The organism is Leucobacter fengyongliangi (assembly GCF_050971685.1).
Taxonomy (GTDB): domain Bacteria; phylum Actinomycetota; class Actinomycetes; order Actinomycetales; family Microbacteriaceae; genus Leucobacter.
This window is the reverse complement of sequence record NZ_JBPCEU010000010.1, coordinates 1-115,343: the sequence shown is the minus strand read 5'-3', so window position 1 is coordinate 115,343 and position 115,343 is coordinate 1. Positions and strand designations below refer to the sequence as shown.

Annotated in this window: 100 protein-coding genes, 1 tRNA gene and 3 rRNA genes (1 of these 104 running past the window's edge); 81 read left to right on the top strand and 23 right to left on the bottom strand. The window is 62.5% G+C overall.

Features of this window, described 5'->3' with window-relative positions:
• From ilvD to ACR0R4_RS09070, 15 genes are all read left to right on the top strand, one after another.
• Positions 1-1,581, top strand: the 3' portion of a protein-coding gene (gene ilvD, locus ACR0R4_RS09140; protein WP_433647051.1) for a dihydroxy-acid dehydratase. It extends 114 nt beyond the left edge of the window; only the last 1,581 of its 1,695 coding nucleotides appear in the window; its start codon lies beyond the left edge, outside the window; the stop codon is at positions 1,579-1,581.
• A gap of 100 nt (positions 1,582-1,681) precedes the next feature.
• Complete coding sequence (locus tag ACR0R4_RS09135) at positions 1,682-3,490, top strand: acetolactate synthase large subunit (protein WP_433647050.1); 1,809 nt, start codon at positions 1,682-1,684, stop codon at positions 3,488-3,490.
• A 2-nt stretch (positions 3,491-3,492) separates the two neighbouring features.
• A complete protein-coding gene (ilvN, locus tag ACR0R4_RS09130; protein WP_433647049.1) occupies positions 3,493-4,002 on the top strand; it encodes an acetolactate synthase small subunit in 510 nt (169 codons plus the stop codon).
• Between the two features lie 80 nt (positions 4,003-4,082).
• On the top strand, positions 4,083-5,099 hold the full coding sequence (gene ilvC, locus ACR0R4_RS09125; RefSeq protein ID WP_433647066.1) for a ketol-acid reductoisomerase: 1,017 nt from the start codon (positions 4,083-4,085) through the stop codon (positions 5,097-5,099).
• A gap of 41 nt (positions 5,100-5,140) precedes the next feature.
• Complete coding sequence (locus ACR0R4_RS09120) at positions 5,141-5,263, top strand: hypothetical protein (RefSeq protein ID WP_433647048.1); 123 nt, start codon at positions 5,141-5,143, stop codon at positions 5,261-5,263.
• A 246-nt stretch (positions 5,264-5,509) separates the two neighbouring features.
• Positions 5,510-6,019 (top strand): hypothetical protein, encoded by a 510-nt coding sequence (locus ACR0R4_RS09115; protein WP_433647047.1) that lies wholly within the window; start codon positions 5,510-5,512, stop codon positions 6,017-6,019.
• Positions 6,019-6,339 (top strand): hypothetical protein, encoded by a 321-nt coding sequence (locus tag ACR0R4_RS09110; RefSeq protein ID WP_433647046.1) that lies wholly within the window; start codon positions 6,019-6,021, stop codon positions 6,337-6,339. Before ACR0R4_RS09115 ends, ACR0R4_RS09110 begins: the two co-directional genes overlap by 1 nt.
• A gap of 100 nt (positions 6,340-6,439) precedes the next feature.
• Positions 6,440-8,032, top strand: a complete 1,593-nt coding sequence (gene serA / locus ACR0R4_RS09105) for a phosphoglycerate dehydrogenase (protein ID WP_433647045.1) — start codon at positions 6,440-6,442, stop codon at positions 8,030-8,032.
• Positions 8,033-8,215: 183 nt separating this feature from the next.
• A complete protein-coding gene (locus tag ACR0R4_RS09100; protein ID WP_433647044.1) occupies positions 8,216-9,076 on the top strand; it encodes a mycofactocin-coupled SDR family oxidoreductase in 861 nt (286 codons plus the stop codon).
• Positions 9,077-9,150: 74 nt separating this feature from the next.
• The gene (locus tag ACR0R4_RS09095) at positions 9,151-9,984 is read left to right on the top strand and encodes a mycofactocin-coupled SDR family oxidoreductase (RefSeq protein WP_433647043.1); all 834 of its coding nucleotides are present in this window, start codon (positions 9,151-9,153) and stop codon (positions 9,982-9,984) included.
• A gap of 309 nt (positions 9,985-10,293) precedes the next feature.
• Positions 10,294-12,570: a polyribonucleotide nucleotidyltransferase gene (locus ACR0R4_RS09090; RefSeq protein WP_433647065.1), complete on the top strand. Its 2,277-nt coding sequence runs from the start codon at positions 10,294-10,296 to the stop codon at positions 12,568-12,570.
• A gap of 299 nt (positions 12,571-12,869) precedes the next feature.
• Positions 12,870-14,243: a M16 family metallopeptidase gene (locus tag ACR0R4_RS09085; protein WP_433647042.1), complete on the top strand. Its 1,374-nt coding sequence runs from the start codon at positions 12,870-12,872 to the stop codon at positions 14,241-14,243.
• Between the two features lie 9 nt (positions 14,244-14,252).
• Positions 14,253-14,996, top strand: a complete 744-nt coding sequence (dapB, locus tag ACR0R4_RS09080; RefSeq protein ID WP_433647041.1) for a 4-hydroxy-tetrahydrodipicolinate reductase — start codon at positions 14,253-14,255, stop codon at positions 14,994-14,996.
• Positions 14,993-15,466: a tetratricopeptide repeat protein gene (locus ACR0R4_RS09075; protein WP_433647040.1), complete on the top strand. Its 474-nt coding sequence runs from the start codon at positions 14,993-14,995 to the stop codon at positions 15,464-15,466. The genes dapB and ACR0R4_RS09075 overlap by 4 nt, the downstream gene beginning before the upstream one ends.
• A gap of 150 nt (positions 15,467-15,616) precedes the next feature.
• Positions 15,617-17,227, top strand: a complete 1,611-nt coding sequence (locus ACR0R4_RS09070) for an APC family permease (RefSeq protein WP_433647039.1) — start codon at positions 15,617-15,619, stop codon at positions 17,225-17,227.
• Between the two features lie 497 nt (positions 17,228-17,724).
• Here the strand turns inward: ACR0R4_RS09070 and ACR0R4_RS09065 are convergent, their stop codons facing one another.
• Positions 17,725-18,666, bottom strand: a complete 942-nt coding sequence (locus ACR0R4_RS09065; protein ID WP_062244175.1) for a GlxA family transcriptional regulator — start codon at positions 18,664-18,666, stop codon at positions 17,725-17,727.
• A gap of 107 nt (positions 18,667-18,773) precedes the next feature.
• On the opposite strand from ACR0R4_RS09065, the gene ACR0R4_RS09060 reads away from it, so the two are divergent.
• The 9 genes from ACR0R4_RS09060 (at position 18,774) to murJ (ending at position 28,156) form a co-directional block, all read left to right on the top strand.
• Entirely contained in the window at positions 18,774-19,085 is a 312-nt protein-coding gene (locus ACR0R4_RS09060; RefSeq protein ID WP_003941073.1) for a putative quinol monooxygenase, read from the top strand.
• Positions 19,086-19,192: 107 nt separating this feature from the next.
• A complete protein-coding gene (locus ACR0R4_RS09055; RefSeq protein ID WP_193106984.1) occupies positions 19,193-20,518 on the top strand; it encodes an ISL3-like element ISPfr2 family transposase in 1,326 nt (441 codons plus the stop codon).
• Between the two features lie 85 nt (positions 20,519-20,603).
• A complete protein-coding gene (locus tag ACR0R4_RS09050) occupies positions 20,604-21,572 on the top strand; it encodes a GGDEF domain-containing protein (protein WP_433647038.1) in 969 nt (322 codons plus the stop codon).
• 28 nt (positions 21,573-21,600) lie between these two features.
• Entirely contained in the window at positions 21,601-22,410 is an 810-nt protein-coding gene (locus ACR0R4_RS09045; protein WP_433647037.1) for a thymidylate synthase, read from the top strand.
• A gap of 3 nt (positions 22,411-22,413) precedes the next feature.
• Positions 22,414-22,923: a dihydrofolate reductase gene (locus tag ACR0R4_RS09040; RefSeq protein WP_433647036.1), complete on the top strand. Its 510-nt coding sequence runs from the start codon at positions 22,414-22,416 to the stop codon at positions 22,921-22,923.
• A 4-nt stretch (positions 22,924-22,927) separates the two neighbouring features.
• On the top strand, positions 22,928-23,905 hold the full coding sequence (gene dapA, locus ACR0R4_RS09035; protein WP_433647035.1) for a 4-hydroxy-tetrahydrodipicolinate synthase: 978 nt from the start codon (positions 22,928-22,930) through the stop codon (positions 23,903-23,905).
• Between the two features lie 22 nt (positions 23,906-23,927).
• Positions 23,928-25,604: a ribonuclease J gene (locus ACR0R4_RS09030; RefSeq protein ID WP_433647034.1), complete on the top strand. Its 1,677-nt coding sequence runs from the start codon at positions 23,928-23,930 to the stop codon at positions 25,602-25,604.
• Between the two features lie 2 nt (positions 25,605-25,606).
• Positions 25,607-26,539, top strand: coding sequence for a lipid II:glycine glycyltransferase FemX (locus tag ACR0R4_RS09025; RefSeq protein WP_433647033.1), 933 nt, complete (start codon positions 25,607-25,609; stop codon positions 26,537-26,539).
• A 3-nt stretch (positions 26,540-26,542) separates the two neighbouring features.
• Positions 26,543-28,156: a murein biosynthesis integral membrane protein MurJ gene (murJ, locus tag ACR0R4_RS09020; RefSeq protein ID WP_433647032.1), complete on the top strand. Its 1,614-nt coding sequence runs from the start codon at positions 26,543-26,545 to the stop codon at positions 28,154-28,156.
• 19 nt (positions 28,157-28,175) lie between these two features.
• Here the strand turns inward: murJ and ACR0R4_RS09015 are convergent, their stop codons facing one another.
• Together ACR0R4_RS09015 and ACR0R4_RS09010 are read right to left on the bottom strand one after the other, a co-directional pair.
• The gene (locus ACR0R4_RS09015; RefSeq protein WP_433647031.1) at positions 28,176-29,120 is read right to left on the bottom strand and encodes a lipid II:glycine glycyltransferase FemX; all 945 of its coding nucleotides are present in this window, start codon (positions 29,118-29,120) and stop codon (positions 28,176-28,178) included.
• Between the two features lie 22 nt (positions 29,121-29,142).
• Positions 29,143-30,246: a lipid II:glycine glycyltransferase FemX gene (locus tag ACR0R4_RS09010; RefSeq protein ID WP_433647030.1), complete on the bottom strand. Its 1,104-nt coding sequence runs from the start codon at positions 30,244-30,246 to the stop codon at positions 29,143-29,145.
• 99 nt (positions 30,247-30,345) lie between these two features.
• Between ACR0R4_RS09010 and ACR0R4_RS09005 the strand changes: the two genes are divergently transcribed.
• The 11 genes from ACR0R4_RS09005 to ACR0R4_RS08955 all read left to right on the top strand — a co-directional run bounded on the left by ACR0R4_RS09005 (position 30,346) and on the right by ACR0R4_RS08955 (position 45,150).
• Positions 30,346-33,207 carry an FtsK/SpoIIIE family DNA translocase gene (locus ACR0R4_RS09005; protein ID WP_433647029.1) on the top strand — a complete coding sequence of 954 codons (2,862 nt, stop codon included), beginning with the start codon at positions 30,346-30,348 and terminating at the stop codon, positions 33,205-33,207.
• Between the two features lie 9 nt (positions 33,208-33,216).
• A complete protein-coding gene (pgsA, locus tag ACR0R4_RS09000; protein ID WP_433647028.1) occupies positions 33,217-33,816 on the top strand; it encodes a CDP-diacylglycerol--glycerol-3-phosphate 3-phosphatidyltransferase in 600 nt (199 codons plus the stop codon).
• Positions 33,817-33,821: 5 nt separating this feature from the next.
• On the top strand, positions 33,822-34,352 hold the full coding sequence (locus ACR0R4_RS08995; protein ID WP_433647027.1) for a CinA family protein: 531 nt from the start codon (positions 33,822-33,824) through the stop codon (positions 34,350-34,352).
• Positions 34,353-34,528: 176 nt separating this feature from the next.
• Positions 34,529-34,855, top strand: coding sequence for a helix-turn-helix domain-containing protein (locus tag ACR0R4_RS08990; protein ID WP_433647026.1), 327 nt, complete (start codon positions 34,529-34,531; stop codon positions 34,853-34,855).
• The gene (locus ACR0R4_RS08985; RefSeq protein WP_433647025.1) at positions 34,855-35,076 is read left to right on the top strand and encodes a DUF3046 domain-containing protein; all 222 of its coding nucleotides are present in this window, start codon (positions 34,855-34,857) and stop codon (positions 35,074-35,076) included. The genes ACR0R4_RS08990 and ACR0R4_RS08985 overlap by 1 nt, the downstream gene beginning before the upstream one ends.
• A 275-nt stretch (positions 35,077-35,351) precedes the next feature.
• The gene (recA, locus tag ACR0R4_RS08980; RefSeq protein ID WP_433647024.1) at positions 35,352-36,425 is read left to right on the top strand and encodes a recombinase RecA; all 1,074 of its coding nucleotides are present in this window, start codon (positions 35,352-35,354) and stop codon (positions 36,423-36,425) included.
• 9 nt (positions 36,426-36,434) lie between these two features.
• Positions 36,435-37,172, top strand: a complete 738-nt coding sequence (locus ACR0R4_RS08975) for a regulatory protein RecX (RefSeq protein WP_433647023.1) — start codon at positions 36,435-36,437, stop codon at positions 37,170-37,172.
• Between the two features lie 74 nt (positions 37,173-37,246).
• A complete protein-coding gene (gene miaB, locus ACR0R4_RS08970) occupies positions 37,247-38,788 on the top strand; it encodes a tRNA (N6-isopentenyl adenosine(37)-C2)-methylthiotransferase MiaB (protein ID WP_433647022.1) in 1,542 nt (513 codons plus the stop codon).
• Entirely contained in the window at positions 38,785-39,702 is a 918-nt protein-coding gene (gene miaA, locus ACR0R4_RS08965) for a tRNA (adenosine(37)-N6)-dimethylallyltransferase MiaA (protein ID WP_433647021.1), read from the top strand. The genes miaB and miaA overlap by 4 nt, the downstream gene beginning before the upstream one ends.
• A 94-nt stretch (positions 39,703-39,796) precedes the next feature.
• Entirely contained in the window at positions 39,797-43,762 is a 3,966-nt protein-coding gene (locus tag ACR0R4_RS08960; protein WP_433647020.1) for a Pls/PosA family non-ribosomal peptide synthetase, read from the top strand.
• Positions 43,762-45,150, top strand: coding sequence for a M1 family metallopeptidase (locus ACR0R4_RS08955; RefSeq protein WP_433647019.1), 1,389 nt, complete (start codon positions 43,762-43,764; stop codon positions 45,148-45,150). Before ACR0R4_RS08960 ends, ACR0R4_RS08955 begins: the two co-directional genes overlap by 1 nt.
• On the opposite strand, the gene ACR0R4_RS08950 is transcribed toward ACR0R4_RS08955, so the two are convergent.
• Positions 45,116-45,739, bottom strand: a complete 624-nt coding sequence (locus ACR0R4_RS08950; RefSeq protein ID WP_433647018.1) for a 4'-phosphopantetheinyl transferase family protein — start codon at positions 45,737-45,739, stop codon at positions 45,116-45,118. The two genes, ACR0R4_RS08955 and ACR0R4_RS08950, sit on opposite strands and share 35 nt — an antisense overlap.
• Positions 45,740-45,811: 72 nt before the next feature.
• Between ACR0R4_RS08950 and dapF the strand changes: the two genes are divergently transcribed.
• Positions 45,812-46,690 (top strand): diaminopimelate epimerase, encoded by an 879-nt coding sequence (dapF, locus tag ACR0R4_RS08945; protein ID WP_433647017.1) that lies wholly within the window; start codon positions 45,812-45,814, stop codon positions 46,688-46,690.
• A 4-nt stretch (positions 46,691-46,694) separates the two neighbouring features.
• On the opposite strand, the gene ACR0R4_RS08940 is transcribed toward dapF, so the two are convergent.
• On the bottom strand, positions 46,695-47,312 hold the full coding sequence (locus ACR0R4_RS08940) for a class I SAM-dependent methyltransferase (protein WP_433647016.1): 618 nt from the start codon (positions 47,310-47,312) through the stop codon (positions 46,695-46,697).
• Between the two features lie 104 nt (positions 47,313-47,416).
• Between ACR0R4_RS08940 and hflX the strand changes: the two genes are divergently transcribed.
• Positions 47,417-49,000, top strand: coding sequence for a GTPase HflX (gene hflX / locus ACR0R4_RS08935; RefSeq protein ID WP_433647015.1), 1,584 nt, complete (start codon positions 47,417-47,419; stop codon positions 48,998-49,000).
• Positions 49,001-49,152: 152 nt separating this feature from the next.
• Positions 49,153-50,103 carry a methylenetetrahydrofolate reductase gene (locus tag ACR0R4_RS08930; RefSeq protein ID WP_433647014.1) on the top strand — a complete coding sequence of 317 codons (951 nt, stop codon included), beginning with the start codon at positions 49,153-49,155 and terminating at the stop codon, positions 50,101-50,103.
• A 39-nt stretch (positions 50,104-50,142) separates the two neighbouring features.
• Here ACR0R4_RS08930 and lexA read toward each other — a convergent pair whose 3' ends face one another.
• Entirely contained in the window at positions 50,143-50,754 is a 612-nt protein-coding gene (gene lexA / locus ACR0R4_RS08925; protein ID WP_433647064.1) for a transcriptional repressor LexA, read from the bottom strand.
• Positions 50,755-51,090: 336 nt separating this feature from the next.
• Here lexA and ACR0R4_RS08920 point away from each other — a divergent pair, with 336 nt between their 5' ends.
• From ACR0R4_RS08920 to ACR0R4_RS08895, 6 genes are read left to right on the top strand one after another with little or no spacing between them, the layout of a single operon-like run.
• Positions 51,091-51,534, top strand: coding sequence for a hypothetical protein (locus ACR0R4_RS08920; RefSeq protein WP_433647013.1), 444 nt, complete (start codon positions 51,091-51,093; stop codon positions 51,532-51,534).
• A gap of 55 nt (positions 51,535-51,589) precedes the next feature.
• Positions 51,590-52,672 (top strand): histidinol-phosphate transaminase, encoded by a 1,083-nt coding sequence (locus ACR0R4_RS08915; protein WP_433647012.1) that lies wholly within the window; start codon positions 51,590-51,592, stop codon positions 52,670-52,672.
• Positions 52,673-52,682: 10 nt separating this feature from the next.
• The gene (gene hisB / locus ACR0R4_RS08910) at positions 52,683-53,291 is read left to right on the top strand and encodes an imidazoleglycerol-phosphate dehydratase HisB (RefSeq protein WP_433647011.1); all 609 of its coding nucleotides are present in this window, start codon (positions 52,683-52,685) and stop codon (positions 53,289-53,291) included.
• The gene (gene hisH / locus ACR0R4_RS08905) at positions 53,288-53,920 is read left to right on the top strand and encodes an imidazole glycerol phosphate synthase subunit HisH (protein WP_433647010.1); all 633 of its coding nucleotides are present in this window, start codon (positions 53,288-53,290) and stop codon (positions 53,918-53,920) included. Before hisB ends, hisH begins: the two co-directional genes overlap by 4 nt.
• Before the next feature lie 18 nt (positions 53,921-53,938).
• Complete coding sequence (priA, locus tag ACR0R4_RS08900; protein ID WP_433647009.1) at positions 53,939-54,685, top strand: bifunctional 1-(5-phosphoribosyl)-5-((5-phosphoribosylamino)methylideneamino)imidazole-4-carboxamide isomerase/phosphoribosylanthranilate isomerase PriA; 747 nt, start codon at positions 53,939-53,941, stop codon at positions 54,683-54,685.
• A gap of 9 nt (positions 54,686-54,694) precedes the next feature.
• Positions 54,695-55,558 carry an SseB family protein gene (locus ACR0R4_RS08895; RefSeq protein ID WP_433647008.1) on the top strand — a complete coding sequence of 288 codons (864 nt, stop codon included), beginning with the start codon at positions 54,695-54,697 and terminating at the stop codon, positions 55,556-55,558.
• On the opposite strand, the gene ACR0R4_RS08890 is transcribed toward ACR0R4_RS08895, so the two are convergent.
• The 3 genes from ACR0R4_RS08890 to ACR0R4_RS08880 are packed head-to-tail and all read right to left on the bottom strand — an operon-like array spanning position 55,555 to position 57,018.
• Complete coding sequence (locus tag ACR0R4_RS08890; protein WP_433647006.1) at positions 55,555-55,881, bottom strand: branched-chain amino acid transporter permease; 327 nt, start codon at positions 55,879-55,881, stop codon at positions 55,555-55,557. The two genes, ACR0R4_RS08895 and ACR0R4_RS08890, sit on opposite strands and share 4 nt — an antisense overlap.
• Positions 55,874-56,617 carry an AzlC family ABC transporter permease gene (locus ACR0R4_RS08885; RefSeq protein ID WP_433647005.1) on the bottom strand — a complete coding sequence of 248 codons (744 nt, stop codon included), beginning with the start codon at positions 56,615-56,617 and terminating at the stop codon, positions 55,874-55,876. The genes ACR0R4_RS08890 and ACR0R4_RS08885 overlap by 8 nt, the downstream gene beginning before the upstream one ends.
• 32 nt (positions 56,618-56,649) lie before the next feature.
• Entirely contained in the window at positions 56,650-57,018 is a 369-nt protein-coding gene (locus ACR0R4_RS08880; protein ID WP_433647004.1) for a DUF1844 domain-containing protein, read from the bottom strand.
• Between the two features lie 320 nt (positions 57,019-57,338).
• Between ACR0R4_RS08880 and infC the strand changes: the two genes are divergently transcribed.
• From infC to ACR0R4_RS08860, 4 genes are all read left to right on the top strand, one after another.
• Positions 57,339-57,902, top strand: coding sequence for a translation initiation factor IF-3 (gene infC / locus ACR0R4_RS08875; RefSeq protein ID WP_433647063.1), 564 nt, complete (start codon positions 57,339-57,341; stop codon positions 57,900-57,902).
• 66 nt (positions 57,903-57,968) lie between these two features.
• The gene (gene rpmI / locus ACR0R4_RS08870; RefSeq protein WP_433647003.1) at positions 57,969-58,163 is read left to right on the top strand and encodes a 50S ribosomal protein L35; all 195 of its coding nucleotides are present in this window, start codon (positions 57,969-57,971) and stop codon (positions 58,161-58,163) included.
• Between the two features lie 39 nt (positions 58,164-58,202).
• Positions 58,203-58,589 (top strand): 50S ribosomal protein L20, encoded by a 387-nt coding sequence (gene rplT / locus ACR0R4_RS08865; RefSeq protein ID WP_433647002.1) that lies wholly within the window; start codon positions 58,203-58,205, stop codon positions 58,587-58,589.
• 80 nt (positions 58,590-58,669) lie between these two features.
• Complete coding sequence (locus ACR0R4_RS08860) at positions 58,670-59,458, top strand: TrmH family RNA methyltransferase (protein ID WP_433647001.1); 789 nt, start codon at positions 58,670-58,672, stop codon at positions 59,456-59,458.
• Here ACR0R4_RS08860 and ACR0R4_RS08855 read toward each other — a convergent pair.
• Genes ACR0R4_RS08855 through ACR0R4_RS08840 form a run of 4 tightly spaced genes read right to left on the bottom strand, consistent with a single transcriptional unit; the run spans position 59,455 to position 62,771 of the window.
• Positions 59,455-60,753, bottom strand: coding sequence for a Dyp-type peroxidase (locus ACR0R4_RS08855; protein ID WP_433647000.1), 1,299 nt, complete (start codon positions 60,751-60,753; stop codon positions 59,455-59,457). The two genes, ACR0R4_RS08860 and ACR0R4_RS08855, sit on opposite strands and share 4 nt — an antisense overlap.
• On the bottom strand, positions 60,740-61,315 hold the full coding sequence (locus tag ACR0R4_RS08850) for a copper chaperone PCu(A)C (RefSeq protein ID WP_433646999.1): 576 nt from the start codon (positions 61,313-61,315) through the stop codon (positions 60,740-60,742). The genes ACR0R4_RS08855 and ACR0R4_RS08850 overlap by 14 nt, the downstream gene beginning before the upstream one ends.
• A gap of 20 nt (positions 61,316-61,335) precedes the next feature.
• The gene (locus tag ACR0R4_RS08845; RefSeq protein WP_433646998.1) at positions 61,336-62,070 is read right to left on the bottom strand and encodes a copper resistance CopC family protein; all 735 of its coding nucleotides are present in this window, start codon (positions 62,068-62,070) and stop codon (positions 61,336-61,338) included.
• 59 nt (positions 62,071-62,129) lie between these two features.
• On the bottom strand, positions 62,130-62,771 hold the full coding sequence (locus ACR0R4_RS08840; RefSeq protein WP_433646997.1) for a hypothetical protein: 642 nt from the start codon (positions 62,769-62,771) through the stop codon (positions 62,130-62,132).
• A 33-nt stretch (positions 62,772-62,804) separates the two neighbouring features.
• Here ACR0R4_RS08840 and pheS point away from each other — a divergent pair, with 33 nt between their 5' ends.
• The 7 genes from pheS (at position 62,805) to ACR0R4_RS08805 (ending at position 74,702) form a co-directional block, all read left to right on the top strand.
• Complete coding sequence (pheS, locus tag ACR0R4_RS08835; RefSeq protein ID WP_433646996.1) at positions 62,805-63,845, top strand: phenylalanine--tRNA ligase subunit alpha; 1,041 nt, start codon at positions 62,805-62,807, stop codon at positions 63,843-63,845.
• Entirely contained in the window at positions 63,845-66,400 is a 2,556-nt protein-coding gene (gene pheT, locus ACR0R4_RS08830) for a phenylalanine--tRNA ligase subunit beta (protein ID WP_433646995.1), read from the top strand. The genes pheS and pheT overlap by 1 nt, the downstream gene beginning before the upstream one ends.
• 120 nt (positions 66,401-66,520) lie before the next feature.
• Positions 66,521-67,948 carry a threonine synthase gene (thrC, locus tag ACR0R4_RS08825; RefSeq protein ID WP_433646994.1) on the top strand — a complete coding sequence of 476 codons (1,428 nt, stop codon included), beginning with the start codon at positions 66,521-66,523 and terminating at the stop codon, positions 67,946-67,948.
• 126 nt (positions 67,949-68,074) lie between these two features.
• The gene (locus ACR0R4_RS08820; protein ID WP_433646993.1) at positions 68,075-69,169 is read left to right on the top strand and encodes an AI-2E family transporter; all 1,095 of its coding nucleotides are present in this window, start codon (positions 68,075-68,077) and stop codon (positions 69,167-69,169) included.
• The gene (locus ACR0R4_RS08815) at positions 69,166-69,582 is read left to right on the top strand and encodes a phage holin family protein (RefSeq protein ID WP_433646992.1); all 417 of its coding nucleotides are present in this window, start codon (positions 69,166-69,168) and stop codon (positions 69,580-69,582) included. The genes ACR0R4_RS08820 and ACR0R4_RS08815 overlap by 4 nt, the downstream gene beginning before the upstream one ends.
• A gap of 140 nt (positions 69,583-69,722) precedes the next feature.
• Entirely contained in the window at positions 69,723-73,286 is a 3,564-nt protein-coding gene (gene smc / locus ACR0R4_RS08810) for a chromosome segregation protein SMC (RefSeq protein WP_433646991.1), read from the top strand.
• Positions 73,287-73,421: 135 nt separating this feature from the next.
• Positions 73,422-74,702, top strand: a complete 1,281-nt coding sequence (locus tag ACR0R4_RS08805; protein WP_433646990.1) for an ABC transporter substrate-binding protein — start codon at positions 73,422-73,424, stop codon at positions 74,700-74,702.
• Positions 74,703-74,760: 58 nt separating this feature from the next.
• On the opposite strand, the gene ACR0R4_RS08800 is transcribed toward ACR0R4_RS08805, so the two are convergent.
• The 4 genes from ACR0R4_RS08800 to ACR0R4_RS08785 are packed head-to-tail and all read right to left on the bottom strand — an operon-like array spanning position 74,761 to position 78,837.
• Positions 74,761-75,537 (bottom strand): ABC transporter ATP-binding protein, encoded by a 777-nt coding sequence (locus ACR0R4_RS08800; protein ID WP_433646989.1) that lies wholly within the window; start codon positions 75,535-75,537, stop codon positions 74,761-74,763.
• Positions 75,534-76,490, bottom strand: a complete 957-nt coding sequence (locus ACR0R4_RS08795; protein WP_433646988.1) for an ABC transporter ATP-binding protein — start codon at positions 76,488-76,490, stop codon at positions 75,534-75,536. Before ACR0R4_RS08795 ends, ACR0R4_RS08800 begins: the two co-directional genes overlap by 4 nt.
• Entirely contained in the window at positions 76,483-77,469 is a 987-nt protein-coding gene (locus tag ACR0R4_RS08790; RefSeq protein WP_433646987.1) for a branched-chain amino acid ABC transporter permease, read from the bottom strand. The genes ACR0R4_RS08795 and ACR0R4_RS08790 overlap by 8 nt, the downstream gene beginning before the upstream one ends.
• A 9-nt stretch (positions 77,470-77,478) precedes the next feature.
• Entirely contained in the window at positions 77,479-78,837 is a 1,359-nt protein-coding gene (locus ACR0R4_RS08785) for a branched-chain amino acid ABC transporter permease (protein ID WP_433646986.1), read from the bottom strand.
• 189 nt (positions 78,838-79,026) lie between these two features.
• Between ACR0R4_RS08785 and ftsY the strand changes: the two genes are divergently transcribed.
• Together ftsY and ffh are read left to right on the top strand one after the other, a co-directional pair.
• Positions 79,027-79,902, top strand: a complete 876-nt coding sequence (ftsY, locus tag ACR0R4_RS08780; RefSeq protein ID WP_433646985.1) for a signal recognition particle-docking protein FtsY — start codon at positions 79,027-79,029, stop codon at positions 79,900-79,902.
• A gap of 32 nt (positions 79,903-79,934) precedes the next feature.
• Positions 79,935-81,494, top strand: coding sequence for a signal recognition particle protein (gene ffh, locus ACR0R4_RS08775; protein ID WP_433646984.1), 1,560 nt, complete (start codon positions 79,935-79,937; stop codon positions 81,492-81,494).
• Here ffh and ACR0R4_RS08770 read toward each other — a convergent pair whose 3' ends face one another.
• Positions 81,495-82,643 (bottom strand): glutamate--cysteine ligase, encoded by a 1,149-nt coding sequence (locus ACR0R4_RS08770; protein ID WP_433646983.1) that lies wholly within the window; start codon positions 82,641-82,643, stop codon positions 81,495-81,497.
• A 190-nt stretch (positions 82,644-82,833) separates the two neighbouring features.
• Here ACR0R4_RS08770 and rpsP point away from each other — a divergent pair, with 190 nt between their 5' ends.
• From rpsP to ACR0R4_RS08715, 11 genes are all read left to right on the top strand, one after another.
• Positions 82,834-83,265 carry a 30S ribosomal protein S16 gene (gene rpsP / locus ACR0R4_RS08765; protein ID WP_433646982.1) on the top strand — a complete coding sequence of 144 codons (432 nt, stop codon included), beginning with the start codon at positions 82,834-82,836 and terminating at the stop codon, positions 83,263-83,265.
• Positions 83,266-83,269: 4 nt separating this feature from the next.
• Positions 83,270-83,527, top strand: a complete 258-nt coding sequence (locus ACR0R4_RS08760) for an RNA-binding protein (RefSeq protein ID WP_433646981.1) — start codon at positions 83,270-83,272, stop codon at positions 83,525-83,527.
• A complete protein-coding gene (rimM, locus tag ACR0R4_RS08755; protein WP_433646980.1) occupies positions 83,527-84,171 on the top strand; it encodes a ribosome maturation factor RimM in 645 nt (214 codons plus the stop codon). The genes ACR0R4_RS08760 and rimM overlap by 1 nt, the downstream gene beginning before the upstream one ends.
• Positions 84,168-84,914, top strand: coding sequence for a tRNA (guanosine(37)-N1)-methyltransferase TrmD (trmD, locus tag ACR0R4_RS08750; RefSeq protein ID WP_433646979.1), 747 nt, complete (start codon positions 84,168-84,170; stop codon positions 84,912-84,914). The genes rimM and trmD overlap by 4 nt, the downstream gene beginning before the upstream one ends.
• A 152-nt stretch (positions 84,915-85,066) precedes the next feature.
• Entirely contained in the window at positions 85,067-85,414 is a 348-nt protein-coding gene (gene rplS / locus ACR0R4_RS08745) for a 50S ribosomal protein L19 (protein WP_433646978.1), read from the top strand.
• A 155-nt stretch (positions 85,415-85,569) separates the two neighbouring features.
• Positions 85,570-86,343, top strand: a complete 774-nt coding sequence (gene lepB, locus ACR0R4_RS08740) for a signal peptidase I (RefSeq protein ID WP_433646977.1) — start codon at positions 85,570-85,572, stop codon at positions 86,341-86,343.
• Positions 86,330-86,974, top strand: a complete 645-nt coding sequence (gene rnhB / locus ACR0R4_RS08735; protein WP_433646976.1) for a ribonuclease HII — start codon at positions 86,330-86,332, stop codon at positions 86,972-86,974. The genes lepB and rnhB overlap by 14 nt, the downstream gene beginning before the upstream one ends.
• Before the next feature lie 39 nt (positions 86,975-87,013).
• Positions 87,014-87,853 carry a glutamate racemase gene (gene murI / locus ACR0R4_RS08730; protein WP_433646975.1) on the top strand — a complete coding sequence of 280 codons (840 nt, stop codon included), beginning with the start codon at positions 87,014-87,016 and terminating at the stop codon, positions 87,851-87,853.
• Between the two features lie 97 nt (positions 87,854-87,950).
• Positions 87,951-88,691, top strand: coding sequence for a ribonuclease PH (rph, locus tag ACR0R4_RS08725; protein ID WP_433646973.1), 741 nt, complete (start codon positions 87,951-87,953; stop codon positions 88,689-88,691).
• A complete protein-coding gene (gene rdgB, locus ACR0R4_RS08720) occupies positions 88,688-89,281 on the top strand; it encodes an RdgB/HAM1 family non-canonical purine NTP pyrophosphatase (protein WP_433646972.1) in 594 nt (197 codons plus the stop codon). Before rph ends, rdgB begins: the two co-directional genes overlap by 4 nt.
• A gap of 38 nt (positions 89,282-89,319) precedes the next feature.
• Complete coding sequence (locus ACR0R4_RS08715) at positions 89,320-92,301, top strand: aminotransferase (RefSeq protein WP_433646971.1); 2,982 nt, start codon at positions 89,320-89,322, stop codon at positions 92,299-92,301.
• A gap of 69 nt (positions 92,302-92,370) precedes the next feature.
• Here ACR0R4_RS08715 and ACR0R4_RS08710 read toward each other — a convergent pair whose 3' ends face one another.
• The 4 genes from ACR0R4_RS08710 to ACR0R4_RS08695 form a co-directional block, all read right to left on the bottom strand.
• Positions 92,371-94,011, bottom strand: coding sequence for a sugar ABC transporter ATP-binding protein (locus ACR0R4_RS08710; RefSeq protein WP_433646970.1), 1,641 nt, complete (start codon positions 94,009-94,011; stop codon positions 92,371-92,373).
• Positions 94,008-95,177 (bottom strand): sugar ABC transporter substrate-binding protein, encoded by a 1,170-nt coding sequence (locus ACR0R4_RS08705; protein WP_433646969.1) that lies wholly within the window; start codon positions 95,175-95,177, stop codon positions 94,008-94,010. The genes ACR0R4_RS08710 and ACR0R4_RS08705 overlap by 4 nt, the downstream gene beginning before the upstream one ends.
• Positions 95,178-95,230: 53 nt before the next feature.
• Positions 95,231-96,256, bottom strand: a complete 1,026-nt coding sequence (locus ACR0R4_RS08700; protein WP_433646967.1) for an ABC transporter permease — start codon at positions 96,254-96,256, stop codon at positions 95,231-95,233.
• 464 nt (positions 96,257-96,720) lie between these two features.
• Positions 96,721-96,805 (bottom strand) — tRNA-Leu (locus ACR0R4_RS08695).
• A 99-nt stretch (positions 96,806-96,904) separates the two neighbouring features.
• Between ACR0R4_RS08695 and ACR0R4_RS08690 the strand changes: the two genes are divergently transcribed.
• Genes ACR0R4_RS08690 through ACR0R4_RS08645 form a run of 10 tightly spaced genes read left to right on the top strand, consistent with a single transcriptional unit; the run spans position 96,905 to position 108,140 of the window.
• On the top strand, positions 96,905-97,963 hold the full coding sequence (locus tag ACR0R4_RS08690; protein WP_433646966.1) for a 3-isopropylmalate dehydrogenase: 1,059 nt from the start codon (positions 96,905-96,907) through the stop codon (positions 97,961-97,963).
• A 58-nt stretch (positions 97,964-98,021) separates the two neighbouring features.
• Complete coding sequence (locus ACR0R4_RS08685) at positions 98,022-99,128, top strand: branched-chain amino acid aminotransferase (protein WP_433646965.1); 1,107 nt, start codon at positions 98,022-98,024, stop codon at positions 99,126-99,128.
• Positions 99,125-99,913 carry a fumarylacetoacetate hydrolase family protein gene (locus ACR0R4_RS08680; protein ID WP_433646964.1) on the top strand — a complete coding sequence of 263 codons (789 nt, stop codon included), beginning with the start codon at positions 99,125-99,127 and terminating at the stop codon, positions 99,911-99,913. Before ACR0R4_RS08685 ends, ACR0R4_RS08680 begins: the two co-directional genes overlap by 4 nt.
• A 48-nt stretch (positions 99,914-99,961) precedes the next feature.
• Positions 99,962-101,323: a hypothetical protein gene (locus tag ACR0R4_RS08675; protein ID WP_433646962.1), complete on the top strand. Its 1,362-nt coding sequence runs from the start codon at positions 99,962-99,964 to the stop codon at positions 101,321-101,323.
• Positions 101,298-102,602, top strand: coding sequence for a dual-specificity RNA methyltransferase RlmN (gene rlmN, locus ACR0R4_RS08670; RefSeq protein WP_433646961.1), 1,305 nt, complete (start codon positions 101,298-101,300; stop codon positions 102,600-102,602). Before ACR0R4_RS08675 ends, rlmN begins: the two co-directional genes overlap by 26 nt.
• Before the next feature lie 51 nt (positions 102,603-102,653).
• Positions 102,654-103,604: a LysR family transcriptional regulator gene (locus ACR0R4_RS08665; protein ID WP_433646960.1), complete on the top strand. Its 951-nt coding sequence runs from the start codon at positions 102,654-102,656 to the stop codon at positions 103,602-103,604.
• On the top strand, positions 103,601-104,929 hold the full coding sequence (locus ACR0R4_RS08660) for an MFS transporter (RefSeq protein WP_433646959.1): 1,329 nt from the start codon (positions 103,601-103,603) through the stop codon (positions 104,927-104,929). Before ACR0R4_RS08665 ends, ACR0R4_RS08660 begins: the two co-directional genes overlap by 4 nt.
• 10 nt (positions 104,930-104,939) lie before the next feature.
• Entirely contained in the window at positions 104,940-106,469 is a 1,530-nt protein-coding gene (gene gltX, locus ACR0R4_RS08655; protein ID WP_433646958.1) for a glutamate--tRNA ligase, read from the top strand.
• Positions 106,466-107,467: an NAD(P)/FAD-dependent oxidoreductase gene (locus ACR0R4_RS08650; RefSeq protein WP_433646957.1), complete on the top strand. Its 1,002-nt coding sequence runs from the start codon at positions 106,466-106,468 to the stop codon at positions 107,465-107,467. The genes gltX and ACR0R4_RS08650 overlap by 4 nt, the downstream gene beginning before the upstream one ends.
• Positions 107,457-108,140: a queuosine precursor transporter gene (locus ACR0R4_RS08645; protein WP_433646955.1), complete on the top strand. Its 684-nt coding sequence runs from the start codon at positions 107,457-107,459 to the stop codon at positions 108,138-108,140. The genes ACR0R4_RS08650 and ACR0R4_RS08645 overlap by 11 nt, the downstream gene beginning before the upstream one ends.
• On the opposite strand, the gene tgt is transcribed toward ACR0R4_RS08645, so the two are convergent.
• Positions 108,130-109,428, bottom strand: coding sequence for a tRNA guanosine(34) transglycosylase Tgt (gene tgt / locus ACR0R4_RS08640; protein WP_433646953.1), 1,299 nt, complete (start codon positions 109,426-109,428; stop codon positions 108,130-108,132). The two genes, ACR0R4_RS08645 and tgt, sit on opposite strands and share 11 nt — an antisense overlap.
• 599 nt (positions 109,429-110,027) lie before the next feature.
• Between tgt and ACR0R4_RS08635 the strand changes: the two genes are divergently transcribed.
• From ACR0R4_RS08635 to rrf, 3 genes are all read left to right on the top strand, one after another.
• Positions 110,028-111,550 (top strand): 16S ribosomal RNA (locus ACR0R4_RS08635).
• Between the two features lie 418 nt (positions 111,551-111,968).
• A 23S ribosomal RNA gene (locus ACR0R4_RS08630) occupies positions 111,969-115,080 on the top strand.
• Between the two features lie 141 nt (positions 115,081-115,221).
• Positions 115,222-115,338: ribosomal RNA gene (gene rrf, locus ACR0R4_RS08625) — 5S ribosomal RNA — on the top strand.
• Together the 16S, 23S and 5S rRNA genes form the textbook arrangement of a ribosomal RNA operon.
• The last annotated feature ends 5 nt before the right edge of the window (positions 115,339-115,343 follow it).

Below are 115,343 nucleotides of genomic sequence, written 5' to 3'. Positions count from 1 at the left end.
CCGCAGATCGGCATCGCCAGTTCCTGGAACGAGATCACTCCTTGCAACCTGAGCCTCGATCGTCTCGCGCAGGGTGCCAAAGAGGGTGTGCATTCGGGGGGCGGATACCCGCTCGAATTTGGCACCATCTCCGTTTCCGACGGTATCTCCATGGGCCATGAGGGGATGCACTTCTCGCTCGTCTCGCGTGAGGTCATCGCCGATTCGGTCGAGACCGTCATGATGGCCGAGCGCCTCGACGGTACCGTGCTCCTCGCGGGGTGTGATAAGTCACTTCCCGGCATGCTGATGGCTGCCGCGCGACTCGACCTCGCAGCTGTCTTCCTCTACGCCGGCTCGATCGCTCCGGGCTGGGTCAAGCTCACTGACGGTACGGAGAAGGAAGTCACGATCATTGACGCCTTCGAGGCGGTTGGTGCGTGCAAGGCCGGCACGATGAGCGAGGAAGATCTTAAGCGCATCGAGTGTGCGATCGCCCCGGGCGAGGGTGCGTGTGGTGGAATGTACACCGCCAACACCATGGCCTCGATTGCTGAGGCGCTCGGAATGAGTCTTCCGGGCTCTGCGGCACCCCCCAGTGCCGATCGTCGACGTGATTACTATGCACACCGGTCTGGCGAGGCGGTCGTGAACATGCTGCGTCTGGGTATCACTGCCCGCGACGTGCTCACCATGAAGGCCTTCGAAAATGCCATCACACTGCTCATGGCACTGGGTGGCTCAACGAACGCGGTGCTGCACCTGCTCGCAATTGCTCGTGAGGCTGAGGTCGACCTCACCCTCGCAGACTTCAACCGCATCGGCGCGAAGGTTCCGCACCTCGCTGATATGAAGCCGTTCGGCAAGTACGTCATGGCAGATGTGGATCGGCACGGCGGCATCCCCGTCGTCCTGAAGGCGCTGCTTGATGCTGGGCTGCTCCACGGCGATGTGATGACCGTCACCGGCAAGACGATGGCAGAGAACCTTGCGGCGCTGAACCCCGATCCGCTTGACGGCGACGTGATCCACCACCTTGACAACCCGATTCACGCGACCGGCGGGCTCACCATTCTGCACGGCACCCTCGCGCCTGAGGGCGCTGTGGTGAAGACCGCTGGCTTCGATGCGGAAGTATTTGAGGGCCCGGCGCGCGTGTACGAGCGCGAGCGCGGTGCGATGGATGCGCTGACCGAGGGCAAGATCGGTAAGGGCGACATCTTGGTCATTCGCTACGAGGGTCCGAAGGGTGGCCCGGGCATGCGTGAGATGCTCGCGATCACCGGTGCCATCAAGGGGGCAGGCCTGGGTAAAGATGTATTACTATTGACCGATGGACGATTCTCAGGCGGCACAACCGGCCTGTGTATTGGACATATAGCGCCTGAGGCATCGGACGGTGGTCCGGTAGCACTGGTGCGCGACGGTGACCTGATACGGGTTGATATCGCCGCACAGACGCTCGATCTCTTGGTAGACCCCGCCGAGCTCGAGGCCCGCAGAGCAGCCTGGGCCCCACTTCCCCCGCGTTACACGCGAGGTGTACTGGCGAAGTACGCGAAGCTCGTCCATTCCGCCTCAGAGGGCGCGATCACCGGGTAGCTTCAGTCGCGGTGTCACCCGTGTAGGGGCATTTCCGCGCGGATCATGCGTACTGCCGTGCGCATGACACATCCCAGCCACTGTCAACAGAAAGTGTGAAATGAACTCGGATACGAGTGCCATACCCACCCAGACGCGTGCCGATTCCGGCGTGAAGGGCGAACGCATGAGCGGTGCAGCCGCCGTCGTTCGTAGCCTTGAGCTGCTCGGTATTCGCGATGTCTTTGGTCTTCCGGGCGGCGCGATCTTGCCGGTCTACGATCCGTTGATGGACGCAAAAGACCTTCGTCACATCCTCGTCCGTCACGAGCAGGGTGCTGGCCACGCTGCTGAAGGCTATGCCTCGGCATCGGGTAAGGTCGGCGTGTGTATTGCCACCTCCGGCCCGGGGGCAACCAACCTCGTGACCGCGATCGCTGATGCGTACATGGACTCGGTTCCTCTGCTTGCGATCACCGGTCAGGTCTTTTCGACTCTGATGGGTACTGATGCCTTCCAGGAGGCTGACATCGTCGGCATCACGATGCCGATCACCAAGCATTCCTTCCTGGTGCGCAAGGCCGAAGATATTCCAGCTGCCCTGGCGGCCGCGTATCAGGTTGCCACGACCGGTCGGCCCGGCCCGGTGCTCGTTGATATCACCAAAGACGCGCAACAGGCCGAGCTTGACTTCGTCTGGGACCCGCGGGTTGACCTGCCGGGGTATCGCCCGATCACCAAGGCCAACAGCAAGCAGATTCAGGCCGCTGCCGAACTCATCGCGACAGCCGAACGCCCAGTGTTCTATGTGGGTGGGGGCGTGATCCGCGCGAAAGCATCGGACGAGCTCTTGCAGCTCGCCGAGTTGGTCGGTGCACCGGTCGTGACGACGCTCATGGCGCGCGGTGCCTTCCCTGATTCGCACCCGCAACATCTCGGCATGCCAGGAATGCACGGCACGGTTCCCGCGGTGCTGGCATTACAGGAGTCCGACCTGCTGATCACGCTCGGCGCGCGGTTTGACGATCGCGTTACGGGCAAGGCTGAACTCTTCGCGCCCGATGCCAAGGTCATTCACGCTGACATCGACCCGGCTGAGATCGGGAAGATCCGCGCCGCGGATGTGCCCATCGTGGGCGATGCCGCGGAGGTCATTTCTGATCTCATCGCCGCCGTGTCCTCGATCAAGCGGGATCGTGACTTTGCTGACCTCAGTGCCTGGTGGGAGAGGCTCAATGTGCTCCTCGCCGAGTACCCGCTGGGCTTTCAAGCACCTTCAGACGGTTTGCTGTCACCGCAGCACGTGATTCAGCGAATCGGTGAACTCACCGGGCCCGAGGGTGTCTACGCCGCTGGTGTGGGTCAGCACCAAATGTGGGCTGCCCAGTTCATCAAGTACGAGCGTCCCAACTCTTGGCTCAACTCGGGTGGCGCCGGCACCATGGGGTATTCGGTACCAGCGGCCATGGGCGCCAAGGTTGCAGAGCCCGATCGTGTGGTGTGGGCGATCGATGGGGACGGCTGCTTCCAGATGACCAACCAGGAACTCGCAACCTGCGTGATCAATGACATCCCCATCAAGGTCGCCGTGATCAACAACTCATCGTTGGGTATGGTGCGACAGTGGCAGACGCTGTTCTACGACAAGCGCTACTCGAACACCGAGCTGAACACCGGCCACGGCAGCAGCCGCGTGCCCGACTTCGTGAAGCTCGGCGAGGCCTACGGGTGCCTCGCGATTCGCGTCGAACGCGAAGACCAGGTCGACGACGCGATCAAGCTCGCGCTCGAGACCAACGATCGACCGGTGGTCATCGATTTCGTCGTCAGTTCTGACTCCATGGTCTGGCCCATGGTGCCGCAGGGGCTGTCGAACAGTGAAGTGCAGTACGCGCTGGAACACCGGCCGTCGTTTGATGGAGATGATTGATCATGAGCCGCCACGTTCTGAGCCTCCTCGTGGAGGACAAGCCCGGCCTGTTGACCCGTGTCGCAGGTCTCTTCGCCCGCCGTGGGTTCAACATCTCGTCTCTCGCTGTTGGGCCGACCGAGCTCCAGGGGCTCTCGCGCATCACCGTCGTCATTGACGAGGAAGACTTGCCGATCGAGCAGGTGACGAAGCAGCTCAATAAGCTCGTCAACGTCATCAAGATCGTCGAGCTCGAAGAGTCGCAGTCGGTGCAGCGCGAGCACATGCTGATCAAGGTGCGGGTGGATCACCAGACTCGTTCCCACGTGCTCGAAGCAGTGAACCTGTTCCGCGCCCGCGTGGTCGATGTCGTCACCGACGCCCTCGTCATCGAGGTGACCGGCGACACCGGCAAGATCCAGGCCTTCCTGCGTGTGCTCGAGCCCTACGGCATCAAGGAGATCGCACAGTCCGGACTCATTGCGGTAGGGCGTGGATCGAAGTCCATTACCGAGCGCGTCTTCAAGAGCTAACACCCACCTGGACTCGGCCCGAAGGGCCGCGATCCACCAACGAACCAACAACAATCAAAAGGAGGCCACTCGTGGCTGAGATGTACTACGACGGCGATGCCGATCTGTCGATCATTCAGGGCAAGAAGGTGGCCATCGTGGGCTACGGCTCGCAGGGCCACGCCCACGCGATGAACCTGCGCGACTCGGGCGTGCAGGTTGTTATTGCGCTGAAGGACGGCTCGAAGTCGATCCAGAAGGCCACCGAGGCTGGCTTCGACGTGAAGAGTGTTTCAGATGCCGCCGAGTGGGCTGACCTCATCATGATCCTCGCGCCGGATCAGTACCAGCGCACGATCTACTCCGAGTCGATCAAGCAGCACCTCACCCCGGGCAAGACCCTCGCGTTTGCGCACGGCTTCAACATCCGCTTTGGGTACATCGAGGCACCCGAGGGTGTCGACGTGATCCTCATCGCGCCGAAGGCTCCCGGGCACACCGTGCGCCGCGAGTTTGTCGCGGGCCGCGGTATCCCCGACATTATTGCCGTCGAGCAGGACGCTTCGGGCAGCGCGTGGGAGACCGCAAAGTCGTACGCGAAGGCGATCGGCGGCACCCGCGCCGGCGTTATCAAGACCACGTTCACCGAAGAGACCGAGACCGACCTGTTCGGTGAGCAGGCAGTGCTCTGTGGCGGCGTTTCGCAGCTCGTGCAGTACGGTTTCGAGACCCTGGCCGAGGCCGGCTACCAGCCGGAAATTGCGTACTTCGAGGTGCTGCACGAGCTGAAGCTCATCGTTGACCTCATGTGGGAGGGCGGCATCGCCAAGCAGCGCTGGTCGGTCTCCGACACCGCCGAGTACGGCGACTACGTGTCGGGCCCCCGCGTGGTGGATCCCCGCGTCAAGGAGAACATGCAGGGCGTGCTCGCCGACATCCAGTCGGGTGCGTTCGCGAAGCGCTTCATTGACGATCAGGACAACGGCGGCAAGGAGTTCCTCGAACTCCGCGCCAAGGCAGAAAAGCACCCGATCGAGGTCACCGGCCGCGAACTGCGTGGTCTCTTCGCCTGGAAGCAGGAAGACGAGGATTACGTCGACGGCAGCGCTGCGCGCTGACGACGACGTAATCCAAAGGGCTGCACCGTTTTCTGCGGATCGTGCGCGATCCGCAGGCGTCGACGGCAGCGCTGCGCGCTGACGACGACGTAATCCAAAGGGCTGCACCGTTTGCTGCGGATCGTGCGCGATCCGCAGGCGTCGACGGCAGCGCTGCGCGCTGACGAGCTCACAGAGAAATGCCCCGGGGACTCACCCGGGGCATTTCTCTGTTCCAGCGCGGCCTCGTCGGCGCTGCACCCTTCACTCGGACATTCGCCCTGATTCGGACTGGTGCAGACAGGTGAGGTCCTGGATTGTGCGGATCTCTGAGGCTGCAGCGAGTGTGCCCACTCAGGAGCCACCAGCAGCCACCAGGAGTTCCGAGAAGCGCTCAGGTGTGCTCAGGTGTGCCTGGGTAGGCTTGCAATATGCGAAAGAAGGCAGACCGCGAGCCCCGCGAGAGTAGCTTGGTGAGTGGCTGGACGGTTGAGGCGGAACCCTCGGTGGTGCCCCTGAGGGACTCGTACGCCGCCCAGGTTGTGCCTGGTGGTGGTGCGGGAGATCCGCTGCGTGACGAAACTGGAGGAACAGGCGAGTCGCCCGGTGAGGGATCGGCACCTCCCGTCCAGTTGTCGAACGGTGCGCTCGTGCTCCTTGGTGTGGTCGGCGGGCTGTACCTGCTCTACACCTGGGTGTGGTTCAGTTGGGCCAATTATTACTCCCAGATGAATTCGGCGGTGGCTGAGGGTAGCGGTGCGATCGGTGCGGTGTTGCAGCAGGCCGTGTTCTGGGCCGCCCCATTCGCGCCTGCTCTATGGTTCATCGCTGCATACCTTCTATGTCGCGCTTCCCGCACGTGGAACCTAGCCCTGTGGCTCCTGATCGGCGCGGTCGTCTTGCTCCCGCTTCCGGCGCTCGTGACCGTAGGAGGTTCTTGATGGCTGGCAGACTGGCAACATGGGGCATCGGCGGTCTGGTGACGCTGCTGTACGTCTACCTCGTCGTCGCTGGTATCGGTAATCTGCTCGGCTTGACCGAGATGTCTTCGCTACTCGGACTCTCACTCACTGGCGCCGGATGGTTCTGGGTGTGCTTTGGCATCGCGTTACCGGCAGTGGGATTCGCGGGGGCATTGTTGATCTCGCGCGGCAGATCCGGTGCGCTGCGCGTGCTGGTGCTAGCAACGGGGTTGGCCGTTGTGGCGGCCGTGCAACTTGAAGTGCTGCACCTGGTACCGCAGTCGAGCTTCTTCGCCTAGATTGCGCGGGGAGTGCTCAGCTGACGGTAACGGTCGGTAGAATGGGGTCGTGGCTCGATCCGCGAGTTCACGTTGCCGTCGACCTCGAAGGAACCGCCCGTTGCCTGCGCCAGTCGTACTGATCGCCGAAGAACTCTCACCCGCCACCATCGCCGCGCTCGGCCCCGACTTTGAAGTCGTGAATGTTGACGGCACCGATCGCGATGCCCTGCGTTCGGCGCTGGCCAACGCCGATGCCGTACTCGTGCGCTCCGCGACTCAGATTGACGCGGAGGCGCTCAGTTGGGCGCCGAAGCTCAAAGTCGTCGCCCGCGCTGGTGTGGGCCTCGACAACGTCGACATCAAATCGGCCACCCAGGCTGGTGTCATGGTGGTCAACGCGCCCACCTCGAACATCATTAGTGCGGCCGAACTGACGGTCGCCCATATTCTTGGTCTTGCCCGCCACCTGCAGCGTGCACATGCGTCGCTCTCGGCCGGTCAGTGGAAGCGTTCATCATTCACCGGAATTGAACTCTTTGAAAAGACCATCGGAATCATTGGGCTCGGGCGGATCGGGGCCCTCGTGGCTGAGCGTCTCCGCGGCTTCGGCGTGGAACTGATTGCGTTTGATCCCTACGTCACCGCGGCTCGCGCGCAGCAGCTCGGCGTGCAACTGGTTGAGCTGGACGAGCTCGTCGAGCGTGCCGACTTCTTGACGATCCACATGCCGCGCACGCCCGAAACACTCGGCATGATCGGCGAGGCGCAGCTCAAAGCCATGAAGCCAACCGCCTTTGTCGTCAACGTGGCACGCGGCGGCCTTATTGACGAGGCCGCTCTCGCTCAGGCACTCGAGGCCGGCGAGATCGCGGGTGCCGCGCTCGACGTGTTCGTGCAGGAGCCCCCGGCAGATGCCTCGCTGACCGGTCTTGACCGCGTCAGCGTTACGCCGCACCTGGGTGCATCGACCGAGGAAGCTCAGGAGAAGGCTGGCGTCTCGGTCGCGAAGTCGGTGCGTCTTGCTCTCGCGGGTGAATTGGTGCCTGACGCCGTAAACGTTGCTGGCGGTTCGATCAACGAGTACGTCAAGCCCGGGCTTCCGCTGACCGAGAAGCTCGGCCAGATCTTCGCCGCACTTGCCGCCGGTCCGATCACCTCGCTTGACGTGGAGGTGCACGGCGAACTCGCCGAGCACAACGTCGAGGTGTTGCGCTTGGCCGCGCTGAAGGGGCTGTTCACGCAGGTTGTGAGTGACCCGGTGTCGTACGTGAACGCGCCACTGTTGGCCGAGCAGCGCGACCTTGAAGTGCGCTTCAGCGTTGACGCGAACAGCGAGAGCTACCGAAATGTCATCACTCTGCGCGGAAGCCAGGCCGACGGCACTCAGATCTCGGTCTCGGGCACGCTGACCGGCCCGAAGCAGATCGAAAAGATTGTCGAGATCAACGGATACGAGCTCGAACTCCCGATTTCCGAGCACCTCATCGTGTTTAGCTACACCGACCGACCGGGCATCGTTGCCACCTACGGCAGTCTGCTCGGCGAAGCTGGCGTGAATATCGCCGGCCTGCAGATCGCGCGCGATGATAAGAAGGGCACTGCTCTGTCGGTGCTTTCTGTGGACGCGCCAGTGCCCGCCGAGCTTGTCTCCGAGCTCGGTGACGCTATCGGCGCGGATGTGCTGCGCGCCATCGACCTGATCGTCGACTAACGTCGGGCGATCGGCCCGCACTTCCGAGAGCCCTGCACGCGAGTGTGGGGCTCTCGGTATTTCTCCACGCCTCTTCCCTTCGGCACTGAGTGCCATTATGGTGGGCCGTGGAGGGGCATCTACGGCGATGCCGCAACTCCGGAGGAGCCTCCGACGAATCTCAACGAAGAGAGGAACGGGCACATGGGTCTGCTTGACGGAAAAGTTGTCATGGTCACCGGTGGATCGCGAGGGCAGGGGAGAGCTCACGCAGTCACGAGTGCGAGAGAAGGTGCGGATGTCATCATCATTGACACACTCGATCAAATCTCGACGGTCGCCTACCCGATGGCGAAACAAGAAGATTTTGACGAAACGGTGCGGCAGGTCGAGGCTCTCGACCGCCGCATCGTTGCTGTTGTGGGGGACGTGCGGAAGCAGGCAGATCTCGACCACGCGGTGTCTGAGGGCCTCGCGCAGTTCGGCAAGATCGACGCACTGATTGCAAACGCCGGCATCTTCTCTCTCGGACCAGCACACGAACTCTCCGAGGAAGCGTGGGACGACATGATCGCGGTCAACCTCACTGGGGTGTGGAAATCGGCCAAGGCCGTGCTGCCGCACATGATGGAGCGAGGCAGCGGATCCATTGTCATGACCTCCTCGATCAATGGTTTGGAACCCGGTGCGCAGTACGTGCACTATTGCGCGTCGAAGTTTGGTGTCGTCGGAGTGATGAAGACGCTCGCGCTCGAATATGCCCGCCACGGCATCCGAGTGAATTCGGTGCATCCCGGCGCGATCCTCACCCCTATGACCAGCTGGCAAGGGGCCTGGGACATGATGTCGGGCAAGCCTGCCGGTACGGGTACCGAGGCCGACATGCTCGAGGCCGGGTACTCGTTCCACGCGCTGAAGGGTGCCGGGTTCCTGGCACCCGAGCGGATCGCCGATGCGGCCCTGTGGTTGAACTCGGAGTTGGCCTCGGCAGTCACCGGGATCTCGGTGCCGGTTGACGCGGGGCACCTGTTGCAGCCCGGCTATAACCCTGACCCAGTGAAGTAGCGCTGATCCACCATCTGAGAACGCTCATCTCGAGACTGATCTCAATCGAACGAAGCAGGTAAGGAGCAGGAATCATGGGAAGACTTGATGGAAAGGTCGCCTTTATTACTGGCGGAGCCCGAGGCCAGGGTCGCTCGCACGCCGTGCGACTCGCGCAAGAGGGTGCCGACATCATCGTGATCGATGCCTGTGAACCGCAGCCAAATGTGCCATCGCCGCCAGCAACGGAAGCGGATCTCGCCGAGACGGTGCGCCAGGTCGAGGAACTGGATCGTCGGATTGTGGCGCGAGTCGCCGACGTGCGCGTGCAAGAGCAGCTTGACGCGGCGGTGGCAGACGGAATTGCACAGTTCGGCCGACTCGATGTTGTGTCGGCGAACGCGGGCATTGCGATGACCCCCGCGCTCGCACACATGATGACCGACGAAGAGTTCATGGACATGCAAGATGTGAACCTCGCGGGTGTGTGGCGCACCGCGAAGGCGGCGATCCCGCACATGATCGAAGCGGGGAATGGCGGGTCGATCGTGCTCACGAGCTCAGAAGCTGGGCTGAAGGGGTACGCGCACGCGGCATCGTACGTTTCCGCAAAGCACGGCGTTGTCGGTCTCATGCGCACACTCGCAATGGAGCTCGCGCCTCACATGATTCGGGTGAATAGCATCCACCCGACGCAGGTCGACACCCCCATGATCATGAACGAGACGATCATGAAACTGTTTCGGCCCGACATTGAAAACCCGACCAAGGAAGATTTTGCGGAGGCATCACAGCACACGAACCTGCTGCCGATTCCCTGGGTCGAGGCGGTTGACATTTCGAATGCGCTGCTGTTTCTCGCCTCAGATGAAGCGCGGTACATCACCGGGGTCACGCTCCCCGTCGACGCGGGGTGTTTTTTGAAGTAACGCCGATTGTCTGTGGTGGCCCAGGTTTGCGCAGGCGCAATCAGGGGCCACTGTATTTCCCGTGTTTCCACGGAATACCAGGGGCCCGGTGGTAGTCTGTGAATGTGGGTCAATACCCACGTCATCGATGAATCGAGCACGCCGGCTGGCGGGCTGGTCTTCGGTGGTGGATCCCTCTCGATCTCGGCGTTCGCGCCGCGCGAGCCAGTTGGCCGTATGCGGGGGTGGTTTTCTACTGTTGATCAGCGCCCGTGGTCGCACGCAGCGCTTCGGGCTGTCCGCCGCGTGCTCAGACACAAAGGAGTTCCCGTGGAGGGTCCTGAAATTAAGTTCGCCGAGGCCGTGCTCGATAACGGCAAGTTCGGCACCCGCACCATTCGCTTCGAGACCGGCCGCCTCGCGCAGCAGGCGCAGGGCGCAGTAGCCGCGTACCTCGACGAAGAGACCATGCTCTTGAGCGCCACGAGCGCGTCAAAGCACCCGAAGGAGCACTTCGACTTCTTCCCCCTCACCGTTGACGTAGAAGAGCGCTCCTACGCCGCCGGCAAGATCCCCGGTTCGTTCTTCCGTCGCGAGGGGCGGCCCTCGACCGAGGCGATCCTCGTATGCCGCCTCATCGACCGCCCGCTGCGCCCGTCGTTCGTCGACGGCCTCCGCAACGAGGTGCAGATCGTGATCACCGTGTTGTCGATTGCCCCGGGCGAGTTCTATGACGCACTGGCTATCAACGCGGCCTCGGCATCGACCCAGATTTCGGGTCTCCCCTTCTCGGGCCCGATCGCTGGCGTGCGCCTCGCGCTCATCGGCGACCAGTGGGTTGCCTTCCCGAACGTTGAGCAGCTGCAGAACGCCGTCTTCGACCTCACCGTCGCAGGCCGCCTCGTGACTGACGCGAACGGCAACGAAGATGTCGCGATCATGATGGTCGAGGCTGAGGCCACCGAGGGAAGCTGGAACCTGATCAAGGCCGGCGCCGCGAAGCCCGACGAGGCCGTGGTTGCCCAGGGCCTTGAGGCAGCAAAGCCCTTCCTGGCCAAGCTTGCCAAGGCTCAGTCCGAGCTCGCGGCTCAGTCGGCCAAGGAGGTGCAGAACTACCCAGTATTCCTGCCCTACTCTGATGAGGTTTACGCGGCTGTGGCCGCTGAGGCTGAGGCTGAGCTCGCTAGTATCTACCAGATCGCAGACAAGGTCGCCCGTCAGGAAGCAGATGACGCGCTGAAGTCCCGCGTGAAGGAGACCATTTCGGCGAAGGTTGCTGCGGGCGAACTGCCCGCAGATGCTGAGAACCAGGTTTCCGGCGCGTACAAGTCGGTCACGAAGAAGATTGTTCGCGGTCGCATCCTCACCGAGGGCGCTCGTATCGACGGCCGTGGGCTGCGCGACATCCGCGCGCTCGACGCAGAGGTGCAGGTCATCCCGCGCGTGCACGGTTCGGCGATCTTCCAGCGCGGTGAGACCCAGATCATGGGCGTCACCACGCTGAACATGCTGAAGATGGAGCAGCAGATTGACTCGCTGGCGCCGGTCACTAGCAAGCGTTACATGCACCACTACAACTTCCCGCCGTACTCGACCGGTGAGACCGGCCGCGTGGGAAGCCCGAAGCGTCGCGAGATCGGGCACGGCTTCCTCGCCGAGCGCGCACTCGTGCCGGTGCTGCCCGCCCGAGATGAGTTCCCCTACGCTATCCGTCAGGTTAGCGAGGCGCTCAGCTCGAACGGCTCGACCTCGATGGGTTCCGTGTGCGCGTCGACACTGTCGCTCCTGAACGCCGGTGTGCCGCTGCGCGCCGCAGTAGCTGGCATCGCGATGGGCCTCGTCAGCGACGTGGTCAATGGTGAGACTCGCTACGCGACGCTCACCGACATCCTTGGTGCCGAAGATGCGCTCGGCGACATGGACTTCAAGGTCGCTGGTACCTCCGAGTTCGTCACCGCGCTGCAGCTCGACACCAAGCTTGATGGCATCCCCAGCGACGTGCTCGCTGGCGCGTTGTCGCAGGCGAAGGAGGCTCGCACCACGATCCTCGGTGTCATGGGTCAGGCCATCGACGCACCCGACGAGATGGCTCCGACCGCTCCGCGCGTGATCACGGTCAACATCCCGGTCGACAAGATCGGCGAGCTGATCGGCCCGAAGGGCAAGACGATCAACGGCATTCAGGATCAGACTGGTGCCGACATCTCGATCGACGACGACGGTACCGTGTACATTGGTGCGGTCGACGGTCCGTCGGCTGAGGCTGCGCGCGCGCAGGTCAACGCCATCGCGAACCCGCAGAACCCCGAGGTGGGCGAGCAGTACCTGGGTACCGTCGTGAAGACGGCTGCGTTCGGTGCGTTCGTGTCGTTGCTTCCGGGCAAGGACGGCCTGCTGCACATCAGCGAGGTGCGCAAGCTCGCCGGTGGCAAGCGCATCGATTCGGTTGACGACGTGCTCTCGATCGGTCAGAAGATCCTCGTGAAGATCACGAAGGTTGACGATCGTGGCAAGCTCTCCCTCGAGCCAGTTGTCGAGGAGGCCGCCGCTGAGACGGCTGACGTCATCGAGTCGGTCGAGGCTACTGAGGCTCCCTCCGCCGAGTAATTATTGGTGGATCGACGAAACCCCGGGCGCCTCGGCGCCCGGGGTTTCGTTGTGCTCGGGAACCTTGTTCGGGAATCTCGCCACCTCAACCTCCACCTCCACCACCCTCGCGCGGGCGCTAGTGGCTGCCTCCCCCCGCGGCAAGCAACCACTAGCGCCCGACCTGGCGGATGAGGTGGGTTGAGGTGGGATGAGGTGGGATGAGGTGAGTGGATTTGGGAAGGGGACGAGATGAGAGCCGGCGAGAGAGTGACCGGGGGTACAAAGAAGGCGAACCTCGCACGGGTAGGGTTGAGGGCGTGTCTGAACCCGTGATCTTCCCCCTTGACCTGCCCGAACTCACTGCCGATCTCGAGGGGGGGCTTCTCCGCCGCACGGTGCACCCGAGTGGCCTGCGCATCCTCACCGAACGCATGCCGAGCGCTCGCAGTGCCACGGTTGGTTTCTGGGTCGGCGTAGGTTCGCGAGACGAGCAGGCCGATCGGGGCGATGCCCCGGGCAGCCTGGGATCCACCCATTTTCTTGAGCACCTGCTGTTCAAGGGCACGCCCACGCGCGACGCATACGAAATCGCGACAAGTTTTGACCGCATCGGAGCGGAGAACAACGCGCTCACCGCGAAGGAATACACCTGCTACTACGCCAAGGTGCGCGACGCCGATCTGGAGGGCGCAGTCGGCGTGCTCGCCGACATGGTGGTGAGTTCGGTGATTGACGAGGCCGAGTTCGAAAACGAGCGCGAGGTGATCCTCGAGGAACTTGCGATGGCCTCGGACGATCTGGCAGACGTGGCGAACGAGCGTTTCTTTGAGGCGGTACTTGGCGCACATCCGTTGGGCCGGCCGATCGGCGGACACCCCGAGACCATCCGCGCGGCCCGACGCGACGACGTGATGGCGCACTACCTCACCCAGTACGACCCGTCGACGCTCGTGGTGACTGCAGCAGGCGGCGTCGATCACGACCGCCTGGTCGAGTGGGTGATACGTGCGCTCGAAGCCGCAGATTCGTCTCGCTGGAGCCTCGATGTGGATCGCGCGCCGGCGCGGCGCGCCCAGGCCACTGGCGACACCGCCGAAGCGGCGAAGACATCAGGTACCCAGGTGCTCCTCACCGAGCGGCCCTCGGAACAGATCAACCTCATGATTGGCACAGAGGGTCTGCGCTCGAACGATCCGCGCCGCTTCGCCTTTGGCATTATGAATTCGGTGCTGGGTGGCGGTATGTCGAGCAGGCTCTTCCAGGAGATTCGGGAGAAGCGTGGACTCGCCTACACGGCCTATTCGTTCGGGGCCAGCTACTCTGACGCGGGCGTGTTCGGCATGTACGTCGGGTCGGCTCCGCAGAAGGCCTCCGAGGTCATCGAACTCGCGACCGCGGAACTGCGCAAGGTTGCCGCATCGGGCATCACCCCTGAGGAACACGAGCGGGCGCTCGGGCAGATCGCTGGTTCCTCCGCGCTGGCGCTCGAAGATTCCGACACCCGCATGGGTAGGCTGGCGCGTGCCGAGCTGGGCACGGGGGAGTTCTTCAATCTCGACACCTCCCTCGAACGGTTTTTCGCGGTGACCGCCGACGACATCAGGGAGGTCGCGGCACTGCTTGCTGCGCGGCCTCAGACCGTTGTCGCAGTGGGCGATGCTTCCCGCTCGACACTCGTCGCGAGCGAGTAGCCTGGAGCCATGTCAGTACACGTAGCCGTCAGCGGCGCCAGAGGGCGACTGGGGTCGCTCGTGTGTGAGGTTATCGAGTCGCACCCCGCTTTTGCGCTTGGAGCGCAGCTGAGTAGCGCCTCAGGGCCCGACTCGGGCGCGGAGGATGCGGTTCTCTTTGATGTCAGTCACCCAGACGCTTCTCCCGAGATCGTTGAGCGCGGCCTGCGCCGCGGCCAGCGAGTCATCGTTGGCACCAGCGGCTGGTCTGCGGAGCGGCTGGATCGCCTCCAGTCCGTTGTCAAAGAGGTCCCGGGAAGCGCAGTTCTCGTCGTGCCGAATTTCTCACTCGGCTCGGTGATTGGCACGGTGCTGGCTCAAGTTGCAGCCCCCTATTTCCACTCTGTCGAGATCGTTGAGGCCCACCACCCGGCAAAGGTCGATTCGCCCTCGGGTACCGCGGTGCGCACCGCCGAACTCATTGCCGAGGCGCGCGGAGGCGAACCCATCGATGCCCCGAACGCAGAGCAAGCAGCCCGCGGGCAGGTGATCGCGGGGGTTCCCGTGCACAGCCTACGACTGGCGGGTGTGATTGCCCGCCAAGAGGTGCGTTTCGGGGGTGCGGGCGAGGTGCTCACACTCACTCACGACACCCACTCGAACGATGCCTATCGTGCGGGCATCCGTGCTGCGCTTGAGTCGATTGTCGACCTCCATGGACTCGTGGTCGGGCTCGAGAAGGTGCTGGGCATCGCAGCGGATCCGCGCGCATGAGCGCGCGCGCCCGGGCCCTAACTGGGGTCATCGTGATGGCGGCCCTGCTCGTCCTCTACTTCGTGTTTGCGGGCATGCGTGCGGTCGCGCTGCTCAGTTCCGGCACTCCGGTCGCCGTCATCATGGGGGTGGCGCTTCTCGTTTTACCACTGATTGGTGCCTGGGCGCTCGTGCGCGAGGTGCTCTTTGGGTGGCGATCCACACAGCTGGTCGATCGGCTCGATGCCGACGGTCGCCTCCCCGATGACCTTGGTGAGACAGGTCCGACTGGCAAGCCTAACCGGGACAACGCCGACAGCGTATTCCCGAGATACCGGGAAGAAGCGGAAGCCTCCCCGGGTGATTGGCGTGCCTGGATGCGGCTGGGGCTTGTCTACGATGCCTGCGGCGACCGAAAGCGTGCCAGAGGGGCGATACGACAAGCAATACGGCTGGAACGCGACGGTATCGGTGGAGAAATCGCGCACTGATTAGGGAAATGCACCGATTTGTGCTTAGACTCAGCGGTGCGCCGAGGGCTGGGGTGGTATCGCCCTTGAACTCCGTAGACGGCGTCCACACAGAGGTGATCGGGGCGACAGCCCTCCCGACCGGGGTCTCGACCCCAAAGAAAGCCTGGTATGTCTGAGAACGCAACAGCGAGCCCTCCAACGCGGGCCCTCGATTCCGTCAGCGGCATCAGCCGCAAAGGACTGCCGCAGGGCACCGTTGGTGTCTTCGGCGCGGTCATCATCGGCTTATCGGTGTGCGCACCTGCCTACACCCTGACCGCCTCAGTCGGGCCCGCTGCGCAGGAGGTCGGCTGGCAAATGCCCGCCATCTTCCTCGCCGGCTTCATTCCGATGCTCCTCGTTGCGCTGGGGTATCGTGCGCTAAATGACCGCATGCCCGATTCGGGCACGTCCTTCACCTGGGGCACGCGCGCCTTCGGCCCGTGGATCGGTTGGATGGCTGGCTGGGGCCTCATTGCGGCGACGGTACTCGTGCTTTCGAACCTCGCGGGCGTTGCGGTTGATTTCCTCTTTGAATCACTCGACATTCTCATGAATGGCGGCGGCGAGGTCGCAAATCTCGCGAGCGTCGTGTGGATCAATATCATCGTGTGCCTCGCGTTCATGGCGATGGCGACGTTCATCTCTTACCGGGGCATGACCTCGACAAAGATCTTCCAGTACATCACCGTGTTCTTTCAGCTGGGTGTCATGGCGTGGTTCATCCTTGCGATGTTCTTCTTCGCAGAGCCGAACCCTGACAGCGGTGTGCGCAACATGCCCGAGTTGTCGTGGTTCAATCCCTTTGCGGTTGATAGCTTCGGCGCATTCTCGGCGGGCCTGGCAGTCTCGATCTTCGTCTACTGGGGCTGGGACACCGTGCTGACTCTCGGCGAGGAGACCAAGGCCTCGAAGGGTCGCATGTCGACCGAGGGTAAGGCCTCGATGATCCTGGTCGCGATTCTGCTCGTGATGTATGTAGGCACGGCGACTGCCACACTAGTGTGGGCTGGCACGGGCGATGGCGAGTTTGGCCTCGGAAACACCGACATCGCTGAGAACGTGTTTGCGGCGATCGCGCACCCAGTCATGGGTCCGCTCGCGATTTTCCTGACACTCGGAATCTTGTTGAGTGCGGTTTCCTCCATCAACACGACCGCCATCTCCCCGGCACGCACATTGCTCGCGATGTCGCACTACGGTGCGTTGCCCGCATCAATGAAGAAGATCCACTCGAAGTACAAGTCGCCGTACGTGGCTCTGCTGTGGTCGTCGGCCGTCGCCTCGGTGTTCTACGCGGTGATGCGTTTCCTCAGCGAAGACGTGCTCTGGGATACCATCACGGCACTTGGCATGATGGTCTGCTTCTACTACGGCATTACGGCGCTCTCGAGCACCTGGTACTTCCGTAAGACCGCAGCGAAGCTCGGCTGGCGATTCTTCACCACCGCCTTCCTCCTGCCTGGTTTGGGTGGAATCTTCCTGCTCATCACCTTCGTGACCACGACGATCGACAGCTTCGATCCGGCCTTCGGGTCCGGGAGCAACATCGCCGGGCTCGGTCTGGTAGGTATCCTCGGCGTGGTTGTGCTGCTGATCGGCGTGGTGATCATGCTGGCGTGGTCGCGCAAGTCGCCAGCGTTCTTCCGCGGTGAGGTGCTGCGAGTGGGCGACGACAGCACCGATCCCCGGAGTCTCGAGCTGTTCGACGATCACATTGAGTCTCACGAGCGACGCTAGTCGCGATTAGCGGTGGATCAACACCCCTGAGGCCCAGCCTCAGGGGTGTTGTCTTGCCCTGGACATCACCAGATCTCGCGGACTTCTTTCAGGTGGTTAATGGGGCTCTTCCCAGATGAAGGTGCAGATCGGCCGGGCGCGTCGGTCCGCAGATAGACGTCGAGGTCTCCCGGCGATGGAGGTTCCTACGCCATCCATCCGAAAGACCTCGACGTGCCCGACGCTACCCCGCCGACCGGCTTCGGCCGCCCTGACCTAACCGCCTTCGCGGCTCATCCCAATCGGCTCTGATCGGGTCTGCTGACCCTCTCGACGAGAACGCAGCGACATCACAGCCACCCAACCCCGACCGTCCGGGAAGCCGGGGCACGTCACATGAGCTGTGCTACGGGCGTGTCGAGTGGGTAGTCCAGGGGCGACGCAGGAGCGTCGACGCGACGTGCTGAGAGGTGGTTCCAACCGAGCGCTAGGACACAAGCTACAGGCATGGCGATAGGTCAGGAACGGCGTCGCTCCCTGCGCAGGAGGGAGCGCAGAGTCTCGGCGTTCGCGTAGCCGACCCGGAGCGCGATCTCGGCGGAGGTGAGGTCCGTGGTTGCTGAGAGGTGCCGAGCTCGTTCGATGCGAAGCCGTTGGACGAAGCCGAGCGGAGTGAGGTTGAGCGCCGCACGGACTCGTCGTTCGAGGGTGCGCCGGCTGGTGCCGAGCGACTGCGCGACGAAGGCGACGTTGAACGGTTCGTCCAGGCGGGCGCGCACGAAGCGTTCGAACTCGACGACGATCGGGTCCTCGTGCCGGAGATGTTCGTAGGCGACGAAGGCCGCCTGCGACGGACGCTCGTCGATGATGAGGAGCTTGGCGACATGTTGGGCCAGGTCGGGGCTGATCGATCGCACGAGTGAGAGCGCGAGGTCGATGTGGGCGAACGCTGCGCCGGCGGTGACGAGGTTCCCGTCGACCACGACCATGGTGTCGAGATCGAGGGCGACGGTCGGATAGCGCTTCAGGAACTCCGGTCCCAGGAACCAGCTGGTCGTCGCCCGCCGATGATGCATCCGTCCGGTCTCGGCGACAGCGAACACGCCGGTGCACGCCGCGGCGATCCGGGTGGTCGCCTCGTCGAGGCGCCCGAGCGAGGCGATGACCGAACGAGCATCTCGGCTCTGGAGGGCGTCGTTGGTAGCGGCGGCCGTAAGGGTTCCAAGTGCAGGGACGACGACCACGTCGAACTCTGCGGACTCCGACAGCGGGTGGTCCACCGACAGGGTCATCGATGCCGTCGTGGTCACTCTCCGTTTCGGTCCGAGGATGGCGAGTTCGATCGGGTCGATCCGCGGGTCGACATCGCCGCGGGCTCCGTCGGCCACCCGCACGATGTCGATGATCGACGCGATAGCCGAACCGAAGCAGCCGTCGATCGCGATCAGTCCAATACGCATGACGTAAACAATAGCAATACTGCCGTATACGCCACTCCCCACCGGCCCTCGCTCGTTATACGCTGAACTCGTCCCACGAAGAACCACGACCTCAAGGAGAGTCCCTCATGTCAACACCCGCATCACTTCCGTATGCTTTCGTCGCCAAGATCGTCGCGGCCGATGGACAGCACGACGCGCTCGCCGATCTGCTCGCCGGCGCTGTCGCACTCGCCAACGAAGAAGTAGGAACGATTGTCTGGTTCGCGGTCAGGACCCACGCCGACACCTTCTGGATCTTCGATGCATTCCCCGACGAGGCCGCTCGAGACGCCCACGCCAACGGCGCCATCGTCGCAGCCCTGATGGCCAACCAGCACCTCCTCGGCGCAGCACCCGAGATCCTGGCGGCCGACGTCCTCGCGTCCAAGCTCCCGTAGGCCGCCAACGCACGAGACGATCGCGCCCCGCCGAGTCGGTCCGCAGATAGACGTCGAGGTCTCCCGACGATGGAGGTTCCTACGCCATCCATCGGAAAGACCTCGACGTGCCCGACGCTACCCCGCCGCCCGGCTTCGGCCGCCCTGACCTGACCGCCTTCGCTCGACTCGACGGCCTCGGTCTGAGCGTGATCGGGCAACGACTTGAACCGGATCGTGCGGTCCTCGCGTGCCGCGTGGTGGAACCAGATCAGTGGTGCCGACGGTGCGGCAGCGAAGGCGCCGCTCGTGACACCGTGATCCGGCGGTTGGCCCACGAGCCGCTGGGCTGGCGACCGACCGTGCTGGAAGTTGTAGTGCGCCGCTACCGCTGTGCAGACTGCGGACACGTGTGGCGCCAAGACACCAGCGCCGCGGCGGAGCCACGCGCGAAGCTCTCGCGCACCGGGCTGCGGTGGGCGCTGGAAGGGATCGTGGTCGCACACCTCACCGTCGCCCGTGTCGCCGAGGGACTCGGGGTCGCGTGGGACACCGCCAACAACGCGGTCCTGGCCGAAGGCAAGCGGCTGCTGATCAACGACCCCACGCGGTTCGAGGGCGTGAAGGTGATTGGCGTCGATGAGCACGTCTGGCGCCACACCAGGCGTGGCGACAAGTACGTCACCGTGATCATCGACCTCACCCCGGTCCGCGATGGCGCCGGCCCAGCAAGGCTGCTGGACATGGTCGAGGGCCGGTCGAAGGCGGCGTTCAAGACCTGGCTCGCCGACCGCGACGACGCCTTCCGTGACGCGGTCGAGGTGGTCGCGATGGACGGCTTCACCGGGTTCAAGACCGCCGCTGCGGAGGAGATCCCGGACGCGGTCACGGTGATGGATCCCTTCCACGTCGTGCGCCTGGCCGGTGACGCCCTCGACAGGTGCCGGCGCCGGGTCCAACTCGCGATCCACGGGCACCGTGGGTTCAGGGACGATCCGCTCTACAAGTCGCGGCGCACGCTGCACACCGGCTCGGACCTGCTCACCGACAAGCAGAGCGACAGGCTACGCGCGCTGTTCGTTGATGACGCTCACGTCGAGGTCGAGGCGACCTGGGGTGTCTACCAGCGGATGATCGCCGCCTATCGCCACGAGGACCGGCAACGTGGCCGCGAGCTCATGGAGAAGCTGATCACCGACCTCAGCGCCGGCGTCCCCAAGGTGCTCACCGAGCTCACCACCCTGGGCCGGACCCTGAAGAAGCGAGCCGCCGACGTGCTCGCCTACTTCGAACGACCCGGCACCAGCAACGGGCCGACCGAGGCACTCAACGGACGGCTCGAACACCTGCGCGGCTCCGCACTCGGGTTCCGCAACCTGACCAACTACATCGCCCGAAGCCTGCTCGAGACCGGCGGCTTCGGACCCCAACTCCTACACCCCCGATTGGGATGAGCCGTTAATGGTTTACACAGTGGATGCGTTGATTGTCTGAGTCCGCCGGTACGTTAGATGCAGATGCACGGCACGTGGGGGAGCCATGAAGAAGGTGATTGCCAGGCAGTCGGACCTGTCGCTCGCGACCGGGGTGTTTTTCTTGGCTGGAGCGGCGTTTTCCTATCTCACGTTCACGGTGTTTTGGGTCGAGAACCCACCTCGGAATCCGATTCTGCTCGTCGGCGGAGGCATCGCTTTGGTGATCGCCATCGCGGTGTTCGTGAGGGGTTCGCGGTTCACCCTGGTGACAGCAGCTGTGCTGATTTCGCTGACCGCAGGCGTTCTGCTGCTCCTCGTAGTCACCTCACTCACCGAGATTCGCGCCTTGAACTCCGGCGTACTGTTCCTCACACTCTTCATCTACGTCATTTGGTTCATGCCTCGTTGGCTAGCGAGAGTGCTCGGATATACCTGGTTGAGTCTCTACACGATCATCGTCGGGATCCATTACGAGGGAGAGATTGACCTCGCGCTTGCCACGCTGGTTGTGACAACCACCGTAATCGGCGAACTGATCGGCCGCTTTAAGGATGGAATTGAAGCCGCCACGCTCACCGATCCGTTGTGTGGTGTGTGGAATCGTCGCGGCTTTCAGCTGGTGCTGGATCGCGCAGTTGCTGGCGCGGCGCGCACGGGCGAACCCGTCTCGATGCTGTTCATTGATCTAGACGGCTTCAAGGCGATCAATGACACGCGGGGCCATGCAGAGGGCGACCGGGTGCTCGTGAGCTTCGCACGGTCTCTTGAAGAACACACCAGGCCTCAGGACACTCTGGCGCGCATTGGCGGCGACGAGTTTGCGCTGCTGCTCCCAGGAACTGACCGTGACGAGGCACACCGCATGGGCCTGCGTTTGCGCGATCAGGTGACAGCGATCGGCTGGTCACTGGGCGCGGCGGAACTTGACGCTGGCGAGACGCCGCAGGCCCTTATCGCGCGAGCCGATGAGTTGATGCTGCAGGACAAGCGGCTGCGCAAGTCGGCTCGTGCCAATGTGAGTGACCCAGCATGAGCGGGGCCGAGGCCGGTAGTCTGGTGTGATGTCTGAGCCACGCATCGAGACCCCCTATGAGGACCTGCTGCGCGAGGTGTTCGAGTATGGCACCCCGAAGGGGGACCGCACCGGCACCGGTACGCGGAGCCTGTTCGGTCGGCAGATCCGCTTTGATCTCGCCGAATCGTTTCCCTTGATCACGACGAAACGGGTGCACTTCAAATCGGTTGCTGTCGAACTCTTGTGGTTCCTCCGAGGCGAGGGCAACGTGAGCTTTTTGCGCGAGCACGGAGTGACCATTTGGGATGAATGGGCAAACGACCAGGGTGAACTTGGCCCGGTGTATGGGGTGCAGTGGCGATCGTGGCCGACCCCAAATGGTGAGCACATCGATCAGATCGCCCAGGTGATTGAGCAGATTCGCCAGAACCCCAATTCGCGGCGGCTCATGGTCTCGGCCTGGAATGTCGCCGAACTCGACCAAATGGCGCTTGCCCCGTGCCACGCCTTCTTCCAGTTCTATGTCGCCGATGGAAAGCTGTCGTGCCAGCTGTACCAACGTTCCGCCGACATGTTTCTCGGTGTGCCCTTTAATATCGCGAGCTACGCACTGCTCACCCTGATGGTGGCGCAGCAGACCGGGCTCGAGCCGGGCGAATTTATCTGGACCGGTGGAGACTGCCACATCTACGACAATCACGTTGAGCAGGTACGCACGCAGCTGAGCCGGGATGCATTCCCCTATCCCACGCTCGAGCTCCGCAAGCGTGACAGTATCTTCGACTACGAGTTCGAAGACTTCACTCTGATCGACTACCAGCATCACCCGGGCATCAAAGCTCCGGTCGCGGTATAGTCCGTGGATCCGCAGGCTGGCCCCCGTATCGCACTCATTTGGGCCCAAGCGAACGGCGGTGCAATTGGACGTGATGGGCAGATGCCCTGGCACCTCCCGGAAGATCTCGCACACTTTCGGCGGGTCACGTTCGGCGCACCCGTAGTCATGGGCCGCCGCACCTGGGAGTCGCTGCCTGACCGGTTTCGCCCGCTGCCGGGTCGAGAGAACGTCGTGGTCACACGCGACCCCGCGTTTGTGGCCAAGGGTGCGCGCGTCGCGCGATCCACTTTGGAAGCCCTGACATCGGTGGAACCGAACCTGTGGGTGATCGGTGGTGGCGAGATGTACCGGGCCGCGATGCCGCACGCCGCAGAACTCGTGGTGACTCGCATCTCGCTCGACGTGCCTGATGCCGACACATTCGCCCCCGAGATCGGGCCGGAATGGCACCTTGACGAGGCGGGCGAGCCACTCGTTTCGCAGACTGGGCTGAACTACCGCTTCGAGCGCTACCTGCGTCAGATACCCTAGAGTAGTGACGACTGTAGAGAACCCATTCGGCCAGGTATTGGTCGCCCTGATCACCCCATTTCACGCCGATGGTGAGGTCGATTGGGCCGCGACCGAACGGCACATTGAGCATTGCATCACCAGCGGTGCTGACGGCATTGTCGTGACTGGCACGACAGGTGAGACTTCGACGCTCACCGACCCCGAAAAACTTGAGCTCGTGCGCGTGGCAAAGTCGGTGAGTGCGGGCCGTGCCAAGATCATCACCGGGGGCGGCTCGAACGAGACCGCGCACGCCATTCAGCTCTACAAAGACAGCGAGAAGGCCGGTGCCGACGGTGTGATGATCGTCACGCCCTACTACAACAAGCCGACCCAGGCTGGCCTGCTCACTCACTTTCGCATGGTCGCCGATGCAACCGACCTGCCCGTAATCTTGTACGACATTCCCGGACGCACCGGAGTGCCGATCATGTACGAGACAATCCTGCGGCTCGCGAAGCACCCCAACATTCTTGCGGTGAAGGATGCCAAGGGCGATTTCAGTGAGGTCAGTCGGGTACTGAATCAGACCGATCTCCTGTATTTCTCCGGCGATGACGCAAACATATTGCCCCACCTCTCGATCGGCGCGAGCGGGCTCATCGGCGTGACCGCGAACATCACGGCGGCACCGTATCGCACCATCATCGACGCGGTGAATCGCGGCGACCTCTTCACTGCACGTGCCGAGCACATGCGGCTCGAGCCGCTGGTGCGCGCCATCATGACGCACGTTCCCGGCACCGTCGCCGCGAAGTATGTGCTGCATGGGCTCGGTCGCATCGGCAGCCCGCGCGTGCGCTTGCCCCTCGTGGGCCCCGAAGAGTGGGAGGCTGCACTCATTGAAGATGAGCTCGCCCTGGTTTCCAACCTGACTGGTGCCGACTTCTCGAACTTCCGCCCCGACCGCAACGCGGCCGCGGGCGGCGCGCTGCCGCAGATCGCTGGCACCACACGCTAGAGCCCCTAGGAGGCTGAAACACTTGACCACCCCCCACTACGCTCCGCCCGCGCTCGAACCCGGCACGCTGCGAATCACCCCTCTCGGTGGCCTCGGCGAGGTCGGCCGCAACATGACCGTGTTCGAAATTGACGGCAAGCTGCTCGTGGTTGACTGCGGCGTACTCTTCCCGGAGGAGACACACCCGGGAGTTGACCTGATCTTGCCCGATATCTCCAAGATCGAGCATCGCCTGAATGACATTATTGCCGTGGTGCTTACGCACGGCCACGAGGATCACATTGGCGGCGTGCCGTACCTGTTGAAGCGCCGCGCTGACATCCCGCTCATCGGGTCGAAGCTCACGCTCGCGTTCATCGACGCGAAGCTCAAGGAGCACCGGATCCGCCCGGTACTGCACGAGGTTGCAGAGGGTGTACGCGAGACCTTCGGTCCGTACGATCTCGAATTCATCGCGGTCAACCACTCCATTCCTGACGCGCTCGCGGTGGCCATCCGTACCTCTGCCGGTACCGTGATCGGTACGGGTGACTTCAAGATGGATCAGTTGCCGATGGATGGTCGAATCACCGACCTGCGCGCATTTGCCCGGTTGGGTGAAGAGGGCGTGGATCTTTTCATGACCGATTCCACGAACGCCGACGTACCCGGCTTCACCCCGCTCGAGAAAGACATCGGGCCAGTGCTTGAGCGAGTGATTTCGCAGTCACGGGGCAAGGTGGTGGTGGCAAGTTTCTCGAGCCACGTACACCGAGTTCAGCAGGTATTCGATGCCGCACACGCGAGTGGTCGACGCGTGGTCTTGCTGGGCCGCTCCATGGTTCGCAACATGAAAATCGCCTCCGATTTGGGATACCTGAACGTGCCCGAGGGGCTGCTCGTTGACCTGAAAAAGAGCGGTCAGATCCCGAACCATCGTCTGGTGTACATGTCGACGGGATCGCAGGGCGAGCCGATGGCAGTACTCAGTCGGATGGCAAATCGCGAGCACCAGGTCGAGGTGGGCGAGGGCGACACCGTGATCCTTGCCTCGAGCCTGATCCCCGGCAACGAGAACTCGGTCTACCGTGTGATCAACGGACTCATGAAACTCGGCGCGCACGTCGTCCACAAGGGCAACGCGAAGGTGCACGTTTCCGGGCACGCAGCCGCTGGCGAACTGCTCTACGCCTACAACATCGTGCAGCCCAAGAACGTCATGCCGATCCACGGTGAATACCGCCACCTCGTGGCCAATGCCGCGCTCGCGATCGAAACCGGCGTTCCGCAGAACCGCACGATCATCGGCGAGAACGGCACCGTGGTCGACCTGGTTGACGGGGTTGCACGCGCGGTGGGGCAGCTCGATATTGACTTCATCTACGTCGACGGCTCGAGCGTCGGTCGCGTGACCGATGACGATCTGCGTGACCGCCGGGTGCTTGCGGAGGAAGGCTTCATCTCGGTTATCACCGTAGTTGAGACGAGCCTCGGCCAGATCGTGTCTGGCCCCGAGGTGCACGCCAAGGGTGTCGCCGAAGAAGACCACGTTTTTGACAGCATCAAGCCGAAGATTGCCGACGCACTCGAAGCTGCGATGAAGGACGGTGTCGTTGACCACCACGAGCTGCAGCAGATCGTGCGCCGCACACTCGGCCGCTGGGTCGGTACAAAGCTGCGCCGCAAGGCAATGATCGTTCCCGTCGTTGTGGTGGTGTAACGGTGGCTGATTTCTTCCAGACCCAGGCGTGGTGGGATTTCCAGCGCGAGCTCGGGGAAGAGGTAGTGCACGCAAGCGGAGACGGTTGGCACTATTTCGGTCGCATGGTGAAAGACGCGGTCGGTACGTATTTGTACCTGCCATACGGTCCGGTGGTGGCCAGTGAGCAGGCACTCGACGACGCGGTAGAACACGCCAAAGTCCAGGCACGTGAACTGGGAGCGTATCGGCTGCTACTGGAACCGTCACTGCCGATCACCTCTGCGCAAGCGGAGGCGCGATTTGCTACGCAGCGATTGGGTTTCCAGCCCAGTAGATCGCAGATTGTCCACCTTGCACAAAGCGAGGAGGACATCATCAAGGGAATGTCGACGACACGTCGGAAGCAGCATCGCGGGGCTGAGCGAAAGGGTATGACGTTCTCGGAAAGCCGCGACCGCGGAGACTACGAGACTGGCGTGCGACTCCTTCGCGAGTCCGGTGAGGCAAAATCATTCTTCGTTCGCGATGAGGAATACTTTGACAAGTTCCGAGTCGCACTGTTTGAACCGGGGATCGCGAAGATATTTGTCGGCCGGTTCGAGGGTGAGATTCACATCGTCGCCTTTGTGATCGACGATGCAGACACTCGCTACTACCTCTATGTTGGGCGCGATCTCTCGAACAACAGTCTGCAGATCTCGGCTCCGCTGATCTCCCACATGATCCTTGACGCGAAGGCCCAGGGTCTCAAGGAGTTTGATCTCTTTGGTATTTCGGCAAGTGATGATGTCGAAGACGACATGACCGGCTTCACAGTATTCAAGCGAACCTTTGGTGGCGAGACCGTGCAATACGCGGGAACGTGGGAAATTCCGCTGAAGGTCGGTCGATACGCGGCTCGTCGCGTCATCGACACGGTTGAGAAACTGCGACACCCGCGCAACTCGGAGTAATCGGTGGCGTCAGGGCTCCTGCGGGCGAGTGCGGTGATGGCCGCCGGCACCGTGCTCTCTAGACTTCTCGGCTTCGCCAAGGCCGTGTTGTTGGTCGCAGCAATTGGTCAGACATCGATTTCTGCGGACGCATTTGCCAACGGCAACATGCTGCCCAACACCGTGTATGTGATCCTCATGGGTGGCATGCTGAACGCGGTCTTGGTTCCGCAGATCGTGAAGGCAGCGACAGCCTCGGACGGGGGCTTGGGGTACATCAACAAAGTGATGACCTTTGTCATCATCACCCTCACCGCGATCACGACGCTCGCAATGGTGAGCGCGCCAGTGCTCGTGTGGCTCTTTCAGCTCTCGTGGTCGACCGAGCAACTCAGCCTGTCGCTCGCCTTCGCTTACTGGTGCATCCCACAGATCATCTTCTACGGCATATACACGGTGATGGGGGAGGTGCTCAACGCACGGAGCGTGTTCGGTCCGTACACGTGGGCGCCGGTGCTGAACAACCTCATCAGCATTGCAGGCATCCTCGCCTTCATGGCGATGTTCGGCGCAGACCCTGATGGGCTTCGCGGAGTCGCCGATTGGAACGCACTCAGCATCGCGGTACTCGGTGGGAGCGCAACGCTCGGTGTGGTGGCACAGGCACTCATCCTGTTTGTCTCGTGGCGCAAAGCGGGCATCACGTATCGTCCCGACTTCGTCTGGAGGGGGATCGGGCTCGGGCAGACCGCGAAGATTGCGGGTTGGAGCCTCGCCACCATCGTCATCACGACGCTCGCGGGAATCGTGACGGGCAATGTCGTCGGAACAGCGACCGGAGAGGGCCCCTCGACGATTGCACTACAAAACGCCTGGTTGATCCTCATGCTGCCGCACTCGGTCTTGGCGGTGACACTCGCTACCGCCTACTTCACCCGGCTCTCTGAATCCTGGCGAGACGGGCGCGTCGCGGATTTTCGATCAGATTTTTCGAGTTCTCTGCGCCAGATCTCCTTGGTGATGGTTCTCGCGTCGGTTCTCATTTTCACGGGCGCCCCATTCCTCAGCCGCTTGATGCAGTTGAGTGCGAGCGCAGAGTTGATCGATCCCTTCGCGTTGGTGCTGCAGGTATATGTGTTTGCGCTGGCACCCTTCAGTTTTCTCTTTGTGGTGCAGCGTTCGTTCTATGCGCTCTCCGACACCAGAACGCCGTTCTTCTTCACGATCGTTCAGGTGCTCGTGTTGGTAGCTCTGTCAGTTGCCGGTCTTGCCGTGGTGGGGCCGGAGCACATCGGAGCGTGGGTCGCGGGCGCGTATGCGGTCTCGACGGTATTTCAGGTGTTGCTGGCCATTTGGCTTCTGCGACGCCGAATCGGGAGCGTCGATGGCCGCCGTATCCTTCGGAGCCTGGCATCATATGCACTGGCGGCGATCCCCGCGCTCGCGGTGGGGCTCTGGGTGGCGCATGTGTCGCGTCAGATGGCTCCCGCGCTCGGCGTAGGGGAGGCGCTCGTGGCATCGCTTGTGCTCGTGGCCGCGTGCAGCGCGCTGTATCTCCTGTCGCTTGCAGGCTTGCGCTCCCCAGAACTCCGCGAGGTAGTGGGAGTCCTCCGCCGCAGGTTCGGGCGCAGCAACTGACGAGATCAGTGAAGGATCATCATGCCCGCTCGGAAATGAGTGTTCTTGCCCACGTGTAGACGGCGTAACTGAGCCGCTTGACGGGGAGTTCCCACGTGCCGGAAAAGTCAATCTGGGTGCCGCCGAATGATCGTTTGAAGTCAGAAAACCCAGACCACGCGTGATCCTTGATCTCTGGGGGGACAACCCCGTAGAGGTCAAACTCGCCGAGTCCCTTCTGGTGCGCCTGTTCGATCATCGTGCTGACCAGGATGCCGCCGGCCGACAACCTCCGGTGCGCCGTATCTGCGGCAGCGTGGCCGTAGTAGCGTCGCTCGGCATCATCGTAGATCAGCGCCGCGGCGACCGGAGCGGCCTCGCCCTCAAGATCGACGAGATACATCTTGGCGTCGCCCGACGGCATCAATGTTCGGGCCTGTAGCCGAAGATAGTCGCTGCTGTGCGCGTGCATGCCGGTACGGTCGGTGACTTCGCCCAGCAGACGGATGAGCTGCTCGATGTCATCGGGATCCTCGCTCATCCGCACGGAGAGGCCCTTCGAGGTGTAATTACGGTGCAGGTTGCGGGCCGACTTTGACATGCCACGCAGCACCTCGTCGAACGGGCGACTGAGGTTGATCCGCTGCGTGTGTTCGGGTTGCACCCGAGAGACTCTGCGGAGGCCAAGTTCCGATAACGCAGCATCGGGAATTCCAAGATTCGGGCCCTCGATGGTAAGTGTCGGTTCGACCCGAACGAAAGCTGCGCCGAGTCGCCGAGCCTCGGCTCGCAACGCAGCGAGGGCCGGGCGGAGCGCAGACTCGCTCTCAAGTTCTGGTCCGTACGGCACATACAGTCGCGAGTTCAGCTTGCCGCGCTCGACAAAGGCCTGAGCTTTCCAGCCGTCGCCGGAAAGATTGACGACGGTGCGACCGCGTGCCTCTTGAAGTCGGCCCCAGGCCGCACTCTGCAGAAAATGACCCATGGGTGCAGGTGTGTCCTTTGGTCTAGTAGAGTCCGAGATCTTGAAAGCGTGTGCGATGCAGCTTGCTCACGATGCGTTCCCCCCAGCGTTTCCAAAGTTGGAACCGTCGCGGTCGCAGCACCAAGTCAAATGCCCCGACGTAAGTGGTGCGCTCGCGGGAAAAGGAGAGTTTAAAAAGCCCCAACCCGTACGCGGGGTGATCGGCCGTGCTCTGTGCCCATGCGGGAGCGACTCCAAACAGGTCGATCTCCGTGGCCCCGGCATCTCGAGCATCGCGTATCATCTGCCACAGCAAGAGGTTGGACATTCCGGGGGTGACACGGTCTCGCTCAGATCCGCCGTCTTTGTAGAATGCGCGGTCACCGACGCGAATCAGGAACCCCATGACCGCAGGGGTGCCATCAGCGTCAATCGCATAGAACTGTCCCTGTCCTGCGCGGGTGAAGCCCTGCCACAGTGTTTCTGAGTATTCGGGTGCACGAAGGGCGAGATCCGCAGTGCCGCCACCCACCAGGCGCATGAGGCGATGCATGTGGGCGAATGTCTCGGGTGACGGCGGAACCTTGCGAACGATGGCACCGTCTCGCTCTGCACGCCGCACCATGTTGCGGCACTTCTTGTCGAAGCTGGCAAGCAGCTCCTCGTCGCTGCGATCAATGCGCACGATGGCGGTTGTTGCATTGCCCTGCAAGGCGGGGCGGTTGCGCACATCGAGGCCCCGTGCGATGACCTCGGGAAGCGGAGTCTGGCCAGCGTTCTCATCAGCAACGATCGGCGGCTCTACGGTGACCGCGAAGACCCGTGGGGCGGCTTCGCGCGCGAAACGGTGAAGTGCCCGAAGGTGCTCTGCAAAGGCATCGAAGTCTGGTGCTGCAGGGCCACGCGGTATGTACCACAGGTGCCCCAGCAGGGGGATCTGGCGTTCACAGACGAGCGCCACGCTGTGGATCGCCGATCCGCGTGTGAACACCAGGTATCGAGGCACCCATCCCACCTGACTCTTGGTGTCAGCGAAAGCCCGAGCGGCGAGAAATTCGCCGCCGCCCGGGTTTGCGGCCACGAGCGAATCCCAACGGTCGATTTCCGTGGAAGTGGCGGTTCGCGCAGTGAGCGTGGTGTCATTCATGTCTTACTCAGGGTACCCGGTTCGTAAGCTGAGAGTTTGAGTCTGCGGCTCGCCGCTGCCCATCCGGGCCTGCTGGCGAGTGGGTTGTAGCGTGAACGCATGGCTACCAAGTCTTCGGCGCGCGGCAAAGCCTCCGCCCCCGCGCGTGGCGCGAGAGCGGGGTCGACCGCAAAAACCAGAGTGCTCGTCGAGGCCGCTGAACCAGAGAACGTGATGGTCAGGGCGTGGCTCGGTCTGTCACACGCGATCGGGGGAGGGGCGCGGGCGTTTCGTCCAGAACCCATGGCTCCCGAGGAGCGTCGTGACGGCATCCCGATGCTGCTTGTGACGCTCGCAATCGTGGGAGCAGTGATCGAATGGTTCTTGCTCGGCAATGCGGTGGCCACGCAGGTCAGCTCATGGAGTTTTGGTGGGCTGTTTGGTCGCGTGGCCTTCGGGATGCCGATCATCATGGTCGGTTTCGCCTTCTGGCTCTTCAATCATCCCTCTGGGGTGCACGACAATCGTCGCATCGCCATCGGCCTCGCGATCGCGATTCTGAGTGTGTCGGGGCTCGCGCATGTTTTGGGCGCACAGCCGCAGCCGTCGGAGGGGATGGTCGCTCTCGCGCAAGCTGGGGGGCTCCTCGGATGGATGGTGGGTGCACCGCTTGCGCTGCTCACCGTGTGGGTCGCCGTGCCCGTGCTTTCCGTGCTCGCGGCGCTCTCGGTGCTGATCATCACGAAGACCCCACCCAGTCGAGTATTCGCACGCATGCGTGAGGCGTACGGGTATCTTTTTGGCGCGCAAATCGACGAAGCCGAATCAGACGCACATGCCGCTGGGGGATCCACTGGGGAACGCTCGCGGCGCACATCGCGAGGCGACTCCGAGGTGTTCTTTGACCTCAACGAGACCGGGAACACCGGAGGGCTGCCCTGGTGGCGGCGCACCGAGTCGGGTCGTGAGGAAGAACCAGAGTACGCCTCCACCGAATCCGGTCTGACTGAAGTGTTGGGCGTCGACCCCGAGGCTGCGGCGAAGGGGGCCTTTGATACGGCGCTCGAAGCAGAGCAGCCGACCGACGTGTTTGCTGACGATCTGTTTGGTGGCAACGCCGCCGCGCCGACCTCGAGTGTTGCCGAAGATGTCGAGATCGCGCAGCTGCGGGGCGAGGCTGCCGCGACGACGACGTTCCAGGTGGCACAGCCGCACGAGAATGCGCAGCACCCCTACGTGCTTCCCGACCAGGGCACGCTCTCGCAGGGTGACCCGCCGAAGTCGCGTACGCAGGCGAATGACACGATCATGGCCTCCATCACCGATGTGCTGACGCAGTTCAACGTCGACGCGCAGGTCACCGGGTTTTCTCGCGGCCCGACGGTCACGCAGTACGAGGTGGCGCTCGGGCCCGGGGTGAAGGTTGAAAAGGTGACTGCGCTCACCAAGAACCTGGCGTACGCGGTTGCCTCGAATGAAATCCGTATCCTCTCGCCGATTCCGGGAAAGAGCGCGATCGGTATTGAGATCCCGAATCAGGATCGTGAGAACGTGGCACTCGGGGACGTGCTCCGCTCGGCGCGAGCCCAGCGCTCGCCTCACCCGATGACCATCGCCATTGGCAAGGATGTGAAGGGTGATTTCGTCGTCGCGAACCTCGCGAAGATGCCTCACTTGTTGGTCGCCGGCGCCACGGGGTCTGGCAAGTCAAGCTTCATCAACTCGATGATCACCAGCATTCTCATGCGCGCGACCCCTGCCGAAGTGAGAATGGTATTGGTCGACCCCAAACGGGTTGAGTTGACCGTGTATCAGGGTGTGCCGCACCTGATCACTCCCATCATCACGAATCCCAAGAAGGCCGCCGAGGCGCTGCAGTGGGTCGTGAAGGAAATGGACATGCGTTACGACGACCTGGCAAGCTTCGGGTTCCGTCATATCGACGATTTCAACGAGGCGGTGCGGTCAGGCTCGCTCGTGCTTCCCGAAGGCAGTCAGCGTGTGTTGAAGCCCTATCCCTACCTCTTGGTAGTGGTAGACGAGCTCGCCGATCTCATGCTTGTGGCTCCTCGCGACGTTGAAGATTCGATTCAGCGGATCACCCAGCTCGCGCGAGCGGCGGGGATCCACCTGGTGCTTGCGACCCAGCGCCCATCGGTCAACGTCGTCACCGGGGTGATCAAGTCAAACGTTCCGAGCCGCTACGCGTTCGCGGTGGCTTCCGGCACCGACTCTCGGGTGATTCTTGACGAGGTCGGGGCCGAACGACTTATTGGGCAGGGTGACGGGCTGCTCCTCCTGAATGGTGAATCGACGGCGATCCGCGTGCAGGGTGCGTGGGTCAACGAGGCCGAAATCGCCCGCGTTGTCGAACATGTCAAGACCCAGGCCCGACCGGAATACCGAGCCGACGTGGCTCAGGTCGTGGAAAAAAAGGAAGTCGACGCCGATATCGGCGACGACCTCGATGTCCTCCTGGCGGCCATTGAGCTCGTGGTCAGTTCGCAGTTCGGATCCACGTCGATGCTGCAGCGCAAGCTCCGCGTGGGGTTTGCCAAGGCGGGACGCCTGATGGATCTGATGGAGTCTCGCGACATCGTTGGTCCGTCTGAGGGTTCGAAGGCGCGCGATGTACTCGTCGCACCCGAGCAGCTCGCGGAGGTACTCGCGGGTGTCACTGGCAACGGGCCCACTCAGTCTTCGGCATCCGCATCAGGCGCTTCGGCATCCGCTCAGGTTTCGGTGCCCGCACCGGCTGCGGCGCAGGCACCCCAGAACTTGAGGGATGCCTCGTCTTCCCAAGCCTCGCAAGACTTTGACGTTGTGTCCGAAGCGGCGACCGATGTCATCGAGCCGCTCCGGGCTGACAGTTCCGGGTTCGGTGACGATCGTTATGACGACCCAATCACGCAGAAGTACACTGGCCTGGAAGAGGTCGACGGTGACGATGAAGACGCCTGGCAGCTCACCGGTCGCGACTAGGGTGAGAGTGTGACTCAACCACCGGCCAAGCCAAGCAACTGGAATGCACCGAATGTCATCACCGGCGCGAGGATCGTTGCCACGCCGTTCTTCGTCTGGATGCTTCTGGCGGATGACGGCCAGATGGGCCCACTTCGCTGGGCCGCCGCCGCCTTCTTCGTCGTAGCTATCGCGACGGATGCGTGGGACGGATACATCGCCCGTTCTCGCGGCCTGGTGACCGACCTCGGCAAACTCCTCGACCCCATTGCCGACAAGTTCTTGACCGGAGCCGCCCTCGTGGGCCTGTCTATCCTCGGTGAGCTTCCCTGGTGGATCACGGTTCTGGTGCTCGTCCGTGAGATCGGAATCACCGTGCACCGGCTGTTCGAAGCGCGTACCATCGTGGTCGCCGCAGCGTGGATGGGAAAGCTGAAGACCGTTGCACAATCGGTGGCCATTGCGCTGGCGCTCTTTCCGCTCGCCTCGCTGCTCGGTGACTGGGTCAACTGGGTGAACCTCGTGACCATGACGATCGCTGTGGCGCTGACAGTTGCGAGCGGCATCGATTACGTTGTGAATTTCGCCCGTCTGGGCCGCGCTGGGCAGGCTTCGGCCCGGCCGAGGTAGCTCACATGCCACACCGAATTGCCAAAGCAGGTGAGCTCGCGCGGGCGGTAGTACACAGAGCCGATGAGCTAGGCGTGAGATTCGCTGTTGCGGAGTCACTCACTGGGGGGCTGTTGTCGGCCACGATCGTGTCGGTACCCGGTGCTTCTCGGGTCTTTTCGGGTGGCATCGTGGCATATGACACCGCACTCAAGTCGTCACTTCTCGGCGTCGATGCCGCATTGCTGGCGGCTCGAGGACCGGTGGATCCCGAGGTCGCGACTCAGATGGCTCGTGGGGTGCGTCGCGCCTGTGCGGTGCCGCAGGGGCGCGCGAGCGTGCCGACGGAGGTTCAATTCGGAATCTCCACGACTGGAGTGGCCGGGCCTGACCCTGACCCGCAGACGGGCCAAGGTGTAGGCACGGTGTGGCTGGGCATCAGTTCCGGCCAGGGGGAGCGTGCCATGCTCTTCGAAATTAGCGGGAACCGGCAGGCGATTCGAGAAGCGACTGTTCGAGAGGCGCTACAACTCCTCCATGACGCGATCGGCGAGTGAATATGAGTCGACTTGGCTCAGATTCAGGAAATGCTCAGGAATACACCGCCTGTTCTCGCGGTTATTCCCAGTGACACCCGCCAGACTAGAGGTGTCACCCCGAGGCGCATTCCAGCGCATCAGCGGGTAGTCTGATAGGCATAGCCTCACGGTCGTGCAGAGCAAAGGAGGACGCGATGGTACTTGTTCGTCAGGAGATTGGCGATGTGCTGCGTGACTTCCGCCTGCAGAAGGGGCGCACCCTCCGTCAGGTAGCGGGCGAAGCGAGCGTTGCGCTTGGCTACCTCAGCGAGGTTGAGCGCGGCCAGAAGGAAGCCTCAAGTGAGATTCTCGCCGCGGTCGCAGATGCGCTAGATACGCCTCTCTCGGTCATCATGGGTGAAGTGAGTGAGCGGCTCGCGATGGTTGAAGGTCTGAGCGTTCAGCTTTCGTCTCGCGTGCCCGACACCGTTCCGGCGGATCTTGTCTCCGGATATCGACCTTCTCTGCTCGCAGGAAAGTAGTGCGGCTGAGCGAATTTCAGCGAGCAATGGCTGAGGAGTTCGGGGAGGTCTACTCCGGAGTTCTCTTGCGTGACTATTGGCTCGCGGAGTTTGAGGGAACCGCGCGGGACGCGCTCGATCGGGGCGTGCCGGCTCGACGTGTGTGGGATGCCTTGTGCGTCGAAATGCAGGTTCCCGAGCATCGTCGGTATGGCCGCGGCCTCAGGGACCCGCGAGAATGATCGCGCTGGCGTGCGATGGCTCACCCGGACTGTTCCGACACGCCGAGTGATACTTTCGAAAGTTTGTTCGAACATGGGTATTCTCGCTCCCAGGTGATCTTGTTGCCGTTCCTCTCCACACATTGCCACTTTCGACGCTGAGTGTCGGTGGTGCAATCTAGGGTCGGAAGCACGAGCCACCTACGCCTTGTCAGTTCTGAGTATTTCGCTCCGGACACGACAGCAGGTAGGCAGCAACCCGGCGACCCACGCCCCGACGGCAGGAGAACAAGCTCATGGCAGCACCCAAAGATCGCGAGAAAGCCCTTGAAATGGCGCTCGCGAATATTGACAAACAGTTCGGTAAGGGTGCGATCATGCGCCTCGGGAGCACAGATCGCCCGAAGGTTGAGGTCATCCCGACCGGCTCGATCGCTCTTGACGTCGCTCTCGGTATCGGTGGACTCCCGCGCGGCCGCATCGTGGAGATATATGGCCCCGAATCTTCGGGGAAGACGACACTCACGCTGCATGCCATCGCAAACGCGCAGCGCGCCGGCGGAATCGCCGCCTTCATTGATGCCGAGCACGCGCTCGACCCCGTATACGCAGAGAAACTGGGTGTTGACATCGACGCGCTCCTTGTGTCGCAGCCCGACACTGGTGAGCAGGCGTTGGAGATCACGGACATGCTGATTCGTTCGGGATCCGTGGATCTGGTGGTGGTCGACTCGGTGGCTGCACTGGTGCCGAAGGCCGAGATCGAGGGCGATATGGGTGATAGCCACGTCGGCTTGCAGGCACGCCTGATGTCACAGGCGCTCCGTAAGATCACCGGTGGCCTGAGCCAGACCAACACGACAGCAATCTTCATCAACCAGTTGCGGGAGAAGATTGGGGTGTTTTTCGGGAGTCCAGAAACTACGTCTGGTGGCAAAGCGCTGAAATTTTACGCATCAGTGCGCCTCGACATTCGTCGCATTCAAACGCTGAAAGACGGCACCGACGCAGTAGGCAACCGCACGCGTGTCAAGGTGGTAAAAAACAAGATGGCGCCGCCCTTTAAGCAGGCTGAATTCGACATTCTGTACGGCGTGGGCATCTCACGCGAAGGCTCACTGATCGATTTTGGCGTGGAGCATGGTCTCGTGAAGAAGAGCGGTGCCTGGTACACCTATGAAGGTGATCAGCTGGGACAGGGAATGGAGAATTCGCGTCGCTTCCTCATTCAGCACCCTGATATTGCCGCTGAGATAGAAGAGAAGATTCTCGTGAAGCTGGGCGTGAAAGACGACCCGAACGCTCCCGTGGTCGCGGCGGTCGAAGAAAGCCACGCAGAACCTCTTCGCGACGAGCGACTGGGCGCATAGCGCATCCTCATGGTGGTGCGTTTCCTGCCCGTTCCTCCGGCTTCGGAGCCTGAGAACAGAGATGACCGACGGGGCGACCGACCCGATCTCGCGGAGGTCATTGAGCTTCGATCCCGACTCCCGGAGGCGATTCGAGCCGGGGTCGAGACCCAGTACGCTCCTCGGCTGAATCCTCCCTTTGTGTCCGAGTCAGAGATTGGGTCCGAACCAGGAATTGAGTCGGAGTACGCGGGAGAGCCCGGATTCGAGACAGAGTCCGCACCTGAGCGAAGCACCCAGGAGGATGGTGTGCGGCTGCTCGCGCGCCGCGCGCTGTCCTCTGGGGAGCTTCGAAGAGATCTCCTGAACATCGGCCACCCGGCATGGGACATTGATGCGGCGATTGACGAGTTCGTCGCGAGTCTCTACCTCGACGATCTTGGCCTCGCTCGGAGAGTCACTGAGTCGCTCCGGGAGCGCAAAGGATCGAGCCGCAGCCAGATTCGGATGAAGCTCCGCGACCGCCTGATTCCTCAGGGTGTTATCGAGGAAGTGCTCGGTGAGCTCGATGATGACGAGGAGTTCGCGCTTCTCCGGACCGCGGCTGCGGAACGTGCACGGAAGATGAGTGGTCTCGATCGCCAGACCGCCGAGCGGCGGCTTCTCGGTTTTCTCGCACGCCGCGGCTGGTCAGGTGAATCGGCCTCGCGTGCCGCCCGTGAGGCACTGGATGGGCTTCGTTCCGGATCTGGAGTGCGGTTTCAATAGCGCCCCGAGCGCGGCTTGAGTCGTGACCCGAGCGCTCGGCCGCAGCACATTTCACGGTCGGTAGAATTGGGCACATGCCCTCTGCAGTTGTCACCCCCATAGCTCCGTCGTCCGCTGCACTTGGCCCTGATGGAACTCCGCGCAGTTACACGGTTCGCACCTTGGGTTGTCAGATGAACGTGCACGACTCAGAGCGATTGGCAGGTTCTCTTGAGGCCGCCGGCTATGTTGCAGCGAGCGTGCCCGATGAGGCCGACGTGGTGGTCATCAACACCTGCGCGGTGCGCGAAAATGCGGCGAATAAGCTCTACGGCAATCTCGGCATTCTCGCGAGCGTGAAGCGCGAGCGCGTAGGCATGCAAATCGCGGTCGGGGGTTGTCTCGCTCAGAAGGACCAGGGCACCATCGTGAAGAAGGCACCCTGGGTGGACGTGGTATTCGGCACCCACAACATGGGATCGCTGCCGGTCCTCCTCGAGCGAGCGCGGCACAACCAAGAAGCGCAGGTCGAGATTCTCGAGTCGCTCGAGGTGTTCCCCTCGACGCTCCCGACCAAGCGCGACTCAGCATCGAGCGGGTGGGTGTCCATTTCGGTCGGCTGCAACAATACCTGTACCTTCTGCATCGTTCCCGCCCTTCGAGGAAAGGAAAAGGATCGCAGGCCTGGCGAGATCTTGGCTGAGGTGCAGGCGCTCGTCGACGATGGTGCGATCGAAGTGACACTCCTGGGACAGAACGTCAACACCTACGGGGTGGAGTTCGGAGACCGTGAGGCCTTCGGCAAGCTCCTGCGCGCCATGGGAGACATCGAAGGGCTCGAACGGGTTCGCTTCACCAGCCCGCACCCCGCAGCGTTCACCGACGACGTGATTGCGGCAATGGCCGAGACTCCAAACGTCATGCCGCAACTGCACATGCCTCTGCAATCCGGCTCAGACGCGATCCTCAAGGCGATGCGACGTTCCTATCGGAGCACGAAGTTTCTCGGGATCCTTGACCGGGTACGTGCGCAAATTCCCAACGCCTCGATCACCACCGACATCATCGTGGGATTCCCGGGTGAGACCGACGAAGACTTCGAGGATACGATGCGCGTGGTGGAGGCCTCTCGGTTCTCGAGCGCGTACACGTTCCAATACTCGATCCGTCCGGGCACCCCAGCAGCCGAGATGGAACAGCAGATTCCGAAGGCGATCGTGCAGGAGCGCTACACGCGGCTGCACGCGTTGCAGGAGCGGATCTCCTTTGAGGAAAACCACGCACAGATCGGGCGCACCGTCGACGTTCTCGTCGCCGCGAGCGAGGGTCGTAAAGACGATGCCACCCGGCGCTTAACGGGCAGGGCCGAAGATAACCGGCTCGTGCACTTCGCCATCCCGGCGAATGCAGATGTCCCGCGTCCTGGCGATGTCGTCACGGTACAGGTCACGGGCGCGGCTCCGCACTTCATCATCGCCGACCCCGCAGCCGGTGGTCCCTATGCGGTGCGGCGCACACGAGCGGGCGACGCATGGGATCGACGAGAGGCCGACAGCTGTGCAGCTCCGGCACCCACCGACCTGAGCGGCGCTCCTCGGGCGGTCAGCCTCGGGCTCCCGACGCTTCGGGTGCTGTGACCGGTTCGCTCTGGGCCATCGTCGGTGCCACTGGTACCGGTAAGACCGCGCTGTCACTGGCACTCGCGGAGCAACTGGCAGCGTCGGGTCGCACGGCCGAGATCGTGAACGCGGATGCGATGCAGCTCTACCGCGGCATGAATATCGGCACGGCAAAGCTCGCCCCCGCGCACCGACGCGGAATCGTGCATCACTTGTTTGACGCGCTGGAACCCAGTCAGGAAGCCACCGTGGCCTGGTATCAGCCCACCGCGCGCGCACTCATCACTGAGATCCACGAGCGCGGTCATGATGCGATTGTGGTGGGCGGATCGGGCCTGTACGTCTCCAGCCTCATCTTCGACTTCCAATTTCCCCCTCGCGATGAGGCGCTTCGCGCCACGCTCGAGCGCGAGCTCACTGAGCTCGGGGTGGCGGCTCTCGCGCAGCGTTTGCGCGCGCTTGATCCGGTGGCGGCGGCTGCAGTCGACTCGCGGAACGGACGACGCGTGGTTCGCGCGCTTGAGGTGGCTGCGCTGGGCGAGAGGGCCCACGGAACCCTACCTCAGGTGCCCGAGTACTGGCGTACGCACACCCGCACGATCGCCGTGCACGCCGAGCGCGCTGACCTGGTGAGGAGGCTCGACCGACGCGTCGAGCAGATGTGGTCGGACGGGCTCCTGGAAGAGGTGCGCGCCCTTATTCCCCACGGCATAGAGCACGGAAAGACCGCCTCCCGCGCCATTGGGTATGCGCAGGCACTCGCGCAGCTCGCTGGTGAGAAAACCGAGGCCGTGGCGATCGCCGAGACACAGGCGCTCACGCGCCGTTACGCGCGACGGCAGGTGAGCTGGTTTAAGCGCTACCCCGACATTGAGTGGATCGCCTCGCCCGACCCTGAGCTGATCTCCCCGCAGCCCACCACCGCCGGCTGATCAGTTCACGACGCAGCGTCCACAGGTCCGGTTCGTCGGGCAAGCTTCCAGCCATGTGAACTCCCGTTTACGTCGCTGGAATAGACTTCGCCGCATGAGCCACGCTGATTCGCAGGAAGCCCTGAACCGGGCAGCATTCGCCGCGCCCGAACGCACGCTGATCGACATCCTGCGTCAGTCGACCCTTGCCCATCCCGACGCGTCCGCGCTTGACGCGGGGGCGGGGGCGCTCAGTTATCGTGAGTTGCTCGCCGCGGTCGAACTCCTCGCAGGCGAGTTGAGAACTGAGGGGGTCCGGCCAGGAGACCGGGTGGGCGTTCGGATTGATTCCGGCTCGGCAGACCTCTACATCGCCATTCTCGCGATCATGTTCGCCGGGGCAGCCTACGTGCCGGTCGATGCCGACGATACCGACGAGCGGGCTCGGCTGGTCTTCGGTGAAGCAGACGTCGCCGGGATCGTGGGAAACGGCCCGCAGTACGTGCGGAGCACCCGCCCGGGGATTCGCGAGGAAGCCTCCGTGGCTGACTCGGGGCCAGTGGATCCAGCAGGCGAGGACGGCGCAGCAGTTCGTCAGGGAGCTCAGGCCGGACCGGATCCAAAGCCGGATGACGACGCCTGGGTCATCTTCACGTCGGGTTCGACCGGGGTACCCAAGGGTGTCGCGGTCACGCACCGATCGGCGGCCGCGTTCGTCGACGCCGAGGCGCGCATGTTCGTGCAGTCTCGCCCGCTCGGTCCCGGCGACCGGGTGCTCGCTGGCCTCTCGGTCGCGTTTGATGCTTCGTGCGAAGAGATGTGGTTGGCCTGGCGTCACGCCGCGTGCCTGGTGCCCGCTCCGCGTGCGCTCGTGCGGGCGGGAGAGGACCTGGCCCAGTGGCTCGTGCGCCAGGGCATCACGGTGGTCTCCACGGTGCCAACACTCGCTGCCATGTGGCCGCGCGAGGCGATTGAAAACGTCCGACTCCTGATCTTTGGGGGAGAGGCGTGCCCGCCCGAACTCGCGGCCAGGCTCGTCGATGAAGATCGAGAGGTGTGGAACACCTACGGCCCCACCGAGGCGACGGTCGTCGCGTGCGGCTGTCGCCTTGACGGCGCCTCCCCGGTGCGCATCGGACTGCCGCTCGACGGGTGGGATCTTGCGGTGGTCGATCCAGGCGGTTTCCGCGTTGCTCCGGGGGAATCGGGTGAACTCATCATCGGAGGAGTGGGTCTTGCCCGGTACCTCGATCCTGCCAAGGATGCCGAGAAGTACGCGCCAATGCCGACGCTGGGCTGGGAGCGTGCGTATCGTTCCGGCGACCTGGTGAAGTATGAGCCTGAGGGGCTGCTCTTTCTGGGGCGCGCGGACGACCAGGTGAAGGTTGGGGGTCGACGCATCGAGCTCGGCGAGGTCGAATCGGCGTTGCAGGATCTTCCCGGCGTGACGGCCGCGGCCGTGGCCGTGCGCACCAGTGAGTCCGGGGTGCCGCTGCTCGTCGGCTACCTGGTGGTCGAGAGCGAGACGCCATTTGATCGGACGCACGCCCGAAGCTCTCTCGCTGGCAGGCTGGCCGCCGGCGTGATGCCACTGCTCGCGGTGGTCGAAGACTTGCCCATGCGTACCTCCGGCAAGGTAGATCGGGATGCCCTCCCATGGCCGCTGCCTGGAGTCGAGGAACCGATGCCTGAGGAATTCACCGAGACTGAACGCTGGCTGGGCGAACAGTGGCAGGCGGTCTTAGGTATCGCCCCGAACTCGGCACAGGCGGATTTCTTCGACCTCGGCGGCGGATCCCTCACCGCAGCGCAGCTCGTCTCTCGCATCCGCACGCGAGTACCTGAGTACTCCGTCGCCGATGTCTACGATGTGCCCAGGCTGTCGGCCATGGCAAAGGCCATCGCCGCGGTGGAGGAGGTGAGCGACCCCGCGAGTTTTCACTCGCCCGAACCCACGTCAAAAGGTACCCAGTGGGTGCAGAGCATCGCCGGCGTGCCATTGTTCCTGGTTAGCGGGCTGCGGTGGCTCATCTACATCCTCACCGCGGGAACGATCCTGAACTTGACCACGGGCTTTGAGGCGCTGCCGAGCGCGCCGATCTGGGTGCTGCTCTTCGGTATTGTGCTGATCCTGACACCGTTCGGTCGCATGGCCATCGCCGCGCTCGCCGCACGAGTGTTGCTCGCAGGGGTCTCCCCCGGGGACTACCCTCGGGGCGGGTTCGTGCACATGCGGCTGTGGCTGGCCGAACACTTCGCCGATCAGATCGATGCCGTCGGAAGCGCGGGAGCCCCCTGGGTGATGCTCTACGCGCGCGCGCTGGGAGCCAAGATTTCGCGAGACGTCAACCTGCACACGCTGCCGCCCATCACCGGGATGCTCGAGATTGGGCGGGGATCCGCAATCGAGCCTGAAGTCGATCTCAGCGGTTACTGGATTGACGGCGATGTGCTCCGGGTCGGCAGGGTGCAGATCGGCGAGCATGTCACGATCGGGGCACGATCGGTGCTGGCTCCGGGAACCCGCATTGATGACGGTGCGGAGATCGCTCCGGGCTCGGCGGTCTTCGGTCGGGTGAAGGCGAATCAGACCTGGGCCGGTTCACCCGCGGTGCGGGTCGGAGGAACCTCGGTTCGGTGGCCCGAGGCGCCCCCGCGTCAGTCGCCCCTCTGGCGCGCGGCCTATGCGTTCTCCTCTCTGGGACTCGCACTGCTCCCATTCGTGTCGTTCGCGGCCGGGGGCGGGCTCGTGGCACTCGCGGTACGCGGCCAGGGCACGCTCCCCGAGATCTACGGCCTGGCACTCCTGGCGCTCGTGCCCGCGGTTCTCGTTGCCGGCTTCATCTACGCCGGTGCCGTCGTCGTGCTGGTGCGCCTCCTCGCGCTCGGGCTCCGCGAGGGAACCTTCCCTGTGCACAGTCGTGTCGGCTGGCAGGTGTGGACCACCGAGCGACTGCTAGACGCGGCCCGCACCTTCCTCTTTCCGCTCTACTCCAGCCTGTTCACCCCGGTGTGGCTGCGCCTGCTGGGAGCGACCGTCGGCAAGAACGTCGAGGCATCCACCGTGTTGTTGCTTCCGTGCATGACACGCATTGACGACGGTGCGTTTCTCGCGGACGACACGATGGTGGCCTCGTACGAACTCCACCGCGGGTGGATGCGGATCGGCCCGGTACGCATCGGCAAGCGCGCATTCCTAGGCAACTCCGGGATGGCCGGCCCGGGGCACCGAGTCGCCAAGGATTCACTCGTCGCGGTGCTCTCCGTCGCCCCGGAGAAGTCGAAATCGGGCTCATCCTGGCTCGGTTCCCCCGCGGTGAGGCTGCGCCGAGTGGCGCAAACGGGTGACGATACCCGCACCTTCAACCCCGGCGCGAAGTTGCGGATCGCGCGTGCGCTGTGGGAACTCGGCAGACTTGTGCCGGTCTTTGTGACCGCGGCACTCGGCTTGAGTGTCTTGCTCGTCATGGCATGGCTGTGGCAGTCGCTGGGGCCCGTGTGGATCCTGCTGCTGTCAGGAGTCGTGATGCTCGTTGCGGGTGCGGTCGCTGCCGCGATCACCACGCTCGCAAAGTGGATCATCGTCGGCGTGATTCGCGCCGGTGAGGCACCGCTGTGGTCTAGCTTCGTCTGGCGCACCGAGGTCTCCGACACCTTCACGGAGATGGTGGCGGCACCGTGGTTTGCCCGTGCGGCATCTGGCACACCGGCGCTGGCGCTCTGGCTGCGTTCGCTGGGTGCACGCATCGGTACCGGGGTCTGGTGCGAATCCTATTGGCTCCCAGAGCCGGATCTCGTCACGCTGGGTGCCGGATCCACTGTCAACCGCGGGTGCGTTGTACAGACCCACCTCTTTCATGATCGAATTATGAGCATGGACACCGTCGAACTCGAACCCGGGGCAACGCTCGGGCCCCACAGCGTGATTCTGCCCGCTGCCACCATTGGCGCGAACGCGACGGTGGGGCCGGCCTCGCTCGTCATGCGTGGGGAGACCGTGCCGGTGGGATCTCGCTGGAGCGGCAACCCAATCGGGCCGTGGAAAGCGGTCAAGGTGCGCGCCTACCAGACCACGAAATAATGGGTGACCAATACACGCCCAATAGCGGAGACTCCCGGTACGAGGTCGCGCGATACGCACTCGACCTCACGTACACGCCGCGAACGAACCGGCTGTCCGGCACGGCGAGACTGACGATCACAATCGTGGAACGCACGAGCGCGATCCGCCTCGACCTGGTCGGGCTTCGGGCCAAGAAGGTGCGGGTGAATGGGGCACCCCACCGCGACGTGAAACAGACCGACCACGCACTCGTCGTGAAGTTTGCAGAGGCCCGCGAAGCGGGAGCCACGCTGGTCGTCGAGATTCAGTACGCGGGGAGCCCAGCTCCGCGCCGCTCGCATTGGGGGCAGCTGGGGTGGGAAGAACTCGAAAACGGGGCGCTTGTCGCCGCCCAGCCCACCGGGGCACCGACCTGGTTTCCGTGCAACGATCGCATTGCCAACCGCGCGACCTACGAGATCCGTTTCACCACAGATGCCGAATTCTTCGTCGCGATCAGCGGGGTGCCCGGAGAGGTCACCCAGCGCGGGGGCACGCGAACCTGGTCGTTCACGAGCGAGGTACCGACGGCGACCTATCTCGTCGCCGCGCACGTGGGGCAGTATGCGGAGTTTCCCCTCAACATCCCGCTGCGTTCGGGGGCGACGGTCGGTCGACTCGTGACACCGCGCCGTCAGGCACCCGAGATGCTGCGCGCGTTCGCTCCGATGGTCGACATGGTGCGCGAGTTCGAAACGTGGTTCGGGCCCTACCCACAGGAGGACCTGACGGTGGTGGTGGTGGAGGAGGAGCTTGAGATCCCCCTCGAATCGCAGGGCCTCGTGACCTTCGGGTCGAACCATGCTGCAGCCGCCGAACAGCGACTCCTGGCGCATGAGCTTGCGCACCAGTGGTTCGGGAACAGCGTGGCGATTTCACGTTGGAAGGACATCTGGCTGAACGAGGGGTTTTGCTGCTTCTCCGAGTGGATCTGGGCCGAAGCCTCGGGCCGCCAGACGATCGCCCAGTGCGCACAGGAGCACCATGAGCTGCTCTCGGCACTGCCGCAGGATCTACTACTTTCGAATCCCGGCGCGGCCGACATGTTCGACGACCGCGTCTACAAGCGGGGGGCGCTGCTCCTGGAGGCTCTCCGGCGAACCCTGGGAGACGCGAAGTTTCGTGCGCTTCTGCTGGCCTGGTCCACGGAAAACTCCCACCGCCAAGTGCGCAGCGAAGATTTCCTGAGGTTGGCGCAATCATTCACCGCAGAACCGCTCGAAGGCCTGTGGCACAGCTGGCTCCTCGACGAGAAGCTTCCGAAGCTGCCGAAGCCTTCCAAGCTTCCGAAGGGTGACAGAGTGCCCAAGGCCCAGAAAGCACTCACGCCCCTCAACCAGCTGAAGCCGACGAAGGCGGGAAAGTAGCGGGCGCATCCGGTGACGGGGTGGCGGCGGCGAGCGCCACGCTGATGAGCGCGGTTCCGTGCTTGCCGGGCAGGGTCAGCGTGAGGTCGACTCCGCGCAGTTCTGGGAGACCGGGCATCGGCGGGGCGATCCACCCGTGTGCATCACCGGTGCAGTCGAGCGCGCGCACCTCGTCTCGCAGACCGGTGCGCCTGGCCTTGGCGACCGCCTCAAGCCGTGTCCAGTCGCACAGCTCCGCGCTGCCGATCGCCTCGGAAATGGCTCGTCTTCGATCTCCCGAATCGATCTCTGCGTCAATGCCAAAGGCCACAGTCAGGGCCGGTGCCGCTCCCACGACGACGAGCGTGCCCGCGTAGGTCATGCTGACGAGGGGGGCAGGGCCGCGGGGGAGCCGTGCCTGTACTGGGCCGTGTGCGCCTCCACACTCCGGGCACACTGAGGAAAAGCGCGACTCTTCGCCCAGCAACTCGCGCAGCAGTGATCGTGCCAGCGCGTGACGGTCTTGCGTGGGCGTGGCGAGCTGCCAGGCGAGGGTCGCTCCGAGTGCTGACAGCCGGTTCCCGTGGAGTTGATCACCTCGTTCGCCCATGCCGCGATGCTAGCAAGCCAGGGCCGAGGGTGGCCCAGCGGATGCGCGGGGGCCACCCTTTAGACTTGAGGCATGCCCTCTCTGACGTTCACCAAAGGCCATGGCACAGGGAACGACTTCGTGCTCTTTACCGATCCAGACGGCGAGTTGACGCTCACCCCCGAACAGATCAGGTTTCTGTGCGATCGACATTTTGGCATCGGGGCAGACGGCATCATTCGCGCGGTTCGCTCACGCGCACTCCCCGAGGGTGCAGCTGTGCTTGCCGAAGAGCCGGCAGCCGAATGGTTCATGGATTACTGGAATGCCGACGGCACGCCCGCTGAAATGTGCGGAAATGGCATTCGCGTCTACGCCCACTACCTCATCACCGAAGGGCTGGTGACACCTGAGCGGCGCGACACCCTTCCCATCGGCACGCGTGCCGGGGTGAAAGACGTGCTCGCTGGCGTGTCTGGCTACACGGTGGATCTCGGGAGGTGGCGTCTCACCGAGGAGTACCTGGTCGCCGCGCGCGGGTTGCACGTGCCGAGGCCCGGCCAGGGCATAGACCTCGGGAATCCGCACGTGGTGACGGCGCTCGCCGCCGATGCCAAGCTCGACGGTCTGGAGCTCAGCGACGCGCCGACGCTGGATCCAGCGCCCGAGTCGGGCGCGAACGTCGAGTTCGTCGTGCCGGAGGAACCGCTCATCAAAGACGGTGTCGCCCGAATTCGCATGCGGGTGCATGAGCGCGGCTCTGGCGAGACCCTCTCGTGCGGCACGGGAACTGCGGCCGCGGCGCTTGCCTTCCGCTATTGGGGAGGCGAGGGGATGCCCAATCACTGGAGCGTAGAGGTTCCCGGCGGTCGGCTCGCGGTGCGCATGTTTCCGACCGAGGAGGGGGAGCACGTGTCGCTGTCGGGGCCAGCTGAACTCGTCTATCGCGGCACGATCGAGTTGCCTGAATAGGTCTCTAGTCTTTGACGGCTCTGATGACCGAAAACCCCTTGTCGCGCGCGATGCGGGTGACAGAGAGCTCAGGAAACTCGGCCGCGATCCACGCTTGAAGCGAATCGGCCCCCAGATGCTTCGCGACAACGAGGGTGGCGGATCCACCGGGCGCAAGTCGCGGGAGCCACTGCGCGAGGAGCGCGTGCAGCGCCTGCTTGCCGATGCGAATCGGAGGGTTCGAGTGGATCTCAGCAAATTCAACGGCTGTCGGTACGTCAGCCGGTGCGGCAACCCGCAGATTTTCCAGGCCCAGGCGCGCGGCGTTTGCTGATGCGAGTGACCGCGCCCGTTCGTTGATGTCGACCGCCCAGATCTCCGCATCTGGGTGGGATAGCGCCGCGGAAAGGGCGATGGGACCCCATCCGCACCCGAGGTCGAGGAGCGGTCCCGTGAGGGGTGTCGCGCCGTGCGATGCCTTCTCCAGGGTGCGAAGCAGCACAGCGGTTCCCTGGTCGAGGTGCTCGGGGCTGAAGACGCCGCCCGCGGTCACGAGCAGCCTGGGCGCTCCGGCGAGCTCAACCTCGATCTCGCGCTGCCTGGCATCGCCGACTGGGGATTCTGAGAAGTAGTGCTGTGTCACCGACCCAGTATCTCAGTCTCACCGGGCGCGTGCCCCACGGGTGTGGTGCGCTGTGGGTGAACAGCAGGGCCGAAGACCACGTCCCGACTTAGACTGGAATTCAGATGACCAAATCAGAATCGCCCTCCACAGCAGCGGATCAGCCGAACACCCCAGCGTCGCACGACCCTGGAGATCCGCTTGACCGGGTGTTGGCGCGCGCCCAGGGTGCAGGCCACGCCACGGTGATTCGCGACCTCACCGGCGGCGCGCAGGCGCTCGGCGATGAAGTTCACGACCAATTGGGGAAGGACCTCGACTCGATTCGGCTCGAACGCGAAGAACGCGCGTCGCTCAAGCGTGTGCCCGGGCTCTCGACCGAACTCGAAGACGTCACGGAGGTCGAGTACCGGCAGCTGCGACTGGAAAATGTCATTCTGATTGGTGTCTACAGCTCCAATGGGAAGCATGGGCAGGAGGACGCTGAGAACTCGCTGCGCGAGCTCGCGGCGCTCGCTGAGACTGCCGGGGCGCGAGTCATCGACGGCTTGCTCCAGCGTCGGGCAAACCCTGATCCGGCGACCTACTTCGGCAAGGGGAAGGCACAAGAGCTTGCCGAGATGGTGGCGGCGGAGGGTGCTGACACCGTTGTTGCTGACACCGAACTCGCGCCGAGCCAGCGCCGAGCACTCGAAGATGTCGTGAAGGTCAAGGTGATCGACCGTACCGCGGTGATCCTCGATATTTTCAGCCAGCACGCGAAGAGTCGCGAAGGTAAGGCTCAGGTTGAGCTCGCACAATTGCGGTACTTGCTGCCGCGCCTGCGCGGCTGGGGCGACTCGATGTCGCGGCAGGCAGGCGGGCAAGTGGGCGCTGCCGGGGCCGGCATGGGTTCACGCGGTCCGGGTGAAACCAAGATCGAGCTTGATCGGCGCCGCATCAACACGCGAATGGCGAAGCTGCGCAAGCAGATCGCTGAGTTCGCTCCGGCGCGCGAGGCCAAGCGAGCGAACCGCAAACGCGGCGAGGTGCCATCGGTCGCAATCGCTGGCTACACCAACGCCGGGAAATCGAGCCTGCTCAACCGACTCACGGGCGCGGAGGCGCTCGTGCAGAACCAACTCTTTGCCACTCTCGACACCACGGTGCGACACGCGGAAACCTCGGATGGTCGCAGTTACACCTTTACTGACACCGTTGGGTTTGTCAGGAGCCTGCCGCATCAGCTCGTTGAAGCGTTCCGTTCCACCTTCGAGGAGGTGGCCGGGGCCGACGTGATCGTGCACGTGGTTGATGCGTCCCACCCCGAACCGGAGGCGCAGCTGAAGACCGTGCGCCAGGTGATCGCTGAGGTCGAGGCGCAGTCGATCCCCGAAATCGTGGTCTTCAACAAGGCCGATCTGATCGACGATACACAGCGGCTGGTGCTGCACGGGCTCGCACCCGACGCGGTGTTCGTCTCCGCCCGTACCGGCGAGGGCATCGCCGAGCTGAAGGCCCGAATCGACGCGACGCTGCCCGTTCCCGATCGAGAAGTGACCGTCATCGTGCCCTACGAACGAGGCGACCTCGTTGCCGAGCTGCACGAGCGAAACCGGGTACTCGAGACGGAGTACGTCGAGGAAGGCACCCGTGTTCGGGCATACGTAAGCGGAGAAACGCTCGCCAAGCTTGACCCGTTTATTCTGAACACCCCTGCTTCCGCCTAGTCAGGCCGTCGCGGCCGCCTGGCGCATGTCTTCGGAACCAGTAGTTTCGCCGAGGTCATATTTCTGCCGACTGTTGCAGTCGGTTTCGAGCGGGCGGATCCACCTCTGTAGGCTCAATGCATTCACTACTCGCAATCAGTTGGAGGCGCCGCGTGTCGCTCGAGAAGCCCGCCCCTGGTGCCCCGGCGCCACTGCGCTTTTCATTCGAAGTTTTCCCCGCGCGCACCTCCGCCGCAGCGCTGGCGCTCGGGCACGCGGTGCAGCACCTCGCCGCAGCGGGGCCGGAGTTCATCTCCGTGACCTACGGTGCGAGCGGATCAACCCGCGATGCCTCGCTTGATCTTCTCAAGTACCTGCGGCAGCACACCGACGCGCTGCCCATGGCTCACCTCACGACGGTGGGCATGACGCGCGACGAGGTGCGCGCCGTCATTACTGAAACGCATGAGGCGGGCATCTACGACTTCCTCGCCCTTCGCGGCGACCCCCCGCGTGGGCTGAGCGAAGACGACATCGAGGTGACGGCTTCACTCAGTTCCGTCGACCTGATTCGACTCATCGCTGAGATGCGCGCCGAAATTCCCGCAGCGTCCAACGCGGGCCGAATCGCTGTGGCCGTGTATCCCAACGGCCATCCGCTGTCGCGCTCCCGCAGCGAGGACATTGCCTGGCTTGTGGAAAAACAGGAGGCCGGAGCTGAACTCGGCATCACTCAGCTGTTCTTCTACGCCGAGGAGTATTTGTCATTCGCGGAGGAGGCGCGGCAGGCGGGCCTGCATATCCCACTTCTGCCCGGCATGATGCCGGTGTCCAACCTGGGCCAATTGCGAAAGGTGGCAGATTTGGCAGGACGCCCGGCGCCGCCGCAACTGGTGCGGGCGCTCGAAGCCGCGGGGGGCACCTCGCCAGAACTGGGTGTTGAGCACACGGTTGAGCTGGCCCGGGAGCTTCTCGCGGGTGGCACGCCGTCGATTCATCTCTACACTTTCAACCGTCACGAGCAGGTTACCGCGGTGTTGCGCGCGCTCGGGCACGTCACTCCGCACCCGCTCGCACCCTCGACCGCGGCACCTGTTGACGAAAGTCGAAACGCGCGGACCTGAACCGTTACACCAAGCTGATCGCGCGTCGAGAGGCCGGCCTTACACCGAGCGGAACACGGCAACGACCTTGCCGAGGACCTCGGCATGGTCGCCGAGGATGGGTTCGAATGCACTGTTACGCGGCAGAAGCCAGGTGTGACCGTCCCGGCGACGAAAGACCTTGACGGTCGCTTCCCCATCAAGCATCGCGGCCACAATGTCGCCGTTTGTTGCATCGCGTTGTTGTCGGATAACCACGAAATCACCGTCGCAGATTGCGGCATCAATCATCGAATCTCCGACGACACGCAACATGAACAGGTCGCCGTCTCCGACGAGCGCGCGCGGTAGGGGCATGAGTTCTTCGACGTGCTGATCGGCGGTAATCGGCACACCGGCGGCAATCTGACCAACAAGCGGAATATAGGCGGTCTCTTCTGCCTGCACCGTCGGGAAGTCTGAGACGTCTGCCTCGATGGCCTCAGGGACTGTCAGGAGTTCGATCGCCCGGTTCTGATTTGGATGCCGTCGCAGGAAGCCCGCAAGCTCGAGCTGATCGAGCTGATAGGTGATGCTCGAAGGCGAGGAGAGGCCGACTCCCTCGCCAATTTCCCGGATGGAGGGCGGGAAGCTCCGGCTTGCGATGAAGCGAGAAATGAACTCCAAGATCATCTGTTGCTTCTCCGACAGCGGCTTGGGGTGCTGCGCCTGTGTGGTCACGGGTTCCTCCCGGAAATAGCGGTGGATCGCGGTGTCATCTGAGACGAACTCTCGTGTCACCCCAACACCAACGTGAATGTCGGTGGTGTCTGGTTCAGTGAAGCCAGTAATCGAAACCATAGTTCTTTTGTTCGAATCCGGGCAAATATGTGTACGAGTGTCGCGGAATAGTTGCGAAACATACGCGGAACCGAGGCTTGCGGTTTCGATTATTCGAAGGTATGTTCGAAACAAATGTTCGAAATACATGTGAATGTGTTCGAGCAGTGAAACCGAAAGGACGAGCGCATGAGTATTCAGACGGCTTCCGGGGCAACACAATTCGCCACAGTTGTTTCACTGGAGGAGGCGCGGTCTCGGTCGGCTGCGCACCAGAGCCCCCGGATGCGGCTCACCCGCCGCGGTCGGGTGGTATTCGGGGTGATGCTCGCCGCTCTCATTACCGGGCTGGTCGCGTCCGCTGCGATCTTCGGCGCTACTCAAGCGGTTGCGACGAGCGAAGCAAGCTCCGCCGAATTTGGTTATGTCGTAGTGCAGCCCGGTGCGTCACTCTGGTCTGTCGCTACGGAGCTTGATCCGAACGCAGACCCACGCGATGTGGTTGCCGAGCTGGTTCGTCTGAATCAGTTGGGCGGCTCGGGAGTGCAGGCGGGGCAGCCGATCGCTGTGCCGCTGCGTTATTCAGGAGCTGACGGGGTAGTGAGTGCGACAGACTTGGGCCTAGATTCGTAGGTCGGCGTGTCACTTCGTGTCTGTGGGGGAGTTGCGCGAGTTCTAGACTGGTCAGGTGACCAGCCTGAAAGATCTCCCGCTTCGCCAAAATCTCGTGGGGAAGACCCCGTACGGCGCGCCCCAAGACCCAGTTGCTGTGAGTCTCAACGTCAACGAGAACACGCATCCCATTCCTGAAGCGGTGATCACCGAGATTGTGGCGGAACTCACCCGCGCGGTTCGCGGCGTGAACCGATACCCCGATCGCGATTTCGTGGAGCTGCGCGAGGCGCTCGCCGGGTATCTCGGGCATGGGTTGACGGCCTCGCAGTTGTGGGCGGCGAATGGATCGAATGAGGTGCTGCAGCAGATTCTGCAGGCATTTGGTGGACCCGGGCGAAGCCTCCTGAGCTTTACTCCGACGTACTCGATGTACCCCTTGCTCGCCGATGGCACCGACACTCAGTGGGTGCCGGTGGAGCGCCCCGCAGACTACGCATTGACTCCCGATTTTGTGTCGGAAACGCTCCGGTTGCACGCTCCGAGCATTGCCATACTCTGTGGTCCGAATAATCCGACGGGTACCCCGCTCGATCTCGACACGATCACTGCTGCCTACGATGCGTTTGACGGCATTCTGGTTGTTGACGAGGCCTATCACGAATTCGATGCCGAGCGCGAGAGTGCGATAACGCTACTCCAGGGTCGTCCGCGCCTCCTGGTTTCACGCACGATGAGCAAGGCGTTCGCGTTCGCAGGCGTGCGGCTCGGGTACCTTGCGGCAGATCCGGCAGTGGTCGATGCCCTCAAACTGGTGCGCCTGCCATACCATCTCTCGGCGCTGACACAAGCGGCGGCTATGGCGGCCATCCGACACGCAAGCGAGATGCTCGCCACGGTGGCAGATATTCGCGTGCAGCGCGATCGCCTCGCCAGAGCGCTCAGTGAACTGGGGTACCTTGTGCACCCCTCTGGGGCAAACTTTCTTCTCGTCGGCGGCTTTGCGAACCCAACAGCGACCTTCGAGGCCTTGCTCGCTGAGGGCATCCTGATTCGTGATCTGGGCATTCCCGGGCACTTGCGCATCACCGCCGGCACCGAGAACGAGACGACGATGCTCATCACTGCGCTCACCGCGCTCACTTCTGCTGAGCGGTAGGCTTAGCGATATGAACGCATCCCCACGCACCGCGTCCCTCGACCGCCACACCAGCGAGTCACAGATCAGCGTGCAGGTCGACCTCGACGGAACCGGCGAGGCAGATGTCGAGACCGGAGTGCCGTTCTTCGATCACATGTTGACGGCGTTTGCGCGGCACTCGCTTACCGATCTCACCGTACGCGCGATTGGCGATATCCACATCGATGTGCATCACACGGTCGAAGACACGGGAATCGTGCTCGGGCAGGCTCTCCTCGAGGCGCTTGGAGACAAGTCGGGAATCTCGCGCTACGGCGATGCCCTGGTGCCCCTCGATGAGGCTCTCGCGCAAGCTGTCGTTGACATTTCCGGTCGCCCGTATCTGGTGCACTCAGGAGAGCCCGCGGGGTTCGAGTTTCACTTAATCGGTGGGCACTTCACCGGCAGCATGGTGCGCCACTTTTTCGAGGCGCTGATCCTGAATGCGCGGTTCACGTGCCACATCCGACTGGTTGAGGGCCGCGATCCGCATCACATTGCTGAGGCGGAGTTCAAGGCCTTTGCCCGCGCATTCCGGCAGGCAAAGACACGCGATCCGCTGGTCGCGGGGGTGCCGTCAACCAAGGGCGCGCTGTGACCCGCAAGAAGGTGGCGGTGCTCGACTACGGTTCGGGCAACGTGCACTCGGCGGTCAAAGCGCTCGAGCGCGCTGGTGCTGAGGTCACGCTCACGCGCGATCCAGAGACCGTGATGCAGGCAAATGGACTGGTCGTGCCCGGAGTGGGTGCGTTCGACGCGGTCATGCGTGCGCTCACCGCGGTGAACGGTGACGAGCTGATCGACAGGAGGCTCGCCGGAGGACGCCCGGTGCTGGGCATCTGTGTTGGTGAGCAGGTCATGTTTGCCCGCGGCATCGAGCGCGGGGTGGAAACGGATGGGCTCGGACAGTGGCCGGGAACGGTGCGTCAGTTGCAGGCGGACCGGCTGCCGCACATGGGTTGGAACACCGTGCAGCCCGCCGAGAACTCCGTGCTGTTCGCAGGAATCGAACAAGAGCGCTTCTACTTCGTGCACAGTAACGCAGCCACAGAGTGGACCATCGAGGGTCGCACTCCGTCGACAAAGCCACGGGTGACATGGGCAGAACACGGCGAACGATTCATCGCCGCGGTCGAGAATGGCCCCCTCTGCGCGACTCAGTTTCACCCAGAAAAGTCTGGCGAGGCCGGAATTCGCCTGCTTCGCAACTGGATCAATTCGCTCTAACTTCAGTGAAGGAACATGATGACCGAGCTCAGTAACAGCCCAAAGCTTGAACTTCTGCCCGCAGTAGATGTCGCCGACGGAAAAGCGGTGAGGCTCACCCAGGGTGAAGCGGGCACAGAGACTAACTACGGCAGCCCCGTAGATGCGGCCCTCGATTGGATCGAGCAGGGTGCCGAGTGGATTCACCTGGTCGATCTCGACGCTGCGTTTGGGCGAGGCAACAATGCGGCGCTCTTGCGCAAAGTCATCAAGAACTCGAAGACGGTGAAGGTCGAGCTGTCTGGCGGCATTCGTGACGATGCGAGCCTCGAAGCAGCACTTGAGCTCGGTGCGAAACGCGTGAACCTCGGCACCGCAGCCCTCGAGAACCCCGAGTGGACACGTGCGGTCATTTCTCGATACGGGGAGCAGATCGCTGTCGGCCTCGACGTTCGCGGGGAAACTCTCGCTGCGCGCGGTTGGACCGAAGATGGCGGCAACCTCTGGGAGGTGCTTGACCGGCTCGAGGAGGCAGGCTGCCCGCGCTATGTAGTGACCGATGTGACCAAGGATGGCACCCTGCGCGGGCCGAATATTGAGCTCCTGCAGAAGGTCGCTGCCCGCACCGACCGACCTGTCGTGGCCTCGGGCGGGGTATCGAGCCTCGACGACCTGGCCGCCCTCCGTGAGCTGGTGCCGCAGGGTGTCGAGGGCGCGATCGTCGGAAAGGCGCTGTACGCGGGTGCGTTCACGCTTGCCGCGGCGCTCGACGTGGCCGGTCGATAGCCAAACACCATGGTCATCCAGCGTCTTCCCTCAACCGGGGATGCGCCCCGTTCGACGGGTGTGCCTGCCGGCCTCGTGCCTGGGGGCGAAGGGGATTCGGCCGGGTTCCCCTGGCGAGGCCGAACCTTCGAGCACCACGGAACAGCGTTCGCTGACGATGATGGTGAGACTCCGGAGGGCTTCGGGCGGGCGGTTGACGCGCTCCGGGCCGCCGCGTCGTCTCGCGATCGTGACGTGCTGGCCCATGCGGCCGCGCTCGCCCTCCAGGAACTGTCTGAGTGCCGTGTGCTCATCCCGCTGCTGGCCGACGCCGGAGACCTCGGAGTGACCCCAGACGGGCGCACCGTCGAAAAAACGCAAGAGCTTTCGATCGTGACGGTTGCCGGCCCGGATGGCCGACGCGTCATGCCCGTCTTCAGTTCGGTTCTCGCTATGCGCACGTGGAACCCCACGGCGCGTCCCATCCCGGTTCCCGCACCGCAGGTGGCGCTGGCCGCGGCGCAGGAGGAAACCGACCTAATTATTGTGGATCCTGGGAGCCCCGCGCGGGAGTTCGGTGTGCGCCGCACCGGGCTCGAGGCACTTGCTCTTGGCGGGTACCTCGTGCCTGCCTGGGCTGACCCCGGAGTTCTTGAAGCGTTCGAGCTCTCGGTGGCTGACGATCCCCGTGTTGAGTCGGTCGAGGTGCTTCCGGGTGATCCCGACTCCAGGCTCCTCGCTCCCGAGATCGATGTGGTGCTTCATGTTGCGCCCGGGCTCGATCGCGAAGCACTCACCGAACTCATCGAACGCGCACAACACAGATGGGCCGTGAGTACACCCATCGCCCAGCGTGTCGACTCGATGCGGTTGCTGCCACGGGCAAGCGTTTAGAAGGCGTTCAACAGCAGCACGTAAACTCCGGTGCCCGCGAAAATACTGACGAGGGCTCGACGTCCAGCGAAGAGATGCACCAGGATCGTGACCGCGGTCGCGACGGCCACCACCCAGAGTCTCTCCGGTCGCGCGGCTATTTCCCCCTTCAGCACGACCACCGCGAGGATCAACAGGATGCCCACCGGCATCCACTGACCGAGCTTCTGCACGAACTTCGATTTCCGCAGCGGCTTCAGAATGGCAAACGGCAGTGCTCGAAGCAGCAGGGTGATGAGGCCGCTCAGCGCGACGGCGGCAATCATGTACCAGAGCTCAGGCATGCGTCACCTCGTCATCGGGCCGTTGCCGGCGAGACCAGGCATATCGCAGACTCAGCATCAGGGTGAAAATGGTGAGCGCCGCGAGCAATTCGGCACCGGGCACCGCGAGCATCGCAATGGTTACTGAGAGGCCAGCAAGCACCACCGAAGGCACCTCGCGCCGGGAGCGTGCCGCATCGAGAGTCATCACAATGAAGAGCGAACACAACGCGAACTCGAACCCCTCGATGGGTTCCGGAAGCAGCGAAGCCAGCGCCACCCCCACGAGCCCGCCGCCAACCCAGTAGGCCTGCATGAACAGCTGACCGGTGATCATCCGCCGCGATGAGTTCTCCGCGCGCGGGAGCAGGACGTAGGTCGCATACGCCTCATCGATCATGGCGTAGACGGAGTACGCGCGTGCGATTCCGGGCCGCGCGATCTTGATCGGAAACGACAACGGATAGAACACATGCCGGAAGTTCACGGCAAGCACCGCGGCCGCGATCGTGACGAGGGGGAGGCTCGCGGCGATCATGCTGACCAGCAAGAGTTCGACGGAACCGGCGAAGACACCGATCGAGAGCGCTGGCGCGAGCCACCAGGGCAATCCGGCCTGAATCACGAGCACGCCGAGGGCGATTCCCAGCGGAAAGATCCCGAGGCCCACCCCGAGTGAATCGAGAAAGCCCGCGCGAACTTGCGCGGTAGGCTCCAAAGGGCCTGACTTCTCTTGCTGCGGTGACCCGTGAGGCATCGCTTCAGCTTAGACGAGCGGAAAAGTGTCGACTAAATAACCGACCCGGTCCATTTCTCACCCGGGCCTGCACCCGGCGCGTCAGGGAAGCTGGAGGCCTCGCGGAACGCGAGCTGCACGGATCGCAGTCCGTCGCGCAGGCTCCTCGCGTGCATGTCGCTGATCTCCGGTGCGGCGGCAGTGATGAGTCCAGCGAGGGCGTTGATCAATTTCCGTGCCTCGTCGAGGTCGGTCTGATTCTCTGGATCGTCGGCGAGTCCACACTTGACCGCTGCCGCGCTGAGTAGGTGCACCGCCGCTGTGGTGATGACCTCTACCGCGCCGACATCTGCAATGTCTCGCGCCGCTTGCTCCGCATTGATCGGCTGGTGATTCGCGTCGGAAAGGTTGTCTTCACTCATGCTGTCCTCTTCTTGAACGCAGGTCCGAATGACTCCGGTTGGCTGAAAGGCGCGGTTCTGCTAGAATTCTTGAGGTTCCCCGCATTTTGCTGGGAACTCGCAAGTGGAGTTACTCCCACCCGGCACCGACATACAGGTTATCGGGTTGTTGACACCCCGTCGTACACGACAGCAGAAAAGGGTGTTGGAAAGCGCGTGCGCGATCCACTATCTCAGCTTGCGAATGCCCTAGTCCGGGGCGAGTTCAGCACACGAGATCAGAGGAGCCGGCGATCAGCGATCCCCGTACGAATGACAAAATCCGCGTCCCCGAGGTGCGACTGGTAGGGCCCAGTGGCGAACAGGTTGGTGTCGTGTCGATCGAGCATGCACTGCGCCTCGCGGCGGATGCGGATCTCGATCTCGTCGAGGTTGCCCCGAACTCGAAGCCGCCCGTCGCCAAGATTATGGATTTCGGGAAATTCAAGTACGAGGCTGCGCAGAAGGCAAAAGAAGCTCGTCGCAACCAGGCAAACACCGTACTGAAAGAGGTGCGGTTCCGTCTGAAGATCGACACTCATGACTATGAGACCAAGACGAAGCGCGCGATCGGATTCCTGGCACAGGGCGACAAGGTGAAGGCCATGATCCTGTTCCGCGGTCGCGAGCAGTCCAGGCCCGAGCAGGGCGTGCGGTTGCTGCAGAAGTTCGCTGAAGACATCGTTGAGTTCGGGACGGTCGAGAGCAGTCCGCGCATCGACGGTCGCAACATGGTCATGGTCATCGCCCCGCTGAAGAACAAGAGCGATGCAAAAGCTGAGCAGAACGCTCGTCGCGCGGAGGAGAAGGCGACTCGTAAGGCCGCCGAGAACTCCGAACCCGCCGAATCGGATTCGGCGAAATAGACCAACGGCCCTCGCGGTCGTGACTCACGTTGTCGCCCAGGCGGCGCACCACAACAAGGAGAAATGATGCCCAAGCAGAAGACCCACTCCGGGGCCAAGAAGCGCTTCAAGGTGACCGGCACCGGCAAGCTCATGAAGCAGCAGGCAGGCATGCGTCACAACCTCGAGGTGAAGTCCTCGAAGCGCAAACGCCGTCTGAACGCCGACCAGGTGCTCTCACCCGGCGACGTGAAGCAGGCCAAGAAGCTGCTCGTTCGCTAAGCACCCGGTTTACCCACAAATTTTTAAGGAAGATCTGAAATGGCAAGAGTCAAGCGGGCGGTAAATGCCCACAAGAAGCGTCGCGTAATTCTTGAGCGCGCCGAGGGTTACCGCGGCCAGCGTTCACGCCTGTACCGCAAGGCAAAAGAGCAGGTCACGCACTCGCTCGTCTACGCGTACAACGACCGTCGCAAGCGCAAGGGCGACTTCCGTCGTCTGTGGATCCAGCGCATCAACGCTGGTGCCCGCGCGAACGGCCTGACCTACAACCGCCTGATCCAGGGCCTCAGCCTTGCTGGCGTTGAGGTCGATCGCCGCATGCTCTCTGAGCTGGCCACCAACGAGCCGAACGCGTTCGCGGCACTCGTTGAGGTTGCCAAGAAGGCTCTCCCCGAAGACACCTCGGCGCCGAAGGCTGCTGCCTAAGTCGTCACGCAAGTGAAACGGGTCTCGTCGCGTGTGCGACGGGGCCCGTTTTGGTCTTGCCCGGCTAGGCTGGGCCGGTGATGGAAAATCCAAAATCCCCCCGGGTACGCAGAATCGCCGCGCTGGCACGGAAAAAAGATCGCCTGCTCGAAGGTCACTTCCTGGTCGAAGGGCCACAGGCCGTGCGCGAGCTGCTCACGCATCGCCCGGATCTGACCGAAACGGTGTTCGTTACCACCGGAAACGACCCGTGGCAGCACGAGGTGGATCGCCTAGCCGATGCCGGCGATGTGCTCATCGAGCGGGTGACCGATCAGGTGCTCGCTGCGATGGCAGAGACCGTGCACCCTCAGGGGGTGATTGCCGTGGCGCGCATCGAGGAGGTCTCGCTGTCCGATGCCCTCGATGGGGCGAAGCTCGTCGCAATCATGCATGAGGTGCGCGACCCGGGCAACGCAGGCACCGTGCTCCGCGCGGCCGACGCGGCGGGGGCCGACGCGGTGATCTTCGCAGGAGACAGTATCGACCCCTGGCATCCCAAGGTCGTGCGATCCACCACCGGGTCGCTTTTCCACCTTCCGGTTGCGACGGCATCCACGCTCTCTGAGGCCGTCGACGCGGCACGCGCTGCCGGACTTTCGGTGCTCGCGGCCGACGTGCGAGGGGATGAGCTTACGGTCGCGAACGAAGCTCTCGCGGGCCCCGTCGCCTGGGTGTTTGGCAACGAGGCCCGCGGTCTCGGCGAAACCGAGAGGGGCCTCACGGATCGATCCCTGCGACTTCCTATCTTCGGCAAGGCCGAATCGCTCAATCTCGCGACCGCAGCCTCCGTCTGCCTATACACGACCGCATTCGCGCAACGTGCTTAGGCGAGCAGGCTCTCACCGATGGTGCCGCCGGGCTTGAAACCGGGCAGGATCGCGAACACTGCCGAACCGGTGTGCGTGATCCACTGGTTCAGCATGTCGGCCTCATCGAGCCGTCGCTGGATGGGAACGAACTGTCGCAGCGGATCCCGCTGGTAGCAGCCGAAAAGCAGCCCCGATTCTTCACCGTCGGTATAGTTCACCGCACGTCGGACGATGCGCTCGGAGGGATCCACTGAGTGCGCACGTCGGATGTGCGCGGCGCTCGGAATCACCGTGAACCCGAGGGCATCCTTCGCCTCGAAATCGACGGGGGTTCGCTCGTCGCCGCCCGTCAACGGGGCGCCGTCGGCAAGCCTGCGGCCAACGCTTTGCTCCCTCCCAGGGCGGTCCACCATGTCCCAGGTGTCGAGTTCCATGCGGATCCGCCGCAACACGAATGCGCTGCCGCCGTTCAACCACCCGGCTTCCGCTCCGAGCCAGAGCAGCTCCTCGAAATCCTCCTCTTCCGGCGACGGATTGACGGTGCCGTCCACCTGCCCCATCAGATTGCGCATAGTGGTGCCGTCGCTCTCGGCACCGCGCGCTTGCCGAAAACCTTGCTGAGACCACAGTGGATCCGCGAAACTGCGAAGGTCGCGATCGAACATGCGCGCAGCGTGCGCGATCGGGAGGAGGTCGTCGGACTGCAGGATGAGCAGGAGATCACCACCAGAAAAGCGATCCTCGAGTTGATCCCGACTGAAGGCGGGCAAGGGCCCGAGCCACGGAGGGAGCTTCGCCGGATCCACCCGTTCGACCAGGCCCGGGCCGACGCCGACGGTGACCGTGAGCCGCGCCGGACGTGCCGCGAGCTCGGGCTCCGGATCCGCGAGGGGCCCCTTCCCCGAGGTGAGACTCTCGATATCACCGGTGAGTACGCGAAACAGGCGCTTCAGTGCTGCCGCGTCAGTCTCCGGGTGGAGCCGGTACGACACGAATCTGGAGTGTGCAGCCGGTACCGTTACGATCCCCGCCTGGTGGGTGCCGTGACAGGGCAAGCTTTCCCCGCCGAAGCCGGGCAGCTTTCCTCCTGCACCGGCGGCTCGCACGGCCTCCTCGGTTGCGGCATTGGCGGTCGACTCGGCATCCGGGCGCAGCACCGGGATGCCGAGGGCAGCCCCGGCTCCCAGCACTGCGCCAAGCCCGATGCCCGCCGCGCCCCCGGTCAGGAGGGCGCGGCGTCCCAGACGCACCTGCGAATCTGCAGCCGCGTCTGGTCCCTTGGCGTCGTCAGGGGAGCGTCTACTCCGTGCCATGCGCTGCACCGCTGTCGCCGGCGCTGTCGTTCATGCCGTGCTCCATGCCCTCACCAGCGATGTCCTCGTAGCTCTCGTTTGCTCCGCTGAACTCCTTCGCGAGTGCCGTCACGGTTACGCTGCTGCCGTCGTTGAACGTCAGGGTGACCTCGACGTCTTCACCCGCGAGCAGCGGCGCGGACATCTGCATGAGCATGATGTGGTTGCCCCCGGGCATCAGTTCGAGCGTGCCGCCGGCGGGAATCACCACGTCACCCTGAATCTTCTGCATCACGCCGTCGGCGGTCACCTCATGCAACTCGACCATTCCGGCGGCCGGGCTCTCAGCGCCGGTGATCACGAGGTCGGTGTCGCCGGGGTTTGTGAGCGTGCCGAACACGCCCGTCATCCCTTCCCCGGCCTTGGCCCAGCCGTCAACCAGGGTCACACCCTGCTGAGCGACCTCGACCTCAGTCGCGACCTCCGCGACAGGGGCGGTGCCTGCGCCGGAGGTGCAGCCCGACAGCAGGGGAGCGGCAATCAGGAGCGCAGCGGCGCTCGAAAGGACTGAAATTTTGCGCATGGTATTCAACTTTCAGATAGTCAGTGTGAGTCTGTTGTCGGGGCGGATCCGGGCTCGTGCCCGTCGCCCCCGTGTGTGCGCGCCCGCATCCGTGATCGCGCAATGAGTGTCGCAACAAGCGCACCGGAAACCCCGACCGCGCCGACAGCGACGAGAACCCATACCCACGCTTCGACAGCTTCACTACTCGGGTTCGCCGTGTCGCTCGGGGCGCTCTCGCCGGCTTGCGTGGTCACCTCGGGCTCCGTCTGCTCAGCCGTCTGGCCATCCGAGTCGCCAGTCGCGGCACCAGCATCGGCCACCGCGATGGTGCCGATACCATCCGCCGAGACGGCGAGCGTGAGTGCCCCGGAAATCGGGTGCCCATCGCTCGAGACGACCCGCCACGCGATGGTGACATCTCCCGCGGTGAGCGGTGTCTGGAGCGCCTGTGTGACATCCCGTCCGGCGACGACGGGGAGACCGTCGAGCACATCGGCACCGGACTCGTCGGTAGCAATGAACTCTGCCCCGACATCCAGGATCTCGTTGCTGAACTGCAACGACACGCCTCGAACCGCGCCGGTGCTATCTTCCGCGACGACATCAAACCCGACCAGCTCATCGTGCGCGAGGGCCGGGGTGGCCGCCCCAAGGGTCAAAGCCCCAAGGGCGATTCCGGACGCCGCGATTGCTGAGATTCGCGACCAGATGGTGCCGGTGGAGGTCTTCGACGATGGGCGCGCAGTGACGCGTGCGAATGTGAACGCTCTCATGATGTACTCTCTCCCGGCTGCGGCCGGGCCTGGCGAATGACCGCCGCGAGAGGCGACGGTTAGGAAGCGGGAGCGAGCGTGGTCGGAGGGCCCCGATGACTGATCGCAGAGAGCGACATCAGGCGGTCGCGAAGCGGGTGCGGGCGAGAGATCCCGCTGCGCGGCTTCAGCAGTGCCGGGAGTGTGACGGGGGACCGGGGCGCGACGAGAAGCAGCCGGTCGAAGAGGGTGACGAGACCAAGGATCGCTCGCTCTCCGCGCGCAAGCAGCGCAATGGTCGCGACGGCCGCGAGCGCGTGCGCGATCCACATTGTCCAGCCCGCAGAACCCGCCTCTGTGAGTGCTGGCACGAAGCTGACCGCGCCCAAGTGCTGCATGTGGGCGGAAGGCTCGGGGGAGAGCGCCGGTGCCGATCCGCTCGCCACACCCAGCCCGGCAAACGACCAGTGATAAAGGAGTTGACTCGCAGCGACACCGAGCGATAGCCGCCAGACCGAGGCGATGCGCCCGGCCAGCGCGACGCAGATCGGAAGCGCAAGCACCGTCGTGGCGACGAGTGCGAGCAGAGTCACCTGCCCCCCGGCGAGCGCGTGCGATGCCGCGGCGAAGATCGTGGCGGAAAACGCACCCAGAGCACCCCGCGCGGTTCGCACCGCGCGGCTCGGGGTCGCGCGCGGGTGCGCGGCTAGGGAACGGGCCACCCAATAAGTCTACGCCCGGTAAGATTGACAAACGTGTCAGAGACCAATCCCATTACCCAGTCTGCGGCCGATGCCGCGGTTGACGCGGCACTCGCCGCATTTGCCACCGCCACCACGCTCGCCGAGCTCAAGCATGCCCGCACCGAGCACGCTGGTGAGTCCTCCGCGCTGGCCGCGTTGAATGCGCAAATGCGCGCGGTGCCCAAGGATCAAAAAGCCGCGACGGGCAAGCTCATGGGCCAGTCCCGTGGGCGCGTTGAGGGCGCCTATGCGGCGCGTGAGGTCGAACTTGCGGCCGCAGAGGCCGCTGCTCGCCTCGTCGCCGAGACCGTCGACGTCACCGAGGCCCCGACGCGCCGCAGGAGCGGCACTCGGCACCCGCTCGCGCAGCTGCAGGACGAGATATCTGAGGTCTTCGTGGGTATGGGCTGGGAAGTAGCCGAGGGCCCGGAACTCGAGCACGAGTGGTTCAACTTCGATGCGCTCGGCTTTGACCCTGACCATCCGGCACGCGCGATGCAAGACACATTCTTCGTCGAGCCTGCCGAGCGGCACCTGGTACTGCGCACCCACACCTCGCCGGTCCAGGTGCGCTCGCTGCTGAGTCGTGAGCTTCCGTTGTATGTCATTGCTCCCGGTCGCGTCTATCGCACCGATGAGCTTGACGCGACCCATACCCCGGTCTTCCACCAGGTTGAGGGCATCGCGATTGACCGTGGCCTCACCATGGCACACCTGCGAGGTACGCTCGAGCATTTCGCTCGCCAGATGTTCGGTGAGGAAGCGAAGATCCGCCTCCGGCCGAACTTCTTCCCGTTCACCGAGCCTTCCGCCGAGATGGACGTGTGGCAGCCGAACGCCAAGGGCGGAGCCCGTTGGGTCGAGTGGGGCGGGTGCGGGATGGTCGACCCGAACGAGCTGCTCGCCGCGGGCATCGATCCCGACGAGTACCAGGGCTTTGCTTTTGGAATGGGTATCGAGCGCACGCTCCAGTTCCGGCACGATATCAACGACATGCGAGACATGGTTGAAGGCGATGTGCGCTTCAACACCCAATTCGGAGGCCTGGTGTAATGCGTATTCCGCTCTCATGGCTCGGTGAACACGTCACCCTGCCCACAGGCACGACACCCGAGCAGGTGCACGCGGATCTCGTGCGCGTCGGTTTCGAGGAAGAGGCGATCCGCCGGTTCGAAACTACCGGCCCGGTGGTCGTCGGCCAGGTCATCTCCCGCGATCCCGAGCCGCAGTCCAACGGCAAGACGATCAACTGGTGCCAGGTGCGCGTCGCGCCCGAGGGGCAGATGGCCGCTGATGGTGGCGAAGACGTGCGGGGCATCGTCTGCGGTGCGCACAACTTCGAGGCGGGCGACAAGGTCGTGGTAACGCTTCCGGGTGCCGTGCTCCCCGGCGACTTCCGCATTGCTGCTCGAAAGACCTACGGCCACGTGAGCGACGGCATGATTGCCTCGGCGAAGGAGCTCGCACTCGGAGATGATCACGAGGGCATCATCGTGCTTTCGCGGCTCGGCCTTGACCCTGAGGTTGGCTCCGACGCGCTGGAGTTGCTGGGCATGCGCGACACCGCAGTTGAGATTAACGTCACTCCAGACCGCGGGTACGCGTTCTCAATTCGAGGTGTCGCCCGCGAATACTCGCACGCGACAGGCGCGGAGTTTCGCGATCCCGCGCTTGGCCTCACGATCGAGAGTGGATCGGGATTCCCGATCGTGCTTGACGACCAGGCCCCGATCCGCGGCCGAATGGGCGCCACCGGCTTCATCGCCCGTGTGGTGCGCGGGGTCGATCCCACGCGCCCGACGCCGCCGTGGATGGTGTCTCGACTGCAACTCGCGGGGATCCGCTCGCTCGGCCTTGAGATCGACATCTCCAACTACGTGATGCTCGAGTTTGGGCAGCCGTTGCACGCGTACGACCTCACGAAGCTCTCTGGCGGTATCACCGTGCGTCGTGCGCACCAGGGGGAGACGCTGGTCACGCTCGACGGGCAAGAGCGGAAGCTCCACCCCGAGGATCTGCTGATTACCGATGAATCTGGGCCGATTGGTCTCGCGGGCGTCATGGGCGGCGAATCCACCAAGACTGACGACCGCACGACTGATGTGCTCATCGAAGCTGCGACCTTTGACCCGGTGTCGATCGCGCGCTCTCTGCGGCGGCACAAGCTTCCGAGTGAAGCGTCGAAGCGCTACGAGCGCGGCGTTGATCCGCTCGTGGCTCGGGCCGCGGCACAGCGCATGGTCGATCTCCTGGTTGCACTGGGAGGGGGCACGGTCGATTCGCTGGGTGCTGAGATCGTCGCACCGTTCGAGCCTGTCGCCGTCCGGCTGCCGTTGGCACGCGTCAACGGGCTGCTGGGCACCGACATCTCAGACGAGGAATCGCGTCGCGCGATCGAGATGATCGGCTGCGAGGTGACGCTCGAGGCGAACGAACACGGCGATGTACTCGTGGTGACTCCCCCAAGCTGGCGCAGTGACCTTACTCGGCCCGCTGATCTCGTGGAGGAGGTCGTGCGGATTGTTGGCTACGACCGCATCCCCTCGGTGCTTCCCGTGGCTCCCGCAGGCCGGGGGCTCACTCGCGCGCAGCGGCTGCGTCGCCGCGCTGCGGAGGTAACAACAGCCTTTGGATTCGACGAGGTGCAAAACTACCCGTTCGTCTCCAGCGCCCAGTTGCAGAATTTCGGGGCGCTGAGCCAAGACGGCGACACAGAGGTTTCGGCGATCAAGCTCGCGAACCCGCTCGACGGGGAGGCTCCGTTCCTGCGCCGCTCACTCCTTCCGGGTCTGGTCACCGCGGCCCAGCGCAATGCCTCGCGTGGACTTACCGACCTCTCACTCGTGGAATTCGGCTCGGTGTTCGAGCCGCCCGCCGCGGGTGAGCCGCTCGGCACCGACTCGGTGCCGCCGCTCGCCGAACGGCCCAGCGATGAGACACTTGCAGAGCTGAACGACTCCCTCCCGTCACAGCCTCGGCACGCTGCCGGCCTTCTCCTTGGAGACGCGGTCGCGAAGCAGCCAGGGGAATCGGCCCGAGCCGCCGACTGGGCCGACGCGCTCGACGCCGCCCGCGTGGTCGCGCGAGCGCTGTCGTGCGAGCTCGTCGTTCGTCAGGGCGCGCATCGCGCGTTTCATCCGGGACGTACGGCCGAACTGTGCGTGCAGGTTGAAGGCGAACTGCGGCCCGTCGGTATCGCGGGGGAGCTCCTCCCTGAACTCTCCGCAGCGTCCCACCTTCCTGGCCGCGTCTCGGCCTTCGAACTCGACCTCGGCAGGCTCATCGAGTGGGCACCGCGCGACCCGCGCACCCGCCAGCTGTCGACGTACCCGGCCGCCACGCAAGACCTCACGCTACTTGCCGGCATCTCGATTCCCGCCGATGCGGTGCTTGCCGCGGTGGTGGCGGGTGCTGGTGATTTGCTCGAGGATGCCAGGATCGTCGACGACTACCGGGGTTCCGGTATTCCCGAGGGCCAGCGAGCGCTCACATTCGCGCTCCGGTTCCGGGCCGAAGACCGCACCCTGAAGGCCGAGGAAGCCAGTGCGGCGAAGCTCGCCGGCGTCGCGACCGCCGAGCGGGCTTTCGGCGCGAAGCTTCGCGAGTGATCACGCTGTGGCATGCCGTCTCGGTGGAGGTCACGGGCGCGGTCGACACCCGATCGTGAGTTTGCTGCTTGAATAGAGGCAGAGGGCGCTCGCTGCGCACAGATCCTGAAGGAGCACTTGGTGAAGTTCATCTCGACGCGCGGGGGCATGGATCCCGCGCCGTTCAGCGAAACTCTGATCGAAGGGCTGGCCCCAGACGGGGGACTTACGGTTCCCGAGCACTTGCCGACCGTGAGTCTCGCTGAGATCGAATCGTGGCGCGACCTTCGCTACTCTGAGCTGGCCACCGAGGTCATCAGCCGTTTTGCGACCGATATTCCTCGCGCGGAACTCGCGCGTATGTGCGCGGCTGCCTACGACTCCGAGAAGTTCGTGTCGCCAGAAATCGTGCCGCTGACACCGATCGGCGAGACCATCACGTTGGTTGGTCTCTCGGAGGGGCCGACACTCGCCTTCAAAGACATGGCGATGCAGTTTCTCGGAGAAGCGCTTGAGTACGTGTTGACGCAGCACGAGCGCACGCTCAATATCCTGGGGGCCACCTCGGGTGATACCGGATCCGCCGCCGAGTACGCGCTCCGCGGGAAAGACGGTGTCTCTGTGTTCATGCTGTCCCCACAGGGTCGCATGAGCGCCTTTCAGCGAGCACAGATGTACTCGCTCACAGAACCCAACATTCACAACATCTCGATCGACGGAGTCTTCGACGATTGCCAGAATCTGGTGAAAGAACTCTCTGGTGATCTTGAGTTCAAGCGTGCCCATCATCTCGGCACGGTGAATTCAATCAACCTGGGTCGCATCACCGCACAGGTCGTCTACTACTTCTGGGCGTGGCTGCGTGCGACCGATGCGCAGGGCGCAGAGGCGCGATCCACCCAACAAATCTCAGTCACCGTGCCCTCAGGAAACTTCGGGAACATACTGTCAGGTCACTTTGCGCGGCGCATGGGCGTGCCGATCCGCCGGCTCGTGCTCGCTGCCAACGAGAACAACGTGCTCGACGACTTCTTTCGGACCGGCATCTACCGGCCGCGAAGCGCGGCACAGACGCACGCCACCTCGAGCCCATCGATGGACATTTCGAAGGCGTCGAACCTGGAGCGGTTCATTTTTGACTTGGTCGGTGGTGACGGGACGGCACTGGCCGGCCTGTGGCAGCTACTCGACACCGAAGGCTCTTTCGACCTTACCGCCGAGCGTGATCGTTTCGCTGACGAGTTCGGTATCGTCAGTGGGACGAGTACACACGAGGACCGCGTATCGACCATCCGATCGGTTCACGCCGAGACGGGAATCATCATCGATCCCCACACAGCAGACGGCGTGAGGGTTGCGCGAGAGTACCTTGAACCCGGAGTGCCGATGCTCGTGCTCGAAACCGCAAAGCCGACGAAGTTCCCTGACATCGTTGAGGAGGCAATTGGCGAACGGCCAGCGCTGCCTCCGCACCTGGGCGGTTTACTTGATTTGCCACAGTACGTGACAGAGATGCCCGACAGTGCAGCCGAGTTGCGGAACTTCATCTCGGAGCGCGCGCTGCTCTAGAGACCCGCGTTAACGGAGGGAAGAAGTATGTTCGGGAGTCGGAAACGACGGCCGGGTCCAGAAGTGGGCGCCAGTCAGCCTCACCGTTACCCGCCGGTCGCTTCGACAAGCGTTGACGGTGGTAGCGTGTCCGCGCGCGGTCCGTGGCGCGACGGATTGGGGCTCCTGGCCACCCGTTCATTGCAGATCATCATCGTGGTGCTGCTTGTGGCTGGCCTCATCTGGGGGCTTCGGATTCTCAGCACCGTGGTGATCCCGATTCTTCTGGCGCTGATCCTCGCAAGCACATTCTGGCCCGCGACACGTTGGCTCCGCGCGCGGGGTGTTCCGGGAGCCTTGATTGCGGTGATCGAGCTCTTTGCCATCGTTCTGATCCTCTCGGGCGTCGCCTGGCTGATCACGTGGGCGGTGCGCGATCAGTGGGACGAGCTTTCGGCTCAGGCGCAGAGCGGTCTTCAGGAGTTACTGAGCTGGATCAATACCTTGCCGTTTGCGCCCAGCAGCGAGCAACTCGATGAGTGGCAGGGTCAGCTCGTGGATTTCATCACGACTGCCGACTTTGGCTCTGGTGCGGTGGCCGGCGTTGGCGCAGTCGCGAGCTTTGTCACTGGCCTCATTCTCATGGTCGTCGTGCTGTTCTTCTTCTTGAAGGACGGGCCAGCAATCTGGCATTTCGTCGTGCGACCCTTCGAGGGCCGATCACTTGCTCGTGCGGAACGTATTGGAGCAAAGACGGTAGACACGCTCGGATCGTACATTCGAGGCACTGCAAGCGTTGCACTGATTGACGCGGTGGGCATCGGCATTGGCCTAGTGATCTTGCAGGTGCCACTCGCGCTTCCGCTCGCGGTCTTGGTATTTCTGCTGTCGTTCATTCCGCTTGTCGGGGCGACCGTCGCCGGAATTCTCGCGGCTCTCGTCGCTCTCGTCGCAAATGGGCCGCTGAGCGCCGTTCTCGTGGTTGGGGTGGTCATTCTCGTGAATCAACTGGAGGGCAACTTCCTACAGCCCGTTCTCATGGGCCGCGCACTTCGCCTGTACCCTCTGGTCATTCTGCTCGCACTCACCGTGGGCACGGTGCTCGCAGGCATACTCGGAGCGGTGCTTGCGGTCCCTCTGGCCGCAGTGGCCTGGGGCATCATCCAGGTCTGGGACGGACCGGATCTCCCGGCGAAGTGGTTCAGAAATAACTCACCGCAGACAGAAAGGAGCGTCTCATGATTCGCTTCCTGCTCGGAGTCGCCACGAACCTCGTGTTGGCCGCGTTCGCTCTGTTGATTGCCGACTGGCTGCTCGCCGATGTCACGCTGCAGCTCGGCGGGTTTCTTGTTGCGGTGGCCATCTTCACCCTTGCCCAGTCGATTCTCGGTCCGTTCGTCTTCAACATGGCACGTAAGTACGCCTCGGCCCTGCTGGGTGGCGTGGGATTGGTTTCGACCTTTCTCGCACTCTGGGTCGCCACGCTGTTTTCCGGCGGAATTCAGATCAGCGGCACTGGCTGGGTCCTGGCCCCGCTAATCGTGTGGATCATCACCGCGCTCGGAGGGTGGATCATTCTGGGGATTTTTGTCGAGCGCTACCTGAAGAAGCGAGAGAAAATGAAGCTCGTTCGGCAGGCGACGAAACACAGGTAGCCTTGAGCACCCGTTCCCCCACTCGGCCCGAACTGTCGTGTATGGAGGTACGGGGGTGAGATCCTTGTGTTGACGGGAAACCTGAAGGCGGACGAAGTTCATTCACCGCCACGAACACGACGCGTGAGAAGGAGGTGGCGGTGCACCTGAAGAGCCTGACCCTCAAAGGGTTCAAGTCGTTCGCTCAGCCCACCACCTTCCAGTTCGAGCCCGGGGTCACGGCGATCGTCGGCCCCAATGGTTCGGGCAAATCGAATGTGGTTGACGCGCTCGCCTGGGTGATGGGCGAACAGGGGGCGAAAACCCTGCGCGGCGGAAAGATGGAAGACGTCATCTTCGCGGGAACCTCTACGCGGGGCCCGCTCGGCCGCGCAGAGGTGAAGCTCACTATCGACAATTCAGACGGCGCCCTTCCGATTGAGTATTCCGAGGTGACGATCAGTCGAACCCTGTTTCGAAACGGGGCGAGCGAGTACGCCATTAACGGCGAGGGGTGTCGACTCCTCGACGTGCAGGAACTCCTGAGCGATTCTGGATTGGGTCGCGAGATGCACGTGATCGTTGGGCAGGGCCAGCTCGATGCAGTGCTCCGTGCGACTCCGGATGATCGTCGGGGATTCATTGAGGAAGCCGCCGGTATCTTGAAGCATCGTAGGCGCAAGGAGCGTACCCTGCGCAAACTTGACGCGATGGAGGCGAACCTCACGCGTCTCAACGATCTCGCGGGTGAGATTCGCCGTCAGCTGAAGCCCCTGGGCCGCCAGGCCGAGGTGGCACGGGCGGCCCAGGGGATTGCGTCGGAGCTGCGTGACGCGAAGGCGAGGCTTCTCGCCGACGATGTCGCCAGGCTGCGCGTGGAACTCGATGCACTCGCTCAAAGCGAGGCGGAGCAGCATTCTGAGCGCATTGTGCTGCAGGAGCAGGTGGAACAGAAGCAGCTGCGGATCCAGCGACTCGAGCAGGATCAGCACAGCGACGAGCTCGATGCCGCCCGCAGGATCACGCTGGGTCTTGAATCTGCGCAATCCCGTCTCCGCGGCGTCTTCGCGCAGGCCCAGCAGCGACTGACCTTCCTCGCCACCCAGGCCGAGCCGCCCGAGCAGCAGGGCCGGCTGACCCGTGCCGCGCTCGACGAGGCGAACGAGGAGGCGAAGCAACTGGGCGAGGCATTGCCAGCGGTTGAAGCTGCGTGGCAACAGGCGGGCGATGCCACCTTGCGAGCCCAACGCGCCCTCGACGCGGTCGATGAGCACCTCGCTGCACAGAGCGCGCTGGTCTCCAAACACGACCTCGAGTTGTCGAAGCTCCGTGGCCACAGGGAAACGGCAGAGCAGAAGCTGGCCACGGTCGCTCAGGAGGTCGCGAGGCGCGAACTCGCCCTCACGCAAGCCGATGAGCGCGCACATTTAGCCCGGGAAGAACTGTCTGCCTTCGTATCGGAATTGAGCGAGGTCGAAGCCCCAGAGACCGGTCTCGACGATGCCTACCGCGGCGCACAAGACGCGCAGAGAGAGGCGGAGCGCGAGCGCGACGAGGTTCGCGAACGTCTCCATGAACTCGAACGAGAGCGTGCGGGGCTTGATGCTCGCATCAGCGCACTGGCGCGCTCGCTCGATCAGCGGGATGCCTCCGGTGCGTTGCTTTCACAAGTCCCTCGCGGACTGTCTGGCCGGGTAAGTGACCAAGTCCGCGTCGACGAGGGGTATAGTACCGCTGTCGCGGCCGCACTCGGTAAATTTGCCGACGCGTTGCTCGCAGACGATGCTGTAGCTGCCGATTCTGCGGTGGAGGCGGCCCACCGCCAGGATCTTGGTCGCGTGAGAATCGTAATCGCGCGTTCCGAGAGCGGTTTTGACCGTGAATCCGCCGGACCGAAGGTGCCGGGAGCTATTCGCGCGATCGACGTGACGCGCGCCCACGACGGCGTAATTGGCATGTTGGCGCGAAGCTATATCGTCGATGACCTGGCATCGGCTCGCGCGGCGGCGAAGCTCCTCCGCGAATCGTTGCCGTCGGGCGGCTTCACACTGGTCACCCTGGCCGGCGATGTCCTGACCGAGCACACGCTTACCGGGGGGTCTGGACTCGCCCCATCTCGCATAGAGCTCACCGCCGACCGCGAACAGGCCGAGCAGCGTCGCACCGCTCTGGCCGGTGAAATCGAGGAATTGAGCGCACAGCTCACCGACCTTCGAGACGCGGCTGGGCGTGCCAAGATCGAGGCAGACCGAGCCTTCGCCGACCTGCGGGCCGCAGATGCCCGGCTCGCAACCGTGGCCGAGCAGCGAAATCGCTTGACCGTGCGCGCCGAGGCAGGCCATGCCGAGGCGGATCGGGCGCGTCAGGCGCTGGCATCTGTTGCTGAAAGCGTCATCGATGCTCAGGCAGCGGTGGATCACGCCGTGCGTGAATGGGAGGAGGCCGAGGCTCGACCTCGCCCGATCTTCGACGCGAGCGAGCGTGATGCTCTCGCTGAGGAGGTTGAGCGTGCACGACAGGCCGAGGTCGAGCTGCGGCTTGAGCTGGAGACCGCCCGGGAACGCGCGAGAGCTGCCCGGGCGCGACATCTGCAGCTCGCCGATCAGTTCGATGCCGAGCGACATGCGGCCGAGGATGCCGCGCGTCGCGCCGTGCTTCGCGCCCGACAGGTCGCCCGAGCGGAGCGGGTGGCCAGTTTGTTGCCCGACATCCAAGCATCCTGCGACCGCTCCCTAGCCGAGGCGCGGGTGGCGCAACAGGCGGCCGAGCAAGAGCGTGCGAGGCATAGTCAAGAACTCACGCTCCTTCGCTCGGAGGAAGCCGAGCTGAGAAGGCGGCTGGTGGCTCTCACCGAGCGCGTGCACGGCGCGGAACTCAAGAGCTATGAGCGGAAATTGCAGATTTCCTCGCTTCTCGAGCGCTCGGGGAGTGAGCTTGGCCTGGTCGAGGAAGTCCTCATCGCTGAGTACGGGCCCGATCAGCTCATTCCCGTGCTGGGTGACGAGGAATGGGACGGCATCGCGCCAGAGCACGAGACCCCGACGGTTCCGTTCGTGCGAGCCGAACAGCAGAAGCGTCTCGCACGGGCCGAGAAGCGTCTCGCAGAGCTCGGTCGGATTAATCCGCTTGCGCTTGAGGAGTATTCGGCGCTTGAGCAGAGGCATGCCTTCCTGGCGGAACAACTGAAAGATCTATCGAAGACCCGAGCCGATCTACTGAAGATCATCGCCGATCTCGACGGGAAGATGCAGGGCATCTTCGCTGAGGCATTCGTGGACACGCAGGCGGCCTTCGCCGAGGTCTTCCCGGTGCTGTTCCCGGGCGGGTCGGGAGAAATCTTCCTCACCGATCCTGACGATCTGCTCGGTACTGGTATCGAGATGAACGTGCGGCCAGCAGGAAAGAAGGTCGAGCGGTTGTCGCTGCTCTCGGGTGGCGAGCGCTCGCTCGCGGCCGTCGCCTGGCTGATCGCGATCTTCCACGCTCGGCCTAGCCCGTTCTACATCATGGACGAGGTGGAGGCCGCCCTCGACGATGCCAACTTGGGTCGGCTCCTGCAGACCTTCGAGGGCCTCCGCAAGAACTCGCAGCTCATCGTCATTACCCATCAGAAACGGACAATGGAGATCGCGGACGCTCTGTATGGGGTGTCGATGCGGCAGGACGGGATCTCGGCGGTGGTTGGTCAGCGACTCGCGCGCGACGAAGAGCCCGCGGTCGCATAGCCGGTTGGGTCACGACTCGCTAACATCTGGGTCACAACCGGGCCACGCCGGCCGTTCCCAGGTGTCAATTCGCTAGGCTCAAGCACAGTGTCGCAATGTTGCGACCATGGCCATTCGGTATGAAAGGTGTCATTAATGAAAATGATTTCCCAGAGATCGGCGGGCGCGCTTGCGCTGGTCGCAAGCGCTGCGCTGGTACTGACCGCCTGCTCCGGAAGTGAGCCAGCCGAAACCGCGCCCGCGGAGGAAAGCAGCACCGGTGCGCTGAAGATCGCAACGCTCCTCCCACAGACCGGGTCCCTCGGCTTCCTCATGCCACCAGTTCAGGCTGGCATCGCTCAGGCGCTGGTCGACATCAATGCCGCAGGCGGTGTGCTCGGTGAAGATGTCGAGATTGTTGCCGAGGCCAATGAGGGCGACGGCGCCGACATCACCATCGTGGAGAAAGGCGCAGACGATGTTATCGCCAGCGGAGCGTCCTTCGTTCTCGGAGCGATGAGTTCCTCGCGTACCCTGCACGTGGTCGAAAAGATCACCGGCGAGGGGCTCCTCATGGGCTCCCCATCGAACACCGCATCAGGTTTGAGCGGGATCAGCCCGAACTACTTCCGCACCGCTCCGCCGGACTCGGTACAGGGCAACGCACTCGCAAACCAGATTCTTGCCGACGGTAAGAGCAGCGTGGCCTTTATGACCTTCAACGATGACTACGGTCTCGGTCTGCGCGACACTATTCAGGAAGTGCTGGAAGCCGGCGGCGCCGAGATTGCGTACGGCGCGAAGGGCGAAGGCAACGAGTTCCCGGTTGATCAGACTTCGTTCTCGGCTGAGGTGACGGCAGCGAAGGCTTCCGGTGCCGATGCGCTCGTGATCGTGACCTTCGACCAGATCAAGGCGATCATTCCTGAACTCGTGGCGCAGGGTGTCGATCTTTCGACCGTCTACCTCGTCGATGGCAACATCAACGGTTTCGAAGCTGACTTCGATCCGGGCACCCTCACGGGTGCTCAGGGCTCGATCCCAGGTGCACAGGCCGACGAGGAGTTCCAGACTCAGCTGAAGGAGATCTATTCCGCTGAGTTCGGTGGAGAGCTTGTCAGCTTCACCTACGCTCCCGAAGCCTACGACTTGGTGACGATCGTTGCTCTGGCCGCAACCAAGGCAGGTGCGACGGATTCGGCATCGATCCAGGCTGAGCTCGCCGCGGTTACCGGTGCGAACGGCGGCGAGGAGTGCAACACCTTCGCCGATTGTGCAGCGCTCTTGGAATCCGGTGAAGAAATTGCCTACGTCGGGAAGTCGGGCACGGGCCCGTTGAATGCTGACAACGATCCGTCGTCAGCGTCGATCGGCATCTACAAGTACGATGAGTCGAACAACCCCGTGTTCCAGCGCGCGGTTGAAGGTGCGATCTAGGCCTCGACCCGGGTACGCAGAAATGGCCGGTTCCTGGGAACCGGCCCTTTCTCGTGCCCTACTCGCGCGACCCATCCGCCTGTGATTTGCTCGCCTCAGACTCGACATCTGCGGCCAACGTGCCTAAGTAAAGCGCAATGACCTTGGGATCGTTTGCGAGTTCGCGACCGGGCCCTTCGTAGGCGTTCTTGCCCTGATCGAGTACGTAGGCGCGATCGCAAATCTGGAGGCAGCGGCGTGCATTCTGCTCGACCATGATGATGGTGACTCCCGTGCGGTTGATCTGCCTGGTGCGGATGAAGGTTTCATCTTGTCGCACGGGAGAAAGGCCCGCACTGGGCTCGTCCAGCAGCAGCACCTTCGGATCCATCATCAGTGCGCGCGCCATGGCGACGGACTGCCGTTCTCCGCCGGATAGGGATCCAGCGCGCTGCCGTCGACGCTCGGCCAACATCGGAAACAGATCCCACATTTCGGCGACGCGAGACTGAAACTCCTTTGGCTTCAGGAAGAGTCCCATCTGTAGGTTTTCTTCAATCGTCAAGGAGGGGAACACGTTGTTCGTCTGCGGAACGAACCCGACTCCCTTGCGCACGAGCTGATTCGTTGCCTGATTCGTCACGTCTTCTCCGTCGAGGGTGACTGTTCCCTCGCGAATATCTACGAGCCCAAAGAGGGCCTTCAGGAGCGTCGATTTTCCGGCACCGTTGGGTCCAATAATTCCGATGAGTTCTCCCTGGTAGGCCTCAAGCGAGCATCCGTTCAGAATGTTGACTCCGGGCAGATACCCTGCGGTGACGTTGTCGGCTTTCACCACGAGCTGCTGATCTGTCATCGCGATTCCTCCTTGGCTTCCTGGGTAATCGCCCGGATCACACCGGTCGTGAGCACGTCATCGTCTCCGAGATCTCGGTCATGATGTGCCCCGAGGTACGCGTCGACGACAGCGGAGCTCGTCATGATTTCTTCGGGCAGCCCCTCGGCGATGAGCTCGCCCTGTGCCATGACCACCACCCAGTCGCTGATGTGCCGCACCATGTGCATGTCGTGCTCGACGAACAGCACGGTGGTGCCCTCGTCGCGCAGTGCCTGAATGTGATCGAGCAGACTCTGCGTGAGGGCTGGGTTTACGCCAGCCATTGGCTCGTCGAGCATGATCATGGCGGGGTTTGACATCAACGCGCGTGCCATTTCAAGAAGTTTCTTCTGGCCGCCCGACAGGTCTCCCGCCATGTCCTGCTTCTTGGTGTCGAGTTTGAAGCGAGCGAGAAGTTCTTCGGCCCGCTCGATGTTTTCCTTTTCTCGCTTCACCCAGAGCGGCTTGAACAACCCCACGAGGAGGTTCTCGCCCGGCTGATTGTTCGCGCCAATCAGCATGTTTTCAAGCACAGTCATTCGACCCAGCGCTTTGGTGAGTTGAAAGGTTCGTACCATCCCCGCACGGGCCGCCTGAGACGCGGCTGTGCGAGTCATTGTCTTCCCGTTGAATGACCAGCTTGCGTCGCCGCCACCGATCAGTCGCTTCGCGTTCGAGGGTTGGTCAAACCCAGTGATGAGGTTGAAGAAGGTTGTTTTCCCCGCCCCATTGGGTCCGATGAGTGCGGTAATCGCTCCTCGTTCAACCTCAAGGTGATCCACATGTACAGCGGTCATTCCGCCGAAGCGACGTTCAATATGATCGACTGTGAGAATCGGGTCGAATTTTGCGACACCGGGAACCTGATCAAGGGTGCGCAGCCGTGCGCGGAGCGCCTGGCGATCATAGGGGTAGCTCTGCTCACTAGACATTGAACGACAGCTCCTTCTTGTTCCCGAGTATTCCTTGCGGTCTGAATATCACCAGCAGCATGAGCGAAATGCCGATGAGGATCCAGGCGAGTTGCTCAGTCTGCTGCGCATTCAAGAGGCTCGAGGGTACAAACTCACCAGCCAGTGAAGTCAGCAGCAAACGGACGATGAAGAAGATCAGCGTGCCGAGGAGGGGACCAAAGATGGTGGCTGCGCCACCGAGCAACATGATCATCCACAGATTGAAGGTAGCTGGGCGCCCCATTGAATCGGGCTGCATGGCGCTTGGCAGGGCCATGACGATGCCGCCCAGCGCACCGAGCACACCGCCGAGAATGAGCGCCTGCATCTTGTATGCGTAAGAGCTCTTGCCCAGGCTTCGCACCGCGTCTTCATCCTCGCGGATACCCTTCAGCACGCGACCCCAGGGGCTACGCATGAGAGACCATGTGATCAGGATGAAGAGTGCAACCAGGCCCCACGCGACGATCCTCGTCCACCAATCGTCAATGCCCGTGTTGTTGTAGGTCAGGCCGAGGAAGGTTGTCTTTCCCTCTGGGAGTGGCGACAAAGCGGTAAAGACGTGCCGATATTGCGATCCGGCGAGTCCTGTAGGACCTCCTGTCACGTCTTGCAGTGACGCGAGCCGAACGATCATTCGCAGGATCTCGGCCGCCGAGATGGTCACGATCGCGAGGTAATCTCCCCGAAGTTTGAGCGTGGGGATACCGAGGATCAGTGCGAAAATGATCGCCGCGACCATCGAGACCAGGATCGCGGTCCAAAACCCCGCCCCGAGCACGACGGAGACACCGAAGCCATAGGCGCCGACCAACATGAATCCGGCTTGTCCCATGTTCATCAGGCCGGTAAACCCGAAGTGAATATTGAGACCTATTGCTGCGAGCACAAAGGCCGCGGTGGTCGGCGAGAAGGCCGTCTGCAGCAGGCTTGTGAGAAGTCCAGTCCAGAAATCCATGAGATGCTCCTAGCCGATCCGCTCTTTGCGACCGAAAATGCCCTGTGGCCGAACCAACAGGATCAGGATGAGAAGTAAGAGTGCAGTCGCGAATTTGAGGTCTCCAGGCAGCCAGAGGTTGGTGAGTTCGACCATCATGCCGATGATCATCGAACCGACGAACGCCCCGAATGCGGTTCCCAGCCCACCCAGAGTGACCGCGGCAAAGAACAGCAGCAGCATCTGACCGCCAGTGAACCACGTCAGGCCGTTGAAGACGAGCCCGAAGAAGACCCCGGCGAGGCCAGCCAGGCCACCTCCAACGATCCAAACAACGTTGATGACGCGGTCAACATCGATGCCTGAAGCGCGAGCTAGCGCAGGATTGTCTGAAATTGCTCGAGTGGCGCGACCGAATCGGGTGAATGTGAGACCGAGGCCGACGGCAATGATCGCGATGAGAGAGACGCCCATTGCCAGATATGACTGCACGGTGAGGGTGACCCCGAAGAGAGTGAATGTAGACGGGGTTGCGGTGTCGATGCGCACCACGCTGGAACCGAAGAAGAACTGGAACAGATACTGCATGGTGATCGAGAGGCCGATCGACACGATCATGAGTTGCATCAGGCTCAGTCTGCGTTTACGGAGTGGTTTCCACAGCACCTTGTCTTGGGCCCATCCGAACGCGGCCGATGCCGCCACCGCAAGGATTGCCGCGAGCCAGAGATTTCCGGTAAAGGTCATGAAGAGTGCGGCGAGGAGGCCACCGAGCGTCACCATCTCGCCCTGGGCAAAGTTGCTGAGCCCGGTCGTGCCAAACACGAGTGAGAGGCCCAACGAAGCGAGTGCGATGAGGAGTCCCATCCGAATGCCGGAAACAAACTGCTGCCAGAACCTGGGCCACGAGAAATCGGATGAGGATCCGGCAGACGACCCTGAACTCTCGGCCGCTGCGCTCGCCGCAGAGGCCTCGGGATCGTCACTCAGCGGGAAGAGTGCACTCGCGAGGTTGTTCAGCTCAACCGTCACCTCGCGGCTATCGACCGATTTGAAGTATTGCCCATCGGGAAGTGTGTCTCCATCGACCGTCACGGTGTAGGTGCCAGCCGCAGTGACAGCGAAGACCCACTTACCCTCGGCATCGGTCTCAACTGACTGCTTTTCAGAGCCGCCGCTCAGCGACACCTTCACTCCCGCAGCTGGCGATCCATCGGTGCCTTTGATGATGCCTTGCACGCACCCGGTGCTCGCGTCGGGTACGCATTCCAACGCGAGAGCCGGTGTGGCGACGAAGAGACCGCTGAGGAGTGCGAGGACTATCCCAAGCAGCAGGGCCATGCTCAGCGGGCGTCTTGTGCGGACGGATAGGGCCGTTGTTCCGGTCACGGTACCTCCGTTGGCTTACGCGCCCGGCCACATTACGCAGGCGCATCGAATAGTGAGAAGCGTAGCGGAGTATCGACGCGGCGAGAGGTGAAAACCGCACTCCTAGCAGGGCTTCGTAACCAAACGGGAATATACCCTCAGATATGACAACCAAATTTGTGGGTGAGCGCTGACAGATACACTCGACTTATGGCTGAGCGATCCTGGTCAATTGCACACGTGTTCCGCGGCCTCAAAGGCGGCACCGAGAAGATCACCGACGATACCTGGGATGACTTGGAGACGGCACTCATCTCCGCCGACTTCGGGCCTGACATTGCCGAGTCGGTTCTCGATGACTTGCGCGCGGAGGTCGAACGGCACCGGGTGACCGAGGTGAAAGAGTTGCGCCGGATGCTGCGCGAGGCGATCGAGGCTCGCCTCGCAAGCTTTGATCCGACCCTGCGCTTGTCTGAGCGCCCGGCTGTGGTGCTTGTCGTCGGAGTCAACGGGGTGGGAAAGACAACCACCATTGGCAAACTCGCCAAGTACCTGACAACGTTCGACAAACGCGTCGTCGTGGGTGCCGCAGACACATTTCGTGCGGCCGCGGTTGAGCAGCTCGCAACGTGGGCTGAGCGCGCGGGCGTCGACATTGTGCGGCCGCAGCAGCACGGTCAGGATCCGGCCTCCGTGGCGTTCCAGACGGTCGAGCGTGCCATCCGTGAGGGGTACGACGTTGCGATCATCGACACCGCCGGACGCCTGCAGACAAAAGGTGGCCTGATGGATGAGCTCTCGAAAGTGCGACGAGTGATTGAAAAGCAGGCACCCATTGCCGAGGTGCTGCTCGTGCTTGATGCGACGACCGGCCAAAACGGGCTTGCCCAAGCGGAGGCATTCATCGAGCACGCCGGAGTCACGGGTCTCGTTCTCACGAAGCTCGATGGGTCTGCAAAGGGTGGATTTGTGCTTGCGGTTCAGCATAAGACGGGCCTTCCCATCAAATTGATTGGCCAGGGCGAAGGGATCGGCGACCTCACCGGCTTCACCCCGCACGTCTTTGCACAGCAGCTCATCGGGTGACCGTGGAGACACCCCGCTAGAATTGAGCCACCATGGCAACTTTCGGAAACCTCTCGGCCCGTCTGACCGACACCTTCAAGAACCTTCGTACCAAGGGCAAGCTCTCTGCGGCAGATATTGACGGCACGGTGCGGGAGATCCGCCGCGCGCTGCTTGAGGCCGACGTCGCGCTCGAAGTGGTGAAAGCCTTCACCGCGAAGGTGCGCGAGCGAGCGCTCGGAGACGAGGTGAACAAGGCGCTGAATCCGGCGCAGCAAGTGGTGCAGATCGTGAACGAGGAGCTGATCGGCATCCTCGGTGGCGAGCAGCGCCGATTGCAGTTCGCTAAGAATCCCCCCACGGTCATCATGCTGGCGGGCCTGCAGGGCGCGGGTAAGACGACGCTGGCGGGCAAGTTAGCCAAGTGGCTGAAGGATCAGGGGCACACCCCGATGCTGGTGGCTTGCGATCTGCAGCGACCGAACGCGGTGACCCAGCTCGGGGTGGTTGCCGAGCAGGCGGGTGTCGCGATCTTTGCTCCAGAGCCAGGCAACGGAGTGGGCGACCCGGTGCGGGTCGCGAAACAGGGTGTTGCCGCGGCGAAGACAAAGTTGCACGACTTTGTCATTATCGACACGGCTGGCCGACTCGGCGTTGATGCCGAACTGATGCGCCAAGCAGCAGACATACGGAAGGCGACGAACCCTGACGAGGTTCTCTTCGTGATTGACGCAATGATCGGCCAAGATGCGGTTGCCACCGCACAGGCGTTTCAGGAAGGCGTTGACTTCACGGGCGTGGTGCTCACGAAACTCGATGGAGATGCCCGCGGCGGTGCGGCCCTGTCGATCCGGAGCCTCACCGGGCGCCCGATCCTCTTTGCCTCGACGGGCGAGGGGCTTGCGGATTTTGAACCCTTCCACCCCGACCGGATGGCCAGTCGAATTCTCGATTTGGGAGACGTGCTCACCCTCATCGAACAGGCGCAACAGGCCTTCGACGAGGATGCGGCACGTCAGGTAGCGGATAAGATCGCGAACGATCAGTTCACGCTCGACGACTTCTTGAAGCAGATGCAGCAGCTGCGTGGTGCCGGGTCCCTGAAGAAGATGATGGGCATGCTGCCGGGCATGGGCAAGATGAAGGAACAGCTCGAGAACTTCGATGAGCGTGAGATCATCCACACCGAGGCAATCATCCAGTCGATGACGCCAGCGGAGCGACAGAATCCGAAGGTACTCAACGGATCGCGTAGGCTCCGCATCGCCAAGGGATCAGGGATGACCGTAACTGAGGTGAACTCGCTGGTGCAGCGCTTCGAGCAGGCTGCGAAGATGATGAAGACGGTCGCGCGCGGGGGTGTGCCACAGATTCCCGGTATGGGTCCCATGCCGGGAATGGGACACGGTGGAAAGAAGAAGCCTCAGGCAAAGAAGAAGGGATCGTCCCGATCCGGCAACCCGGCCAAGCGTGCTCAGCAGGCAGAACTGGGTTCTGTGAGCTCGGGATCCGCTCCCGCGGGGTCAGGGTTTGGGCTCGGCGGCACCTCCGCTGCGCCCTCGGAGCAAGACCTGGCGCAACTGCAGCAGATGCTGGGCAAGGGGCTGCGCTAGCTACAGCGCCAGGCCATGTTCGAACTCTCCGATGAGTGAGTCAACGACCGCCCGAAGGGCCTCGGGTCCACGTCCGTGCGCCTCAAATACAGACAGTTGACGTTCGGCGCTACTGCCGGAGCGCAGCACGCGAGTGACGTCCGCGAGTTCGGCGGCGCAGCCCAAGCGATGAGCGATGGGGGTGAGCGCGGCGACCAGTTCGCTCAGGTGTTCTCGCAGCGGCATCTCCGAACCGTGCCTATCGACGATGATGTGTGCATCGAGACCGTAGCGCGCTGCGCGCCATTTGTTCTCGCGCACGAACCAGGGCTGGAGGCGGGGGAGGCCCTCTCCGCGGTCGAGGAGGGTTTGGAAATGCTCCGTCATGCACTGGACAAGCGCAGCCAGGGCGCCGATCTCCGCGAGCGTCGATGCGCCATCGCACGCGCGAACCTCGATAGTGCCCCAGCGTGGCGCCGGTCGAATGTCCCAGCGGGCTTCCGTTGGCTCCGCGATGATGCTCGTCTTTGCGAGGTCAGCGAGCACCCGTTCGACATCGCCCCACTCGTCGAAATCCCAGGGGAGTCCGGCCGTCGAAAGCTGCTGGAACATAAGGGTGCGATTGGACGCGTACCCGGTGGCTTCGCCGGCCCACAGGGGGCTGGAAGCGGAGAGAGCAAGCAGGTGGGGGAGATGGGCAAGGAGTGCGTGCATGAGCGGCACTACGCGATCCCTCCGATCTACTCCAATGTGCACGTGCACGCCCCAAATGAGCATGTTCCTGCCCCACCAGCGGTAGCGTTCGATGAAGCGGTCGTATCGTTCACTCGGGGTGACGGTCTGTTCCTCCCAACGGCTAAACGGATGGCTTCCCGAGCCGATCAGCGTCGCGCCGTGATCCGCCGCAACCGTTTGTACTGCGCCAGCCAGGGTGCGCAGATCCGCGGTCGCGTCGCACACCCGTGCGTGGGGTGCCGTGACCAGTTCGACGGTGTTCTCGAGCAGCTCACTTGCCAAGTGCGGAAACGCGTTGGTCGGATATTGGCTCTGCAGGTTGCTGAGGATCCGGGGAGCCACACACGAGAGGGCGCGGGTGTTGCGGTCGACCAGGGCCAACTCCCACTCGATCCCGAGCGTGGATCGAGGGGACGGTGCGAACGCAATCGACATCGGTGCCTCCCGGGTGTTCCGTGGGGCTCCAGACTACTTTGATGTGCGGAATGGTCATAAAAGCCCAGGTCGCGACATAAATTGCATTTCCACCAAGTTCATGGGAGGATTGATCGGTTCGCGCACACTGCGCGTCAGGCTTCCGCGTTACTTTGGCGCGGCGTCGTTTACACATGTTGAAGGAGCCCTCATGGCAGTCAAGATTCGCCTCAAGCGTCTCGGTAAGATCCGCGCACCCTACTACCGCATCGTCGTTGCCGACTCGCGCACCAAGCGTGACGGTCGCGTGATCGAGGAGATCGGCAAGTACCACCCCACCGAGCAGCCCTCGTTCATTGAGGTGAACAGCGAGCGCGCGCAGTACTGGTTGAGCGTTGGCGCGCAGCCGACCGAGCAGGTTGCCGCGATCCTGAAGCTGACTGGCGATTGGGGCAAGTTCACCGGCAAGGGTGACACCGAGTCGAAGGTGCTGCCAGTCGAGCCCAAGCCTGTCTTTGAGGTCAACGCCTCGAAGAAGCCTGTGCTTCGCCCCAAGACTGAAAAGGTAGTCGAGGCTCCCGCAGAGGCCCCCGTCGAGGCTCCTGCTGACGAGGCCGTAGAGGCCGAGACGACCGAGGCGTAAGACTGTGGCGGTATCGCTGGCTGCGGCACTGACGCACCTTGTGAAGGGGATCGTTGAACATCCCGACGAGGTGCGCGTCGAAAGTAGTGACACTGCGCGTGGCGAGCTGCTTGAGGTGCGCGTGCATCCGAGCGATCTCGGTCGTGTGATCGGTCGCGGCGGTCGCACCGCACAATCGCTGCGCACTGTGATCGGCGCGATGAGCGAAGGTCGTCGCGTTCGCATAGACGTGGTCGATACCGACGCGAACGAAAGTGCGTAATGTCTGACGCACCCAAACGCGCGCAAGCTCCCCGCCCCTCAGAGGGGCCGGGGAGCTTGCGCGTTGGCCGCTTGACCAAGCCGCATGGGCTCAAGGGTGGAATTAAGCTCGAGCTCTACACGGACAATCCCGAAATGCGGTTCGTTCCCGGGGCAGTGTTTCACCTCCAGGTTCCCGACGATTCTGAGTGGTTTGGCCGCACCATCGTGCTGCGCGAGCTGCGTTGGTTCAACGGGGTTCCCGTCGGCTTCTTCGCAGAAGTTACCGATCGTTCCGCTGCGGAGAGCATCGTGCGGGCCATTCTCTGGATTGATGAGGCTGCGGTCGAAGCAGGCGAAGAAGAAAATGCCTGGTATGACCATCAACTCAAGGGTCTCGACGTGCGTCGCGACGGTGTCTCGGTGGGCACCGTGGCTGAGGTGCAGCATTTTCCGGCGCAAGATCTGCTCGCAGTGAAGACGGCGAATGGTATCGTGCTGGTGCCGTTCGTCGAAGCAATCGTGCCCAGCGTTGATCTAGAAACGGGGGTCGTGACCGTCACCCCACCTGAGGGTCTCTTCGAAGATCTGCCCGAAGACAGCGCACAACCGGAGGGGGCCGGCACGTCGAGCGAGTCTTCGACCGAAGGGGCCGACGCGGTATGAAGATCGACATCGTGACGATCTTCCCGGGGTATTTCGACACGCTTGAACTCTCGCTGCTCGGTAGGGCGAAGGATCGTGGCCTCCTCAATGTGCAGGTGCACGACCTGCGTGGTTTCGCACTTGACCGGCATCGCACCGTCGACGATACCCCGACGGGTGGTGGTGCCGGCATGGTGATGAAGCCCGAGCCCTGGGGTGCAGCACTTGACACGATCCTTGCCGCATCTCATACCGAAGCTGCGTCTGAACCAGACTCGGTTGCAGATACGGCTGGCCGATCCGCCGAGCCGCTCATCATCTTTCCCTCACCGGCGGGCGACGTATTCACCCAGGCGATGGCCCGCGAACTCGCCACAGAACGTCACCTGGTATTTGGCTGCGGGCGCTACGAGGGCATCGACCAGCGGGTCGTTGACGAATACGCTGAACGCGGTCGCGTGCGGCTCGTGAGTCTGGGCGACTATGTGCTTAACGGCGGCGAGGTCGCGACCCTTGCGATGATCGAGGCGATCGGGCGCCTCTTGCCCGGCGTCGTCGGAAACCCCGAGAGTCTTGTTGAGGAGTCCCACGAAGACGGGCTTCTCGAATATCCGAGCTTCACGAAGCCGCCGTCGTGGCGAGGCCGCGACGTGCCGCAAGTGCTCCTCAGTGGCAATCACGCCGCAATCGCTGCGTGGCGTCACGAGCAGCGGATCGAGCGCACGCGCCAGGTGCGCCCCGAGCTGCTTCCGCCCGAAGCCTAAGAGTCGGTCCACACCCAAAATTTGTGGCATAATAGACACTTGTGCCACGGTGCGGCACTGCCGCGAGGGTCCGCACACACCGTGAATCACACCTAGCTTTCACCACTATTCATTTGCGTGCCGACTTGCGGCGGGCGCAGAGAGAGACAATCATGCAGAAGCTCGACCTGGTCGATGCCCCGTCGCTGAAGAGCGACATTCCCGATTTCCGCGCCGGCGACACCGTGAAGGTACACGTCAACATCGTTGAGGGTAACCGCTCGCGTGTCCAGGTGTTCCAGGGCATCGTGATCTCCCGCCACGGCGAAGGCGTGCGCGAGACGTTCACAGTGCGCAAGATCAGCTTCCAGGTGGGTGTCGAGCGTAAGTTCCCCGTCCACACACCGGCGATCGAGAAGATCGAGGTCGTCAGCCGCGGCGATGTGCGCCGTGCGAAGCTGTACTACCTGCGTAGCCTTACCGGCAAGAAGGCCAAGGTCAAGGAGAAGCGCGACTTCTAGTCGACCTTTGAGACGCACTCAGGCTCCCCCCGTTTTCGGGTGGGAGCCTGTTGCGTGTTGAGACCTCCCAGTGGGAGTCATCCACTTATCGATACAGTGGATCACAGCGTCTCGCGGCCTCGCATCCCGCTCGTCGACCGAACTCCCGGAGCCTCATGACCGATGTACCAGCCAGCGCCGAACGCACCTTCGGCGGCGGCATTCTGCGGTTCCTCCGAGATCTGCTCATCATTTTGCTCGTCGCGTTCGTGGTGTCGTTTCTCTTGAAGACCTTCCTCGTCCGAAGCTTCTATATTCCCTCAGGTTCCATGGAACGAACGCTCGAGGTGAACGATCGCATCCTGGTGAATCAACTCGTTCCTGAACTCGTCGATGTGCAGCGTGGTGACGTCGTCGTGTTTCGAGACCCGGGTGGGTGGCTGAACCTCCCGATTAGCGTGACGGGTGCCACTCCCGGCCCAATCGAACAGCTTCTGCAGACCGTCGGACTTGCCGCAGACACGAGCGCCGACTACGTCATTAAACGGGTAATCGGTATCGGGGGCGACCATGTGGTGTGCTGCGACGCGGACGGTCGGGTGACGGTGAATGGGGTGCCGCTCACCGAACCGTATGTCGTTGTTCCTGAGGGCATCTCTCGCGTCTCCGAAATGGACTTCGACGTGGTGGTGCCAGCCGGCTCGGTGTGGGTGATGGGCGACAACCGCTATAGCAGTCGAGACTCCCGGTATAACCAGGATCAACCGGGCAAGGGTTTCGTCTCTGAGGAAGAGATCGTTGGTCGTGCTTTCGTGCTGAATTGGCCACTTGATCGTTTGAGTGTGCTGGGGAATTATCCCGACACCTTCCTAGGAGTATCTGAGGCTGCCAAATCAGAGTCTTCAGGAACGAATGAGTCGCCCACGGGCGAGGCAGATGCCCCCGAGTGACGCCTCGAAAGATCCCACGCTGGAGTTCGAGTCTGCCTGCTTCGAAGACGGAGTGCCGCTCGTCATCGGGGTCGACGAGGTCGGGCGTGGAGCGGTGGCGGGGCCCGTTGCGGTGGGGGTGCACGCCGTCATAGCTGGCACGCCGAGCTTCCCCCAGGGGCTTCGCGACTCGAAGCTCTTGAGCGAGAAACGCAGGGAGACGCTGGCACCACTTGTGGCAGCATGGGGCGCGGGCGCCGTGGGGTACGCCTCGGCTGCCGAGATCGACGAGCGGGGAATCATCTGGGCGTTAGGCGAGGCGGCCCGCCGCGCGCTGCTGACACTGCACGGCTCGGGGGTTGCGGTACAACAGGCGCTGATCCTGGTCGACGGTTCCCATGACTGGCTGACCCCCGCTCTGCGCACGCCGCTCACCGTGCGCACGCGGGTGGGTGCCGATCGAGGCTGTGCGAGTGTGGCCGCGGCATCGGTGCGGGCAAAAGTGGATCGCGACGCCGTCATGCGGGAGGCGCACCTTGCGCATCCCCACTACGGCTGGGACTCCAACAAGGGCTATGGGGCACAGGCGCACTACTTGGGTATCAATGAGCACGGGCTCACCGAGTTTCACCGTAAGTCTTGGATTCACTGATGCCCGAACGTCCGAGGGCCCAAGCGATAGGCTGATGTGGTGAGCACGCACGGAACTGCGAACGACGCACCGATCGGAGTTTTTGACTCGGGAGTCGGTGGGCTCACCGTCGCCCGGGCCATTCGCGATCTCCTGCCTGGTGAATCGATGATTTACGTGGGCGACACCGCCCACACCCCCTACGGACCGCGTCCGATCGCCGAGGTGCGACGCTTTTCTCTGGAGATTCTCGATGGGCTCGTCGACCAGGGCGTGAAGATGCTGGTCATTGCCTGCAACACGGCGAGCGCCGCAATGCTGCGCGACGCGCACGAACGCTATGACGTACCGGTCGTTGAGGTGATCGGCCCAACGGTGCGAAGCGCGATGTCGATCACCCGCAACGGGCGCGTGGGCCTCATCGGCACGCAGACCACGATCCAGTCGCGCGTGTATGACGACCTGTTCAGCATGCGCCCCGAGATCTCGCTCTCGACCCAGGCCTGTCCTCGTTTTGTCGAACTCGTGGAGTCTGGGCAGACCAGTGGATCCGAGGTGCTCGAGATCGCCCGCCAGTACCTCTCAGGGCTTGTCGAACACGACATCGACACCCTGGTACTCGGGTGCACCCACTACCCGTTCTTGCGAGGGGCGATCGGACAGGTCGTGGGTGCCGACGTTGCGCTGGTTTCGAGTGACATCGAGACCGCGCGAGAGGTCTACCGGGTGCTCACCGAGCGAGACCTCCTGCGTGACCCCGCGGCTGGGGAGCCGAGCCTGAGGTACGAGGCCACCGGCGCAGACACGGCGAAGTTTGTTGAACTTGCCCGGCGCATGCTTGGCATTGGCATCGAATCGGTCGATCTGCTCCACACGGGTGCCATTCAACTGCCACAATAGGGCCGAATCCTGCCTGTTGTTCTCTGTCTGGATCGGGTATTGATCCTCCAGCTGTCGACTGATCCACTTGTTGCGAAAGACAAACCGAAAGAGTGTTATGAGTGAGCCAAACCGCGCCGACGGGCGCACCGCATCGCAGTTGCGCCCAGTGACCATTGAGCGCGGTTGGAGCAAGCAGGCCGAGGGGAGCGCGCTCATTTCCTTCGGCGATACGCGGGTGCTGTGCACCGCCTCGTTCACCCCGGGCGTTCCGCCGTGGCTTCGTGGCAAAGGCACGGGGTGGGTGACGGCCGAATACTCGATGATCCCGCGATCCACCAATGAACGCATGCAGCGTGAATCGGTGAAGGGTAAACTCGGCGGACGCACCCACGAGATCTCACGTCTGATCGGCCGCAGCTTGCGGGCAGTGGTCGACATGAAGGCCCTGGGAGAGAACACCCTGGTCATCGACTGCGATGTGCTGCAGGCCGATGGAGGCACACGCACGGCGGCGATCACGGGAGCCTATGTCGCACTCGCCGATTCGATCGAGTGGGCGCGTGCCGCTGGCCACATCGCGAGAAAGGCAGTGCCCCTCACCGACAGCGTTGCGGCGGTCTCCGTCGGCATCATTGACGGTGTGCCGATGAGCGACCTGGCATATGTCGAGGACGTGCGTGCCGAGACCGATATGAATGTGGTCGTCACCGGATCGGGCGACTTCATCGAGGTGCAGGGCACCGCGGAGGGTGCGCCATTCAACCGCGCTGAACTCGACGCGCTGCTTGACCTGGCGCTGGTATCCACTGCCGAACTCCGACAGATGCAGCGGGCGGCGCTCGAAGGCTCACTGTGACCACGCGAATCGTGCTCGCCTCGCACAACGCTCACAAGCTCGAGGAACTGCGGAGAATCCTTGCGCCGTTGGTGCCCGGCATCGAGCTCATCGGGTACGACGGGCCAGAGCCAATCGAGCCCGGGGTGACGTTCGAGGAGAACGCCCTGATTAAGGCACGCGCGGCAGCATCACACACGGGTCTGCTGGCGCTCGCCGACGACTCAGGAATTTCTGTCGGCGTGCTCGGCGGCAGCCCCGGCATCTTCTCTGCCAGGTGGGCGGGTCCCGCCCGAAGCGATGAGGCGAACGTGCAACTCCTGCTGTGGCAACTGAGCGACATCGCCGATGTGTATCGTGGCGCTGCCTTCGTGTGCGCGGCGGCGCTCGTGACACCCGACGGGAGTGAGCGGGTGGTGCGTGGTGAATGGGCCGGGTCGATCCTTCGCGAGACAGCGGGTGCGGGAGGATTTGGCTACGACCCCATCTTTCTCCCCGAGGGCGAGACGCGCTCGGCTGCCGAGCTGAGCCCTGCGGAGAAGGACGCGGCATCGCACCGGCGACGCGCGTTTACCTCGCTCGCGCCAGAAATCCAGAAGCTCACCGCGTAGTCATGAAGCACTGACGAGAGACCGAGAAGGAACACGCAATGTCCGAGCAGTTCACGGGCGGGTTGATCCGCCCAACCGTTTCCGAGGCCGATGCCGAACGCATTGCCCGCGAACGCTACGGCCTCACTGTGGTGGCGACTGAGCTCGGGAGCAATCAGGATCGCAACTTCCTCCTCGAGGAGCCGGACGGCACCCGCAGTGTGCTGCGGGTCGACAACCCGGTCTTCGGTGATGAGGCACGAGACGGTCAGCACGCGGCACTCGAGGCCTATCGTGCGGCTGGTGTGGCGGTCGCCTCGGTGCTGCCGGGTCTGAATGGCGAGCTGACGCAGCGCTTTGGCGACTTCGCCGTGCGGCGCAGCGAGTTTGCGGCGGGTGAGGCCATGGTCGATCATGGATACCTCGCCCCGGGGGTGCTCGCGGAGTTCGGTGCGCTCGCCGCCGCATCGGTGCAGGCGCTCGAAGGCCTCAGCCACCCCGGGCTCGACCGCGCCCACATGTGGGACATGCGGGTGGCGCATGCCGAGACCCTGAAACTGGCTGCGTCGATAGCGGATCACGCGCTGCGCGCTCGCGTGCTCGACGCAGCGGAGGATGCCCAACGGGAACTTGCGAAGGTCGCCGAAGCGCTTGCCGTGCAGGCGATCCACGGCGATCTCACCGACGACAACGTCATGGGTCGGCGCGGTGACGACTCGCGACTGCACCCGCATACCGTGCTCGACCTCGGTGACCTCGCCTACGGGTGGCGTGTGGCAGAGCTCGCGGTCACGGTGGCTTCGATGCTGCACCACGAACCCGCACGGCCGCTGCGGGCGCTCGAGACGATCGCGGCGTTCCATGAGTCGGCCCCGCTGTCGGATGCCGAAGCCCGTGCGCTCTGGCCGCTGGTCGTGCTCCGCGCGACCGTGCTCGTAGCGAGCGGATGGCGGCAGTTGGAGATCGACGGCGACAACGCGTACGCGCGTGACCGGGTCGCGGGGGAGCAGGCGATCTTCGATGCCGCCACCACGGTGCCGCTTGCCGAGGTCACCGAACTTGTGCTCGCACGGCTGGGGTTTCCCGGCCGCGCGGCGGGTGCGGGCCTCGCAGCGGTGAGTACTCCCACGGGAGCGGGAGGCCGCCCGCTGAAGGCGATGCTTCCCGGTCTCACGGGGGAAGTGCGCATTCTCGACCCGGGGGTCGAATCCGAGACCCTTGACGCGGGGAAGTGGATGGCGGGAAACGCCGAGTCATGCCTCGTGGCAGACGCACTTGCGGGTGGCGCAGACGCCGCGGTATTCCCTTACGGCGTCTACCGGCTCACTCGCACGGTGGTCGACGCAACCGACACAGCCGCCACCTGGCCATCCTTCACGGAGATCTGGGTGGCCGGGGGAGCCGCCCTCGAGGTGACCGCGCCGGTCGATGCGCGAGTGAGATCGGTCAGTGCAGACGCGATCACGCTTGAGGTTGATGTCGATTGGCTCTTGCAGATCGCGGGGGTGCTGCCTGACGTGCGCCCGGGTACGGTACTTCGCGCTGGGGCGGGCATCGGATCGCTCGCACGATCCGCGAAAGCTCGTCCCATCACGGTGAGTCTCCTCCGGGCAGATGCGCCGCTTCGGGTGACGACCGCCGAACCTGCCCCACCGACGTTCGCTCTGCCCGATCGGGTGCCAGCCTGGCGTCGATTTACTCACGACCCGGCATCGTTTCTCGGGCTTCCCACGCTTGCGCAGCGCGACGAGGCGGCCGATGAGCAGCTCCGCCGCGAGCACATCTTTGCCTCGGCGCAGGAGCGGTATTACGAGCGCCCCATGCAGATCGAGCGGGGCTGGCGGCATCACCTGATCGACACGACCGGCCGCGCATACATCGACATGGTCAACAACGTCACCGGCATCGGTCACGGGCATCCGGGAGTGGCCGATGCGGTTAATCGCCAGATCCGCATCCTGAACACGAACTCCCGTTTCCTCTACCGCGAGCTCGCCGAGTACAGTGAGCGGCTGCTCGCGCTGCTGCCGCAGAACTCAGGCCTCGATACGGTGCTGCTGGTCAATAGCGGATCAGAGGCCGTCGATCTCGCTCTGCGGCTGGCGCAGGCGGCGACTGGTCGTAAGACCGTTGTGGCGCTGCGCGAGGCGTATCACGGCTGGACCATGGCATCTGACGCGGTAACCACCTCCGCCTACGACAACCCCTACGCACTGCAGAACCGTCCGGATTGGGTGCACGTTTCCGACGTGCCAAACCGATTCCGGGGCACCTATCGCGGCGAGGACACAGGGCCGCGGTACGCGGCGGATCTCGGCGACGACCTGCGGGCGCTCGCCGAAGGCGGGCGCGATGTCGCTGCCTTCATCTGCGAGTCGGTGCTCGGGAATGCCGGCGGCGTGCTGCTGCCGGAGGGGTACCTCGCCGATGTCTACGAGCGCGTGCGGGCGGCGGGCGGTCTGTGTATCGCTGACGAGGTGCAGGTGGGCTTTGGACGCATGGGGTCGAGCTTCTGGGGATTCGAGCAGTCGGGTGTCATTCCCGACATCGTCACCATCGCGAAGCCGATGGGCAATGGCTTCCCGATCGGCGGTGTCATCACCTCCAAGCGGATCGCCGATGCCCTTGCCACTCAGGGCCAGTTCTTTTCCTCCGCCGGCGGAAACCCACTGAGCTGCCGCGTGGGCATCGCGGTGCTCGATGCGATGCGCGACGAGGGACTGCAGGAGAACGCACGCATCGTCGGGGGTCGCCTCGCGGACGGCTTCCGTGCGCTCGCCGAAAAGCACCAGATCGTCGGGCCGATCCACGGTGAAGGGCTCTACCTGGGTGTCGAACTGGTGCGGAATCGCGAGACGCTGGATCCCGCGACGCAGGAGGCCTCGGCGATCTGCGAGCGGTTGCGTGAGCTCGGGGTCATCGTGCTCACCACGTCCGAGCGTTCGAACGTGCTGAAGGTCAAGCCGCCGCTCACGCTGAGTGCAGAGAGCGCAGACTTCGTGGTCGCGGCGCTCGACCGGGTGCTCACCGAGGGCTGGTGACGAACCAAGCCAGACAAGCGAGCCCCCTGTTCAAATACGGGGGGCTCGCTTGCGCTCCACCACGTTGACCTAGAGAGCTTCCGATTCGGAGACTACCTGCACTGCCCCGGTCCGCTGGCGCAGCTTCGTTCGAGAGGTATTCGTGTAGATCGCCTCGACGATGGTGTCTGGGGTGATGTCCTCGCGGATCTCCTTACGGATCTCCCCGTCAGAGACGATGATGACGCGATCACACAACAGCGCAAGCTCGTTTTCATCCGACCCGGCAACGAGCACGGCAGCGCCGTCTCGAGCGGCACCACGCACGGCAGCGACGATCGTGTGTCTCGCACCGACATCTACGGCCTGAGTGGGCTCATGCAAGAGGAACAACTGGGGAGTCATCGACAGCCACTTGGCAAGCACAACCTTCTGGGCGTTGCCACCACTCAGCGTGTTGACCGGAACATCTGGCAGTGGTGGGCGCACGTCAAGGCGCACGATCCAGTCCTGTACCAGTGCGCGTTCGCGCTTCGAGTCGAAGGGGAGGAGTTGCCGCTTAGAACGGCAACTCTGCGGGAAGGATGCGTTCTCCGCGACGGTCATCCCCATCGCGAGACCGCCGCGCTCACGGCCCTCAGGCACGAGCATGATGCCCGAGTCGATCGCGTCGGCCGGTGTGAGCTTGGTCACGTCGATCGTGCGGCCAGGGAGTTCAAGGGTGCCAGATCTGGCGGGAGATACCCCAGAGAGGAGGTAGGGGATGTCCTCAAAGCCACCTCCGGCAAGCCCGGTGATGCCCACGACCTCACCGGGGAAAATATCGAGCGAAAGGCCCCGGATCCCGCCACCAGATAGACCCCCTACGTGAACCGGAGTGGCGCTGCGGTCGATGCTCATAACACTGTCGTGTTCGAGATCCGCGAGGTTTCGTCCCAACATGAGCTTCGTGAGTTCTGCTTCGCTCATTCCCTCGACGACCTTGCCGCTTTCCACGACGCGTCCATCGCGAAGCACGGTGACTCGGTCAGCCGCGTCGACAACTTCCTCGAGACGATGCGTAATCATGAGCACGGCGGTTCCGGTGGACACGATGTCGTCGAGGATCTCGAAGAAGTGCTCGAGCGACTTGCGCCCGAGAGCGCGAGTGGACTCGTCGAAGATGATGAGGCCAGTACCGGGCTTGGCGTCCTGCACCGCACGAGCGATTGCGACTGTCGCGCGGTCCTCTTCCCTCAGGGAACCGACCGGAACATCGAGAGGAATCGATCGACCAAGCCGTTCAAACACCTCCAGCGCGGCAGCACGCTCCTCTTTCCAGTTGATTTTACGCCAGAGCCCGTGCCCCCGCAGACGGCCCACCCGAACGTTCTCAAGCACGCTCTGGCTGTCGACCAGGCCGAGGCTCTGGTGAACGACAGCGACGCCGCGCTGCTTCGACTCAGTGGGGTGCACGGGAAGGCTCAGGTCGTGGCCGTCGACAGCGACGCGGGTGCCGGCATCCGGCGTGTACAGGCCTGTCAGGACCTTGGCGACGGTGGACTTACCCGAGCCGTTCTGGCCGATGAGCGCGTGAATTTCTCCGGGTCGCACGTCAATTGCGACATCCCGCAATACGCGGGTGCTTCCGAATGTCATCCACAGGTTTTCGACCTGCAGACGGGGGGTGCCCTCAGGGGCGGGTGCAAGCACCCGCCCCTGAGAGGTCTCCGGTGAGAGCGGTTGGGTCACTTGACACTCCAGAGCGACTTGAAGTCGTCCTTGAAGGAGTCGGGGCCAAACCACTCGCCCGAGGCCTCGGCGCCTTCGCTGACATCTACGTCACCGATGTTTTCAGCGGTGAAGAGACGGGTCGGCATCACGTACGGGTAGATGTCCTGCCCGTTTGCCAAACGAAGGGCGCTGTCGATAAAGGCCCAGGCACCGAATGGAGCCGACTGGCCGGAAGCTGCGGCAACGTCGCCGTTGGCAACAGCTTGCAACGCGCCGAGGGTGGCAGCAGTGGTGCCGATCTGAGCCTGTGAACCCGAAGCGCGGGTCGCCGGGATGACGATCGGCAGGTATTGCGCGAACTGCGGTGCCACGTACTGGATGTTGGGATCCTGCAGGAGCTTGGTGTTCAGTTCACCCTCCAGTTGATTCTGGGTCGCCGTGGTGATGTCGATGGTCGTGACCGTGCAGTCGGGACAATCGGTGGCGAGCTGCGCGAGACCTTCATCAGCGAACTTCTGTGTGCCGGGACCATCCGCACTGCGCACGAAGAGCAAATTGCCCGCACCCTCTGAATCGACTGCGACCCAGGTGGCCAACTCGGTGACCATCTCAGTGCCGGGTGAATTCACGTTCGCCTGTGTCTCGCTCTCGGGGAACGCATCCTCGGAGAACTGGTTGCCATAGATGACCCTAACGCCGGCTTCTTGTGCGGCGTTCAGGGCGTTTGCCGCCATGCCGTAGTAGAAGCCGTCAGTAATGATGGCACCCACGTTCGCATCATTGCGCGCGGTGTCCACGCAGCTGCCGATGGTGGTGGGGTTGCCGCCACCGTCGCACACAGTCAGAGAAGCACCCACGGCGGAGACCGCCTCTTCGAGCACGGCTGCAGTCAGTGCGAACTGGGGTGCATAGTTGGTGATCGGCACGTAATGGATCGTCTTGCCCTCGAGCACCGTGCCATCCTTGATGGCCTCGGTCGGCATATCGTATTCGTCCTGCAGTGCCATGAACTCGGCGAGCTGTGCCTCAAGCCCTGACCCGCCCTCGGTCGTGGTGGTCTCCTCGGTGGTTTCCTCCGGGGCGGCCTCCCCGCTCGAACATCCGACGAGTACGAGTGCCGCGGCGACGGTGCCGGCGGCAGCGAGCGAGCGGAGGCGGCCGCCCCTGGTGCTGGTGATCTTCATGTGTCTCTCCTTTGTGACAACGGTGGGTTTTGAGGAAATGAAAGTTTGCGTGGCTAGCGGGATCGCCGACCGAGGATGGTGGAAATGGTCACGGCGATGACGAGCACCCCTCCGTAAAAGACCTGTTGCACCCATCCCTGCGCGCCGAGTATTTGGAGGCCTAGGACGCCGGTCGAGAGGAAGAAAATGGCGATCAGGGTGCCGAGGGGGTTGAAACGACCTGGCTGGAGCACCGCGGAACCGAGAAACGTCGCCGCGAAGATCGGAAGCAGGTACATCTGCGAGACACCCGCGTCGAAGCCGCCGGTTCCAGCCGCTGCCAGCACGCAGCCGATACCAGCGATGAGGCCGGCCATGACGAAGGCGCCAAGGCGGATTCTCGTCACGCGAACCCCAGCGAGCCGACTCACCTCGCGATTCTCGCCCACAAAGCGCATGTTGCGTCCGAGGGGGGTGAACCTCAAGATGTAGGCAAAGATCAGCATCAAGATCAGGCCATAAAAGAAGCCAACAGGAAGGCCAAACACAGTGAAGAGGGTGATCTGCGAAAAGTCCTTCGGGAGACCAAACACGGTGGTCATGTTGGTGGCCCAGAGCCCTACACCGAGAAGGAAGGTTCCCATACCGAGAGTAACCACAATCGTGTTTACGCCCAGCCTGACGATGAGATAGGCGTTGACCACTCCGACCACGGTCGCGACGACGATCGCGACGGCCGATGCAATCCAGACGTTCCAGTCGTGATTGACGTTGAGCACCGACACGGTGACGGCGGCGAGACCGAAGTTCGAGGCGACCGACATGTCGACGAATTCGCCCACGATGATGGTGCAGAGCAGGGCTGCAGTCAGGAAGATAAGCGCCTGGTTCTGCTGGCTGCCGAAGATTGTTCGGAACGTGCCCTGGGTGAGAAAGGTCTGCGGTATCAGTGCGGCGTAAAGCCCCGCGAGTGCGATCCAGACGCCGACCACGGCGTATCGGGAGCTGAACTGGCCGAGTCGATTACGGAAGGAGGCCTCCGCTGAATCGACGCTGATCACACCCGTGTATTCGTCGGTGGTGGTCGAGGTGTCGGCCATGTGGTCGTGCTCCCGTCTGCCGCTACTCTGCGGCGGTAACTCCGTCCTCGCCCTTCGCGAATCACGGTTGACAGGTCGGAACTGATGACAATGTCGAACTAATAATATTATTATGCCAAATTGAGTATAGGCAGAAAATCGGGCACGACTAACGCCATGACGATAACGATTTGGATCATGGTGCAAGCTCCCTTGATTGCGGTGCCTGACTTAAAATTGACAATCTCGAAACCTGTTCGCACGATCGCACCAAACATCACGCATAAAGATATACACGAAATCGTGTGCGATCTGAATTTGAAATAGAGACCCTTCAAGTGGGGCCGCCGGCGATGGGATGCAAGCGTCGAGATCCCTGGAGCGTGTGTATAAATCGCCGAGTTTTCGGGGGGACGGACACGACTATTCGCATGAGCGAGATAGGGGACACACACAGTCCCAGCGCTGATAGATGTCAGTCAATTTGGTGCGCGAGGGGGGACTTGAACCCCCACACCCGAGAGTACTGGAACCTAAATCCAGCGCGTCTGCCAATTCCGCCACTCGCGCGAGCGAGTATTAGCCTACCGCCCTCTGACGCGAGAGTAGGCTAGGTCATGCTTCAGCGCGCCGCTTTGCGCTGAGAATAGTGAGCGATAAGGAGCCCCAGTGACCCGCAGCATTCGGCTTGCAGTGATTCCCGGCGACGGTATCGGGCCGGAGGTGATCGATCAGGCGAATCGAGTGCTTGACGCGGTTGTAGCTGGCACAGGGGTGTCGTTCAATCGCACGTTCTTCGAACTCGGGGCGGAAAGATACCTTCGCACGGGCGACACGCTTCCCGAAGGCGAGCAGGCCAGGCTCGCGGAGCACGAGGCCATTTTGTTCGGTGCAGTCGGAGGGGTGCCCGGCGACCCTCGCCTGAAAGACGCAAATATTGAACGTGGCCTTCTCCTGAAGCTACGTTTCGACTTTGACCACTACGCAAATGTGCGCCCGTGCAAGCTGTTCCCCGGAGTCGTTTCCACACTCGCGAACCCGGGGGAGGTCGATTTTGTCGTCGTTCGTGAGGGGACCGAGGGGCCGTATGCCGGTAACGGCGGTCGGCTGCGCCCGAACACGCCCGCCGAGGTTGCGACGGAGGTCTCGGTCAACACCGCCTTTGGTGTGGAGCGCGTCGTTCGCTACGCCTTCGAGACCGCATCCCGTCGCCCTCGGAGAAGGCTCACGTGGGTGCACAAGACCAATGTCCTTGTCCATGCTGGATCGACCTGGCAACGCATTGTGCGGGCGGTGGCCGCGGATTTCCCAGAAATCGCCGTCGATTACATGCACGTCGATGCCGCGACGATTCACATGGTGCAAGACCCGGCACGTTTTGACGTCATCGTGACAGACAACCTTTTTGGTGACATCTTGACCGATCTCGCTGGCGCGATCGGTGGAGGTATTGGCCTTGCCGCATCGGGAAACATCAACCCCACGGGATCATTTCCCAGCATGTTCGAACCGGTGCACGGTTCCGCCCCTGACATCGCTGGACAGCAGATCGCTGATCCGACCGCGGCGATCCTTTCCGCGGCCCTCATGCTTGACCACTTGCAGCTCTCAGAGCTCGGCAATCGTGTGCGCGACGCGGTGCGGGAGGATCTCGCGACGCGGGGGAGCGTTCCGCGATCCACCCGTGACATTGGCGATGCCATCATCGCGAAAATCACTTCCCGCTGACGCTTAAACCCCTACGCATCACTAGCATCGCCGCTTTGCTCGGCAGAAAGCACTCGTCATGACCGATCTCACGTTTACACATACCGAGGCCAGTCGGCTGCCCGCGGCCGAGCGACTCGCGATCCTCGAAGATCCGGGATTCGGGAAGCGGTTCACCGATCATATGGTCTCCATCATCTGGGATCGCGAAATTGGCTGGCATGACGCAGAGGTAGTGCCCTACGGGCCCATTCCCATGGACCCGGCATCGTCTGTGCTGCACTACGGGCAAGAGATTTTCGAAGGGATGAAGGCGTACCGACACCCGAACGGCGACATCGTCACGTTCCGGCCGGAGGCAAACGCAAAGCGGTTGAACGAGAGCGCGCGGCGACTTGCCTTGCCCGAATTACCAGTGGATCTCTTCGTCCGCGCGGTCAACGAACTGATTGCGATTGATGCCGAATGGGTACCGAAGGGCTCGGACCAGAGTCTGTATCTTCGCCCATTCATGATCTCCGATGAGAGTTTCCTCGGGGTGCGCGCTGCGGAACGCGCTCGATTCATGGTAATCGCGAGCCCGGCTGGTCCGTACTTCACCGGCGGTGTGAAGCCGGTGTCGATCTGGCTCTCTGAGAGCCATTCCCGAGCCGGGCACGGAGGCACTGGAGCTGCGAAGTGCGGAGGCAACTACGCAGCCTCGCTCCTCCCCACCCGTGTCGCACAAGAACATGGGTGTGCGCAGGTACTCTTCACCGACTCGAATACTCCTGACACGATCGATGAACTGGGCGGGATGAATCTGTTCCTTGTGCGCGCAGATGGCACCCTGATCACACCCCGACTGAACGGAAATATTCTGGCGGGAATCACACGCGACAGTCTCATCCGGCTCGCGAAGGATCGTGGGCTGGACGTTGAGGAACGTGAGGTGACGGTGAGCGAGTGGCAGGCGGGCGTCGCTGACGGATCGATCGTTGAAGCGTTCGCGTGTGGCACTGCGGCAGTGATCACCCCCATTTCGCGCCTGGAAAGCGAGCGAGGGGTGCTCGTTGATTTCGGCGACCAAGCACCGGGCGAACTCACGATGTCGCTGCGTGAGCAACTCACCGGCATTCAATTCGGTACTGTCGAGGATCGATTCGGCTGGATATCTCGGGTAGTGGCCGGGGGCGACGGGAAATGAAAGTCGCGCGCTTTCGCACCCACGACGCAATCACCTTTGGTGTACTTGACCAGGCTGAGAACGGTGAGGGCGTTGAACTCGTCGAACTGGTCGCAGACCCGATGGTCGCCGGGTATGAGACGACCGGGCGCCGCTTTCGCCTTGAAGATGTCAAGCTCCTCGCCCCCGTGATTCCACGATCGAAGATCATCGGCATCGGGAAGAACTATCTGGCCCATGTTGAGGAAATGAGAGACGTGACCGGCGGTGAGGCTCCCGAAGAGCCGCTTCTGTTCCTCAAGCCCAACACCTCGGTGATCGGTCCCGATGACACGGTTATTCGCCCGAGCATCTCTCAGCGGGTTGAGCATGAGGGTGAGCTTGCGGTAATCATCGGAGCCGTCGCGAAGGAAGTTCCGGAGGAGCGTGCACTCGAGGTGGTCTACGGATTCACGTGCGCAAACGATGTGAGCGCCCGGGACCTGCAGGTGAAGGATGGTCAGTGGGCCAGGGCCAAAGGCTTCGACACCTTCTGCCCGCTGGGGCCGGTAATCGAAACCGATCTCGATCTCTCCGACGCGCATATCGAGACCCGAGTGAACGGTGAGGTCCGCCAGAGCGGCTCAACCGCTCAGTTGATTCACTCCATTGCGAAGATCGTTGCACACGCGTCACAGGCGTTCACGCTCCTGCCGGGCGATGTGATTCTGACTGGCACCCCTGCAGGAGTTGGTCCACTTGAGTCGGGAGATGTGGTCGAGGTTGAAATTGAGGGAATCGGAATCCTGCGCAATTCAGTAGTGTGAATCTCAGTTCACTCGGCAAACGAGTGAACTGAGAGAGGACGGTCTTCAGTGACAACTTCCGATGGGGCAGACCTCGCAACTCGGGTGCGACTCCTTGAGGAAGAGAACGGGAGATTGCGCGCAACTGTTGCGGCTTCCGGAACAGGTACGGGCTGGAAGACGCGGGTCCGCACGATCGTCGCGGTGCTCTGTATCTCCCTCGCCGCGATCCTGATTCCTTTTGGTGTTCTCGCTACTTGGGCTGAGAGCCAACTCCTTGACGAAGGACGGTTCATTGAGACCTTTGCGCCACTGGCTGAGCACCCCGTAATACAGGCGGAGATCACCGCTCAGGTCTCCAACGTTATCGATGCTGAGCTCGATATCGATGGATTGACGGATGCCGTCTTTGATGGCGTGATTGGGCTCGGGCTTCCAGATACCGCCAGCGCTGCGCTCAATCTTCTGCGTCAGCCAGCGGCGGATGGCGTGCGCGGCGCCGTAGCGAACGGGGTATCGCAGGTCGTGGCCTCCGATGCCTTCGCTGCGGCGTGGGAGCAAGCGCTCCGAGTGAGTCATCGTGCATTTATCGCGGCAGCGAGCCAAGATGCGAACACAGACAACACATTGACGATCGACAGCGACGGAACGGTCGCGATTCAACTCGCCCCGATTATCGAGGCGGTGAAGATCTCGCTCAGTGATCGGGGCTTTGCGTTCGCCGCTGCCATTCCTGTCATCCAGGCCGAGCTCCCCATCGCGCAGAGCGACGCTCTGCCAGCGCTGGCACTCGCGGTCACACTGACCACACTGCTCGGTTGGTGGCTACCGGTGATCTCCGCGGTGCTGTTGATCGCCGGCGTATTGACTGAGCCCCGCCGTTCACGAGCCGTATTCGGGGCAGGCCTCGGCCTGATGATTGGGTCCGTCATTCTGCTGGTGCTGTTCGAAGCCGTCGCCGCAGTGCTGAGATCGCAGGCACCCTCCATCGGGATCGGGGCCGAAGCGCTTGCCGTGCTGTTTTCGCAGGTCGTGAGCGGATTGCGGTCTGTGGCATCCGTGATCCTCATCGTCGGATTGGTGATTGCCACTCTTGGACTCAGTTTCGGCGGATCCCGCAGGTCTGTCGCACTCCGGGCGTGGATTGCAGTGACGACAGTGCGGGTGCAACGCCGGTTCACTGAGTGGGGTCTGCGTTCTGAGATAGTGGGTCGCTGGCTCGTGAAACTCAGGGTCCTCACACGAGTACTGCTGGTGGCACTCGTGTGGCTGTTGCTCGCGCTGCTTCCGTTAACTGTTGGATGGGTGCTGGTGATCGCAATATTCTCGCTCTTCCTATGGTGGTTGCTCATCGTTTTTGAGCTTCCAGGTGACCTTCGTGGTGAAGCTGCGACAATAGAGAGTAATGGATCCTTCGAAACTCACTCATGATGCGCAGCCCGGCCAAGGTCGACTCATTCCCACGGTCTCGGCTGCCGAGCGAACGCGCCCGCAGGCCAGGCCTCGCGCCGAGGGTTGGAAGCAACTCACCGGCCCCGACGGTCGACCAACCCTGCAATTCGCCTCGCCTCGGGTAAAGCAACCACCCACGCACCTCGCCGACCTCACGTTGACGGAGCGAGAGGCGAAGATGCGAGAGCTCGGACTTCCTGCGTTTCGTGCAAAGCAGGTGTCCCAGCATTACTTCGTGCACCACACCACCGATCCCGAACTCATGACCGATCTCCCGCGCGATCGTCGCGATGAGATCGTGCAGGAGTTTTTCCCGCCGCTTCTGACCGAAGTGAAGCGTTTGACCACCGACGACGGTGCGACGGTCAAGTTCCTCTGGCGACTCTTTGATGGAGCCTTAGTGGAATCGGTACTCATGCGCTATCCCGGCCGCATCACTCTATGCGTCTCGAGCCAGTGCGGGTGCGGCATGAACTGCCCTTTCTGCGCCACGGGACAAGCCGGCCTGACCCGCAACATGTCAACCGCTGAGATCCTGGATCAAATCGTGCAGGCGAACCGCGTCATTTCCGAGGGAGGCCTAGGCCGCGGCCGCGAGGTCGGCAACGGAGCTGAGCCTGAGCGCGTCAACAACATTGTCTTTATGGGCATGGGGGAGCCGCTCGCCAACTACAAGCGTGTGATGAACGCCGTCCGTCGGATGGTTGCACCGGGTCCGGAAGGCCTGAGCATGAGCGCACGGGGCATCACGGTTTCTACGGTCGGGCTGGCTCCCGCGATCCGAAAGCTTGCAGATGAAGACATTCCAGTCACCTTTGCGCTGTCTCTCCACGCCCCAGACGATGAGCTTCGTGACGAACTCATTCCGGTGAACAGTCGCTGGAAGGTCGATGAGGTGCTGGATGCGGCGCGAGGCTACTTTGAAAAGACTGGCCGACGAGTCTCAATCGAGTACGCGCTGATTAAAGATATGAACGACCACGCCTGGCGCGCAGATCTGCTCGCCGACAAGCTCAACGCACGGGGTCGAGGCTGGGTGCATGTGAATCCCATCCCGCTCAACCCGACTCCGGGTTCTGTGTGGACAAGGTCTGAGTCCGGGGTTACCCGGGAATTCGTCAATCGTCTGAACGACGCGGGAATCCCCACGACTTTGCGAGATACGCGTGGCAAAGAGATCGATGGGGCATGCGGGCAGCTGGTGGCGACTGAGTCGGATCGACGTGATGCGGACCTCATGGGAAGCGCAAACGCATAACCTCACCGAATATGTATCGCGTTTGCGTATCGCCGCGATTATCATAGGGGGATGAGTACGCCCCGCACGCCCGATCCGCTTGGCTCAATTGACTCGACGGAATTGAGAATTCTGCATGCGCTTGCGACGACCGGTTCACTGACCGCCGCTGCAGCAAGCCTCGGCCTAAGCCAACCCGCGGTGAGTCAGCGAATCAAGCGGGTTGAGACACGACTTGCGGTGCCCCTGATCGAGCGACAAGGGCGGGGTATCCGGCTGACCACCGCGGGCAAGATCTTGGCGGATCATGCCCGCACCGTCGTGGCTGAAATCGATGCCGCACTTGCCGCTATCGACGACCTGCGCGGCGAACGCGGTGGGGTACTCAGGCTTGTTGGCTTCCCCTCGGCCTCTGCCACCATCGTTCCGGCAATAATGCGGCGCCTCGCAGAAGAAGCGCCGGAGGTCTCGCTGCAGTACCGAGAAGCCGAACCTCCGGGTGCGGTGAGTCTGCTGCGCGACGGCGAGGTCGACTGTGCGTTGATTTTTGATTATGCAGGTGCGGCGGAACTTCCGGCAGGGAGCGTGTTCACCCCGCTTTGGCGCGAGACCGTGAGCCTTGTGCTTGCGCGCGATCGTGCGACGGGGGTCAGTGAGGCGCACCTCGGCGACTACGCGGAAGAGCACTGGATCGCGGGCTGTGAGAAGTGCCGGGGTCACCTCCTTGCGGCCGCCGCAGAAAACGGCTTTGAACCCGACATCATTCAGGAGACTGACAATGTGCCGGCGATGCTGGCGATGGCCGCCGCTGGGGGTGCTGTTGCACTGGTTCCAGGGCTCGCGCTCGCCGCCGCGCGCACCCTGCCCGATGATGCCGCGGCGCTGCCGCTCGATCCGCCTCGGTATCGCACCATTGGACTCGTATCCATGGATACCGCGAACGAGAGTCCGCAGGTTCGCCTATGTAAGCGACTGCTCTCCCACGTCGATGGGTCTGCCTGGCACCTCGAGCCTGCAGCATGAGCCCGGCGCCCGAAATCCGACAGAACGCGACGAACGCGACGGCACTTCTGACACCGGATGAGCAAGTCCGCGTGCAGCGTCGCACGGTACTGATGCTCGCGACGACCACCATTCTGGGTGGGCTCGGAATCGGTGCAGGGTTCTCCGCGGGTGCTCTCCTCATCACCGAGGTGACCGGCAACGCCGCAATTTCTGGACTCTCCGCCACCATGAATGCGGTGGGAGCTGCCATCGCGGGCATCCCACTGGCCCGACTTGCCGCACGGCGCGGCCGCCGCCTCGCACTGTCGCTCGGCAACCTGATCGCTGTCGTCGGCGCGATGATGGTGATTATCGCGGCCGTGTTGAACGCCGGACTGTTTCTCTTCGCGGGGCTCGCCGTGCTTGGTATTGCCACCGCGGTGCAACTACAGGCGCGCTTCAGCGCGGCCGACCTGGCGGCTCCCGACCGGCGAGCGCGCGATCTGTCGTTGGTGGTCTGGTCGATCACGATCGGCGCTGTGGTGGGACCAAACCTCATCGGTCCGGGTGCAATTGTCGGCACGTCGCTCGGCCTCCCAGAACTCTCGGGGGTCTTTGTATTCACCCTGCTTGCGCAAGCGGCCGCGGGCGCGGTCACGTGGTTCGGACTCCGGCCCGATCCGCTACTGGCGGCCCGGGCGTTGGTTGGCCGGCAGGAAACTGGTCCGGCTCCGGCAAAATCTGTTGGCACTTCGATGGCACACTCCGGATCGAACCGCGTAGAACTCTCTCAGGTTTCGGGGGCAGCCAGAACCTCGACCCAGGTGATGATCATCGCGCTTATTGCGACCGCGCATGCGGTGATGGTTGCGATCATGGCGATGACCCCGCTCCACATCACCGAGCACGGTGGAAGCATCACGCTGGTCGGGCTCACCATCAGTTTGCATATCGCAGGAATGTACGCACTGTCTCCGGTATTTGGCATGCTCGCAGGTCGATTCGGATCTCCTCCGGTGATGCTTGGTGGCTTTGGGATCCTCGCGGCGGCGCTTGCGTGCACGGCTTTCGGAGGGGACTCACACGTTGTAATTCAGATTGGGCTTGTGCTTCTCGGGCTGGGTTGGGGCGCAGTGACGGTCGCGGGTGCGGCGCTTCTCACGGAGGTGACCCCGGCAGGAATCCGTCCGAAACGACAGGGGCAATCAGACACGGTCATGAATGCCTCCGGGGCGCTTGCCGGCGCTACTTCGGGTGTGCTGTTCGCAATCGGTGGTTTCCCGCTCCTCTCGCTCCTCGGGGCTATCCTGGTTGCCTCGGGAGTGGTGCTCGTGCTGCGCCTCTTCTCACTCGTGCGTCGCTAGACTGGGGGCAATGTCTACTTCCGTTGAACCCCAGTTTTCCACCGCCACCGGTAGCGACGTGCGAGTGCGCTTCTGCCCGTCCCCAACGGGTACCCCGCACGTCGGCATGGTGCGCACTGCGCTCTTCAACTGGGCCTATGCGCGGCACACGGGCGGCACATTTGTCTTCCGCATCGAAGATACGGATGCGGCTCGTGACAGCGAGGAGAGCTATCAGCAGATCATCGACTCTTTGCGTTGGCTCGGTCTTGACTGGGACGAAGGAATTGATGTCGGCGGCCCCCACGCGCCCTACCGGCAGTCTGAGCGCAGTGAGATATATCGTGAGATCGCGGATCGCCTCCTGGCGGCCGGATACCTCTACGAGAGTTTCTCCACGGCGGAAGAGATTGATGCTCGGAATGCAGCGAGTGGTCGACCGAAGCAGTTGGGCTACGACAATTATGACCGCGATCTGACCGACGAACAGCGTGCCGCCTTTCGTGCGGAAGGACGCGAGCCAGCATTGCGTTTTCGCGTTCCTGAGATAGACCTTTCATTTCCCGATCTCGTTCGCGGAGAGATTTCCTTCCCGGCGGGTTCCACGATTGACTTTGTGGTCGTCCGACCCAATGGTGCCCCGCTGTATACGCTGACGAACCCTGTTGATGATGCACTCATGGGCATCACGCACGTCCTCAGGGGAGAAGACCTGCTGTCGTCGACCCCACGCCAGATTGCACTGCACCGCGCACTGGTCGACCTGGGAATTGAAGAGGCGATCCCCCAGTTCGGGCATCTTCCCTACGTTATGGGGGAGGGCAATAAGAAATTGTCGAAGCGCGACCCCGAGTCAAACCTGCTGCATCATCGCGAACGGGGTTTCATTCCGGAGGGTCTCCTGAACTACTTGTCGCTGCTCGGGTGGTCACTCTCTGCTGACCGCGATATCTTCACTCGGGAAGAAATGGTCGCGGCATTTGACGTGGTGAATGTGAATCCGAACCCGGCACGCTTCGATCAGAAGAAGGCCGACGCGATTAACGCCGACCACATTAGGCTGCTCTCGGCGACCGACTTCGGCGAGCGGATCATGCCCTATCTCGTTGCGGGTGGCGTCCTCCCCATTGAAGCCAGTAGTCAGCAACTCGCCACGGTGCAAGCTGCGGTGCCGCTGGTGCAGAGCCGTGTCACCGTGTTGAGCGAAGTCGTAGGGATGCTGGGCTTCCTCTTCACGACTGCGGATGCGCTCGAGTACGACGAAGCCGCGCTCGCATCGCTGCAGGCTGATGCTGCGCAGGTGCTTGCAGCAGGGCAGCGCGCACTCGAATCGATCCCCGCTGAAGAGTGGAATACCGAGCGCATTCAAGCGGCGCTGCAGGAGGCCCTGATCGACGGGCTAGGACTGAAACCACGCGTCGCCTTTGGCGCGCTGAGGGTCGCCGCTTCAGGGCGCCGTGTCTCGCCACCGCTCTTCGAATCGTTTGAGTTGCTTGGCCGTGAAGATTCCCTTGCCCGGCTTGCCCGCCTTGCCCGGCGAGTGGAGGAGGGGTTGAAGTGACCACCCCTGTCTCGGCGAGCGGTCACCTACCCGTCGGTGTCGCCATTATTGGCGGCGGTCCGGCTGGCCTTTCCGCAGGTGTCAATCTGGTTCGCGCGAATCGCCGCATTGCGATCATCGATTCGAATCGACCTCGGCATTCGGCGACACTGCAATCTCACGGCTTCCTCACGCGCGATGGGTCTTCCCCGCTTGAGCTGCGGCGCTTGGGTCGAGAGGAGTTCGAGCGGTATCCAACCGCAACGTTCGCCCAGGCGATCGTGAACGAGGTCTCTCCGCTGTCGGTCGACGAGGCCCATGCCACCGGGTTTCCTGACGGCATCGGGTTTCGGGTGCGCGGAAGCGGTGTACGCGGTGCGGCAGATGTTGAGTTCCTCGCCCGCCGGGTGCTGATCACGGCTGGCCTCACCGAGGAATTGCCGCCATTTCCCATGATTCGCGCCTTCTATGGCACCGCACTGCACAGCTGCGTGGAGTGCGACGGTTTTGAGAAGACAGATAAGCCGCTGGTGCTCATTGGTGAGACCTCAGATGTCTTCGGACGGGCATTGCTCATCAGTCGCTTTAGTAGCGACCTCATTGTCTTCACCAATGGTGCCGACACGGTTCGCCCGGATCAGGAACGGCAGCTGGAGAGCATTGGCATTCGAGTCGAGCGCCGTGCCATCGACGATATCGTCGGAGAGAAGGCCGAAATGACCGGCGTCCGGCTCACGGATGGCACCGTGATCGCACGGGTCGGCGGTTTCGTGAGGCCACGATGGCACGCACCGGTCGAGTTCATTGGCGATCAGCCGTTGAACCGAGACGATTGGGGTCTCGTTGTGGTGAGCAGTCGGGGCGAGACTTCGATCCGCGGCGTTTACGCGGCCGGCGACATTGTGCCGCCCGGTCCGCAACAACTCATCATCGCGGCGGGCGGCGGGGCACAGGTCGCCGCAAAACTAAACATGGATTTGATTCACGGGGCGCTTGGGGTGGGTCAAATTGACGACTGAGACGAAGGCTCCCGCGTTGTCCGTTCCAGGGGAGAGGGTGGCGGCTCTCGGCCAGCGATACGCGATCATCCTGTCGACCTTTATCGGCTTGCTGTTGATCAGCAATATCGTTGCAGTGAAGCTCATCGCCGCCGGGCCTCTGATCGTCGACGGTGGGGTGTTTCTGTTCCCCCTCGTGTACATCGTGGGGGATGTGCTCGCAGAGGTATACGGCTGGAAGGCATCCCGCCGGGCGATCATTACCGGGTTTCTTCTGTCTGCACTTGCCTCACTCACGATCTGGGTGGTTCAGCTCAGCCCGGCAGCGCCGGGATGGGAAAATCAGGATGCATTCGAGGCGGTTCTCGGATTCGTTCCTCGAATCGTACTCGCGAGCCTCACTGCGTTTTTTGTTGGACAACTCGTGAACGCCTGGGTCCTGGTGCGCCTGCGCGAACGAAGCTCCGGCAGGTTTCTCCGCACACGCCTGATCGGATCCACACTTATCGGTCAGCTCGTCGACACGGTTGTGTTTTGCACGATCGCATTTTATGGCGAGATTTCAGGCTGGGACTTCATCGGGTATGTCGCACTCGGATATGCAATTAAGTGTCTTGCTGAAGTTGTGCTTCTTCCCGTGACGACGCGTGTGATCGCTAGGGTGCGTGCCGCGGAAGCCGCAGCTATTTTGTAGTTCCGTAGATTCGTCCGAGGGTCTCTTCACGAAGTTCGACGAACGTGTCGTCGATGATGCTCTGGCGAATCTTATCGACGAGTCGCACGATGAAACGCACATTGTGGATCGTCGCCAGGGTCGATGCCATCATCTCATTTGCCTTGTACAGGTGATGGAGGTACGCGGCGGTATAGTTCTCACACGTGTGGCAATCGCATTCCGGGTCGAGTGGCTCAAAGTGGCGTCGCTGTTTCGCAGATTTCGCGTTGATCCGCCCGGTGGATGAGTACATGGTTCCGCCGCGAGCCTGCCTCGATGGTGCGACGCAGTCAAAGGTGTCAGCACCTGCAGCGACACCCGCGAACAGATCATCAGGCTCGGCGATACCGAGGAGATGTCGGGGTTTGTTCTCGGGGAGTTCATCACTGACCCATCCGACGATCTTGCCCAGCTCGGTCTTCTCGAGCGCACCGCCAATCCCAAAGCCATCGAAAACCTGATCCTCGTGAAGGTCTCCGGTCAGGCTGGCCAGACCGCGTGCCGCTTGTCGCCGCAAATCCTCGTACTGAGCACCCTGCACGACACCGAATAGGGCCTGGTATGGCCGATGGCTCCGTTCAAGGGTGAGTTTCGCGTGCTCGTCGAGGCACCGCACGGCCCATCGCTCAGTCCGAGCAACCGAATCCTCTTGGTACGGGCGGGTGTTTAAGAGGGTGGTGCACTCATCAAATGCAAACGTGATGTCTGCGCCCAGCTGGTGTTGGATCTGCATCGACACCTCGGGAGTGAACCTGTGCTTGTCACCGTTGATGAATGATTTGAACGTCACACCGTCTTCGTCGACGTGCGCGAGCCGATCCTTGGTTTTCGCGATCACCTCGGCGTCGACGTATGCCTGCTCGGACATAGAGATGACCTTCTTGAAGCCAACGCCAAGCGACATCACCTGGAAGCCACCGGAATCCGTGAAGGTTGGTCCGCTCCAGTTCATGAAGCGACCAATGCCGCCAGCTTCATCAATCAAATCCGCGCCGGGCTGTAAAAACAGGTGATAGGCATTCGCCAAAATCGCCTGGCCTCCAAGTTGCCCGACCGTTTCCGGGTGCAGCGACTTCACCGTGGCTTTCGTGCCAACAGGCACGAAGGCCGGAGTCTGGATGTTTCCATTCGGAGTGTGGATCACGCCGGCCCTGCCGAGTGGCTTGCCATTGGTACCGCGAAGCCCCCCTCGTTCCAGTCGGTGCTCGATTTCGAAACTGAAATCGCGAGAAGAGGGAAGGCCTGAGGGGGGAGCTGTTTCTTGCACCCGTCTATCTAAGCAGGTCGAAATTGAGGCCTCACTCGGTGAACATCCGCCAAATATATGGCGACACGCCCGGACACTTGGGCCGGTTTGCGGGGGTGGTGGAATCCGGCCTATAGTTAACACTCGTTGGCAGGGAGCGAAAAGCTCCTGAGTCAGACAAGATCTCCACCAAGATCAGCGGGTTGTAAGCATCAATTCGTTCTGATAAAGTTGGAAGTCGCCTCTCTCACCACCTTGTGTGGTCTCGGGTCTTCGGGCGTGGGAAATCATTGTTGATCGTTACTGGTTCGCTGGTTCATCGATTTGCAGGGATGATTTGGGTGTGGTAAGTTAGGAAAGTTGCTCTTCGGAGGGCCTGCGGGTCGTTACGGGGGGTGTCTGGTCCTTGAGAACTCAATAGTGTGCACTTAATTGTCAAATGCCAAATTTTATATCCCGTCATCGGGGCCTGTATGGGTTTCGGTGGTGTGATTCTTTTGGATGAATAATTCGGATTGTCAGTACTGGCCTCCTTTGGGGGTTGGTTGATGGTTTGTTTTTGTTTGTCAGGTCAAACTCGTTGCTTGCTGGCTTATTCCGCTGGTTTGTGACATCAGTATTTTACGGAGAGTTTGATCCTGGCTCAGGACGAACGCTGGCGGCGTGCTTAACACATGCAAGTCGAACGATGAAGCCCAGCTTGCTGGGTGGAAGAGTGGCGAACGGGTGAGTAACACGTGAGTAACCTGCCCATCACTCTGGGATAAGCGCTGGAAACGGCGTCTAATACTGGATATGAACAGCGGCCGCATGGTCAGTTGTTGGAAAGATTTATTGGTGATGGATGGACTCGCGGCCTATCAGCTAGTTGGTGAGGTAATGGCTCACCAAGGCGACGACGGGTAGCCGGCCTGAGAGGGTGACCGGCCACACTGGGACTGAGACACGGCCCAGACTCCTACGGGAGGCAGCAGTGGGGAATATTGCACAATGGGCGCAAGCCTGATGCAGCAACGCCGCGTGAGGGATGACGGCCTTCGGGTTGTAAACCTCTTTTAGTAGGGAAGAAGCGCAAGTGACGGTACCTGCAGAAAAAGCACCGGCTAACTACGTGCCAGCAGCCGCGGTAATACGTAGGGTGCAAGCGTTGTCCGGAATTATTGGGCGTAAAGAGCTCGTAGGCGGCTTGTCGCGTCTGCTGTGAAAACCCGAGGCTCAACCTCGGGCTTGCAGTGGGTACGGGCAGGCTAGAGTGCGGTAGGGGAGATTGGAATTCCTGGTGTAGCGGTGGAATGCGCAGATATCAGGAGGAACACCAATGGCGAAGGCAGATCTCTGGGCCGTAACTGACGCTGAGGAGCGAAAGCATGGGGAGCGAACAGGATTAGATACCCTGGTAGTCCATGCCGTAAACGTTGGGAACTAGATGTAGGGCCTGTTCCACGGGTTCTGTGTCGTAGCTAACGCATTAAGTTCCCCGCCTGGGGAGTACGGCCGCAAGGCTAAAACTCAAAGGAATTGACGGGGGCCCGCACAAGCGGCGGAGCATGCGGATTAATTCGATGCAACGCGAAGAACCTTACCAAGGCTTGACATATTCGAGAACGGGCCAGAAATGGTCAACTCTTTGGACACTCGTTTACAGGTGGTGCATGGTTGTCGTCAGCTCGTGTCGTGAGATGTTCGGTTAAGTCCGGCAACGAGCGCAACCCTCGTCCTATGTTGCCAGCACGTTATGGTGGGAACTCATGGGATACTGCCGTGGTCAACACGGAGGAAGGTGGGGATGACGTCAAATCATCATGCCCCTTATGTCTTGGGCTTCACGCATGCTACAATGGCCGGTACAAAGGGCTGCGATACCGCGAGGTGGAGCGAATCCCAAAAAGCCGGTCTCAGTTCGGATTGGGGTCTGCAACTCGACCCCATGAAGTCGGAGTCGCTAGTAATCGCAGATCAGCAACGCTGCGGTGAATACGTTCCCGGGCCTTGTACACACCGCCCGTCAAGTCATGAAAGTCGGTAACACCCGAAGCCGGTGGCCTAACCCTTGTGGAGGGAGCCGTCGAAGGTGGGACTGGTGATTAGGACTAAGTCGTAACAAGGTAGCCGTACCGGAAGGTGCGGCTGGATCACCTCCTTTCTAAGGAGCACTCGGAACCTTTGGTTTCGTAGATTGCCCAGATCATCACCGAGTGTGTGGTGCTGGGTGCTCATGGGTGGAACATTTGACAACAGGGTGTCTGCTGGTGTGGTGGGGGTAGTACGCAAGTCTTCGGGTTTGTTGGAACTCTCTGTCATGGTGGTGGGTGTCCGTTTTGTGCACATTATTGGGTCCTGGAGGCCTAGACCGTTCGTGCTCTTTTGGGGGTGTGGGTGGGCTTGGTTTCTGACCCTTCGCTGTGAGACGTGTTGCTTATGGTGGGGGGATCGACCGTACGTTGAGAACTACACAGTGGACGCGAGCATCTTTGAAACACAATGTGTTTCATGAAATAAGGTCTGAGCGCGTGGATTGCCTTTCGGGGTGGTGTGCGTGTTTATTCTCTTTACTTATGTGATTTCAAGTTTTAAAGAGCAAACGGTGGATGCCTTGGCATCTGGAGCCGAAGAAGGACGTAGTAATCTGCGATAAGCCTCGGGGAGTTGATAAACAAGCTGTGATCCGAGGATTTCCGAATGGGGAAACCCCGCCAGGGCGCGTGCGTGCCTGGTGACTCCCGCCTGAATATATAGGGCGGGTAGAGGGAACGTGGGGAAGTGAAACATCTCAGTACCCACAGGAAGAGAAAACAATAGTGATTCCGGGAGTAGTGGCGAGCGAAACTGGATCAGGCTAAACCGGTCATGTGTGATACCCGGCAGGGGTTGCATGGTCGGGGTTGTGGGACATGCCTGGAGATTCTGCCGAGTCTTCGACGTGAGCGTCAAGTTATAGAGGAACAGCTTGGAATGGCTGATCGGAGAGGGTGAGAATCCCGTACTCGAAATGGCTTGGCCGCGTGGTGTGTATCCCAAGTAGCACGGGGCCCGAGAAATCCCGTGTGAATCTGTCAGGACCACCTGATAAGCCTAAATACTTCCAGATGACCGATAGCGGACTAGTACCGTGAGGGAAAGGTGAAAAGTACCCCGGGAGGGGAGTGAAATAGTACCTGAAACCGTTTGCTTACAATCCGTTGGAGCAGCCTTGTTGCTGTGACAGCGTGCCTTTTGAAGAATGAGCCTGCGAGTTAGCGGCATGTGGCGAGGTTAACCCGTGTGGGGAAGCCGTAGCGAAAGCGAGTCTGAATAGGGCGATTCAGTCGCGTGTCCTAGACCCGAAGCGAAGTGATCTATCCATGGCCAGGTTGAAGCGACGGTAAGACGTCGTGGAGGACCGAACCCACTTAGGTTGAAAACTGAGGGGATGAGCTGTGGATAGGGGTGAAAGGCCAATCAAACTTCGTGATAGCTGGTTCTCTCCGAAATGCATTTAGGTGCAGCGTTGCGTGTTTCTTACCGGAGGTAGAGCTACTGGATGGCCGATGGGCCCTACAAGGTTACTGACGTCAGCTAAACTCCGAATGCCGGTAAGTGAGAGCGCAGCAGTGAGACTGTGGGGGATAAGCTTCATAGTCGAGAGGGAAACAACCCAGATCGCCAACTAAGGTCCCAAAGCGCGTGCTAAGTGGAAAAGGATGTGGAGTTGCTGTGACAACCAGGAGGTTGGCTTAGAAGCAGCCACCCTTGAAAGAGTGCGTAATAGCTCACTGGTCAAGTGATTCCGCGCCGACAATGTAACGGGGCTCAAGCACGCCACCGAAGTTGCGGCATTCAGCGTATAGACAAGCCTTCGTGGTTCAGTCCGTTGGATGGGTAGGAGAGCGTCGTGTGGGCAGTGAAGCGGCGGAGTGATCCAGCCGTGGAGCCCACACGAGTGAGAATGCAGGCATGAGTAGCGAAAGACGGGCGAGAAACCCGTCCTCCGGAAGACCAAGGGTTCCAGGGTCAAGCTAATCTGCCCTGGGTAAGTCGGGACCTAAGGCGAGGCCGACAGGCGTAGTCGATGGACAACGGGTTGATATTCCCGTACCGGCGAAAAACCGTCAAACGCTGATCCATGAGTGCTAAGTATGTGAAGTTGGGTTTGATCCTTCGGGTGATTTCCTTTCGGAGTGTACGAACCCGAATTGGTGAGGTGAGCGTATTAACAGGTGTGACGCAGGAAGGTAGCTGGTCCCGGGCGATGGTTGTCCCGGGCTAAGCATGTAGCCCGAACCGTAGGCAAATCCGCGGTTCATTTGAGGGTGAGATGTGATGGGGACCCGTAAGGGGAAGTCAGTGATCCTATGCTGCCAAGAAAAGCATCGGCGCGAGGTTTTAGCCGCCCGTACCCCAAACCGACACAGGTGGTCAGGTAGAGAATACTAAGGAGATCGAGAGAATCATGGTGAAGGAACTCGGCAAAATGCCCCCGTAACTTCGGGAGAAGGGGGGCCATCCACTTATACGGATTTACTCCGGAAAGGGTGTGGTGGCCGCAGAGACCAGTGGGAAGCGACTGTTTACTAAAAACACAGGTCCGTGCGAACAAGCAATTGGATGTATACGGACTGACGCCTGCCCGGTGCTGGAAGGTTAAGAGGAGAGGTCAACCCTTCGGGGTGAAGCTTTGAATTTAAGCCCCAGTAAACGGCGGTGGTAACTATAACCATCCTAAGGTAGCGAAATTCCTTGTCGGGTAAGTTCCGACCTGCACGAATGGCGTAACGACTTCCCAGCTGTCTCCACCATGAACTCGGCGAAATTGCATTACGAGTAAAGATGCTCGTTACGCGCAGAAGGACGGAAAGACCCCGTGACCTTTACTACAGCTTGGTATTGGTGTTCGGTGTGGCTTGTGTAGGATAGGTGGGAGACTGTGAAGCAGGGACGCTAGTTCTTGTGGAGTCATTGTTGAAATACCACTCTGGTCATATTGGATATCTAACTACGGACCCTGATCGGGTTCTGGGACAGTGCCTGGTGGGTAGTTTAACTGGGGCGGTTGCCTCCTAAAGAGTAACGGAGGCGCCCAAAGGTTCCCTCAACCTGGTTGGCAATCAGGTGGCGAGTGTAAGTGCACAAGGGAGCTTGACTGTGAGACTGACAGGTCGAGCAGGGACGAAAGTCGGGACTAGTGATCCGGCAGTGGCTTGTGGAAGCGCTGTCGCTCAACGGATAAAAGGTACCTCGGGGATAACAGGCTGATCTTGCCCAAGAGTCCATATCGACGGCATGGTTTGGCACCTCGATGTCGGCTCGTCGCATCCTGGGGCTGGAGTAGGTCCCAAGGGTTGGGCTGTTCGCCCATTAAAGCGGTACGCGAGCTGGGTTTAGAACGTCGTGAGACAGTTCGGTCCCTATCCTCTGCGCGCGTTGGAAATTTGAGAGGATCTGACCCTAGTACGAGAGGACCGGGTTGGACGGACCTCTGGTGTGCCAGTTGTTCTGCCAAGGGCATGGCTGGTTGGCTACGTTCGGGATGGATAACCGCTGAAAGCATCTAAGCGGGAAGCCGGCCTCGAGATGAGATTTCCGTCACCCTTGTGGTGGTGAGGCTCCCAGGAGATTACTGGGTTGATAGGCCAGATGTGGAAGCACTGTAAGGTGTGGAGCTGACTGGTACTAATAAGCCGATGGCTTGATAATCATTTATGCATGAGTAAGTGTGAGTTTGGTCCTTCTAACGATGTTTCGCGTCCGCTTTGTGGTTCTTGACGTACGGCCACGACCTGGTGCTTGAACTCTTGTTGGGGTTTGGGTGGGTGGGTTTTGGTATGTCAATAGTGTTACGGTGGTTATAGCGTCAGGGAAACGCCCGGTTACATTCCGAACCCGGAAGCTAAGGCTGACTGCGCCGATGGTACTGCACTCGGGAGGGTGTGGGAGAGTAGGACACCGCCGGACCTCTT

Excerpts from the sequence above, each read along its gene's own strand:
- ACR0R4_RS08800 (WP_433646989.1), bottom strand. The coding sequence starts at position 75,537 with ATGACAGATCAGCAGCTCGTGGTGAAAGCCGACAACGTCACCGCAGGG.
- rpmI (WP_433647003.1), top strand. The coding sequence starts at position 57,969 with ATGCCCAAGCAGAAGACCCACTCCGGGGCCAAGAAGCGCTTCAAGGTG.
- ACR0R4_RS08895 (WP_433647008.1), top strand. The coding sequence starts at position 54,695 with ATGGTCATCCAGCGTCTTCCCTCAACCGGGGATGCGCCCCGTTCGACG.
- miaB (WP_433647022.1), top strand. The coding sequence starts at position 37,247 with ATGCCCTCTGCAGTTGTCACCCCCATAGCTCCGTCGTCCGCTGCACTT.
- ACR0R4_RS08890 (WP_433647006.1), bottom strand. The coding sequence starts at position 55,881 with ATGCCTGAGCTCTGGTACATGATTGCCGCCGTCGCGCTGAGCGGCCTC.
- ACR0R4_RS08790 (WP_433646987.1), bottom strand. The coding sequence starts at position 77,469 with ATGGATTTCTGGACTGGACTTCTCACAAGCCTGCTGCAGACGGCCTTC.
- ACR0R4_RS08845 (WP_433646998.1), bottom strand. The coding sequence starts at position 62,070 with ATGAGAGCGTTCACATTCGCACGCGTCACTGCGCGCCCATCGTCGAAG.
- ACR0R4_RS08860 (WP_433647001.1), top strand. The coding sequence starts at position 58,670 with ATGGAAAATCCAAAATCCCCCCGGGTACGCAGAATCGCCGCGCTGGCA.
- ffh (WP_433646984.1), top strand. The coding sequence starts at position 79,935 with ATGGCAACTTTCGGAAACCTCTCGGCCCGTCTGACCGACACCTTCAAG.
- ACR0R4_RS08855 (WP_433647000.1), bottom strand. The coding sequence starts at position 60,753 with ATGGCACGGAGTAGACGCTCCCCTGACGACGCCAAGGGACCAGACGCG.
- ilvN (WP_433647049.1), top strand. The coding sequence starts at position 3,493 with ATGAGCCGCCACGTTCTGAGCCTCCTCGTGGAGGACAAGCCCGGCCTG.
- ACR0R4_RS09115 (WP_433647047.1), top strand. The coding sequence starts at position 5,510 with ATGCGAAAGAAGGCAGACCGCGAGCCCCGCGAGAGTAGCTTGGTGAGT.
- ACR0R4_RS09060 (WP_003941073.1), top strand. The coding sequence starts at position 18,774 with ATGTCAACACCCGCATCACTTCCGTATGCTTTCGTCGCCAAGATCGTC.
- ACR0R4_RS09065 (WP_062244175.1), bottom strand. The coding sequence starts at position 18,666 with ATGCGTATTGGACTGATCGCGATCGACGGCTGCTTCGGTTCGGCTATC.
- ACR0R4_RS08950 (WP_433647018.1), bottom strand. The coding sequence starts at position 45,739 with ATGGGCGAACGAGGTGATCAACTCCACGGGAACCGGCTGTCAGCACTC.
- rimM (WP_433646980.1), top strand. The coding sequence starts at position 83,527 with ATGTCTGACGCACCCAAACGCGCGCAAGCTCCCCGCCCCTCAGAGGGG.
- ACR0R4_RS08700 (WP_433646967.1), bottom strand. The coding sequence starts at position 96,256 with ATGGCCGACACCTCGACCACCACCGACGAATACACGGGTGTGATCAGC.
- gltX (WP_433646958.1), top strand. The coding sequence starts at position 104,940 with ATGTCTACTTCCGTTGAACCCCAGTTTTCCACCGCCACCGGTAGCGAC.
- ACR0R4_RS08705 (WP_433646969.1), bottom strand. The coding sequence starts at position 95,177 with ATGAAGATCACCAGCACCAGGGGCGGCCGCCTCCGCTCGCTCGCTGCC.
- rplT (WP_433647002.1), top strand. The coding sequence starts at position 58,203 with ATGGCAAGAGTCAAGCGGGCGGTAAATGCCCACAAGAAGCGTCGCGTA.
- ACR0R4_RS08685 (WP_433646965.1), top strand. The coding sequence starts at position 98,022 with ATGACCGATCTCACGTTTACACATACCGAGGCCAGTCGGCTGCCCGCG.
- rpsP (WP_433646982.1), top strand. The coding sequence starts at position 82,834 with ATGGCAGTCAAGATTCGCCTCAAGCGTCTCGGTAAGATCCGCGCACCC.
- ACR0R4_RS09015 (WP_433647031.1), bottom strand. The coding sequence starts at position 29,120 with ATGGGTCATTTTCTGCAGAGTGCGGCCTGGGGCCGACTTCAAGAGGCA.
- pheT (WP_433646995.1), top strand. The coding sequence starts at position 63,845 with ATGCGTATTCCGCTCTCATGGCTCGGTGAACACGTCACCCTGCCCACA.
- rnhB (WP_433646976.1), top strand. The coding sequence starts at position 86,330 with ATGCCCCCGAGTGACGCCTCGAAAGATCCCACGCTGGAGTTCGAGTCT.
- ACR0R4_RS08995 (WP_433647027.1), top strand. The coding sequence starts at position 33,822 with ATGCCACACCGAATTGCCAAAGCAGGTGAGCTCGCGCGGGCGGTAGTA.
- priA (WP_433647009.1), top strand. The coding sequence starts at position 53,939 with ATGACCGAGCTCAGTAACAGCCCAAAGCTTGAACTTCTGCCCGCAGTA.
- ACR0R4_RS08885 (WP_433647005.1), bottom strand. The coding sequence starts at position 56,617 with ATGCCTCACGGGTCACCGCAGCAAGAGAAGTCAGGCCCTTTGGAGCCT.
- ACR0R4_RS09010 (WP_433647030.1), bottom strand. The coding sequence starts at position 30,246 with ATGAATGACACCACGCTCACTGCGCGAACCGCCACTTCCACGGAAATC.
- ACR0R4_RS08795 (WP_433646988.1), bottom strand. The coding sequence starts at position 76,490 with ATGTCTAGTGAGCAGAGCTACCCCTATGATCGCCAGGCGCTCCGCGCA.
- ACR0R4_RS09135 (WP_433647050.1), top strand. The coding sequence starts at position 1,682 with ATGAACTCGGATACGAGTGCCATACCCACCCAGACGCGTGCCGATTCC.
- rph (WP_433646973.1), top strand. The coding sequence starts at position 87,951 with ATGAGTGAGCCAAACCGCGCCGACGGGCGCACCGCATCGCAGTTGCGC.
- ACR0R4_RS08715 (WP_433646971.1), top strand. The coding sequence starts at position 89,320 with ATGTCCGAGCAGTTCACGGGCGGGTTGATCCGCCCAACCGTTTCCGAG.
- ACR0R4_RS09045 (WP_433647037.1), top strand. The coding sequence starts at position 21,601 with ATGTCTGAGCCACGCATCGAGACCCCCTATGAGGACCTGCTGCGCGAG.
- ACR0R4_RS08850 (WP_433646999.1), bottom strand. The coding sequence starts at position 61,315 with ATGCGCAAAATTTCAGTCCTTTCGAGCGCCGCTGCGCTCCTGATTGCC.
- rlmN (WP_433646961.1), top strand. The coding sequence starts at position 101,298 with ATGGATCCTTCGAAACTCACTCATGATGCGCAGCCCGGCCAAGGTCGA.
- ACR0R4_RS08660 (WP_433646959.1), top strand. The coding sequence starts at position 103,601 with ATGAGCCCGGCGCCCGAAATCCGACAGAACGCGACGAACGCGACGGCA.
- ACR0R4_RS08805 (WP_433646990.1), top strand. The coding sequence starts at position 73,422 with ATGAAAATGATTTCCCAGAGATCGGCGGGCGCGCTTGCGCTGGTCGCA.
- ACR0R4_RS08960 (WP_433647020.1), top strand. The coding sequence starts at position 39,797 with ATGAGCCACGCTGATTCGCAGGAAGCCCTGAACCGGGCAGCATTCGCC.
- lexA (WP_433647064.1), bottom strand. The coding sequence starts at position 50,754 with ATGATCTTGGAGTTCATTTCTCGCTTCATCGCAAGCCGGAGCTTCCCG.
- ftsY (WP_433646985.1), top strand. The coding sequence starts at position 79,027 with ATGGCTGAGCGATCCTGGTCAATTGCACACGTGTTCCGCGGCCTCAAA.
- ACR0R4_RS09075 (WP_433647040.1), top strand. The coding sequence starts at position 14,993 with ATGAGCGCGCGCGCCCGGGCCCTAACTGGGGTCATCGTGATGGCGGCC.
- ACR0R4_RS09110 (WP_433647046.1), top strand. The coding sequence starts at position 6,019 with ATGGCTGGCAGACTGGCAACATGGGGCATCGGCGGTCTGGTGACGCTG.
- ACR0R4_RS08920 (WP_433647013.1), top strand. The coding sequence starts at position 51,091 with ATGAGTATTCAGACGGCTTCCGGGGCAACACAATTCGCCACAGTTGTT.
- ACR0R4_RS09095 (WP_433647043.1), top strand. The coding sequence starts at position 9,151 with ATGGGAAGACTTGATGGAAAGGTCGCCTTTATTACTGGCGGAGCCCGA.
- hflX (WP_433647015.1), top strand. The coding sequence starts at position 47,417 with ATGACCAAATCAGAATCGCCCTCCACAGCAGCGGATCAGCCGAACACC.
- recA (WP_433647024.1), top strand. The coding sequence starts at position 35,352 with ATGGCAGCACCCAAAGATCGCGAGAAAGCCCTTGAAATGGCGCTCGCG.
- ilvC (WP_433647066.1), top strand. The coding sequence starts at position 4,083 with ATGTACTACGACGGCGATGCCGATCTGTCGATCATTCAGGGCAAGAAG.
- hisB (WP_433647011.1), top strand. The coding sequence starts at position 52,683 with ATGAACGCATCCCCACGCACCGCGTCCCTCGACCGCCACACCAGCGAG.
- ACR0R4_RS09070 (WP_433647039.1), top strand. The coding sequence starts at position 15,617 with ATGTCTGAGAACGCAACAGCGAGCCCTCCAACGCGGGCCCTCGATTCC.
- ACR0R4_RS08815 (WP_433646992.1), top strand. The coding sequence starts at position 69,166 with ATGATTCGCTTCCTGCTCGGAGTCGCCACGAACCTCGTGTTGGCCGCG.
- ACR0R4_RS08680 (WP_433646964.1), top strand. The coding sequence starts at position 99,125 with ATGAAAGTCGCGCGCTTTCGCACCCACGACGCAATCACCTTTGGTGTA.
- ACR0R4_RS08665 (WP_433646960.1), top strand. The coding sequence starts at position 102,654 with ATGAGTACGCCCCGCACGCCCGATCCGCTTGGCTCAATTGACTCGACG.
- ACR0R4_RS08955 (WP_433647019.1), top strand. The coding sequence starts at position 43,762 with ATGGGTGACCAATACACGCCCAATAGCGGAGACTCCCGGTACGAGGTC.
- rplS (WP_433646978.1), top strand. The coding sequence starts at position 85,067 with ATGCAGAAGCTCGACCTGGTCGATGCCCCGTCGCTGAAGAGCGACATT.
- dapB (WP_433647041.1), top strand. The coding sequence starts at position 14,253 with ATGTCAGTACACGTAGCCGTCAGCGGCGCCAGAGGGCGACTGGGGTCG.
- ACR0R4_RS09100 (WP_433647044.1), top strand. The coding sequence starts at position 8,216 with ATGGGTCTGCTTGACGGAAAAGTTGTCATGGTCACCGGTGGATCGCGA.
- ACR0R4_RS09050 (WP_433647038.1), top strand. The coding sequence starts at position 20,604 with ATGAAGAAGGTGATTGCCAGGCAGTCGGACCTGTCGCTCGCGACCGGG.
- ACR0R4_RS08975 (WP_433647023.1), top strand. The coding sequence starts at position 36,435 with ATGGTGGTGCGTTTCCTGCCCGTTCCTCCGGCTTCGGAGCCTGAGAAC.
- ACR0R4_RS09005 (WP_433647029.1), top strand. The coding sequence starts at position 30,346 with ATGGCTACCAAGTCTTCGGCGCGCGGCAAAGCCTCCGCCCCCGCGCGT.
- ACR0R4_RS08990 (WP_433647026.1), top strand. The coding sequence starts at position 34,529 with ATGGTACTTGTTCGTCAGGAGATTGGCGATGTGCTGCGTGACTTCCGC.
- lepB (WP_433646977.1), top strand. The coding sequence starts at position 85,570 with ATGACCGATGTACCAGCCAGCGCCGAACGCACCTTCGGCGGCGGCATT.
- ACR0R4_RS08880 (WP_433647004.1), bottom strand. The coding sequence starts at position 57,018 with ATGAGTGAAGACAACCTTTCCGACGCGAATCACCAGCCGATCAATGCG.
- trmD (WP_433646979.1), top strand. The coding sequence starts at position 84,168 with ATGAAGATCGACATCGTGACGATCTTCCCGGGGTATTTCGACACGCTT.
- ACR0R4_RS08770 (WP_433646983.1), bottom strand. The coding sequence starts at position 82,643 with ATGTCGATTGCGTTCGCACCGTCCCCTCGATCCACGCTCGGGATCGAG.
- dapF (WP_433647017.1), top strand. The coding sequence starts at position 45,812 with ATGCCCTCTCTGACGTTCACCAAAGGCCATGGCACAGGGAACGACTTC.